This is a genomic window from Bacillus sp. AFS015802 (assembly GCF_002561455.1).
In the GTDB taxonomy this organism is placed as follows: Bacteria; Bacillota; Bacilli; order Bacillales; family Bacillaceae_B; genus Rossellomorea.
Map to the genome: position 1 here is coordinate 115,344 of NZ_NTUP01000014.1, position 115,343 is coordinate 230,686.

At 45.8% G+C, this 115,343-nt stretch carries 116 protein-coding genes, 1 pseudogene and 3 riboswitches (2 of these 120 cut by a window edge); of the genes and pseudogenes, 105 read left to right on the plus strand and 12 right to left on the minus strand.

The features are described 5' to 3' along the window. Both CN378_RS10885 and CN378_RS10890 read left to right on the plus strand, forming a co-directional pair. Positions 1-842: the 3' portion of a sensor histidine kinase gene (locus CN378_RS10885; RefSeq protein WP_098351916.1), read on the plus strand. The gene continues 301 nt to the left of window position 1, outside the view; 842 of the gene's 1,143 nt are visible here — the last part of the coding sequence; its start codon lies beyond the left edge, outside the window; its stop codon occupies positions 840-842. 29 nt (positions 843-871) lie between these two features. Beyond that, entirely contained in the window at positions 872-1,549 is a 678-nt protein-coding gene (locus CN378_RS10890) for a response regulator (protein WP_098351917.1), read from the plus strand. A 222-nt stretch (positions 1,550-1,771) separates the two neighbouring features. Here the strand turns inward: CN378_RS10890 and treR are convergent, their stop codons facing one another. Further along, complete coding sequence (gene treR / locus CN378_RS10895; protein ID WP_098351918.1) at positions 1,772-2,494, minus strand: trehalose operon repressor; 723 nt, start codon at positions 2,492-2,494, stop codon at positions 1,772-1,774. A 118-nt stretch (positions 2,495-2,612) separates the two neighbouring features. On the opposite strand from treR, the gene CN378_RS10900 reads away from it, so the two are divergent. Then, complete coding sequence (locus tag CN378_RS10900) at positions 2,613-3,221, plus strand: Cif family virulence factor (protein WP_098351919.1); 609 nt, start codon at positions 2,613-2,615, stop codon at positions 3,219-3,221. 29 nt (positions 3,222-3,250) lie between these two features. Here the strand turns inward: CN378_RS10900 and CN378_RS10905 are convergent, their stop codons facing one another. The 4 genes from CN378_RS10905 to treP all read right to left on the minus strand — a co-directional run bounded on the left by CN378_RS10905 (position 3,251) and on the right by treP (position 7,299). Then, entirely contained in the window at positions 3,251-3,418 is a 168-nt protein-coding gene (locus tag CN378_RS10905) for an aspartyl-phosphate phosphatase Spo0E family protein (RefSeq protein WP_098351920.1), read from the minus strand. A gap of 72 nt (positions 3,419-3,490) precedes the next feature. Beyond that, complete coding sequence (locus tag CN378_RS10910) at positions 3,491-3,739, minus strand: hypothetical protein (RefSeq protein ID WP_098351921.1); 249 nt, start codon at positions 3,737-3,739, stop codon at positions 3,491-3,493. A 124-nt stretch (positions 3,740-3,863) separates the two neighbouring features. After that, positions 3,864-5,549, minus strand: a complete 1,686-nt coding sequence (treC, locus tag CN378_RS10915) for an alpha,alpha-phosphotrehalase (RefSeq protein WP_098351922.1) — start codon at positions 5,547-5,549, stop codon at positions 3,864-3,866. Positions 5,550-5,883: 334 nt separating this feature from the next. Continuing rightward, positions 5,884-7,299: a PTS system trehalose-specific EIIBC component gene (gene treP, locus CN378_RS10920; RefSeq protein WP_098351923.1), complete on the minus strand. Its 1,416-nt coding sequence runs from the start codon at positions 7,297-7,299 to the stop codon at positions 5,884-5,886. Positions 7,300-7,841: 542 nt separating this feature from the next. On the opposite strand from treP, the gene CN378_RS10925 reads away from it, so the two are divergent. Continuing rightward, the gene (locus tag CN378_RS10925; RefSeq protein WP_179884875.1) at positions 7,842-8,762 is read left to right on the plus strand and encodes a peptidoglycan endopeptidase; all 921 of its coding nucleotides are present in this window, start codon (positions 7,842-7,844) and stop codon (positions 8,760-8,762) included. Positions 8,763-8,906: 144 nt separating this feature from the next. Here CN378_RS10925 and CN378_RS10930 read toward each other — a convergent pair whose 3' ends face one another. Further along, the gene (locus tag CN378_RS10930; protein ID WP_098351925.1) at positions 8,907-10,073 is read right to left on the minus strand and encodes a 3-phenylpropionate MFS transporter; all 1,167 of its coding nucleotides are present in this window, start codon (positions 10,071-10,073) and stop codon (positions 8,907-8,909) included. 189 nt (positions 10,074-10,262) lie between these two features. Between CN378_RS10930 and CN378_RS10935 the strand changes: the two genes are divergently transcribed. From CN378_RS10935 to CN378_RS11005, 16 genes and pseudogenes are all read left to right on the plus strand, one after another. Next, the gene (locus CN378_RS10935; protein WP_098351926.1) at positions 10,263-10,781 is read left to right on the plus strand and encodes a DUF6241 domain-containing protein; all 519 of its coding nucleotides are present in this window, start codon (positions 10,263-10,265) and stop codon (positions 10,779-10,781) included. Positions 10,782-10,859: 78 nt separating this feature from the next. Then, positions 10,860-10,985, plus strand: coding sequence for a hypothetical protein (locus CN378_RS22915; RefSeq protein ID WP_257141101.1), 126 nt, complete (start codon positions 10,860-10,862; stop codon positions 10,983-10,985). Positions 10,986-11,156: 171 nt separating this feature from the next. After that, positions 11,157-12,059, plus strand: coding sequence for a DMT family transporter (locus CN378_RS10940; RefSeq protein ID WP_098351927.1), 903 nt, complete (start codon positions 11,157-11,159; stop codon positions 12,057-12,059). Between the two features lie 218 nt (positions 12,060-12,277). After that, entirely contained in the window at positions 12,278-13,129 is an 852-nt protein-coding gene (locus tag CN378_RS10945; RefSeq protein WP_098351928.1) for a DegV family protein, read from the plus strand. 171 nt (positions 13,130-13,300) lie between these two features. Next, positions 13,301-14,809: an ATP-dependent helicase ComFA gene (locus tag CN378_RS10950; RefSeq protein ID WP_179884876.1), complete on the plus strand. Its 1,509-nt coding sequence runs from the start codon at positions 13,301-13,303 to the stop codon at positions 14,807-14,809. Beyond that, on the plus strand, positions 14,784-15,485 hold the full coding sequence (locus CN378_RS10955; RefSeq protein ID WP_098351930.1) for a ComF family protein: 702 nt from the start codon (positions 14,784-14,786) through the stop codon (positions 15,483-15,485). Before CN378_RS10950 ends, CN378_RS10955 begins: the two co-directional genes overlap by 26 nt. A 60-nt stretch (positions 15,486-15,545) precedes the next feature. Then, on the plus strand, positions 15,546-15,962 hold the full coding sequence (locus tag CN378_RS10960; protein WP_098351931.1) for a TIGR03826 family flagellar region protein: 417 nt from the start codon (positions 15,546-15,548) through the stop codon (positions 15,960-15,962). Positions 15,963-16,075: 113 nt separating this feature from the next. After that, complete coding sequence (flgM, locus tag CN378_RS10965; protein WP_098351932.1) at positions 16,076-16,342, plus strand: flagellar biosynthesis anti-sigma factor FlgM; 267 nt, start codon at positions 16,076-16,078, stop codon at positions 16,340-16,342. Positions 16,343-16,358: 16 nt separating this feature from the next. Further along, the gene (locus CN378_RS10970; protein ID WP_098351933.1) at positions 16,359-16,853 is read left to right on the plus strand and encodes a flagellar protein FlgN; all 495 of its coding nucleotides are present in this window, start codon (positions 16,359-16,361) and stop codon (positions 16,851-16,853) included. 29 nt (positions 16,854-16,882) lie between these two features. Next, complete coding sequence (gene flgK, locus CN378_RS10975; protein WP_098351934.1) at positions 16,883-18,460, plus strand: flagellar hook-associated protein FlgK; 1,578 nt, start codon at positions 16,883-16,885, stop codon at positions 18,458-18,460. Positions 18,461-18,474: 14 nt separating this feature from the next. Further along, positions 18,475-19,380 (plus strand): flagellar hook-associated protein FlgL, encoded by a 906-nt coding sequence (gene flgL / locus CN378_RS10980; RefSeq protein WP_098351935.1) that lies wholly within the window; start codon positions 18,475-18,477, stop codon positions 19,378-19,380. Between the two features lie 94 nt (positions 19,381-19,474). Continuing rightward, positions 19,475-20,044, plus strand: a complete 570-nt coding sequence (locus CN378_RS10985; RefSeq protein ID WP_306471859.1) for a DUF6470 family protein — start codon at positions 19,475-19,477, stop codon at positions 20,042-20,044. Between the two features lie 18 nt (positions 20,045-20,062). Continuing rightward, on the plus strand, positions 20,063-20,506 hold the full coding sequence (fliW, locus tag CN378_RS10990) for a flagellar assembly protein FliW (protein WP_098351937.1): 444 nt from the start codon (positions 20,063-20,065) through the stop codon (positions 20,504-20,506). A gap of 4 nt (positions 20,507-20,510) precedes the next feature. Continuing rightward, the gene (gene csrA, locus CN378_RS10995) at positions 20,511-20,732 is read left to right on the plus strand and encodes a carbon storage regulator CsrA (protein WP_098351938.1); all 222 of its coding nucleotides are present in this window, start codon (positions 20,511-20,513) and stop codon (positions 20,730-20,732) included. Between the two features lie 157 nt (positions 20,733-20,889). After that, positions 20,890-22,152 carry a flagellin N-terminal helical domain-containing protein gene (locus tag CN378_RS23080; RefSeq protein WP_098351939.1) on the plus strand — a complete coding sequence of 421 codons (1,263 nt, stop codon included), beginning with the start codon at positions 20,890-20,892 and terminating at the stop codon, positions 22,150-22,152. A gap of 340 nt (positions 22,153-22,492) precedes the next feature. Next, positions 22,493-22,609, plus strand: a pseudogene (locus CN378_RS11005) (flagellin); the annotation flags it as partial. 45 nt (positions 22,610-22,654) lie between these two features. On the opposite strand, the gene CN378_RS11010 reads toward CN378_RS11005, so the two are convergent. After that, on the minus strand, positions 22,655-23,587 hold the full coding sequence (locus CN378_RS11010) for an endonuclease (RefSeq protein WP_098351940.1): 933 nt from the start codon (positions 23,585-23,587) through the stop codon (positions 22,655-22,657). A 159-nt stretch (positions 23,588-23,746) separates the two neighbouring features. Here CN378_RS11010 and flaG point away from each other — a divergent pair, with 159 nt between their 5' ends. From flaG to CN378_RS11170, 32 genes are all read left to right on the plus strand, one after another. Next, on the plus strand, positions 23,747-24,106 hold the full coding sequence (gene flaG / locus CN378_RS11015) for a flagellar protein FlaG (RefSeq protein WP_098351941.1): 360 nt from the start codon (positions 23,747-23,749) through the stop codon (positions 24,104-24,106). Between the two features lie 15 nt (positions 24,107-24,121). Continuing rightward, positions 24,122-25,624, plus strand: coding sequence for a flagellar hook-associated protein 2 (locus CN378_RS11020; protein ID WP_098351942.1), 1,503 nt, complete (start codon positions 24,122-24,124; stop codon positions 25,622-25,624). Between the two features lie 22 nt (positions 25,625-25,646). After that, positions 25,647-26,051, plus strand: a complete 405-nt coding sequence (gene fliS, locus CN378_RS11025; protein ID WP_098351943.1) for a flagellar export chaperone FliS — start codon at positions 25,647-25,649, stop codon at positions 26,049-26,051. Further along, entirely contained in the window at positions 26,051-26,398 is a 348-nt protein-coding gene (gene fliT / locus CN378_RS11030) for a flagellar protein FliT (protein WP_098351944.1), read from the plus strand. The genes fliS and fliT overlap by 1 nt, the downstream gene beginning before the upstream one ends. An 8-nt stretch (positions 26,399-26,406) precedes the next feature. Further along, positions 26,407-26,793, plus strand: a complete 387-nt coding sequence (locus CN378_RS11035) for a DUF8042 domain-containing protein (RefSeq protein ID WP_098351945.1) — start codon at positions 26,407-26,409, stop codon at positions 26,791-26,793. A gap of 79 nt (positions 26,794-26,872) precedes the next feature. Beyond that, positions 26,873-27,205, plus strand: a complete 333-nt coding sequence (locus CN378_RS11040; RefSeq protein ID WP_257141102.1) for an MmcQ/YjbR family DNA-binding protein — start codon at positions 26,873-26,875, stop codon at positions 27,203-27,205. A 6-nt stretch (positions 27,206-27,211) separates the two neighbouring features. Next, the gene (locus CN378_RS11045) at positions 27,212-27,967 is read left to right on the plus strand and encodes an ABC transporter permease (protein WP_098351947.1); all 756 of its coding nucleotides are present in this window, start codon (positions 27,212-27,214) and stop codon (positions 27,965-27,967) included. Between the two features lie 225 nt (positions 27,968-28,192). Then, positions 28,193-28,738, plus strand: coding sequence for a transposase (locus CN378_RS11050; RefSeq protein WP_179884877.1), 546 nt, complete (start codon positions 28,193-28,195; stop codon positions 28,736-28,738). Positions 28,739-29,229: 491 nt separating this feature from the next. Next, complete coding sequence (gene hpf, locus CN378_RS11055; RefSeq protein ID WP_098351949.1) at positions 29,230-29,808, plus strand: ribosome hibernation-promoting factor, HPF/YfiA family; 579 nt, start codon at positions 29,230-29,232, stop codon at positions 29,806-29,808. A gap of 115 nt (positions 29,809-29,923) precedes the next feature. Continuing rightward, positions 29,924-31,033 (plus strand): aminopeptidase, encoded by a 1,110-nt coding sequence (locus tag CN378_RS11060; RefSeq protein ID WP_098351950.1) that lies wholly within the window; start codon positions 29,924-29,926, stop codon positions 31,031-31,033. A 14-nt stretch (positions 31,034-31,047) separates the two neighbouring features. Further along, positions 31,048-31,884, plus strand: a complete 837-nt coding sequence (locus CN378_RS11065; protein WP_098351951.1) for a DUF1028 domain-containing protein — start codon at positions 31,048-31,050, stop codon at positions 31,882-31,884. A 130-nt stretch (positions 31,885-32,014) separates the two neighbouring features. Further along, entirely contained in the window at positions 32,015-33,139 is a 1,125-nt protein-coding gene (locus CN378_RS11070; RefSeq protein WP_179884878.1) for a YecA family protein, read from the plus strand. Between the two features lie 382 nt (positions 33,140-33,521). Then, entirely contained in the window at positions 33,522-36,032 is a 2,511-nt protein-coding gene (gene secA / locus CN378_RS11075) for a preprotein translocase subunit SecA (RefSeq protein WP_098351953.1), read from the plus strand. A 316-nt stretch (positions 36,033-36,348) separates the two neighbouring features. Then, positions 36,349-37,450 (plus strand): peptide chain release factor 2 gene (gene prfB, locus CN378_RS11080; protein ID WP_098351954.1). Its coding sequence is split into 2 segments (ribosomal slippage): positions 36,349-36,420 and positions 36,422-37,450, totalling 1,101 coding nucleotides; the frame shifts between segments, so codons are not numbered across the junction. Between the two features lie 430 nt (positions 37,451-37,880). Further along, positions 37,881-38,753: a YitT family protein gene (locus CN378_RS11085; RefSeq protein ID WP_098351955.1), complete on the plus strand. Its 873-nt coding sequence runs from the start codon at positions 37,881-37,883 to the stop codon at positions 38,751-38,753. Positions 38,754-38,829: 76 nt separating this feature from the next. After that, positions 38,830-39,144 carry a cytochrome c551 gene (gene cccB / locus CN378_RS11090; protein ID WP_098351956.1) on the plus strand — a complete coding sequence of 105 codons (315 nt, stop codon included), beginning with the start codon at positions 38,830-38,832 and terminating at the stop codon, positions 39,142-39,144. A 559-nt stretch (positions 39,145-39,703) separates the two neighbouring features. Beyond that, positions 39,704-40,390, plus strand: coding sequence for a cell division ATP-binding protein FtsE (gene ftsE, locus CN378_RS11095; RefSeq protein WP_098351957.1), 687 nt, complete (start codon positions 39,704-39,706; stop codon positions 40,388-40,390). Next, entirely contained in the window at positions 40,380-41,264 is an 885-nt protein-coding gene (gene ftsX, locus CN378_RS11100) for a permease-like cell division protein FtsX (RefSeq protein ID WP_098351958.1), read from the plus strand. The genes ftsE and ftsX overlap by 11 nt, the downstream gene beginning before the upstream one ends. Positions 41,265-41,303: 39 nt before the next feature. Next, positions 41,304-42,659, plus strand: coding sequence for a murein hydrolase activator EnvC family protein (locus CN378_RS11105; protein WP_098351959.1), 1,356 nt, complete (start codon positions 41,304-41,306; stop codon positions 42,657-42,659). 142 nt (positions 42,660-42,801) lie between these two features. Beyond that, a riboswitch (cyclic di-GMP riboswitch) is annotated at positions 42,802-42,888 on the plus strand. A 126-nt stretch (positions 42,889-43,014) separates the two neighbouring features. Further along, the gene (locus CN378_RS11110) at positions 43,015-43,254 is read left to right on the plus strand and encodes a hypothetical protein (protein WP_098351960.1); all 240 of its coding nucleotides are present in this window, start codon (positions 43,015-43,017) and stop codon (positions 43,252-43,254) included. Between the two features lie 184 nt (positions 43,255-43,438). After that, positions 43,439-44,017, plus strand: a complete 579-nt coding sequence (locus CN378_RS11115) for a class I SAM-dependent methyltransferase (RefSeq protein WP_098351961.1) — start codon at positions 43,439-43,441, stop codon at positions 44,015-44,017. A gap of 15 nt (positions 44,018-44,032) precedes the next feature. After that, positions 44,033-44,647 carry a hypothetical protein gene (locus tag CN378_RS11120; RefSeq protein WP_098351962.1) on the plus strand — a complete coding sequence of 205 codons (615 nt, stop codon included), beginning with the start codon at positions 44,033-44,035 and terminating at the stop codon, positions 44,645-44,647. Next, positions 44,640-45,221, plus strand: a complete 582-nt coding sequence (locus CN378_RS11125) for a redoxin domain-containing protein (RefSeq protein ID WP_098351963.1) — start codon at positions 44,640-44,642, stop codon at positions 45,219-45,221. The genes CN378_RS11120 and CN378_RS11125 overlap by 8 nt, the downstream gene beginning before the upstream one ends. An 86-nt stretch (positions 45,222-45,307) precedes the next feature. Then, positions 45,308-45,688, plus strand: a complete 381-nt coding sequence (locus tag CN378_RS11130; protein ID WP_098351964.1) for a DUF302 domain-containing protein — start codon at positions 45,308-45,310, stop codon at positions 45,686-45,688. Positions 45,689-45,817: 129 nt separating this feature from the next. After that, positions 45,818-46,957, plus strand: a complete 1,140-nt coding sequence (locus CN378_RS11135; protein WP_098351965.1) for a trans-sulfuration enzyme family protein — start codon at positions 45,818-45,820, stop codon at positions 46,955-46,957. A 100-nt stretch (positions 46,958-47,057) separates the two neighbouring features. Beyond that, positions 47,058-47,171: riboswitch (SAM riboswitch) on the plus strand. A 272-nt stretch (positions 47,172-47,443) separates the two neighbouring features. Next, positions 47,444-48,739, plus strand: a complete 1,296-nt coding sequence (locus tag CN378_RS11140) for an O-acetylhomoserine aminocarboxypropyltransferase/cysteine synthase family protein (RefSeq protein ID WP_098351966.1) — start codon at positions 47,444-47,446, stop codon at positions 48,737-48,739. A 48-nt stretch (positions 48,740-48,787) separates the two neighbouring features. Continuing rightward, on the plus strand, positions 48,788-49,855 hold the full coding sequence (metX, locus tag CN378_RS11145; RefSeq protein WP_098351967.1) for a homoserine O-acetyltransferase MetX: 1,068 nt from the start codon (positions 48,788-48,790) through the stop codon (positions 49,853-49,855). 174 nt (positions 49,856-50,029) lie between these two features. Next, complete coding sequence (locus tag CN378_RS11150; RefSeq protein WP_098351968.1) at positions 50,030-51,481, plus strand: S41 family peptidase; 1,452 nt, start codon at positions 50,030-50,032, stop codon at positions 51,479-51,481. A 146-nt stretch (positions 51,482-51,627) separates the two neighbouring features. Continuing rightward, positions 51,628-52,389, plus strand: coding sequence for a glucose 1-dehydrogenase (locus CN378_RS11155; protein ID WP_098351969.1), 762 nt, complete (start codon positions 51,628-51,630; stop codon positions 52,387-52,389). Positions 52,390-52,401: 12 nt separating this feature from the next. Beyond that, entirely contained in the window at positions 52,402-52,584 is a 183-nt protein-coding gene (locus tag CN378_RS11160) for a hypothetical protein (protein ID WP_098351970.1), read from the plus strand. Between the two features lie 25 nt (positions 52,585-52,609). Further along, positions 52,610-53,638 (plus strand): alpha/beta fold hydrolase, encoded by a 1,029-nt coding sequence (locus tag CN378_RS11165; RefSeq protein ID WP_179884879.1) that lies wholly within the window; start codon positions 52,610-52,612, stop codon positions 53,636-53,638. A 330-nt stretch (positions 53,639-53,968) separates the two neighbouring features. Further along, positions 53,969-55,165 (plus strand): PDZ domain-containing protein, encoded by a 1,197-nt coding sequence (locus CN378_RS11170; RefSeq protein WP_098351972.1) that lies wholly within the window; start codon positions 53,969-53,971, stop codon positions 55,163-55,165. A gap of 44 nt (positions 55,166-55,209) precedes the next feature. On the opposite strand, the gene CN378_RS11175 is transcribed toward CN378_RS11170, so the two are convergent. Then, complete coding sequence (locus CN378_RS11175) at positions 55,210-56,445, minus strand: dicarboxylate/amino acid:cation symporter (RefSeq protein ID WP_098351973.1); 1,236 nt, start codon at positions 56,443-56,445, stop codon at positions 55,210-55,212. Between the two features lie 195 nt (positions 56,446-56,640). Further along, positions 56,641-57,504 (minus strand): DUF1206 domain-containing protein, encoded by an 864-nt coding sequence (locus CN378_RS11180; RefSeq protein ID WP_098351974.1) that lies wholly within the window; start codon positions 57,502-57,504, stop codon positions 56,641-56,643. A 200-nt stretch (positions 57,505-57,704) separates the two neighbouring features. Then, positions 57,705-57,841, plus strand: a riboswitch (cyclic di-AMP (ydaO/yuaA leader). A 129-nt stretch (positions 57,842-57,970) separates the two neighbouring features. On the opposite strand from CN378_RS11180, the gene CN378_RS11185 reads away from it, so the two are divergent. The 6 genes from CN378_RS11185 (at position 57,971) to CN378_RS11210 (ending at position 63,576) form a co-directional block, all read left to right on the plus strand. After that, positions 57,971-58,627 (plus strand): potassium channel family protein, encoded by a 657-nt coding sequence (locus CN378_RS11185; protein ID WP_098351975.1) that lies wholly within the window; start codon positions 57,971-57,973, stop codon positions 58,625-58,627. A 2-nt stretch (positions 58,628-58,629) separates the two neighbouring features. Then, positions 58,630-59,952 carry a TrkH family potassium uptake protein gene (locus CN378_RS11190; RefSeq protein WP_098351976.1) on the plus strand — a complete coding sequence of 441 codons (1,323 nt, stop codon included), beginning with the start codon at positions 58,630-58,632 and terminating at the stop codon, positions 59,950-59,952. Between the two features lie 207 nt (positions 59,953-60,159). After that, entirely contained in the window at positions 60,160-61,245 is a 1,086-nt protein-coding gene (gene serC, locus CN378_RS11195) for a 3-phosphoserine/phosphohydroxythreonine transaminase (protein WP_098352038.1), read from the plus strand. After that, positions 61,242-62,417 carry a phosphoglycerate dehydrogenase gene (locus tag CN378_RS11200; protein ID WP_098351977.1) on the plus strand — a complete coding sequence of 392 codons (1,176 nt, stop codon included), beginning with the start codon at positions 61,242-61,244 and terminating at the stop codon, positions 62,415-62,417. Before serC ends, CN378_RS11200 begins: the two co-directional genes overlap by 4 nt. A gap of 214 nt (positions 62,418-62,631) precedes the next feature. After that, entirely contained in the window at positions 62,632-63,273 is a 642-nt protein-coding gene (locus tag CN378_RS11205; RefSeq protein WP_098351978.1) for an HD domain-containing protein, read from the plus strand. 36 nt (positions 63,274-63,309) lie between these two features. Further along, the gene (locus CN378_RS11210) at positions 63,310-63,576 is read left to right on the plus strand and encodes a CsbA family protein (protein ID WP_098351979.1); all 267 of its coding nucleotides are present in this window, start codon (positions 63,310-63,312) and stop codon (positions 63,574-63,576) included. Between the two features lie 69 nt (positions 63,577-63,645). Here the strand turns inward: CN378_RS11210 and CN378_RS11215 are convergent, their stop codons facing one another. After that, positions 63,646-65,634 carry an N-acetylmuramoyl-L-alanine amidase gene (locus tag CN378_RS11215; protein WP_098351980.1) on the minus strand — a complete coding sequence of 663 codons (1,989 nt, stop codon included), beginning with the start codon at positions 65,632-65,634 and terminating at the stop codon, positions 63,646-63,648. 567 nt (positions 65,635-66,201) lie between these two features. Here CN378_RS11215 and uvrB point away from each other — a divergent pair. From uvrB to trxB, 21 genes are all read left to right on the plus strand, one after another. Continuing rightward, on the plus strand, positions 66,202-68,184 hold the full coding sequence (uvrB, locus tag CN378_RS11220; protein ID WP_098351981.1) for an excinuclease ABC subunit UvrB: 1,983 nt from the start codon (positions 66,202-66,204) through the stop codon (positions 68,182-68,184). Positions 68,185-68,191: 7 nt separating this feature from the next. Next, positions 68,192-71,065: an excinuclease ABC subunit UvrA gene (gene uvrA, locus CN378_RS11225; protein ID WP_098351982.1), complete on the plus strand. Its 2,874-nt coding sequence runs from the start codon at positions 68,192-68,194 to the stop codon at positions 71,063-71,065. A 606-nt stretch (positions 71,066-71,671) separates the two neighbouring features. After that, positions 71,672-71,986 carry a magnetosome magnetite crystal formation protein family gene (locus CN378_RS11230; protein WP_098351983.1) on the plus strand — a complete coding sequence of 105 codons (315 nt, stop codon included), beginning with the start codon at positions 71,672-71,674 and terminating at the stop codon, positions 71,984-71,986. Positions 71,987-72,008: 22 nt separating this feature from the next. Next, positions 72,009-73,136, plus strand: coding sequence for a DUF4097 family beta strand repeat-containing protein (locus tag CN378_RS11235; RefSeq protein WP_098351984.1), 1,128 nt, complete (start codon positions 72,009-72,011; stop codon positions 73,134-73,136). A 21-nt stretch (positions 73,137-73,157) separates the two neighbouring features. After that, the gene (locus CN378_RS11240; RefSeq protein ID WP_098351985.1) at positions 73,158-73,361 is read left to right on the plus strand and encodes a PspC domain-containing protein; all 204 of its coding nucleotides are present in this window, start codon (positions 73,158-73,160) and stop codon (positions 73,359-73,361) included. Continuing rightward, positions 73,361-73,717 (plus strand): phage holin family protein, encoded by a 357-nt coding sequence (locus CN378_RS11245; RefSeq protein ID WP_098351986.1) that lies wholly within the window; start codon positions 73,361-73,363, stop codon positions 73,715-73,717. The genes CN378_RS11240 and CN378_RS11245 overlap by 1 nt, the downstream gene beginning before the upstream one ends. Positions 73,718-73,881: 164 nt before the next feature. After that, the gene (gene hprK, locus CN378_RS11250; RefSeq protein WP_098351987.1) at positions 73,882-74,817 is read left to right on the plus strand and encodes an HPr(Ser) kinase/phosphatase; all 936 of its coding nucleotides are present in this window, start codon (positions 73,882-73,884) and stop codon (positions 74,815-74,817) included. Between the two features lie 64 nt (positions 74,818-74,881). Beyond that, positions 74,882-75,718, plus strand: a complete 837-nt coding sequence (gene lgt, locus CN378_RS11255) for a prolipoprotein diacylglyceryl transferase (protein WP_098351988.1) — start codon at positions 74,882-74,884, stop codon at positions 75,716-75,718. A 19-nt stretch (positions 75,719-75,737) separates the two neighbouring features. Then, positions 75,738-76,703: a nucleoside recognition domain-containing protein gene (locus CN378_RS11260; RefSeq protein ID WP_098351989.1), complete on the plus strand. Its 966-nt coding sequence runs from the start codon at positions 75,738-75,740 to the stop codon at positions 76,701-76,703. Next, positions 76,675-77,325, plus strand: a complete 651-nt coding sequence (gene ppaX, locus CN378_RS11265; RefSeq protein WP_098351990.1) for a pyrophosphatase PpaX — start codon at positions 76,675-76,677, stop codon at positions 77,323-77,325. Before CN378_RS11260 ends, ppaX begins: the two co-directional genes overlap by 29 nt. Next, positions 77,322-77,861 carry an acyltransferase gene (locus CN378_RS11270; RefSeq protein WP_098351991.1) on the plus strand — a complete coding sequence of 180 codons (540 nt, stop codon included), beginning with the start codon at positions 77,322-77,324 and terminating at the stop codon, positions 77,859-77,861. The genes ppaX and CN378_RS11270 overlap by 4 nt, the downstream gene beginning before the upstream one ends. 290 nt (positions 77,862-78,151) lie before the next feature. Continuing rightward, positions 78,152-79,339, plus strand: a complete 1,188-nt coding sequence (locus CN378_RS11275; RefSeq protein ID WP_098351992.1) for an ATP phosphoribosyltransferase regulatory subunit — start codon at positions 78,152-78,154, stop codon at positions 79,337-79,339. Then, the gene (gene hisG, locus CN378_RS11280) at positions 79,336-79,959 is read left to right on the plus strand and encodes an ATP phosphoribosyltransferase (RefSeq protein ID WP_098351993.1); all 624 of its coding nucleotides are present in this window, start codon (positions 79,336-79,338) and stop codon (positions 79,957-79,959) included. Before CN378_RS11275 ends, hisG begins: the two co-directional genes overlap by 4 nt. Before the next feature lie 171 nt (positions 79,960-80,130). Next, positions 80,131-81,405, plus strand: coding sequence for a histidinol dehydrogenase (gene hisD / locus CN378_RS11285; RefSeq protein ID WP_098351994.1), 1,275 nt, complete (start codon positions 80,131-80,133; stop codon positions 81,403-81,405). Between the two features lie 56 nt (positions 81,406-81,461). After that, on the plus strand, positions 81,462-82,046 hold the full coding sequence (gene hisB, locus CN378_RS11290; protein WP_179884882.1) for an imidazoleglycerol-phosphate dehydratase HisB: 585 nt from the start codon (positions 81,462-81,464) through the stop codon (positions 82,044-82,046). Between the two features lie 3 nt (positions 82,047-82,049). Beyond that, positions 82,050-82,685 (plus strand): imidazole glycerol phosphate synthase subunit HisH, encoded by a 636-nt coding sequence (gene hisH, locus CN378_RS11295; protein ID WP_098351996.1) that lies wholly within the window; start codon positions 82,050-82,052, stop codon positions 82,683-82,685. Beyond that, on the plus strand, positions 82,682-83,416 hold the full coding sequence (hisA, locus tag CN378_RS11300; protein WP_098351997.1) for a 1-(5-phosphoribosyl)-5-[(5-phosphoribosylamino)methylideneamino]imidazole-4-carboxamide isomerase: 735 nt from the start codon (positions 82,682-82,684) through the stop codon (positions 83,414-83,416). The genes hisH and hisA overlap by 4 nt, the downstream gene beginning before the upstream one ends. Further along, entirely contained in the window at positions 83,410-84,168 is a 759-nt protein-coding gene (hisF, locus tag CN378_RS11305; protein ID WP_098351998.1) for an imidazole glycerol phosphate synthase subunit HisF, read from the plus strand. The genes hisA and hisF overlap by 7 nt, the downstream gene beginning before the upstream one ends. Next, on the plus strand, positions 84,165-84,794 hold the full coding sequence (gene hisIE, locus CN378_RS11310; protein ID WP_098351999.1) for a bifunctional phosphoribosyl-AMP cyclohydrolase/phosphoribosyl-ATP diphosphatase HisIE: 630 nt from the start codon (positions 84,165-84,167) through the stop codon (positions 84,792-84,794). Before hisF ends, hisIE begins: the two co-directional genes overlap by 4 nt. A gap of 122 nt (positions 84,795-84,916) precedes the next feature. Continuing rightward, on the plus strand, positions 84,917-86,428 hold the full coding sequence (locus CN378_RS11315; protein ID WP_098352000.1) for a tetratricopeptide repeat protein: 1,512 nt from the start codon (positions 84,917-84,919) through the stop codon (positions 86,426-86,428). 149 nt (positions 86,429-86,577) lie between these two features. Then, on the plus strand, positions 86,578-87,525 hold the full coding sequence (gene trxB, locus CN378_RS11320) for a thioredoxin-disulfide reductase (protein ID WP_098352001.1): 948 nt from the start codon (positions 86,578-86,580) through the stop codon (positions 87,523-87,525). A 53-nt stretch (positions 87,526-87,578) separates the two neighbouring features. Here the strand turns inward: trxB and CN378_RS11325 are convergent, their stop codons facing one another. Then, positions 87,579-87,731, minus strand: a complete 153-nt coding sequence (locus tag CN378_RS11325) for a Fur-regulated basic protein FbpA (protein WP_098352002.1) — start codon at positions 87,729-87,731, stop codon at positions 87,579-87,581. Positions 87,732-87,903: 172 nt separating this feature from the next. On the opposite strand from CN378_RS11325, the gene CN378_RS11330 reads away from it, so the two are divergent. From CN378_RS11330 to CN378_RS11405, 16 genes are all read left to right on the plus strand, one after another. Continuing rightward, a complete protein-coding gene (locus CN378_RS11330; protein WP_483295080.1) occupies positions 87,904-88,242 on the plus strand; it encodes a DUF3870 domain-containing protein in 339 nt (112 codons plus the stop codon). 243 nt (positions 88,243-88,485) lie between these two features. Beyond that, positions 88,486-89,421: a glutarate dioxygenase GlaH gene (gene glaH / locus CN378_RS11335; RefSeq protein ID WP_098352003.1), complete on the plus strand. Its 936-nt coding sequence runs from the start codon at positions 88,486-88,488 to the stop codon at positions 89,419-89,421. Between the two features lie 27 nt (positions 89,422-89,448). Further along, positions 89,449-90,666 carry an L-2-hydroxyglutarate oxidase gene (gene lhgO / locus CN378_RS11340; RefSeq protein ID WP_098352004.1) on the plus strand — a complete coding sequence of 406 codons (1,218 nt, stop codon included), beginning with the start codon at positions 89,449-89,451 and terminating at the stop codon, positions 90,664-90,666. Positions 90,667-90,861: 195 nt separating this feature from the next. Further along, positions 90,862-92,292: a sigma-54 interaction domain-containing protein gene (locus CN378_RS11345; RefSeq protein ID WP_257141103.1), complete on the plus strand. Its 1,431-nt coding sequence runs from the start codon at positions 90,862-90,864 to the stop codon at positions 92,290-92,292. A gap of 308 nt (positions 92,293-92,600) precedes the next feature. After that, complete coding sequence (locus CN378_RS11350) at positions 92,601-93,749, plus strand: acyl-CoA dehydrogenase family protein (protein ID WP_098352006.1); 1,149 nt, start codon at positions 92,601-92,603, stop codon at positions 93,747-93,749. A gap of 55 nt (positions 93,750-93,804) precedes the next feature. After that, positions 93,805-95,439, plus strand: a complete 1,635-nt coding sequence (locus tag CN378_RS11355; protein ID WP_098352040.1) for a long-chain-fatty-acid--CoA ligase — start codon at positions 93,805-93,807, stop codon at positions 95,437-95,439. Next, positions 95,420-96,301: a 3-hydroxyacyl-CoA dehydrogenase family protein gene (locus CN378_RS11360; protein ID WP_098352007.1), complete on the plus strand. Its 882-nt coding sequence runs from the start codon at positions 95,420-95,422 to the stop codon at positions 96,299-96,301. Before CN378_RS11355 ends, CN378_RS11360 begins: the two co-directional genes overlap by 20 nt. A gap of 39 nt (positions 96,302-96,340) precedes the next feature. Beyond that, positions 96,341-97,195, plus strand: coding sequence for a 3-hydroxyacyl-CoA dehydrogenase family protein (locus CN378_RS11365; RefSeq protein WP_368731159.1), 855 nt, complete (start codon positions 96,341-96,343; stop codon positions 97,193-97,195). A gap of 17 nt (positions 97,196-97,212) precedes the next feature. Further along, on the plus strand, positions 97,213-98,361 hold the full coding sequence (locus CN378_RS11370) for an acyl-CoA dehydrogenase family protein (RefSeq protein ID WP_098352008.1): 1,149 nt from the start codon (positions 97,213-97,215) through the stop codon (positions 98,359-98,361). A gap of 22 nt (positions 98,362-98,383) precedes the next feature. Beyond that, on the plus strand, positions 98,384-99,571 hold the full coding sequence (locus CN378_RS11375) for a thiolase family protein (RefSeq protein ID WP_098352009.1): 1,188 nt from the start codon (positions 98,384-98,386) through the stop codon (positions 99,569-99,571). 18 nt (positions 99,572-99,589) lie between these two features. After that, the gene (locus tag CN378_RS11380; RefSeq protein WP_098352010.1) at positions 99,590-100,756 is read left to right on the plus strand and encodes a thiolase family protein; all 1,167 of its coding nucleotides are present in this window, start codon (positions 99,590-99,592) and stop codon (positions 100,754-100,756) included. A gap of 31 nt (positions 100,757-100,787) precedes the next feature. Further along, complete coding sequence (locus CN378_RS11385; RefSeq protein WP_098352042.1) at positions 100,788-101,567, plus strand: enoyl-CoA hydratase/isomerase family protein; 780 nt, start codon at positions 100,788-100,790, stop codon at positions 101,565-101,567. 17 nt (positions 101,568-101,584) lie between these two features. Next, positions 101,585-101,989: a PaaI family thioesterase gene (locus CN378_RS11390; RefSeq protein WP_098352011.1), complete on the plus strand. Its 405-nt coding sequence runs from the start codon at positions 101,585-101,587 to the stop codon at positions 101,987-101,989. A gap of 128 nt (positions 101,990-102,117) precedes the next feature. Continuing rightward, positions 102,118-103,401 carry an MFS transporter gene (locus CN378_RS11395; RefSeq protein WP_179884880.1) on the plus strand — a complete coding sequence of 428 codons (1,284 nt, stop codon included), beginning with the start codon at positions 102,118-102,120 and terminating at the stop codon, positions 103,399-103,401. A gap of 192 nt (positions 103,402-103,593) precedes the next feature. After that, the gene (locus tag CN378_RS11400) at positions 103,594-104,586 is read left to right on the plus strand and encodes an NAD(P)H-dependent flavin oxidoreductase (protein ID WP_098352013.1); all 993 of its coding nucleotides are present in this window, start codon (positions 103,594-103,596) and stop codon (positions 104,584-104,586) included. A gap of 140 nt (positions 104,587-104,726) precedes the next feature. After that, positions 104,727-105,041: a MerR family transcriptional regulator gene (locus CN378_RS11405; protein ID WP_098352014.1), complete on the plus strand. Its 315-nt coding sequence runs from the start codon at positions 104,727-104,729 to the stop codon at positions 105,039-105,041. Positions 105,042-105,077: 36 nt separating this feature from the next. On the opposite strand, the gene CN378_RS22320 is transcribed toward CN378_RS11405, so the two are convergent. Further along, complete coding sequence (locus CN378_RS22320; RefSeq protein WP_142323596.1) at positions 105,078-105,266, minus strand: hypothetical protein; 189 nt, start codon at positions 105,264-105,266, stop codon at positions 105,078-105,080. A 271-nt stretch (positions 105,267-105,537) separates the two neighbouring features. Between CN378_RS22320 and CN378_RS11410 the strand changes: the two genes are divergently transcribed. The 10 genes from CN378_RS11410 to CN378_RS11455 form a co-directional block, all read left to right on the plus strand. Then, complete coding sequence (locus tag CN378_RS11410; RefSeq protein WP_098352015.1) at positions 105,538-106,254, plus strand: GDSL-type esterase/lipase family protein; 717 nt, start codon at positions 105,538-105,540, stop codon at positions 106,252-106,254. 424 nt (positions 106,255-106,678) lie between these two features. After that, positions 106,679-107,137, plus strand: a complete 459-nt coding sequence (locus tag CN378_RS11415) for an 8-oxo-dGTP diphosphatase (RefSeq protein ID WP_098352016.1) — start codon at positions 106,679-106,681, stop codon at positions 107,135-107,137. Between the two features lie 48 nt (positions 107,138-107,185). Next, positions 107,186-108,079, plus strand: coding sequence for an RNase adapter RapZ (gene rapZ, locus CN378_RS11420; RefSeq protein ID WP_098352017.1), 894 nt, complete (start codon positions 107,186-107,188; stop codon positions 108,077-108,079). Next, entirely contained in the window at positions 108,076-109,038 is a 963-nt protein-coding gene (locus CN378_RS11425; RefSeq protein ID WP_098352018.1) for a gluconeogenesis factor YvcK family protein, read from the plus strand. The genes rapZ and CN378_RS11425 overlap by 4 nt, the downstream gene beginning before the upstream one ends. A 61-nt stretch (positions 109,039-109,099) precedes the next feature. Continuing rightward, complete coding sequence (gene whiA / locus CN378_RS11430; protein WP_098352019.1) at positions 109,100-110,047, plus strand: DNA-binding protein WhiA; 948 nt, start codon at positions 109,100-109,102, stop codon at positions 110,045-110,047. A 27-nt stretch (positions 110,048-110,074) separates the two neighbouring features. Next, positions 110,075-110,332 carry an HPr family phosphocarrier protein gene (locus CN378_RS11435; protein ID WP_079532233.1) on the plus strand — a complete coding sequence of 86 codons (258 nt, stop codon included), beginning with the start codon at positions 110,075-110,077 and terminating at the stop codon, positions 110,330-110,332. A 416-nt stretch (positions 110,333-110,748) separates the two neighbouring features. After that, positions 110,749-112,350: a diguanylate cyclase gene (locus CN378_RS11440; RefSeq protein WP_098352020.1), complete on the plus strand. Its 1,602-nt coding sequence runs from the start codon at positions 110,749-110,751 to the stop codon at positions 112,348-112,350. Between the two features lie 4 nt (positions 112,351-112,354). Continuing rightward, a complete protein-coding gene (locus CN378_RS11445; RefSeq protein ID WP_098352021.1) occupies positions 112,355-113,398 on the plus strand; it encodes a HEAT repeat domain-containing protein in 1,044 nt (347 codons plus the stop codon). Then, on the plus strand, positions 113,395-114,807 hold the full coding sequence (locus CN378_RS11450; RefSeq protein ID WP_483295081.1) for a glycosyltransferase family 2 protein: 1,413 nt from the start codon (positions 113,395-113,397) through the stop codon (positions 114,805-114,807). Before CN378_RS11445 ends, CN378_RS11450 begins: the two co-directional genes overlap by 4 nt. After that, on the plus strand, positions 114,804-115,343 hold the start of the coding sequence (locus tag CN378_RS11455) for a hypothetical protein (protein WP_098352022.1). Its footprint extends 2,694 nt past the window's final position; 540 of the gene's 3,234 nt are visible here — the first part of the coding sequence; the start codon lies at positions 114,804-114,806; the stop codon falls past the right edge of the window. The genes CN378_RS11450 and CN378_RS11455 overlap by 4 nt, the downstream gene beginning before the upstream one ends.

Here is a 115,343-nt window from a genome sequence, read left to right on the forward strand (position 1 = left end):
AGATGAAGCTATCCATGAACAGACAGCAGGAAAAGCAGCTTCGGGATCGCCGGGATGAACTGGAAAGACGCTTGCAAACACTCGGGGACACGATTGAAAAGGCAGAGAATCTTTGCTCACAAATATCCGTCGTTCTCAATTATTTGAATAGTGACTTAAGGCAGGTAAATGAGGCGTTAGAGGACGCAAAGCAGCGGCAGGATTTCGGTCTTAAGATCATAGAGGCCCAGGAAGACGAGCGGAAACGTCTTTCCCGTGAAATTCATGACGGCCCTGCGCAAATGATGGCGAATGTACTGATGCGCTCCGATTTAATCGAGCGTGTGTACCGCGAAAAAGGTACAGATGATGCCATCAGGGAAATCCGCGATCTCAAACGGATGGTCCGCTCAGCCCTTTATGAGGTCCGACGCATTATTTATGATCTAAGACCGATGGCGCTTGATGACCTAGGATTGATTCCGACCCTCAAAAAATACTTGAGTACAATCGAAGAGTATAACCAGGAAACCTCCATTCAGTTTGTGAATATGGGGCTCGATATCAGACTTCCTTCAAAATTCGAAGTCGCTCTGTTTCGATTAGTACAAGAAAGTGTCCAGAATGCTCTTAAGCACGCTGAAGCTTCACATATCCAAGTTAAAGTAGAAGTAAAGAAAGACCAAATAACAGTTGTTGTCAAAGACAACGGCAAAGGATTCGATAAAGAGAAGCAGAAAACGGGATCCTTTGGCATCATGGGGATGAAAGAACGTGTCGACCTTCTCGAAGGAGACATCACGATTGACTCAAAAGTAGGAACTGGGACGGTCATCCTGATCCAAGTTCCGCTTAATATGTAAATTTTCCAAGGTTTAGGGAGGCGAAAGATATGGCAACAAATATTGTTATCATTGACGATCATCAGCTTTTCAGAGAAGGGGTTAAACGAATCCTCGAATTCGAACCTTCTTTCAACGTAGTAGCAGAAGGTGATGACGGTTCAGAAGCGATGAACCTGGTTGAAACACATGAACCCGACGTTGTTCTTATGGATATCAACATGCCTGAAACAAATGGTGTGGAAGCAACGCGTGAATTAATGGACAGATACCCTGATACGAAAGTCATCATCTTATCCATTCACGACGATGAGAACTATGTGAACCATGCATTGAAAACAGGGGCACTGGGATACTTATTAAAAGAGATGGATTCAGAAGCGCTTGTAGAAGCGGTTAAGATTGTGGCTGAAGGTGGTTCATACGTCCATCCTAAAGTGACGCACAACCTGGTTGCGGAATACAAGCGCCTGGCAAACGCCCAAAACTCAGGCGGATTCCAGCAATCCGAAGTTCGCCGCCCGCTTCACCTATTAACGCGACGCGAGTGTGAAGTTCTGCAAATGCTTGCGGACGGTAAGAGCAACCGTGGTATCGGTGAAGGATTATACATCAGTGAAAAGACTGTTAAAAATCATGTAAGTAATATACTTCAAAAAATGAACGTGAACGACCGTACCCAGGCAGTGGTGACTGCGATTAAAAATGGCTGGGTGGAAGTACGATAAGTATTGGTTGGTAGATAGAGTATTGTTAATTTGTTGTTGAGAGAACGGCCCTTCCTGGTGGAGGGCCGTTTTTTGATTTGTTTGTTGGAGGATGGGTTGTTTGTGGATCGGCAGGCGAAAAAAGGGGGTAGACTCAGCTGCTGAATATAGGCTGAATTTCAGCAGCTGAATTCCACAGACACTTAAAAAAACCACTCCCCATGCCCAGGAAGTGGAACCACTCTAATGCTTTCTCCGTGCAAAATCAACAAATCGGAACATATCCAATCGGTGGCGCGACTCCGTATACTCAAACAGCGTTGCATCCTTCAAATGGACATAATTCTTTACGACGACGACATGGTCATATTCGTTCAGATCAAGATATTTCCTGTCCTCATCGGTACACTCTTCCACGACGATTTCTTTTTTCGCAAAATCGATCGGCAGTTCGAGTGTACCTTCTAAATACTCATAAATGGAGTTTTCACAGATTTCTTTTGTCAGTAAAGGGACTTGCTCTTTTAAGAAATAGGACTTGTCCAGGATGATCCGCTCGCCGCCGATTTTACGGGAGCGGACGACTTTCCACACTTCAGCGTCACGAGTGGTCTCCAGATGAGTAGCGACTTCATCATCGGCAGAGATCAATCCGAAGTCGTGAACGAAGGTTTCGATCTGGTCCCGCCCCATGGAAGTTTGCAGCTCCTTGAAACTCACAAGCCCGGATATCGGAAAGCTCATACGGGATACGTCGAGTACGAGGGAGCCTTTGCCACGCAGCTTTTGAATAAATCCTTTTTGGGCCAATAATGTAAGCGCTTTACGAATAGTCTCACGTGAAGTGGCATAGATCACCGAAAGCTCGTTTTCAGATGGCAGGATCGAATTCGCTGTATACGTACCATTCTGTATTTTTTCAGAGAGATCTTCAAAGATTTGTTTGTATTTATTGCTCTTCGTCATAATATCACCTGCTATTATTTTACCATAATTAATAGGAAGAAATGAGATTCAACTTGAGTGTTGTGAATATTTTCAATAGAATGGAGATAGTGCAAATTGTAGAAAAGGGTGAAGAGCATTGTCGAAACAGCATTGGAAGAAAATCATGATGGGAATTGGCATGAGTACATTATTATTGGGTGCTTGTGGAGCAGACGAAGAGAAGAAGGAAGAAAAAGATACAGCTAAGACAGAAGAGGTCAGCCCGAGTGAAGACCCCGCGACAGATGAGGCGGCATCATTAAATCAGATGACGCAAATCGTGGAGGACGCAAGCGAACTGAAGGAAGCAGAAGGGATCCCGGAAGAAGAAAAGACGGCGATCAACGCTGCCTTTGATCAATATATCAATGCCTTTAACGAAGAGGATTTCGAATCCTACATGAGTGTCATCTCAAAAACACCGGTGAACTTTAAGTACGAAGATGAAGAGCGCTATGTGAAGCAGATCTTTGATTCTGTCGATTCGAAGCGTACAGTGGATAACGTGAAGATCATCAACTATGCTGCCGGCAAGAAGGCGGATGTGTATGCGGAGATCAAAGCCACGACGAAGGATCCGAACAGTGATAAGGAAGTGACCCGTTCCGGGAAGCAGGTAACCGTGTTCCATAAGAAAGAGGATGGATGGAAGGTTGCGGCGATTTTCTTCTTGGCGAGTCAAGGGGAAGAGGAAGCAACAGAATAAGGTAAAAGGGTGTGCCGGGGCACACCCTTTTATTTTTGGTTTAATTGAAGATAAAGGTTAAACAGCTGATCGAGTTCCTGGCTAAGCCTTACAGTGGTGGGGTGCGTGAAACCGTGGTGCAGGGCAAAATATTGCAGTTCCAAGCGCTTTTTTTCCATTTCTAAATGGGTGACTTGAACTTTTAGCGTTACGTCCATGGCAGGAACTCCTTTTTGCTTTATTATCCCACATGAGAATTTAAATGTTAACTGACTTTTATAAAAGGTTTACTATTGTTGACCTTGATCCAACTTTTTCTTGAAAAATTTCGAACGGACCAAGAGTAAAATGACAGCAAAACTGTAGTTAACAACGGCAATGATGGCGAACGCGGGAAACTGGTCAGGCATGGAAGTCCCTGAAAGAATCGCAGGGCTGATGATGGCCAGTGGCATGGTTCCGCTGATGAAGGCCATGATGGCAAATACAAGCAGTCCGATCCGGATCGTTTTTCTAAGAGACGGATTATCTTGAAACATATGAATCCTCCTGGTAAGTGTTTTCTTGAACTAAATACCTTTTACCCAAATAATGGTTTGAAAAACACTGTTTTTTTACATAAAAAAGGCATTGTCGTTAGTAAACAATGCCTTTTTTGCTTTATTATTTTGTAAACCTGAAGACAACAGACTCATAAGGACGAAGAGTCAAGTTCCCATACTCATTCTCCGTATCCTTATAATTTGAAATAAGAACCTCACTCGTCCAGCCTTCCACATCCACCTCATCAGGCAGCGTGAACTCCGTCTCACGGCCATAGAAGTTATTCACTACAAGTAACTTCTCACCGTCCCCATTGCGTACATAGGCAAAAATCTCAGGGTGATCTTCCAGAATCAGCTGATAGTCTCCATCAATGATGATGTCATATTCCTTGCGGAGGAGGTTCAGCTTCTGATAGTGATAGAAGACAGAGTTTTCGTCTTCTAACGCTTGTTCAGCGTTGATTTCCTGATAGTTCCTGGCAACAGGGATCCAAGGAGTGCCCTTTGTGAATCCGGCATTTTCTTCTCTGTTCCACTGGACTGGTGTCCTAGAGTTGTCGCGTGATTTATGGCGCAGGATCTCGAGGATCTCTTCTTCCGATTTTCCTTGTCCTTTTAAAATATTGAAAATGTTGATGGACTCAACATCACGGTATTCGTCGATGCTCGTGAATTTCGGATTCGTCATCCCGAACTCTTCCCCCTGATAGATATAAGGGGTTCCCTGCATCATATGGATCGTCGTCGCGAGCATCTTCGCCGATTCCGTGCGGTACTCTCCGTCGTCACCGTAGCGGGACACGATCCGCGGCTGGTCATGGTTGCACCAGAAGAGGGCATTCCAGCCACCGCCTTTGTGCATTTCACGCTGCCAGGTAGAAAGGATATTCTTCAGCTTCAGGAAGTCGAAGTCAGCGACGGACCATTTCTCCCCGCCTGGATAATCCACCTTCAGATGGTGGAAATTGAAGGTCATGCTGAGCTCGTTGCGTTCAGGGTTTGAATACTTAATACAATGATCGATCGTCGTGGAAGACATTTCCCCGACGGTCATGATGTCGTATTGAGAGAAGACTTCCTTGTTCATTTCCTGCATATACTCGTGAACCTTGGGACCGTCCGTGTAGAACTTGCGCCCGTCCCCTGGTGCCACGGATCCGTCGTCATCAGGGAAATCCTGATCCTTGGAGATGAGGTTGATGACATCCAGACGGAAGCCGTCGACGCCCTTCTTCAACCAGAAGTGCATCATGTCATACAGTTTCTTTCGGACCTCATCGTTCTCCCAGTTCAAATCGGCCTGCGTCACGTCAAAGAGGTGGAGATAGTACTGACCGGTCTCCTCATCATACTGCCACGCATTGCCCCCGAACTTCGACTGCCAGTTGGTCGGCTCGGAGCCGTCCTCCTTGCCGTCCTTCCAAATATAGAAATTACGGTACTCATTGTCCTTCGACTTCCGTGACTCGATGAACCACTGATTCTCCGTCGACGTATGATTGATCACGATGTCCATGATGATCTTGATTCCGCGCGCGTGGGCCTCTTCCAGGAGCTCATCGAAATCCTCCATCGTCCCGTACTCATCGTGAATGTTAAAGTAATCGCTAATGTCATAGCCGTTATCATTCTGCGGAGACTTATAAATAGGCGTAATCCACACCACATCAATCCCAAGCTCCTTCAAATAATCCAGCTTCGCCGTAATCCCCTTAATATCCCCAACGCCATTCCCCGACGTATCATAAAAACTCTTCGGATAAATCTGATACACAACCGACTTCTTCCACCAAGGCTGCTTCATATTCCATACACCATCCTTCACATATTTTTGAGGGACGGACCTCACTTTTTTTGCTCATCCGCCGTTTTAATCAAGAATAAACATTGTTCTTATGGTATTTGTTCTCAGGAGGTCTGTCTTTTAAGAGGGACGGACCTTCCACTTTTCGTCTCAAACACTTATCTAATAGGAAAGGACGCTTCAAAAACCGCAGATTTGAAGGTCCGTCCCTCTAATGAAAAAGGGGACAAACCATCCCCGTCACTTTCCTTTACAGGCAAGTGCTAAGAATTTATTTGTCCCCCTTAGTTTAGCTTGTATATACAAGTTGTTGCAACTGTTTTCTCTCTAATGTTTATACTGCTTCTTTTTTGCTGAATTTGGACCAGACGATTGTCAGTACGAACGGTACGACGATACAGATGGCCATTCCGATGAAGAACGGCAGCCAGTATTCAGGAATGATGGATAGGAATCCAGGTAATCCACCTACCCCGATGGAGAATGCTTTCGTTCCTGTCATCGCTAGGAGTACACCACCGATTGCAGACCCGATCAAAGCACTGATGAACGGATAGCGGTAGCGCAGGTTCACCCCGAACATCGCCGGTTCTGTAATTCCAAGATAAGCCGAGATGGCAGATGTACCCGCCAAGCCGCGAAGCTTTTCGTTTTCTTTTTTCGCTACAACCATCATGGCAAGCGCTGCTGAACCTTGTGCAATATTTGAAAGTGCAAGGATCGGCCATAGGAATGTTCCACCCTCACTACCGACCAGCTGCAAGTCTACTGCAAGGAAGGTATGGTGCATACCTGTGATAACCATAACGGCGTATAAACCACCATACAGGAGACCACCTAACCATGATACGTGATCGAACACCCACACGACGCTATCCGTGAGCATGTTACCAATGAAGAAGGTCACAGGTCCAATCAGGATGAACGCGGCAAATCCGGTAATCAGAAGGGCCACAGGTGCCACGACTAAGAGCTTGATGGAGTCATGAACTCTCTTATCCAGGAACATTTCAATCTTCGCTAATAGATAGGAAGCGAAGAGGATCGGGAGAACTTGTCCCTGATACCCGATCTTGTCGACTTCAAATCCGAATAAGTTCCATGTAGGAATCTTCTCGGCACTTGCATATGACCAAGCGTTCAGTAAGTCCGGATGAACAAGCATAAGACCTAAAACGATACCGAGTAACGGACTTCCGCCAAAACGCTTGACCGCTGACCAACCGATCAACCCTGGCAGGAACACAAAGGCCGTGTTGGCAATCAAGTTAATGATCGAGGCAAAATCAGCCCACTGCTTATGAACATCGATGACCGATTTCTCATCATAGAAAATCCCCGGTCCTGTCAGGATATTATTCAGACCCATCAACAAACCAGCCGTTACGATTGCCGGCAGGATCGGAATGAAGATATCCGCCAGTACCTTGATGGCACGCTGAAGGGGATTCAGGTTCTGAGTCGCGGCATCCTTCACATCCTGCTTCGATGCCTGTTCGATCCCCGTTTCTTCTGCCAAAATTTGATACGCTTTATTCACAAGACCTTGTCCGATGACAACCTGGAACTGACCGTTTGAGGAGAACGAACCCTTCACCAGATCAATTGCCTCTAATCTTTCTTTATCAACCTTTTTCTCATCATTCAGCACCAGCCGAAGACGAGTCACGCAATGAGTGGCTGTGCGGATATTATCCTTGCCGCCAATCGCTTCAATGATTTCGAGAACGTCTTCACGTTTCACGCTCATGAAATTCCCTCCCTTGGAATGGTGAAAGGTGACAGGCACCTTTCTTAAAAGCGTTGAACCCGCTTTCATTTCTATTAATGGAATTCCCCTAAATAGTATGTGAAAAACGCTTCATTTCATGCTTTTTACCCAAAAACGAAACGCTTTCATTTTAAAGGGGTCTTGTTGTATATACAAGATATGCTTCTATTGTATTCATGTATATACAAGTTGTCAATAGAAAAGTGTTGCCGTTTTCATTCATTGTTATAGATGGATTTTTGCAATTCCCGGTTAAATGTTGAGGTGGAGGCTGAATGTTCTTTCCCGAAAGATTTTAGAATAAGCCTGGGAATGCAATTTTCTTTATAGAAAGTTCTATATCCGGAACCACAATATATTTCTAATTGGAAACAGGTCCATAAAGTACCAAGTGTTATTATACTGGGGTTTCTTCCTGTTTTTTCTTCAGATAAGAAATTTAGCCTATTAAAATATGAAACTCCATCAGCCATAATGGACAAGCAACAAAATTCGACATTATGTATGAAGGAGACATTTTTTTGAAGAAATCAATCATTGCTTTTACTACTGCTGCCCTACTATCGACAATGGCTGCCAATTCAACGGAAGCGGCTTCTTACCGTGTACAATCAGGTGATTCCCTTTCCGTGATTGCATATAAATATGATACATCTGTTTCAAACCTGAAAAGCTGGAATAACCTGAGCTCTGACTTGATCTATGTGAATCAAGTGCTTGAAGTATCAGCGCCAAGCAGTTCTACTGCCAAAACCTATACCGTTCAGTCAGGGGACTATCTTTCAAAAATCGGTGCCAAATTCGACGTATATGTCGCTGAATTGAAATCATGGAACAACCTGACAAGCGATGTGATCTATCCTGGTCAAACGCTGATCGTTTCTTCAGGCGGAACAACAACGACACCAGCACCAACAGGATCAAGTACATACACAGTACAATCAGGAGACACCCTGTCACATATCGCTATCCGTTATGACGTAAGCGTATCGTCCATCAAGTCCTGGAACGGGTTAAGCTCCGATACGATCTATGTTGGTCAAAAACTCTCCATTAACGGGACTTCTGACTCAGACGTTCAAACTGCATCATCAAGTGTCGTCGACATCGCCAAAAAATATATAGGAACTCCGTACGCATGGGGAGGCACATCACCATCCGGCTTCGACTGCAGCGGCTTCATCTACTACGTATTCAACCAGGCCGGACAATCGATTGCACGCACGAACACGGAAGGCTACTATAGCAAATCTTCCTTCGTATCAAGTCCGAAAGCGGGCGACCTGGTATTTTTCGAAAATACATATAAAGCCGGGATTAGCCACATGGGCATCTACGTTGGCAACGGTGAATTTATCCACGCATCCGACAGCGGCGTTGTGATTTCGAAACTGAGCAACACGTATTGGAATCCGAAGTTTGTTGGGTATAAGAGATTTTAAGTTTGATAGTAACGCCCTGCCAGTTGAGGCAGGGCGTTTTTTCATGGGGACAGTAAAGAAAATTCAACACTGATGCATAATTATTTGAATTCACCTCATGAAAAAAACCGTCCGGAACCTATCGTCCGAACGGTCAAACAACTTCTATTTATAACTGAGCACTCCTTCAGGGCTACGATCATACTTCCAATACATCCACCCGCCAAGCACCACACAAGGAACCACGACAACCGCCATTCCTAAGAACGCAGCACCAGGGGAGATGTCGTACAGGAATCCACCGATAAACGTCAGAACCGCCGTACTCAACCCCATCCCAAGGGACGTATACACTCCCTGGGCAGCAGGGATATCCTTGCTCTCCAATTCTTCATAAATCAACCGCATAAAGGCATAATGCGTGAGTCCGAAGGTTAGAGAATGAAAAAGTTGGGTAAAGATGAAGACAGGGGTGCTGGGGAATAGGAACAACAAAGTCCAACGCGTCACAGCAGCCCCTGCTGCTATCATGAACATGATGGAGATGCTCTTGCCTTTTAACAACCGGTCTGAAAACGAAAAGAACAGAATTTCAGACAACACGGCAATATTCAAGATCACACCGATATAAACGGCGCTCACATCTAATTCCTTCAAATAAAGAACGCCATAATTATAGTATGAAGCATGTGCGCCCTGAATCAGGACGACAATCACCATCGCCCAGACGAATTTACGTGATTTCAAGAGTCCACGATAAGACAACTTCTCCTGCCCACGGGTTCCGCTCATGGACTGTGGCAGCTTCATTAGAGAAGAAAGCAGGATCACAACGATTCCACCAAACAGAAGATAAACTACGGCCCCTTCTGTAAAAATCGACGTCAAGAATCCAACCGAAAGCAATGCAACTGTATATCCGATCGATCCCCAGGAACGGCTCCGGCCATAATCAATCCCGTCTTCCTTCATCATCACAGCCGCCATGCTCTCCACCATGGGAAGCAGCATCGGATAAACGAGGCTGAATAATACCATACACCCGAGTACCATGCCGAATGAATCCATAGGCAGGAATAATAATAGTGCAGCTCCGGAAATCAGGACAAGCCACCTTGATAACCGTCCCAATGAAACCGTCTGGCTCAGCTTCGGAAAGACAAAAAAGCTCGAAAACGACCGGGCAAGCATCCCGACCGCAATCACCGTACTCGCCGCCGAAATCGAGAAGTCCTTACTCTCCACTAACCACGCTGTCCAGTAAGGAATGAAAATACCCCATGTAAAAAATATCGCAAAGAACTGAAGTGACAACCATGACTGTTTCTTCAAATCTATCAGATCTCCCTTTATGTAGAGTTGGAAAATATTTTACAAACATTGAGTCATTATAAAGGAGTCACTTATAAAATACAACCATAGTAATCCCTATGTCATTTGAAACATTTCTAAGTTAGCAGGACTATCCTCATGTCACATAGAAGAAGTAACGAAAGGTAAGGAAGCGACAGGGGGCATACCATGAAAAGGAAAAACGTTGGCATCATCGTGTGCAGTGTACTGCTGGTAACAGCTATCGGCGTCTACATAGCATTAGGAAGTTTGGAAACAACCCCTTTTAACGAAGGAGGCAGCGTTTCGACTGCGGGTGTTGAAACGGATTCAACGCAGAACATCAGCATGGACGAAAATCCATTTAACGAAAAAGTAAAAACGCCATTAAGGGAAAAGGTCATCCAACAGTATATTCACGCCATGAGCCACCAGAAGGTAAAAGCCGAAGAAAAATGGTCATTTTATGAAATTACAGATGAACGAATCGAATTTTTACTATCTGAATTAAAGGTGAACAACTATAAATATGAGCCGACATATGAAAAAATCCTCACCAGATGGAAAAATGGTGATTTTTCAGAAGCAGTCAGTGACCACAATGCCATTTGGAGAATACAGGACGGGAATGTCGGCATAGCGACAGATTTACTTTCATCTAAAGAAGAAAAGACTTATATGGAAAGCAGAAAAAAAGAATCAAGATAATTTTTTAAAGAAATTTGGTTTTAAACACATAAAATCGGGAAAAGGTTACTACATTTTACAAAAAGGAGGGCGAGCACCATGTCTATGATCTATGCAAAAGCACGCGAAATGTTTGAAAAGGATGCCAAGGAAAACAATGAACTTGAAGCTGCAAGAGTCAGAAAGTATCGCAGATTGAAGCCTGTCCCAAGTGTAAAAAAATAAAAAATAGGAATCACTTATATTTAAACCAGGCTATGGGACAAAGTAGGCTGGTTTTTTTGTGTTGAGAAAGTATTTCATTTTCCGAAAGATTAGGATAGAATAAACGGAAATATGCTATAACATCTATTCATCTACTAAACTATACATACTATTACAAAAGGAGGCAGCCAATTGGCCAGACTATACACCGCCCTCATCGGATTAAGCCTGATCTGGGGCATGTCGTTCGTCTTCATCAAATGGCTCGTGGAACCTGCAGGGGTGTGGGGGACGGTTTTCTTACGATGCCTGGCAGGAGCCCTCGTACTACTCCCGATCTTTTTCATTCAAAGGAAAAAAGAAGGGAAGCGGACTCTCCCATTATGGAAACTCTTTGTAGTGGGGATCGGGAATGCCGCACTGCCCTGGACACTGATCGCCTTAAGTGAAACGCAGATCAACAGCAATACGGCGTCCATCCTGAACGCGACCACGCCGATATGGACGGGGCTCGTCGGATTTTTATTCTTTTCCGTCGTATTGACGGGGTTTCAATGGATCGGAATCGCTGTAGGTTTTATCGGCATCCTCGTACTGATGAACTTTGAAGTGAGCGGCATCTTTTCTTCAGATTTCGTTGGAGTGGGGACGATGGTACTGGCAACGATGAGCTATGCGTTTGCTTCCCAGTTTACAAAAAAATATTTGGCTGGCACGAGTGTGGTCGTGATTTCCACGTTCCAGCTGTTGATCGGCGCAGCGGTCGGGTTTGTGGGGATGATGATGACGAACCCGATTGCTATCGGCGACCTAGTCTCAGGAGAGGTGATCCTTGGCATTTTAGGACTGGGCTGCCTCGGGTCGGGCGTGGCGACGCTTCTGTATTTCTACATCATGACCAATGGAAGTCCGGAATTCGCGTCGACCGTGACGTACTTGATACCGGGCACCGCTATGATCTGGGGATTTGTGCTTCTGAAGGAGCCGGTGACCCATAACCTCATCTTAGGGTTGGTGATCATCTTTGCAGGGGTATTCCTGTCATCGAGAAAATCGAAAAAAATCATGACATCCTTGCCTGCAGGGACGAGGTAAGACCTTTAAACAAACGTTTGATTAGTATGTCGAATCCCTTGTCTTATAAGGGCTCAGCACACTAGTCAAACGTTTGTTTAGTTTCTGATAACCGAAACTCCCCAGAAAATAATGCAAACCAACTTGTTTTCATATAAAATGGTAGGGATACATAAGGTAAAGTAGACAAGCGTATAGCAGATGCTATTACAATTAAAAAATAAGGATGGTAATTCTCTATGAAAACGGCAATTGTAACGGATAGTACCGCCTACATCCCGAAAGAATTGCGTGATCAACTCAACATACATATGGTTCCTCTCAGCGTCATTTTCGGAGGAGAAACCTATCAAGAAGAAGTTGATATTACGGCAAGTGAATTTTATGAAGAGGTCAGCATCCAGGACAAGCTTCCCACCACTTCACAGCCGCCGGTCGGTCAATTCGTCGAGCTATTCGAGAAACTTTCCAAGGATTACGATGCCGTCATATCCATCCACCTATCCAGTGGGATCAGCGGGACGTACCAAGGAGCGGTTCAGGCAGGGGAAATGGTCGAGAGCATTAAAGTATACCCCTATGACTCGGAAATCAGCTGCATGATCCAAGGCTTCTATGCCATTGAAGGTGCGAAGCTTGAGCGTGAAGGAAAAACCGCAGAAGAAATCGTTGCGTTGCTGGATGAGATGAAGGAATCGGTACAAGCCTACTTCATGGTCGATGACCTCGCCCACCTGCAGCGCGGAGGCAGGTTATCTCAAGCGCAGGCGATCATCGGGAGCCTGCTACAGGTGAAGCCACTGCTCCACTTCGTGGACAAAGTCATTGTTCCATTCGAAAAAATCCGCACGAAGAAAAAAGCATTGAAGCGGGTGGAAGGCATCCTTGAAGAAGCGGTGGCGTCCGGGGAAGCCTATCAAGCCTCCATCATTCATGCCAATCGGGAAGAAGAAGCGATTGAGTGGAAGAATGAGCTGGAAGGGAAATATCCGAATGTGGAATTCAATGTGAGCTATTTTGGTCCGGTCATCGGGACTCATTTAGGTGAGGGCTCGATGGGAATGGGCTGGGCGAGGAAGATGAGCCGGTAGCTGCTGATTTCTAATATGTACCAGGTACAAATTGGTCGTCATGTACCAGGTACACTCGCTGACTCTCTAAAGGTGCCAGGCACGAAACGATTGTTTTGTGCCTGGCACCTTTTTTACAGCAGGATTTTCCCCACATTCTGTCGAATACACCATTATCCAACAAAAGGAGTGATGTGTTTGCGCTTTGCTTTAACCCATCAACAACTCATCCCCGAGCCACTTGTAATTGAGCCGGCTCCACCTCTCCGGAAAATCTCAGACTTCACTGAACTTCCATCCCAACCCCTTAATCCATCCTTTCATTTTTCAACCGAACTCCAATCCTTTCTAAGCGGAAGGGCGTTATTATTAGAAGAGATCCCCTTTTCGATCACTATCCTCCATGGACACTATAAGAATGGCTACGTTTTCTATGCAAAGGGAGTCGACAAAGGCCAATGTCATCGCTGTGGCAATGACAAAGCACATCTATTCGCCACTTTCTCTTGCTCCAGATGCCACACCACATGCACTTACTGCCGAAATTGCATCATGATGGGGAGGGTGGCGGAGTGTACACCGCTCTTTAAATGGAATGGACCGGCCCCAACGATTGAAGACGCCCCCACATTCCAATGGGTCGGAACCCTTTCAGAAGCCCAAAAGACAGCATCGAAAGAAATGATTTCTGCAATCCATTGCAAGAAGGATCTCCTCGTGTGGGCCGTGTGTGGAGCAGGTAAGACCGAGGTTCTGTTTGAAGGGATCTATGAAGCCCTGCAGCAGAACAAGCGAGTCTGCATTGCCGCACCCCGCACCGATGTCATCCTGGAACTGTCACCCCGTCTCAAACAGGTTTTTCCTGACACACCTCTCACTACACTCTACGGCGGCTCAGAAGAAAGGCATATGTACGGTCACCTCGTTCTTTCCACGACTCACCAGCTTTATCGGTACAAGGACGCCTTTGACGTGATGATCATCGATGAAGTCGATGCCTTCCCTTATTCTTATGATCACTCCCTGCAATGGGCCGTAGAAAAAGCCCGGAAGTCCCAATCCACCACTATCTATCTCACGGCAACCCCGGATCAGAAAACTCAACAGGACTGTATAAAGGGAAGGAGAAACTTTATACAAATTCCCGCCCGTTTCCACCGTCACCCGATCCCCCTTCCAAGATTTATGTGGTGCGGCCTTTGGAAAAAAGCCCTGAAGAAAAATCGAATTCCGTATCCATTGAAAAAGTGGACCGCCTTAAGAATCCACCAATCGAAACAAGCCCTGATTTTCTTTCCGACAGTCGAAATCATGCAAAAAGCCCTGCCTCTGTTTCAAAAAATCGACCCCCTCATCGAATCCGTTCATGCCGAAGATCCCCATCGAAAAGAAAAGGTGATGAAAATGAGGAATAAGGAGATTCCCATTCTATTGACAACCACCATTTTAGAACGGGGTGTCACGATCCCGAACATCGATGTCGCTGTCCTTGGGGCCGAGGAAAAGATCTTCACGGAAAGCGCCCTTGTCCAGATTGCCGGAAGAGTAGGGAGGAGTGCGGACCATCCTAAGGGGGATATCGTCTACTTTCATTACGGCCGCACAAGAGAAATGATCAAGGCTCTGCTTCATATTGACTCCATGAATAAAGAAGCGAAGAAAAGAGGGTTGCTTCATGATCACAAACTGTCTGTATTGTGAAAGAGAGCTGGTGGAGGTGATGTCCTGGAGGGGGCTGTTTTACAGGGAAGGTCAATTTCTTTGTCAGGGGTGTCAGGAGAAATTGGAAGAAATCGAAGGGAAACGCTGTAAGGGGTGTTCCAGATCGATGGATGACCTGCCTGCTATTCTTGTAAAAGGTGAAATATGCCTGGACTGTCATCGATGGGAACAGGATCCCGAGTGGGAGGGGATCTTACATAGTAACCATTCGACTTATCACTATAATGATTTTTTAAAAGAGTACCTGGCGAGATTCAAATACCGTGGGGACTACATCTTGGCAAAAGCCTTCTCTCACTCGTTAAAATTGTATCTCTCCAAAACAGAATATGACCATATCATTCCCATCCCTCTCAGTGATGAGCGACTCTATGAACGGGGATTCAATCAATCTATCGCACTCTTGGAAGAAGCAGAGGTCCGTCCCTCCAATATCCTCGCCCGGTCCCATTCTGAGAAGCAGTCGAAGAAGACGCGTGCTGAGCGTCTTCGGCAGGAGCAGGTTTTTCGGTTGGCAGAGTGTGATGTGAAGGGCAAGTCGATTCTGCTGTTTGATGATATTTATACGACGGGGACGACGTTGAGGCAGGCGGCGAAGTTACTGAAGAAAGTTGGTGCTGACGAGGTATCATCCTTAACTCTCGCCCGGGGTTAAAGCAATCCCCTTTTCTGCCGATATAATGGGTAAGAGAAGCTTTACCGGGAGGAAACAATCATGTCAGAAATCATCAATTGTCCACGCTGCAACGCGATTTTTATGCAGAATAAATTCCGTGACGTATGCGACAAATGTTATAAAGAAGAAGAAAGTATGTACGAAACCGTCTACCAATTTTTAAAGAAGCGGGATAACCGTGCAGCGACTATGTCCTACGTGATTGAAGTGACGGGAGTGGACGAGGAGCTTCTATATAAATGGGTAAAAAAGGGCCGTATCCAGACCAGGCATTTTCCGAATATGGGTTATCCTTGTGATAAATGTGGGAAGATTATTGGTACGGGGAGGATATGCAGTGATTGTTCCTCAGAATTAGTGAAAGATCTGAAACAGTTCGATGAAGAGCAGGAATGGAAAAGCAAGGTGAAGGAATCCGGTCAGAGAACGTATTATACGGTGAGAGATAAGAACTAGTTCTCAGTGTAATTAATCAGGAAAAACTAACCAGACCCTACTACTAAACAAAAGACGTTTTCATCCGATATACTAGGTAGAAACCATGTGCGTGACGAAAGCGAGGGAAAATGATGAAGATTAACAATATCGGGAATCAGAACATTAATCCTTATAAGCGAAATCTAAACAAAATGGACCAGGTTGGAAAAGCTGGTAAACCGCCATCCGACAAAATCGAAATCTCTTCTGCTGCCAAAGAAATGCAGGAGGTATCCAAACTAGGCAAAGAACGGCAGGCCAGAGTGGAAGCTTTAAAAGATCAGGTTCAGAGCGGGAACTATACCATCGATACGAAAGCTATCGCTAAAGGATTAAGAAATTTCTATAACGGACAATAAAAAGGAGCGAACAAACATGTCAGCCACAACCTTGATTACCGCTCTTGAAAAACTTTATAAGCTGCACAAAAGTTTGTTCGACCTTTCTTTGAATAAAACGGAAGTCATCAAAAAAGGTGATATGAGTGAGCTGGATCGTGTTCTGAAAGATGAGCAGAAGCATTTGGCGGCGATCAATACGGTGGAGGCAGAGCGGCAACGGGAATCCACCCAATACCTTCAATCGCGGGGAGTGCTTTTAAATGAGGCACCGACGATATCTCAGTGTATTGAGCACAGTTCCCCCCAGGAGCAAGAAACACTTGTCCAATGGCAGGAAAAGCTTGTTGATATCATTGGAGAATTGAAGGCCAAAAATGAGCTCAATCAAAAGCTTGTCTATCAGTCTCTTCAATTCGTGAATATGAACCTATCCATGACGCAGCCGCAGCCGGATCAATCCACCTATTCACGACCGAACGGTGAAAAAAAATCACCGGCAAGCCGCTCCATCTTTGATTCAAAAGCATAGCACTTACTAATTGAAACGGAGGCAACACCATGCGATCCACTTTTATGGGCCTGGAAACGGCAAAACGAGGCATGTACACCCAGCAGGGCGCCCTTTATACAACGGGCCACAATATCTCCAACGCGAATACCCCTGGATATACCCGTCAACGGGTCAACTTTGAACAAACGACACCCTATCCTGCCCCCTCTATGAACCGTCCACAAATCCCAGGCCAAATCGGAACGGGAGTCGAAGCCGGTTCGATTCAACGTGTGCGTGATTCATTCCTGGACATGCAGTACAGAGGCGAAAATCAAAAGCTTGGTTACTGGGAAACGAAAATGGAAGCAATGAAGAAGATGGAAGAAGTCATGAACGAGCCATCCGATTCAGGCTTATCGAAAACGATGGATATGTTCTGGCAGTCCCTTCAGGATTTAGCCGTTAACCCGTCCAACTCAGGTGCACGGTCGGTAGTCGTTGAAAGAGGGAAAGCTGTTGCTGAAACATTCAACTACTTATCGTCATCACTGACAAGTGTCCGTGGCGATCTGAAAAATGAGCTGTCTGTCAGTGAAAAGCAAATCAACTCCCTGTCGAGACAGATCGACAACATCAATAAACAAATAGCCGATGTTGAACCACACGGCTATCTTCCGAATGATCTATACGATGAGCGTGACCGCTTGATCGATGAACTTTCACAGCATGTTTCCATCCAAACAAGTTATCAGTCCAATGGGGGAGCTTCGTCACCAATCGCAGAAGGAGCCGTTACCGTCACATTGGTCGGGAAAGACGGGAACCTTGCCGTGAACCTGGTCGGGAAAAGTGGCGTGAATGAACTGAAACTCACTTACGGCGGCCCGCAAAATACGGTGGATACCGTAACAATCGGAAGCCAGACACTTGACGTCAAAGATTTCTTATCTCAAGGCGAAGGAAAACTGAGAGCCCTCATTGATACATATGGCTTCAAAAATAAAGATGGTGAAGCTGAAGGCTCCTATATCAGCATGCTCGATGAACTAGACAGCATGGCTTACGAATTTGCCAAAGCATTCAATGACCAGCATCAACAAGGATTCACACCTGAGCAGATGAACGATCCAAACTTTGATCCTGATAACGATACTCCGGAGACACCGAAGTTCTTCCAGGATGCAAAGGATGCTTCAGCAGATCTGGATGGTGTACTGAAATCAGGCTTCGCTCAAAGAATGCAGGTGGCTGATGAAATGAGCAATCTTGATAACATCGCGACAGCAGGTGCAGGTAATCCCACCCTCGGAGATGCATCAAACGTTCTCGCGCTTGCCGACATCATCACAACGACTAAACTGCCTTACGGTGAAAAAGAAGCATCATTCCAAGGGCACTTTGAATCCGTGATCGGGAAAATGGCGGTAGAATCACAAGAATCCGTTCGACTTGCAAGCAACTCTGGTGTATTAAGAGGAGCCGTGGAAGAACGCCGCATGTCCGTAAGCGGGGTTTCACTTGATGAAGAAATGACCGACATGATCAAATTCCAGCATGCCTACAACGCCTCTGCCAGAATGATCACACTGCAGGACGAAATGCTCGATAAAATCATCAACGGCATGGGGACCGTTGGAAGATAGGTAGGTGAAATGATATGCGCGTAACACAAAGTATGCTGACAGCGAACTCAATGAGAAATCTCAGTTCTTCATATGGACGAATGGGGCAATTGCAGGACCAGTTGGCTACAGGTAAGAAAATCACGAAGCCATCTGATGACCCGGTTGTTGCGATGAAGGGGATGTTTTATCGTTCGAATTTGACTGGGATTGAGCAGTATAAGAGGAATTTATCTGAACTTTATTTGTGGATGGAGAACTCTGAGTCGGGAATCGATCAGGCGAATCAAGGGTTGCAGCGTGTCAGGGAATTGACGCTTCAAGGAAAAAATGGAACATTGAGTCCGGAAGACCGTAAAGCAGTGGCTGTTGAAATAGAGCAAATCAAAAATGACCTTGTGAGTGTCGCTGAAACGAAAGTAGCGGGAAGATATATTTTTCATGGGACGGATGTTGGGAATTCTCCGATAAAGGATGGGAATCCTGCAGATGGAAGTGCTCCACAGGTTGCAGACAATTTAGGCAACGGTGCCATCGATGCTTACCCGGTTGAAGTTTCTCAGGGTGTGTCTCTAAAAGCCAATGTTAATCCGAATAAGGTCTTTAATCAGAAACTGTTCGACACAGTGCACAACATCCAAAAAGCATTGGAATCGGGAGATGATTCTGCTCTCGATACAGAGCTCGAGAATCTGGATAGTGTAATGAACACATTATCAGCAGAACGTTCTGAACTTGGTGCTCGTTACAATCGACTTGAAATGGTAGACGATCGATTGGCACAGCAGGAAGTCACAGCAAATCGAATCCTTTCAGACAATGAGGATGCTGACATCGAACGCGTAATAACGGACTTGAAAACCCAGGAAAGCGTTCATCGTGCCGCTCTCGGTGTTGGAGCCAGAATCATTCAACCAACCTTAATGGATTTTCTACGATAAAAGCAAGGGGACTGACCCTTTAAGGTGTTTCGTCACCTTAGGTCAGTCCCTTTTTATATGGAGGTGAGTAGGTATGAACGTCCCGCAAATAAGATTGCAGTCCACGTCAGCAGCCATTGGCATCAGGACGACTCCGGGGCGCATGGACATTGAACAGCCATCGGCAGAATTGGATATCCAGCAGCCTCAGGCAAAAATGGAGATTGAGCGTACACCTTCCAAGCTGACCATTGACCAAACCGAGGCACGTGCCGATATGGATTTGAAATCGGTGCGCCGCAGGATAGAAGATTATTCCCAACAAGGATATGAAGACTGGCTGGTGGGACTTGCCCGTGTCGCCCAGGACGGCGATGAATTGATGATGATTGAGAATGGCGGTGGCGCGATTGCCGCCCAGGCTAAACGGAACAGTGAGGATCCGATGTATGAGTTTAATATTGGTTGGATTCCTTCGGCAGGCAGCGTGAAAATTAGCTACGATCCAGGTAGTGTAAAGGTGAACGTTGAACCACAAAAAGTGATAAATCACTCTCGTCCCCAGAAGCCAAACATACACTATACACCTGCTCAAGTAGATATTAGTTTGAAACGATATGCCGATTTGCAAATTGATTTTGCTAATTTGAAGCATGTGGGAATTAACTATGAGCAAGAAATCTAGAATGAAGGATTGTGACTTATGAAAATTAACACGAAATACCATGGAGATATAGATGTGAAGTCAGAAGACGTCTTAACATTTGAACACGGAATCCCCGGGTTTGGGGAAGAGAAGCAGTTTGTATTGTTGCCACTTCCTGAAAATGAATGGTTTCATATACTGCAATCGGTGACCACTTCTCAGCTTGGATTTGTGGTGACAAATCCGTTCATGTTTTTTAAGGAGTATGATTTTGAACTAGACCAAACGAGTGTGGAGTTACTGGAACATCCTGTGGAAAAAGAAGTTCAAGTTCTGTCTATCCTTACTATTAGAGAAGCACTTCATGAATCAACTGCAAATCTACAGGCTCCACTTATTATCAATCTGGCAAATCGTAAAGGAAAGCAAGTCATCTTAACTAATTCAGACTATCAAACCAAGCACCTGATTTTTACTCAGCCTGCAGGAAAGAAGGGGTGAGGAGATGTTAGTATTGACGAGGAGAACGGGAGAAAGTATTCAGATTGGGGATAACATTGAGCTAACAGTTATTTCTGTTAAAGGGGATCAAGTGAAATTAGGAATAAACGCACCGAAGAACGTGGACATCCATCGGAAAGAAGTCTATCTCTCTATCCAAGAAGAAAACACCGAAGCTTCGAAAGGAATCGACAATCTGTTTAATCTTTTGCCAAAAAATGATTAATTATTTTCCTAAAACTATTAAACACTAATAGAAACGACCGATAAAAGTATTGTAAGCAATGAGGAGAAGGGCGGCCGACCTTTGTGACTTGTTGCAAACTAAAAAATGATATAGTTCACATGGATGTGGGCTTACTTTCAAGGAGGAAATTATTGTAATGAGAATCAATCATAATATTGCGGCTTTGAATACTTATCGTCAGTTGAACAGTGCTTCAGGTGCACAATCTAAATCTATGGAAAAATTATCTTCAGGTCTTCGTATTAATCGTGCTGGTGATGATGCTGCAGGTTTAGCGATTTCTGAAAAAATGCGCGGGCAAATTCGTGGGTTGGATCAAGCTGCAAGAAACGCACAAGATGGAATTTCAATGATTCAAACAGCAGAGGGTGCTTTGAACGAAACTCATTCAATTTTACAACGTATGAGAGAGCTGTCAGTCCAATCATCTAATGATACTAACACTTTAGATGATCGTAAAGAGATACAAAAGGAAGTAGAACAGTTAAAATCAGAAATTAATCGTATTTCAGATACTACAGAATTTAATACACAAAAACTTCTAAATGGTAGCCTTGGTGCACAAGGAACATCTGCAGATACAAGTGTTGTAAATGTTGACAGTGCAACTGGTCTTAAAAAAGGCACCTATAATGTTACAGTTGATACAGCGGCAACTAAAGCTTCAGCAGCTGCTGGGTCTACAGACTTTTCAACACCAGGAGATGTTTCAGGAAAAGATTTATCTATAAACGGAGTGACAATTGATTTTTCTGGAATGACTTCTGCTGATACTGCAGCAATTGTTGCGAAAATCAATGAATATTCTGATGAAACTGGAGTCGTTGCTTCTGTAAGTACTAATAATGTTAAATTAGATCAAGCAAATTTCGGATCAAATTACGACATTAATTTAGCAGGTACAGATGCAGCTGAATTTGGTCAGGCTATTACAGCTGGGGCTGATGCCGTAGCAACAATTTCAAACCCCGATGGATTATCACAAACTGTAACTGGAGTAGGACAATCTGTTAGTTATGGTGGTGGAGAGTTCACGGCAACAGCTGCCACAAATGGATTATCAACTACATTTGATGTAACCTCAAGTGGTGCTTCTTTCCAAATCGGTGCAAATAAAGATCAAAATATGTTAATTGATATGAATGAAATGAGCACTAGTACACTTGGGAATAGTACAGATGGATTAGTGAAAGATATTAATCTTTTAACTCAAGAAGGTGCCAATGATGCTATCAAAACTTTAGATGCAGCAATTTCTGAAGTATCTGGAGAACGTTCTAAACTTGGAGCATTCCAAAATCGTTTAGAACACACTATTAATAACCTTGGTACATCTTCTGAAAACTTAACAGCATCTGAATCACGTATCCGTGACGTAGATTATGCTTTAGCTGCTTAAGCAGTGACAAGCACAGTCGTCCTGGCTGGTAACGGCCAGAGATCATAATTGGGTGAATTGCTGGAAACCCCTTAGAGCTTTTCTTGCCACAACGTAGTTGGAAACGACAAGCGTGATGGCTTTAACAAAAGAAAAGATTGGGCAATCAGCAGCCAAGCTCCTGTCTTGAAAAAGTGGAGAAGGTTCAACGACTAGGATAGACCATCTAAGGCGAAAGCTATGGTGATGAAATCCGTAGGTGAAACAATGATCATCAGCATTGTGAATCCGAAGTGCCCAACCCCTACTATTTATAGAGGGTGAAGATATAGTCTGGTCATTTATGAAAGTAAATGTTCGCACGATGGCGAAAGAAATGATGAACCAAACGAAGAATTCTATTCTTTCTCAAGCTGCTCAAGCTATGCTAGCGCAAGCCAACCAGCAGCCTCAAGGAGTTTTACAACTTCTTCGTTAATATTGACTTCTTTATTAGAGACTCTAGTATCACTAGGGTCTCTTTTTACTTTGAGAATTTTGGTTGTCCATCTATAAAGCACATTTGAGTCAAAGTACTAGAATTTAATCCGGTCAAGCTATTTAACATAGAAAGGTTCTGAAGGTTTTTATCAGAGATGGTAATTTGATAGGATTTCTTAGTAACAGATGTTTTAGTAGACTCAATAAATGTTAGTAACTCATTAGTATAAAAGGCACCACTTTTAATGGTCGTAAAAATATCTGGAAGTACTGATAACTTTTCATTAATTTCTCTTGTTGGTGATATTAACTTTATATGGGCTGGCAAATAAATTGTAGTCCGCTTTGGATTTAAACATTGATTATAGATATCACAATAAGTAATAGTCTTTCTGTACATACATGGGTGGAGATAAGGTCTGACCAAAAAGAGAAAGTATTGAACCTGAAACTGATCATAGAGAAGGATCCGGTTTTGTTTATCCATTGAAAAGAGTAACGAGTATTTATCTTTAAGTAATTGGCATAATTGATTGTTCTCAGCTGGTGTAAAACTGTCAGTCGATAGAATGATTTTTCGTGGAATAGTAGAGTCTTTCTTGAGATTCCCGTCATCTTGATACCACCATGCGAGTGCAAGAGGAGTCAGGTACTTCATTAAAAACTCAAATGGGAGAACTTTCTTTCCATTTTTGTACCAGATTGATCTTAAGTTGGTGATGTGGTCCTGAGTGCGGGATTGTACGTAATATGATTCTGTATAACCTGCCTGAACACGGTTATCTTCAATTCTTTTATAATGTGGACCTGTCAATGGAAGGTAGTCTTTGAGCCTGGAGTAACAATAATAACACCATTCTTTGTCTTTAATTGAATGTATGAATTGGAATCGAGGCTTTCTTCCTTCTTGTTTTACAATGCATCCATCACCTAGCAATTTTCCACAAACCATAGATAAGAATTCTTCACACTCCAACTTTTCCTCCCACCTTTCGGTAGAGAACGTTTGTTCTTTTTAATTATACCCTCTAGATAACTTATATAACTCCAAATCATACTTATTTCTGTTAATCTAACCTAAACTTTCCCCACCAACCACCGATATAACCCATATAACCCTCAGGAGGATCAAACGATGATTGATAATGTGACAGGCGGAGTTTCAGGAGTACAATCATTTACTAGATTAGAGAACCAAACCAGTGAAGAAGTGAAACAAATTCAAGCGCAGGAACGACACCATGAAGAAACCACAACCAAAGAACCTGTCACCAAAGAAAAAATAGAAGATGTCGTTCATGGGATGAATGAGTTTATGTCCACTTCGAATACACACCTCAAATTTGAATTTCATGATAAATTGAAAGAATACTATGTGACGATCGTTGATGATCGGACGCAGGAGATAGTGAAGGAAATACCGGCAAAGAAAATCCTTGATATGCATGCCGCTATGACGGAATTTGTTGGGTTGATGGTCGATAAGAAGGTCTAATGGAAGGAGATACATATGGCTGATATGCGAATAGGTGGCCTTGCCAGTGGTATGGACACGGATCAAATCATCAAAGATTTAATGAAGGCAGAACGGATCCCTTTAGATAAATTGGAACAAAAGAAGCAGTATCTTGAATGGCAGCGTGATGACTACCGGGACATGAATAAGATGATGTTTGATTTTAGCAATCTTATTTTTGATGGGGTAATGAAGCAGGGGACGTATACCCAGAAGACGATTAGTGTATCTGATCCATCTGTTGTTTCTGTAAAAAATATTAATTCTACTACCGATTTTTCGGGAACGTTGGAAGTAGGAAATCTAGCAAAATCGGCAACTGTCATTAGTGGAGTTACCGGAATCACGGATTCATCCAAGACTATTAAAGAACTAATGCCTGGCTTAATTGGCACACAAAAAATAAACATAAAGTCTATACTGAAAGATGGAACCTTAGATCCTAAGGGGACATCCATCGAGTTTGATCCTGCAAAGGAAACGTTAAATAGTTTAATATCAAAAATCAATCAACAAACAGGAGTTTCTGTTTTCTTTGATGAGAAGTCACAAAAATTTTCTTTCACTGCCAAAAATTCAGGTGACGCGACCGGAAATGATATCGTTCTTTCAGATGAAACAGGCACATTCTTTGATAGCCTAGGGTTAACCGATTCAAACTTTAGTGGAGTGCGTCAGGAAGGTGTAAATGCAACGTTTACTTATAACGGACTTACAACCATGAGATCTTCAAATACCTTTACGATCAATGGGTTTGAACTAACTTTGAAAAACAAATCGACAGGTCCAGTAACATTTACTTCATCACCTGACACCGACAAGATCCTAGACAAAATCGTCAAATTCGTCGACGAATACAACAAACTCATTGAAAAGGTAAACGGCGAAGTAAACGAAAAGAAATACCGTGATTTCCAACCGTTGACGGCTGAACAAAAAGAGTCGATGGAAGAAAAAGAAATTGAATTATGGGAAGAAAAGTCACGCAGTGGTACTCTGAGAAATGATTCCGTTCTGTCATCCGGTCTCAACAAAATGAGAACGGATATGTACACCCCAATCTCTGGAGGAACCTCAGGCATTGACCAATTGGCCCAAATTGGAATCAAAACATCAAGTAACTACCTTGATCGAGGAAAGCTGATTATTGATGAAAGCAAGCTGAAAGAAGCCATTTCCAAAGACCCGAATGCAATCTATGAGATTTTTGCTAAAGATGGTGCCACGTCAAATGAACAGGGGATCGCCCGTCGTTTACGTGATACGCTAAAAACCACGATGGATAGTATCGAGAAAAAGGCTGGTAAAGCTTCAAGTACCAACAATACGTTTACACTTGGTCGTTTATTAAACAATATGGATAGCCAAATGGACCGTTTCGAAGACCGGTTAAATCAAGTCGAAGACCGCTACTGGCGCCAATTCACCGCCATGGAAAAGGCCATCCAGCGTTCCAACGAACAATCCATGTTCCTCATGAACCAATTCGGCGGCTAATCATACCTAAAGGAGTGTCACTATGGCCATCAACAACCCTTATGCAGCATACCAGAACAACTCGGTCAACACCGCATCACCAGGAGAACTCACACTTATGCTCTATAACGGAAGCCTTAAATTTATCCATATCGCAAAAAAAGCCATTAAAGAGAAGAATATTGAACTGAAGAATACCAATATCCAGAAGACGCAAGCCATCGTGAATGAACTGATGGTGACGTTGAACACGGATCTTGAAGTCTCGAAAAACCTTATGTCCCTTTATGATTACATCAATCGTCGATTAACGGAAGCCAATATCAAGAATGACGCGGCGATTTTAGAAGAAGTAGAAGGGCTTATTACAGATTTTCGAGATACGTGGAAGGAAGTCATTCAACTGAACCGTCAGAAGCAGCATGCCGGTCAAGGTGGACAGGCGTAATGAGCTCAGTTCTTCTGTGCTATACCATCACGAAGCAATTGAAAGAAGCATTGGAACAGGTAAATGATGAAAACAGGGAAGCTACGATTGAGGAAGCGGAGTCTCTTTTAGAAAAAAGGCAGAACGTACTTGTCACTATTAAGCCTCCGTATACTCACGATGAGCAGGAGCTCGGCAAGCAGATGATTGCTTGGAATCAGCAAATCGATCGGCAGCTGTCTCAACTGCGCCTCCAGATTAAACGAGACATGAACGGATTAACCAAAAAGAAAACGTCCGTTCAAAAGTACTCAAACCCTTACGAATCCTTACAATACGATGGCATGTTTTACGATAAAAAGAAATAGGTGATTCTTTGACAACGAAACTAGACGAAAAACAGTTCGAATTGGTCAGCCAATACGTCGGGATGCTCGACACAATTGAAGAAGCACTGAACTATGTGGAAGCAAGCTTCACGGATTTAAGCAAAACAGAAGGGGACCAGGTCCTATCCGATGTCTTCATGGCCATTGGTCAGATCTCAGAAAGCAATCCCTTGTTAAAAGAACTATTTGATGAGGAAGGCATTCAGAAAGCTTTAACTGGATTTGATACCGTGACAGATCAGGCATGGAAACTGGACAGACAGCTAGACAACAATGAGATCAAGCAAAGTGTTGTACAAGAAAATCTGTCGCCGGCCTTTTCTACCTGGAAAACCTCGATTGAAATAGAACTAAAACCCTATCTAACACACTAAGCCTCGAATCCCCGAGGCTTTTTTCTTTTTCCAAATCCTCTCATGCTATAATAATAGAAAAATGGTGGAGGACGCCGGTATGAAAACTACTGAAATAGATGAGATTAGAAGACTATGCCTTCTCTACCCGGAAGTTCATGAACACATAGATGGGTTCGGACACATATCTTTCCGCGTGAAGGACAAACCATTTGTCATCATAGGGGAGACCTTATCGATTAAAACACTCCCCGCCACTCAGGAAATCCTGCTCGAACAGCCAGACTATATCAAAGCACCGTACATAGGAAGACATGGCTGGGTGCTGGTTGAGGTAGAGGAAGCGGGCTGGCAAGCCATTGAAGGATTAATTCGTGGGGGTTATTTGATTGCTGCACCCAAGAGACTGGCCAATAAAGTTCAGAATGGATGAAGAAATATGATGAATTTAATCACCAATGAACTCATAAAACAAATCTCCCGACCACGCATGTGGATTTCACTGGGTCTCATCGTGTTCATCGATTCCATCGCGTCCCTTTTTGTCTATCTACTGTTCGACGGTATCCAATTTTCTTTTTGGGAGTACATGCGGATCAGCTCTAACCTCCTGATGATCATTCAACTTTTCAGTCTGATCATAGCAGGGGATATCGTATCAAGCGAATTTTCGTCAGGTACCATTAAGCTATTACTCATTCGCCCTATTAATCGCGTGAAAATTCTGCTTTCCAAATACATAACCGTACTAGTCATCGCAACTGTTTTAACAGCCGCTCATTTCTTATTTTCCGCCGTGCTAGGTTCGCTGTGGTTTTTTGATAGTTTCTTTGATTTGAACGAAAACTTTTTCATCGTGGCAGGTGCGTACGTATTGAGATTCCTAGAAATGTTGGTGATTTGTTCATTTGCTTTTACCTTTTCGGTCGTGACGAGAAGCAGTTCGTTTGCGATTGGTTCTACCATTTTTCTGACTTTTTCTAGCGGGACGTTATTGATTCTTATGAACGAGCAGGGGGTGGAGTGGGGAAGGTATCTGCTGTTTGCGAATACGGATTTGCAGCAGTATTTCTTCGGGACTCCACCGTTTGAGGGGATGACGTTTTGGTTTTCGGTTGGGGTGATTGGGGTGTATATGGTTGGGTTTGGGGGATTGAGTTGGTGGAGTTTTGGTAGGAGGGATGTGGATGTTTAGTAGCTGGGTTTGTTCTTGATTAGAGAACAGGTCTTTTTGGGTTGGCTGTTAAATTTACTCGATTATTTGCCTGTTAAATAACTCATGTTTATTAACAGACAAACGATGAGAAGGATTTGCCTGTTAAATTTAAGGACTAATTCAACAGGCAATCTCCACAAATTAGCAGGAGTTATGTATAAGCATGTCGAAATAAGGCATATCACAAGTAGAAAGGATGTTGACATGGCGAATAAAAGAGAATGGTACCCGGGATATACCTATCATATTACTGCAAGAGGAAACCGGAGATATACTATTTTCCGTAACAGAGAAGATCGTCTTAAGTATTTAGAGTTTTTGGAAGATGCAAAGGTAAAATTCCCCTTTATTCTTCATTCCTATTGCCTCATGACCAATCATATCCACCTTTTGATTGAAACCATCCACGACCCTCCAGGCAAAATCATTCAATATATCCACTACCGGTATGCCCGTTATTTTAATAAGAAAAATGGGTTTGAAGGCCATCTTTTTCAAGGTCGTTTTAAATCAGTCATTATACGGAATAATAAACAAATGGTAGACACAAGCTGTTATATTCACTTGAATCAGGTAAGGGCGGGCATTGCGACTGAACCTGAGAATTATCAATGGTCCAGTTACCGTTCGTTTATTTCACATAGAGAGAATAAGCATGTTGATACAAGAAAGATCCTCTCTTTTATGAACAATGGTTCGAAAAGTCACTATCAATTTTATGTGGGAATTAGGTTGAAACAATTTAATTAGTTATGAAATGAAAACACCTGCTGAAATTGTTATCAGCAGGTGTTTTTTAATTTGTTTGCCTGTTAAAAATAACGAGAAGTATGACAGTTGAAATTCTAGTGTCATTTGACAGGCAACCTTGTAGAGGTTTTTAACAGGCAAAAAAGCGACGATATTCAACTGACAAATTCCCCTCAATTTTCAACAGGCAGACTTCATACTTCCTCCTTCACAATTCCGCCCCAAACTCTCCACAAAACCTCCACAACCCCACCGTCTAATTCCTCAAATTAGTGGGATAATAATACTATAAAGAGTGCCAGGTGACCCCAAAACACTCGCAAAGCTCACCTCACTCTTAAAACTCTCCAAACCCTGATATAGCAACACCTTCGACGACATCTTACAAACTTCACAAAAAATTGACAAAAAATTTAGAAAGTTTAAGGAGGATTAAAGAAGGGAATGGAGAATATATAAACATAGCTTTATTTTTAAAAGGAGGAGTTTACATGTTGAACTACAACATTCGAGGCGAGAACATTGAGGTAACTCCAGCGATTCGCGAACACGTGGAGAAGAAGATTGGCAAGTTAGATCGTTACTTTAATGAAACTCCTGATGCAAATGTACATGTTAATTTAAAAGTGTATCCTGATAAAAATACGAAAACTGAAGTGACTATTCCAATGCCGCATTTAGTGTTACGTGCAGAGGAACGCAACACGGATATGTATGCGGCCATTGATCTGATAGTAGATAAATTGGAGCGTCAAATTCGCAAACATAAAACAAGAGTGAACCGTAAGATGCGTGAAAAGGGCAGCCCGAAGGAGTTTTTCGCGGCTCAGGAAGATCTGAATCACGTTTCTCCTAATGGCGCAGCTGCCGTTGAACTGGAGGAAGAGGACGATACGGAAGTAGTAAGAACAAAGCAGTTCAATCTTAAGCCGATGGACAGTGAAGAAGCAATTCTTCAGATGAACATGCTCGGGCACACATTCTTCATCTTCACAGACGCAGAGACAAACGCAACGAATATTGTGTACAAGCGTCGTGACGGGAAGTACGGCTTGATTGAAACAAACTAATTTGATAACCAGGAAATCCTGCGGTCACACCGACCGCAGGAGTTTTTTATTGTTAGGAGGATTTTACCATTTTTTGTCGAAGTTTGAAGGTAGACGAAAATGAGGGGGAGATCAAATGAGAGATCCACGATTAGAGAAGTTAGCAGAAGTGCTTTTAACCCATTCACTGAAGGTGAAAGAAGGGGAAAAGCTTATGATAACAGGGGAACATTCAACGCAGCCTCTTATAAAGGAGCTCCTTAAAAAATCATATGAAATGGGAGTCATTCCTTATTTTGAATTAAGCGACCTTGAACTCAATCGGATCATGGTCAGTCATGCCAAGCCGGAGCAGGTTATTATTCGAAATAAATGGAATATGCAGCAGTATGAAGATCTGGATGCGGTAATCCATATTGCCAGCGATGCCAATGACGCGGAGATGAGTGAAGTCCCACCTGAACAATGGCAGGAGCTTATGCCTCACATGAAAGAATCCAACGACTATCTAATCCAAAACAAAAAGTGGGTTCTTTTAAACTATCCAAACTTCTCACTCGCTCAAAAAGCGAAGATGAGCTATGAAACGTTTTTCGACTATTTAATGGAAGTCTGCACAGTCGACTACAAACAGATGGAAGAAGCCCAGAAACCTCTGAAAGAGCTGATGGATAAAACCGATAAAGTGCGCATCACCGGTGTAGGGACGGACCTTACATTCTCTATCAAAGACATTCCGTCTGTCATGTGTTTCGGGGAGCGGAACATTCCTGACGGAGAAGTGTATACGGCTCCTGTGAAGGATAGCGTAAACGGGACGATTACGTATAATACCCCGACTCTTTATCGCGGTTTTTCCTTTAACAATGTGTCTTTGACGTTTGAGAACGGTAAGATCGTGAATGCGACGGCTGATAAAACGAAGGAACTGAACGATATTTTGGACACTGATGAAGGAGCCCGTTTTATCGGGGAGTTTGCCCTTGGGGTGAATCCGAAAATCAATGAGCCGATGCAGGATATTCTATTCGATGAAAAAATCAACGGAAGCTTCCACTTCACACCGGGGCAGGCCTATGAAGAGGCAGACAACGGAAATCGTTCCAACGTGCACTGGGACATGGTGTGCATTCAGCGTCCGGAATACGGCGGCGGGGAAATTTACTTTGATGATGTTTTAATTCGTAAAGATGGGTTATTTGTAGTGGAAGAGCTAAAAGGATTGAATCCTGACGCTTTAATTTAAAGGAGGACTTCACCATGACATATTCAATTGTTGGCTATGACCCTGAGGAAAAGGAATGGGGGATTGCGGTACAGTCCAAGTTCCTTGGTGTTGGATCCGTTGTACCGTTTGCAAAAGTAGGCGTCGGGGCGGTGGCGACACAGTCCTACGCGAATACTTCGTACGGACCACATGCGCTTCAACTGATGGAGGAAGGCAAGACGGCGGAAGAGGCACTTGAAATTATCACAACGGATGACCCGGAGCGCCCATTGCGCCAGGTGGGATTGATCGATGCGTGGGGAAACCCCGCTACTTTTACCGGAGAAGGGTGCTATGACTGGGCCGGGGGACAAACAGGAAAGCACTTTGCCGCTCAAGGAAATATTTTAGTAGATGGACAAACCGTGAGGGCGATGGCGGAAACCTTTGAGTCTACGACCGGTTCGCTTGCAGAGAGATTGCTCGAGGCCCTGGATGCCGGTCAGGATGCGGGCGGTGACTCCCGGGGCATGCAGTCAGCTGCCCTTTTAGTGGTGAAGGAAAAGGGTGGATATGGCGGCTTCAATGATCGGTACATTGATCTGAGGGTCGATGACCACGCTTCACCCATCAAGGAATTAAAACGGATCTATCAGCTTCATCAGCTGTATTTCAAAGAATCGGATGCTGGGAGAGTGGTGCTCCTTGAAGGTGGCATTCACGAAGAAGTGGAGCGTGAGCTGAGTCGTCTCGGATATGCGAAAGAGGGCCAGTCCCTTTATCAGAATCTGAAAGACTATTTGCACACGGAAAACTTTGAAATGCGTGAGCAGGAAGAGAATTATATCGATCTGGATGTCTTGGATTATATGAAAAATCAACGAAAATAAATGGGAAAAGGACCGGTCGGTAATCGACTGGTTCTTTTTTCTTGTACTCAAACAGTTTAACGAACGCTTGAAATGTTATATAATGAACCTTTGTGTACGGGACTCAGAGAAGTTGGAGGTAAATACAAACATGAGTACAGTCGGAAGAAATGAACCATGTCCTTGTGGCAGTGGGAAAAAATATAAGAAATGCTGTGAAAATGCTGTAAATATAGATACCCTGGTGAGTCAGGAGCTGGATGTGCTTCAGGCGCAGCTTTATGATTTCATCGCTACGGCGCAGTCTGCCGAGATGGAAGAATCATACCATCATTATCTTTCAAAGATGGACTTGATGCAGGCAGATCCCGATATATATGAAATGGCCTTTGTCAGCTGGTACGGAGCGACTCAGCAGGATGCTGACGGAGTGCGTTTGATCGAACGATTTGTCGATAAGCAGCTGAGCACGGTGACCCGTCCCCAGACGGCTGAAGTGTTGGAGTCTTGGAAAAATGTACGAGTGACGGCTGGTACGGTTGAGAAGCTTGATGACAGTACATTGCGTGTCGAGGAAGCGATCACGGGGGATACCCTTATCGTGACAGAAAAATTCGGTAAGCTGGAGGAGAACAGTTTCTTCTTGGGGCTGCTGTTACCGAATGGAGAGAAGTATCTTCCGTTTGCCCAATATTTCATTTATCCAGCGATTGAAAAGGCTGCGATGGAATTGGTGAAGATCCGCTTTGAACAGGGTGAGTTTGAAACTCTCCATGATTACTTATCAGCACAGTACCTGGAAATCGCGGATGTTGGATTTGTCCTCTATAGTGCAGAGAAAAAGAAAGCTGGAAAAGCAGCCGCAATTGGTAAAGCGTCTGTTGAATCCGATACAGCGAATGATTCTGATGAGGATGCTTCAGACTCCATTGAAGGAGTCGAAATCTGGAAGACACCGGAATACAACGAAGCCATCACTTCACTTCAAACCTTCCTGTCTGAAAAAGGGGAAGACAAGAAAGAAAGTGAGCTGCTCGTAGCCGTGTTGGAAAAATACTTCTACACGGAACGCCCGACGATCCGCAATCCGAAAATCTACTCGGGGGCACTGGTCGACATGGCGAAAAACATCGACGAAATCAGCATCCGCCACGTTCAAAAAGAACTGGCCGAATACTTCGATGTCTCCGCCAACAGCATCTCAAGACGAAGCAAGCAAATCTGGGAAAGCTACCAGGACACCGTCAGCGAACTGCTGAAAGCAACGAACACCTGACCCAAACTAAATACACACCCTACGAAAGTCGTCTGATAAAGGCGGCTTTTTTTGAGGGACGGACCTCCCAAATCACGACCAATATGGAAAGAAAGCTTGATATGAAAGCATCCAACCTTCCAAAGGGCAGCAATACGGAGGTCCGTCCCTCAAAGCCTTAAGTTGTAACCGATAGGGGATAGTGGTAAGATTGATAGGGAAAATATCGTGTTTGTGTGGGAGGATAATTGGTTTTAGTAGCGAATTTTAAGTAGAGTGATGTGAAGTGATTCTCCTTGTTTTTTACAGGGATTTCACATAATTCTCATTGGAATCTCATTTTCTTTCGTTATACTTGTGACGTTTGGCTCTCATTCCAACACAGATAAAGGAGCGTTTATACATGCTTGGTCTATTAAATAAAGTGTTCGATGTAAATAAAAGAGAATTAAAGAGGCTGGAGAAACTGGCCGATCAAATAGAAGAATTAGGCCCCGATATGGAGCGTTTGACGGATGACGAAATCCGTGAAAGAACGGAGCGTTTCAAAGAACGCTATCAAAAGGGTGAAGACCTTGAGGACATGCTCGTAGAAGCCTTTGCTGTCGTACGGGAAGCAGCACGCCGCGTATTGGGTCTATACCCGTACCGCGTTCAGCTGATGGGTGGTATTTCCCTCCACGGCGGGAATATCTCCGAGATGAAAACCGGTGAAGGTAAAACCCTGACGGCTACAATGCCTGTTTACTTGAATGCCATCACTGGAAAAGGCGTTCACGTCATCACGGTCAATGATTATCTTGCCAGCCGTGATGCCGAGGAAATGGGTAAACTGTACAATTTCTTAGGACTGACTGTAGGACTCAACCTTAACTCCATGTCCAAAGATGAAAAACGCGAAGCTTATAACGCGGATATCACATATGGTACGAATAACGAGTTTGGATTTGACTATCTGCGTGACAACATGGTCCTCTATAAAGACCAAATGGTGCAGCGCAGCCTTCACTTTGCCGTTATCGATGAAGTTGACTCCATTCTTATCGATGAAGCACGTACACCACTGATCATTTCTGGTAACGCCCAGCGCACGCCTCAGCTTTATATCCAGGCGAATGCGGTCGTACGTACCCTGAAAAAAGAAGAAGATTACACATATGATGAGAAAACCAAGGGTGTTCAATTGACGGAAGACGGAATCAGCAAGGTAGAAAGAGCCTTCCATATTGATAATCTGTTCGATATTTCACACGTAACCCTTAATCATCACATCAACCAGGCGTTGAAAGCACACGTAAGTATGCACCGGGACGTTGATTACGTGGTGCAGGAAGGCGAAATCGTCATTGTTGACTCATTCACGGGTCGCCTGATGAAGGGGCGCCGTTACAGTGACGGCCTTCACCAATCGATTGAAGCAAAAGAAGGCCTTGAAATCCAGAACGAAAGCATGACGATGGCGACGATCACGTTCCAGAACTACTTCCGTATGTACGAAAAGCTGTCCGGTATGACGGGTACAGCGAAGACGGAAGAAGAAGAGTTCCGTAACATTTACAATATGAACGTTATTGTGATCCCTACGAATAGACCGATCGTCCGTGATGACCGCGCGGATTTAATCTTCGCTTCCATCGAAGGGAAGTTCAACGCGGTTGTGGAAGACATTAAAGAACGCCATGAAAAAGGACAGCCAGTACTTGTTGGTACGGTTGCCGTTGAAACGTCAGAGTTGATCTCTAAGCTTCTGACGAAAAAAGGCGTACGCCATAACGTCCTCAATGCGAAGAACCATGGCCGTGAAGCCGAAATCATTTTAGAAGCGGGTCAGCCTGGTGCCGTTACGATCGCGACAAACATGGCCGGTCGTGGTACGGATATCAAGCTTGGGGAAGGCGTCATCGATCTTGGCGGTCTTGCCGTCATCGGTACCGAGCGTCACGAATCACGCCGTATCGATAACCAGCTTCGTGGACGTTCCGGACGTCAAGGGGACCCTGGTGTGACTCAGTTCTACCTCTCAATGGAGGATGAATTGATGAGAAGGTTCGGCTCTGACAACATGAAGAGCATGATGGAACGTCTTGGAATGGACGATTCCCAGCCGATCCAGAGTAAAATGGTCAGCCGTGCTGTAGAATCAGCTCAAAAACGAGTGGAAGGAAACAACTTCGACGCCCGTAAACAGCTTCTTCAATATGATGACGTCCTGCGTCAACAGCGTGAAATCATTTACAAGCAGCGTAATGAAGTCATCGATTCCGAAAATCTTCGTGACATCGTTGAAGGCATGATCAAATCAGCCATCGAACGTCAGGTAGCGGCCCATACTTCAGAAGAAGAGATGGAGAACTGGAATCTACAAGGTATCGTAGATTACGTCAATGCCAACCTTCTACCTGAAAATGACGTGACGGTCGATGATCTTCGCGGAAAAGAAGCAGATGAAATGATGGCTCTCATCTACGAAGATGTACAGCATCGTTATAATGAAAAAGAAGAGCAGCTGACACCTGAACAGATGCGCGAGTTTGAAAAAGTCATCCTGCTTCGCGCCGTTGATACTAAATGGATCGATCATATCGATGCCATGGATCAACTGCGTCAGGGTATCCACCTACGTGCATACGGACAAAATGATCCACTGCGCGAATACCAGCATGAAGGATTCGCCATGTTCGAAAGCATGGTACTCGCCATCGAAGAAGACGTGGCCAAATACGTCATGAAAGCGGAAATCCGCAACAACCTGGAACGCCAGGAAGTGGCCAAAGGCCAAGCGGTAAACCCGAAAGAAGACGGAGCAAAAGCCAAAAAACAACCAGTCCGTAAACAAGCAGACGTCGGCCGAAACGACCCATGCCCATGCGGAAGCGGCAAAAAATACAAACACTGCCATGGCATAACCGGATAACGAAAAGAAATGAGATGATACCTGGGATTTATTTTGCTAAAATAAATCCCAGGTACTTTTCCGTTTTTTATAGGTTAGATGGAATAGAAGGCATTAATTGTGAATTGTAGAATGGCAAGTGTTAAAACACTATTGATTGAAGCGGAAGGTGCTCGACTCCTGCGGGAAACGCGTGGAAGTTGAGACCCCACAGGGCTTTANNCACGCCCCGCGGAAAGCGAGCACCTGCAGCGGAAATCACACCACTGGCTAAGATAAACTCCAAAATGACATTTACAAACATCAACAACCCAAATAACTATAGAGGTGACCACACATGGAACTATCAGAAATCAGAGCAGAGTTAGAAAAATCAGCTAAGACATTAGCGGACTTCAGGGGGTCTCTTTGACTTAGAAAACAAAGAGGCAAGGATCCAGGAACTGGACGAAATCATGGTCCAACCCGACTTCTGGGATGACCAGCAAAAAGCACAGGGACTCATCAACGAAGGAAACGGACTGAAGGATTTGGTCAATGAATACAAATCATTGCTTGAATCCCAGGAGAATCTCGAGTTGACCCTTGAGCTTGTCAAAGAAGAACCGGACGAAGAACTTCAAAAAGACCTTGAAGAAGAGCTTGCTGACCTGGTCAAACGTCTAAATGACTACGAGCTTCAGCTTCTTCTCAGTGAAGAACATGATAAAAACAACGCTATCCTTGAACTGCATCCAGGTGCAGGCGGAACTGAGTCACAGGACTGGGGTTCCATGCTTCTACGCATGTACACGCGTTGGGGTGAGAAACGTGGATTCAAGGTGGAAACACTGGATTACCTTCCGGGGGATGAAGCGGGAATCAAGAGTGTAACGTTAGCGATCAAGGGTCACAACGCATACGGCTATTTGAAAGCTGAAAAAGGCGTACACCGTCTTGTCCGTATTTCACCGTTTGATTCCTCGGGCCGTCGTCACACATCCTTCGTATCGTGTGAAGTCATGCCGGAATTCAATGAAGAAATCGAAATCGACATCCGTACAGAAGATCTGAAAATTGATACGTACCGTGCCAGTGGAGCCGGTGGTCAGCATATCAATACGACCGACTCAGCCGTCCGTATCACTCATTTACCAACCAATGTAGTGGTGACGTGTCAATCAGAACGTTCCCAGATCAAGAACCGTGAGTCGGCGATGAAAATGCTGAAAGCGAAGCTCTACCAAAAACGGATCGAAGAGCAGGAGCAGGAACTTGCTGAAATCCGGGGAGAGCAAAAGGAAATCGGATGGGGAAGCCAGATCCGTTCCTACGTCTTCCACCCATACTCCATGGTCAAGGACCACAGAACCAATACAGAATCAGGCAACGTGCAAGGTGTCATGGACGGCGACATCGACCCGTTCATCAACGCTTACCTGAGATCCAGAATACAATAAAATGCCAGACTGCCCTCCCGAATACCGGAGAGGGCAGTTTTTACTTTATCCGTTTGAGGGACAGACCTCTAAAAGGCATAGTTAGCCCATTATCAAACCTCAAAAAAAGGTCCGTCCCTCACATTAACCCCCATCAGACCTCAGTCCATTAATGCTTTAACACGTTATTGAACTGTTATTTACACGTTTATGTGCCCATGCTATACTCTCAAAGGTTGATACAGAGGGGCTGGAAGAAGTCAAACATCCCATTTATATCACCATTTTCACTTCAATAGTTATGAATGATGGATGTGCAGGTCCAACATTGATTGTATATTTCTTCACAAGGGCGGTGATTCGGTTCAGAGGTCCGTCCCTCGGAAGAGTTGCATCAAAGGAAGGGTTTGTACTCATACTATTAATACATAGGTTAAAGGAGTCGGAATGGATGGGTTTGAAGGAAAGGCGCCGTGAGCAGGCATTTAATCCACGGAAAGAGAAGTTGTTAGAGTATTTATTTGTTGTGTTTGGGTCAACGATTGTGGCCATTGCGTTTAATGTGTTCTTACTTCCGAATGAAGTCGCGTCGGGAGGGGTGAGCGGGATATCGACCATCCTGAATGGACTGTTTGACTGGAAGCCTGCCTATGTCCAATGGGCTTTCAACATTCCTCTGTTCGTTGCCGGGCTCATTTTTCTGGGGCTGCAATTCGGTGTCAAAACGGCCATCGGTACGGTATTTTTACCACTGGTCGTGTTCTTGACTGAAGACTGGAAACCATGGACGGAAGATCCGTTGCTCGGTGCCCTTTTTGGTGGTATTGGTGTAGGACTTGGTTTAGGGATCGTGTTCCGGGGAAGAGCTTCAACGGGAGGGACGGACCTTGCCGCACAGATTGTCAATAAGTTCACGGGTCTTTCGCTTGGGACCTGCGTGGCCATCATAGACGGGATGATCGTCCTTTCTGCCGCCATCGTCTATGACATCGAACGCGGATTATACGCTCTTATTGGCCTTTATGTGACAAGTAAAACCATTGATCTGGTTCAAGTAGGTATCAGCCGTTCCAAGATGGCTCTTATTATTACAAACAGACAGGAAGAAGTCCGTGAAGGAATCCTGAATAAAATCGATCGCGGAGTGACAAAACTATCTGCATACGGCGGATATACGGATGATGAACGCCCGATCCTCATGTGTGTCGTGGATCAAACCGAATTCACAAAACTGAAACAACTGGTCAAAACCATTGATCCCTCTGCATTCGTCGTGACAATGGACGCGTCAGAAGTATTGGGGGAAGGTTTCAAACGGGTTTAAACTTGGTATAATTATGTAAGAGAGGGACGGACCTCACATCCGCGACTCTGAAAAATGTTTCCTGGGGGGATATAAGATGAAGAAAAAGCTACTAGGTGTTCTTTTTGGCGCTTCATTGGTACTTGCAGCCTGTGGTGGAGACGGCGGCGACAGTACAGAAACAAGCTCCGGCGGAGTAGACCCTGAAAAAATCGTAAACAATAAGTGCACCAGCTGCCATGGGGGGAACCTTGAAGGCGGAATGGGCCCTGCCCTTAAAAATATCGGTGCTGAACTAAGCAAAGATCAAATCCTTGAAACTATCAAGAATGGTAAAGGTCAAATGCCTCCTGGACTCATTAAAGGTGAGGAAGCAGAAGCAGTGGCAGAATGGTTATCGAATAAGAAATAAGATGAGGAGAAGAGTCCGTAAGTGGATTCTTCTTTTATTTTGTCTCATTTCCCATTGACCTCAGTTTTTCCGGAAAGAACCTTCCACCCATCGTTTATCCACAGTTTTTTTCTACTCCTTCTTTAAGTCTTTGTTACAGAAACTTTTCCAATGGAACCCCTTACTCATTCGTCGTTAAAACGTTCTCAATTATAACCTAGTAACCTAATCAGAATAGCACCAACTTAGCATTTGTTATGATGGCTCCCTGAAGCTTAAGAACGTAGTATTAGTACCAGGTATTAGGTATAAAGTTCTATAATTATTTCTTTTAATAGGCACAATCGACAGTAAATCAGGTAAAAAATTCACATTTTATTAGGTTCTGAAATGAAAATGTAATAATTTTTTTCCTTAACTTACGATAAAGTGATGTTATAATAATTTTCGGAAGCGTAATTCGAGTTTTTTCACCAATTTTTGTCTAACGGTGGTAAAGACGACTTTGGTTACGTGCCGTGTACATATGTCGATAACAGCCAAGAGGGTAACTACATAATACAAATTAGGTGATTTTAAAATGATAGAAATGAAAGACGTCTATAAGCAGTACAGCAACGGTGTCATGGCTGCTAATGGCTTTAACGTCCACATTAAGCAAGGCGAGTTTGTGTATGTTGTGGGTCCAAGTGGCGCCGGGAAGTCTACTTTTATTAAAATGATGTACCGCGAAGAACGTCCTTCTAAAGGAGATATCATTGTAAATGGTATTAATCTCGCAAAATTAAAAAATAGTAGGGTTCCATACTTACGAAGAAACGTTGGGGTTGTATTTCAGGATTTCAAGCTGTTACCATCGCTGACGATCTATGAAAATATTGCCTTTGCACTTGAAGTAATAGAAGAACACCCAAAGCAAATCAAGAAGAGAGTCATGGAAGTACTGGATCTGGTCGGGTTAAAGCATAAAGCACGTATGCTACCGAATGAGCTGTCAGGCGGAGAGCAGCAGCGTGTATCGATTGCACGATCCATCGTGAATACGCCGAAGCTGGTAATTGCAGATGAGCCTACAGGAAACCTTGACCCTGAAACATCTTGGGATATCATGAACATCTTTGAAGAAATCAGCAACCGCGGTACAACCGTGATAATGGCTACACATAACCGGGAAATCGTCAATACGATCAAGCACCGGGTAATCGCCATTGAGAATGGCCGGATTGTCCGGGACGAACAGCGAGGTGATTACGGCTATGAAAGCTAGGACGTATGGTCGCCACTTTAGGGAAAGCTTCAAAAGCATCGGACGTAACGGCTGGATGACATTCGCATCAGTGAGTGCCGTTACCGTAACATTACTCCTTGTTGGTGTATTTATCGTATTGATGCTAAACATGAACAAGGTAGCAACCGATATTGAGAAAGACGTTGAAGTGAGAGTATTACTGGAAATCGGAACTGAACAATCTCAAATCGATAAAATAGATAAAAAGATTAAGAATATCAGTGGAGTCGAATCCGTCGAGTATTCTTCCAAGGAAGAAGAACTTCAGAACCTCGTGAAGGATCTGGGAGACGATTTCAGATTATTTGAACAAGATAACCCATTATATGACGTGTTCATCGTTAAAGCGAAGGATCCACGTGATACTGGGAAAATCGCTGGTCAAATCAGTAAGTACGATGGGGTAAATGAAGCCCTGTATGGTGAAGCGAAGATTGAAAAGTTATTCAATGTACTGGAAATGAGTCGAAACGTTGGCCTTGTGTTGATCATCGGTCTGTTGTTCACTGCCATGTTCCTCATCTCAAATACGATCAAAATCACCATTGTCGCAAGAAGAAGGGAAATCGAGATAATGAAACTCGTGGGTGCAACCAACTGGTTCGTACGCTGGCCATTCATGTTAGAAGGACTATGGCTCGGAATTTTAGGTTCTATTATCCCGATCGCTCTTGTAACGACAGGTTACTACTATGCCTATGGATTCATTAAACCAAAACTACAAAACCATTTTATTCAGATATTAGATTTTACCCCCTTTATCTATCAAGTAAACGGATTAATTCTATTAATGGGTTGCCTGATCGGGGCTTGGGGAAGTTTTATGTCTGTTCGTAAATTCTTAAGAGTATAAAATTTGATAGGTTGATAGAAGCTGAAAGGAGCATGCCGCTTGAACAGGAAGTATTTCATATCATTATCAATTGCAGCAGCATTAACAATCGGAAGTCTACCAACGTTAGCAACCACTGCTAGCGCTAACTCCTCCGTGGAGGACTTAAAGAAACAGCAGGATGATGTTTCATCTAAAAAGGAACAAATCAACGGGAAAATTGATGAGAAAAAATCAGAAATCGATCAAAACATCAATAAACAAAAAGACATTCAATCACAGATTGCTGAAATCAGCACGAAATTAAAAGATACTGAAACTAAGATTGCAGAAAAAACAAAAGAAATTGATGAAACGACAGCAAAAATCAATAAACTTAAAGAAGATATCGAAGAGTTAAAGAAAAAGATTGAAGAGCGTAACGTATTGCTGAAAGAGCGTGCGCGTGCAATCCAAGAAAAAGGCGGCTCTGCCAATTACCTTGACGTACTTCTTGGAGCGGATAGCTTCGGAGACTTCATCAACCGTGTAACAGCAGTGAATACAATTGTGAGTGCCGATAAAAAAATCATGGACGAACAGAAACGCGATCAGGCTGAGTTAGAGAAGAAACAAGCTGAAGTAGAAAAAGAGCTTGCTGACCTGGAAGCTTCTAAAGCGAATCTTGAATCCCTGAAAAATGATCTTGCTGGCCAAAAAGCTAAAAAAGCAGAATTATTCAAACAGCTGGAAGCTCAACAGGCTACGTTAAAAGTAGAAAAAGCCGATCTTGAGAAAGAATCGGACGAGCTTTCTAAAATGGAGCACCAGCTTGAAGGTGAAATCCAGGCTGAACAAGCCCGTTTAGCAGAACTAGCGCGTCAGCGTGAAATCGAACGTAAGCGTCAGGCAGAAGCTGAGGCGGCAAAGCGTGCAGCGGCACAAAAGCAGGCAACGACAAGCAGCAGCAGCGGTTCTTCTTCAGCTCCTGCAGAATCAGCACCAGCACCTAGTGCGCCAGTGAGTGGGGGTACTTGGACGGCTCCAGCTTACGGTACAATCACCACTAACTTCGGCTGGGATACCTTAAACGGTAAACAACGCTTTCACTACGGTACAGATATTGCGGCTCGCGGAAGTGTTCCGATCTCTGCAGCAGCAGATGGATATGTTATCAAGAGCCATTACAGCTCAAGCTACGGTAATGTAGTATACATTACACACTCTATCAACGGTCAAACGTTCACGACTGTATATGCTCATATGTCATCTTCATTGGTTAGCACTGGACAAGCAGTGAACAAAGGTGACAAAATCGGTTACATGGGTAACACAGGTTACTCCTTCGGTCAGCATTTACACTTCGAACTATACAGAGGTTCTTGGAGTGCATCACATGCAAATGCTGTAGATCCACGTCAATATATCAACTTTTAATTAACGGGACCCCGCTTCAATGGAAGCGGGGTTTTTTATATCGATCTTAGAAGATGAACAAGCAAAAGATAAGCCCAACATTACAGAATGGTGTTTTCATCACTACAATTTTTTAGTATAATGAAATCTGTACTCAGCAATTTTTCGAAAAAGGCAAACTAATTGAAAAATTAGGACGCAAAACCACGGGTCTGCCATTTTATTAAATAATGATCGCCGGGTTACCGAAAATAATGGAAGCAATGATTACTAATTCGAACGTTATCCTAGTATGATTTAGCCTGCCTTTTTGGTAGGTTATTTTTATCTCATCACGCTCGGGTTAGTAAGATTTGAATCTGTAAGAAGGATGATGATGTTGGAGTTAGCAGATATTAAAAGGCAATTAAGAAGTTTCTGCAGAAGGAATCGGACCGCATTGAAGTATACCCATATAGGTCAGTATACTGCAGAAGAAGTCAGTGATATGTTGATTGACTGTGTAGGTGCTGAAGAGGTCAAAAAGATTCTCCATGACATCGACATCATCAATCAGCGCGGCGGGAATACCGTCAAATATTTCATGCTGATCTTGGAAGGTTTAAAAGCAGCTTAAACTTCATTTTTTCAAAGATTTACATATCGCACTCATAATACTTTACGAAAGGTTCCTTCAGGCTAGAAGGAGCCTTTTTTTGAAGTGAAATCAGGATACACTATGAGTAAATAACTTGATTGAAAGGCAAAATTTCAAGATAATAATACATATTAGGGTATGCAAACTGAACGGAGGAAACCGAATGACTGGACATTTATTCGAACATCACAAAGCTTCAAAGCTGCTTGATCCAAAACGCCAAGAGCTTGTACCTGTGGAGAAAGTATTAGAGCTCCTTCAATTGAAGGTGGAAGATATCGTTGCAGACCTGGGCTGCGGGAATGGCTATTTGACCCTTCCCATCGCCAAACAGGTGCATACAAAGGTCCAGGCAGTGGACCTGCAGCAGGAAATGCTTGAGTACCTGAAACACCGTGCAGCAGAGGAAAAGATAGATAATATTGTTTATGTTAAATCGTCTCTTGAATATCTTAGCTTCAACCAAGGCACATTGGATAAGGTGGTATCTGCCTTCGTCCTGCATGAAGTACCGGATTTGATCAAGGTCTTTCAGGACCTCCATGATATGCTGAAGGAGGATGGACTCTGGTTGATTCTTGACTGGGAAAGGATGGAATCAGAAATGGGGCCACCCTTAGCTGAGAGGCTTCCTTCTGTGGAACTCGAACAAAAGCTCCATTCTGCAGGATTCGAGACGGAGACGGGGTATCTTCATCCATCCGTCTATTATATTGTCGTGAGGAAAAACGCTTGTCTATGAAGGGAGTCGTGCTGAATGGCTGAAAGATGGTACACCATAGGCTCATTCACGTTCCCGGCTTCCTGGGTAGCCATCATCGCTTCTTTCATCCTGACGTATGTGTTTCTCTACTTCTGGAGCAGAAAGACAAGCGACTGGTATTCGGACGGTGTATTTTATTTTCTCCTTATCTGGAAACTGAGTGTCCTTGTCGTCGATTTCCAAATGGTCATCAAACACCCCATTACGATTCTTTATTTTCATGGAGGCATGGTAGGCTATTGGTTGGGTATCATGACAGTCCTTTTTTACATCTTTTTTAAAAAGACGGCAGGCACATCTTATTTGGTGTTTGCCTGGATAAGCACTGTTGCTTTTTATGAATTGGTAGCTCATTTACTTGGTGCTGATTTTTTAGTTGCAGTTACTCAATTCGTCATCAACGGTGGAGTGACCCTTTTCCTTTTGAAAAAAATAAAAGGGTCTGATCGTGATACCTGGGCAGTGCAATTAGTGGTTGTCTTCACTCTCCTTCAACTGTTTTTCCATTCCATGTATGGAGATGCTGTGTTTACCACAGTCACCTGGACGTACCTGCTGGTGATGATCTATCTTATCTTTTTTTACGTAAGGAGGAAACACAATGAATAAACGAAATTTTGCCCTGGCCATCGTTGCCCTCCTGATTGGAATCTTCCTGGTGAACTTGTTTCAGGATCAACAGGAAAAGAAGGCTAAGGAAGAAGCTGACCAGTTGGCGAGTGAGTCCATGGACCTTTCTGATGCGAAACAAGGCCTCACCAAAGGGGATCGCGCCCCTGATTTTACATTAATCACTTTAGATGGTGAAAACGTCAAACTTTCTGATTATCAAGGCAAGAAAGTGATCCTGAATTTCTGGGCGACCTGGTGTCCGCCGTGTAAAGCGGAAATGCCACATATGCAGAATTACTACGAAACAAATGCGAAAAAAGAGAATGTCGAAATCCTCGCCGTCAACCTAACCTCCCAGGATGATGGAAAGAAGGCAGTCGAACAATTCGTCGACGGCTATGAACTCACTTTCCCGATTCCCATGGATGAAAAGGGCGACATCGGCGACCAGTACCGTGTATTCACGATCCCGACCTCCTACATGATCGACACAAACGGCCTCATTCAACACAAAATCGTCGGCCCCATGAACGAAGAAATGATGGGTAAGATGGTCGAACAGATGGAATAATGAGAGGGACGGACCTTCAAAAGGACGTTTCATTACATACGCTATGAGGTATAGGTAAGCATGTCAATAAAGGAGGAGATAGAATCATGTTTCATTACACAAAAGAAGTTTCAATGAATGTAAAAGAAGCGGTAGCTGCAGTAGAGACCGCCTTGAAAGAGGAAAGCTTTGGTGTCCTGTGGAATCTTGATCTTGCCGCAAAGCTCCACGATAAAGGACTCGATTTCAACGAAGAAGTAGTCGTACTGGAAGTGTGTAACCCCCACGAAGCGAAAAAGGTACTGGAAGAAAGCATGCTCGTAAGCTATTTCCTGCCTTGTAAAGTAACGGTTTACACAGAAGGCGGAACCACAAAGATCGGTATGGCGAAACCAAGCAAGCTGATCGAGATGGTGGACAATGATGAATTGAAACGTTTGGCACTGGATATTGAAAATCGCTTGATCGGCTGTTTAGAAAACGTCTGATCGAACGGAACCTGTTGCACCCAAGCGGCGGGTTCTTTTTTTATGGCATCCGACACCTCACACTCCTCACAATCTTCTGAATATGATACACTTTTAAAAATACATAGATTCAGGAAGGATGACAATGAGATGAAATTCACCACCAAAGTCGTACATAGCCAGCTGAAAGGAACAGAGGAAATCCGCAGTAAGACGACGCCGATTTACCAGACGTCTGCTTTTTCTTTTACGTCACTGGAGGAGCTGGAGGGTTTTTATGAAGGGAAGTCCCCTTATCTTTACACAAGGACAGGCAACCCGAACACCGATGAGCTTGGAAAGATGGTGGCAGACCTGGAAGGAGCGCCTGCAGGTGTCGCGACTTCTTCCGGATTATCAGCGATCCTTGTCGGAATCCTGTCAGTCGTTCAGGCAGGGGATCATATCATCGCAGCCGAGGACTTATACGGCGGGACCTTCCATATGTTAAAAGAAGAGCTGAAAGGATTCGGCATCTCAACCTCTTTTGTTGATTTTACGAGTGAGGGAGAAGTAGAAAGGGCCATCACTCCAAAGACGAAACTTCTGTACAGTGAAACAGTCACAAACCCTTTCATGCGTGTAGAAGATCTTTCAACAATGGTGGAAATCGCCGGGAAGCATAATCTGAAAACGATGATCGACAACACGTTTGCGACCCCGTTTCTCCGCCAGCCTTTCCTGGAAGGGATCGATCTGGTCGCTCACAGTGCCACAAAGTATATTGGCGGGCATAGTGATATCACGGCGGGTGTCGTGGTTGGAAAAGAAGAGCTAGTTCAAAAAGCGAGAGAGAAAGTAGTGAACATCGGTTCAAACCTAAGCCCATTTGAAGCGTGGCTCACATGCCGCGGGGCAAAAACACTGGCACTGCGGGTGGGTACCCAGGCTGGAAATGCCCGGACCCTTGCTGATGAGCTGCGAGGCAATGAACAGGTGAAGAGGGTATACTATCCAACCGATCTGTCTGATAAAGGGAATGGGGCCATCGTCACCATCGAACTCGACTCCGGATGTGATATCAGCACATTCTTTAAGTCCCTGGGCTGGATCAAGATCATCCCGTCCCTTGCAGGCGTGGAAACAACGGTTTCCTATCCGTTGGGAACGTCCCACCGTGCCCTTCCGAAAGAAGCCCAGGAGAAACTCGGCATCAACACCCATGTGGTTCGCATATCGTTAGGTATCGAGGATGGGGAAGATATCGTCGCTCAGTTTAACGAAGCGATCGCGGCTTCAAATAAAAAATAAATTAAAAAATAAAAAATTCTGAAAATAGTCTTGACGTTGAGACCTGTTACCCTTTATAATTCATCTCAACGCAAGAATTTTTCACATTGACAACTACATGCTCTTATCCAGAGAGGTGGAGGGACTAGGCCCGATGAAACCCGGCAACCTTCATGTGCACTCGTCACATGAAAAGGTGCTAATTCCTGCAGGCGATCTGCCTGAAAGATAAGAGGAGGACCCTATTCAATTAGACCCTCTTCTTAGGAAGGGGGTTTTTATTTTTTCCTCTTCCAGCTTCTTAGACCGGCACACTTCCGTTTTTGGATTCAGCAGGAGAATGTTTGGTGGTACTTCAGCTGCTGATATTTTGCACAATGTCAGCAGCTGAAATCATCCCGATTATCAACAGCTGAATATTTTCTCAAATTCAGCAGCTGAAAAACCCATCAGCTGAACCCTAGCACCTATACCCAACTCAAAAAAACCATTCAGGAGGAATTCTCAATGACAAAATCATTCGATTTCGACACTCTGCTTCTTCACGGCGGCCAGGAGCCGGACCCATCCACAGGATCAAGAGCGGTTCCCATTTATCAAACCACATCCTATGTTTTCGACAACAGTGACCATGCCGCCAAGCTATTTGCCCTTGAAGAACCGGGCAATATCTACACGCGGATCATGAATCCGACGGTTGACGTGCTGGAGAAACGCCTTGCCCTTTTAGAAGGCGGAATCGGCGCCCTTGGGGTTTCATCCGGGATGGCGGCCATTTCCCTGTCCATTTTAAATATCGCCGGGGCAGGGGATGAAATCGTGGCAGCCACCAACCTCTACGGTGGCACGTATAATTTATTCTCTACGACGCTTCCGAAATACGGAATCAAGGTCCATTTCGTGGATCCGACCGATCCGGAGAACTTCCGAAAAGCGATTACGCCGAAAACGAAAGCGGTATTCGCCGAGACGATCGGAAACCCAAGTCTCCATGTACTCGATATCGAAGCGGTGGCGAAAGTGGCCCACGACAACCATATCCCGCTCATCATCGACAACACATTTGCCACTCCTTACGTGTGCAAGCCGATTGAGTGGGGAGCGGACATCGTCATCCACTCGGCAACGAAATGGATCGGCGGGCACGGTACGGCGATCGGGGGAGTCGTTATCGACGGCGGGAAGTTTGATTGGAATCATGAAAAGTTCCCTGGATTCACGGAAGAGGATCGGAGTTACAATGGGCTTCGGTACGCACAGGATGTGGGGGCAGCCGCCTTCATCACAAAATTGAGGGTGCAGCTGCTTCGTGACCTCGGGGCATGCTTGAGTCCACAAAACGCCTTTCTGTTATTGCAGGGATTGGAAACCCTGCATCTCCGCATCGAGCGTCACACCGAAAATGCGTTGAAGATCGCGGAGCACTTAGATCAGCATAGTGGTGTCGCGTGGGTGTCTTACCCAGGTCTTCCACAGCATCCATCCCACGCACTTGCTCAAAAATATTTGAAAAACGGAGCAGGCTCCATCGTCGTCTTCGGAATCAAAGGAGGCAGGGATTCAGGACGGAAAGTCGTCGACAACATCTCCCTCTGGTCCCATGTTGCCAATGTAGGGGATGCGAAGTCGCTGATCATCCACCCAGCGTCCACGACCCATCAGCAGTTAAACGATCAGGAAATCCGAGCGACCGGTGTAACAGAGGATCTCGTGAGACTTTCCGTCGGGTTGGAATCTGCGAAGGATTTGATCGAGGATCTGGATCATGCGATCGAAGTGGCGCTGGAGACTTCCCGGGTGTAAATGAGAGATTTTTCTGAAAAGATTAATAAACAAAAAGGAGGTGGAGGAATGGAGAATTCATACTCATACGAAGTAAGCTCCATTACCATCCCATCCCTCACATTAGAGTCAGGCAAAACGTTGCAAAATGTTCAGCTTGCGTATGAAAGGACCGGAAACAAGGGAGGCCCGGTCATCCTCATATGCCACGCCCTCACCGGCACCCATATCGTTAAGGGGACGAGTGAGGACCGGGGCTGGTGGGATGGACTGATCGGTCCCCGCTCTTATATTGATACAAATCGTTACAATGTGATTGCTTTCAATGTATTGGGAGGATGCGAAGGAAGCACGGGACCTGCGTCCAACCGTTCCGACACGGGAGAGCGTTACGGTCCCGACTTCCCTCACATCACCATAAGGGACATGGTCCATGCTCAATATGAAGCGCTCCAACAGCTTTCCATCGATCACATTGAAGCGGTGATCGGTGGCTCATTGGGTGGGATGCAGGCGTTGGAGTGGGGTGCTGAGTACCCTTCCTTTATAAAAAAGGTGTTCGCCCTCGCCGTCTCGCCTGCATTGAATGACTATGGCATTGCGTTTAATCATATCGGGATCACGGCCATCGAGGGGGATCCTGATTTTCAGAAAGGGTACTATCCCGAGGGTGCCACGTTAAAAGGGTTGGAGATTGCTAGAATGGTTGGAATGGTGACGTACCGGACACAGGAGTTGTTTGATCAGCGTTTTCAACGGCAGAGGACCAATGAGCAATACAATGTGGAAAGCTATCTTGATTATCAGGGAAAGAAACTGGGGAAGCGATTTGATCCGAACAGCTATCTTACCCTTCTGAAAGCCATGAATACCCATGATATCGGCAGGGGAAGGGGAGGTACGGAAAAAGTAGCGGAGTCCTATCAGTGCGAGCTGATCTCGATCAGCTATGAGGGTGATTTGATTTATTCTCCCCAGTATTTAAAGGAATTCACCGAAGGAGTTCCAAAGGGTGAACACTATTTTATCCCAACAGCCTTTGGACATGATGGGTTTCTTGTTGAATTCGGGAAGTGGGGAGGGATCATTTCATCCCACCTTACAAATCTCCGGGTCCAACGGGTGGTGACGGGTTAAATCATCTACTGCGAATCATAACTCGTCCCCCTCCGGCATATAGTTAAATAAGCAAAGACATCGCACCGCCTTAGCGCGTTTTTGTGTGGTGTCTTTTTTCGTTGGATGGGTCAGCGGCTTTACCGGGCTGCTCTTATCCAGAGCATAAACAAACGACAAGCTGGAGGGGAATATATGGAGTGGACGGGCAGAAAGCTCATCATCACCATCATCATTAGCATGCTGATCGGTGCAGGAGGAATGTATGGCGGCTTGGAGTGGACGGGCGGTTCGGGGGACGAGCTTGCTCAGTTTGACGGTAAAGGGGAGCTGAATGATAAGCTTCACAAGGTGGAAGTCGCGTATGATCTGATTAGTGATAAGTTCTTTCAGGATGTGGACAAGGGACAGCTCGTGGAAGGGGCGATTCAGGGGATGCTGAAGACCCTGGATGACCCGTATTCTGTTTATATGAACGCCGAGACCGCGTCCCAATTTAATGACGCCCTGGATTCCTCCTTTGAAGGAATCGGGGCAGAGGTGACGATTATGGATGGAAAACTGGTCATCGTGGCTCCTTTTAAAAATTCACCTGCAGAAAAAGCCGGGTTGAAACCCAATGACCGCATCATCAAGGTGGACGGAAACAGCATCGACGGCCTTGATCTTTATGAGGCCACGTTGAAAATCAGAGGTAAAAAGGGAACCGATGTTAAATTGTCGATTACGAGAGAGGGGCTCTCAGATCCGATCGAAGTGTCCGTGAAACGGGATGAAATCCCTGTTGAAACAGTAATCTCGGATGTAAAGGAAGTCAATGGGAAGAAGACGGGATATATTCAGATCACCACCTTCTCGGAAAATACGGCCGTCGATTTTAAAAAGCAGCTGGCCGAACTGGAGAAGAAAAAGGTAGAAGGATTGATTCTCGATGTCAGGGGCAATCCGGGCGGACTTCTTTCCAGTGTGGAAGACATCCTCAAACAGTTCGTCACAGAGAAAAAACCGTATGTGCAAATCCAGGAACGAAGCGGAGAGGTGCTGAAGTCCTTCTCAAATAGCAAGGAAAGAAAAGCGTATCCTGTCGTCGTTCTCATCGATGAAGGCAGTGCGTCCGCATCTGAAATCCTTGCCGGGGCACTGAAAGAGGCAGAGGGATATCCACTGATCGGGACGAAGAGCTTCGGGAAAGGGACCGTCCAACAGGCAGTGCCGATGGGGGATGGCAGCAACATCAAATTGACGATGTTCAAATGGCTGACGCCGAACGGGAATTGGATCCATAAGAAGGGCATCAAGCCGGATATCCCGGTCAGACAGCCATCCTACTTCTATGCACATCCTCTCCAGGTGGAAAAACCATTGAAAGAGGGAGCGAACAACGAACAGGTGCAGAATGCCCAGGAAATGCTTCAAGGATTAGGCTTCTCACCTGATCGGACCGATGGATATTTCAGCAAGAAAACCGCAAAGGCCGTCAAGGATTTCCAGATCCAAGAAAGCATGGACGTCACGGGAGTCATTGATGCCAAAACAGGCGAAAGATTGCAGGAAGAAATATTCAAAGCCGTAAAGGATGAAAAGAACGATCTGCAGCTGCAGGCTGCCTTGGAGTATATAGAGCGCACGGCAAAATTGGATCAATAATGGAAAGGGATCTCTCTTCGTGAGAGGTCCCTTTTTGTGAGGCATTTGATTCATTTCTACCTATTCATACGGAGAATGCGCACTCATTTCGCGAAACAATCTATTATAATAATGATCCTCAAAATGATAGAAAGGAGATTGATAGAATGTTCTCAGTTAAAGATAAAGTCGCCATCGTCACAGGCGGTGGACGAGGTCTCGGAAAAGGAATGGCCCTGGCCTTGGGAGAGGCGGGAGCGCATGTCGTGATCTGTTCAAGGAACCATTCGGCGTGTGAAGAAGTGAAGGAATCACTGATTGGTTTAGGTGTACGGTCACTGGCCATCCCGTGTGATGTCACGCAGAAAGCGGATGTCGTGAAGGTGGTCGAAATGGCAATGAAAGAGTTTGGTAGAATCGATATTCTGATTAATAATAGCGGGAGGTCCTGGGCGGGTCCTTTTGCCGACATCCCTGAAGATAAATGGGACAAGGTGATGGATGTCAATGTAAAGGGAGCTTTTTTGTTTTCCCAGGAAGTATCCCGGATCATGGTTCAACAGAAATATGGAAAGATCATTAACATCGCATCTGTTACGGGGTTCGGCGGGACGAATCCCATGCTCTTGGATACTGTACCCTATAATACGAGCAAAGGTGCAGTCATGACGCTGACAAAGGATCTGGCGGTGAAGCTTGCCCCTCATAACATACAGGTGAATGCCATCGCTCCGGGATTCTTTCCTACCAAGATCACCAAGGAATTATTTGCTCGTCAGGGGAACATGATCAAGCAGCATATACCGGCAAGGAGATTTGGAGAGGCAGGAGACCTGAATGGGGTAGCCATCTTCCTATCCTCTTCTGCTTCCGATTATATGAACGGTCACATTCTGGTCGTGGACGGCGGCATTCGTGCGCAAGTATAAGGAGGGGAAGACATGGATCAATTTTATAAAGACCTTAAAGTATTAGGGATGAGTGTGGAGTATGAACTGAATGAATGGATAAAAGAGAAATTGGATGATAGGGAATTGGTAGAATCAGTAAAGAATTGGCTGCTGCTGTTCCAGGCTGTAATCATACTCATCCAACTACTGTCACTTGACCGGACAGCTAAATGAAGAAAAAACAATGGAGGTCAATAATATGAAAGAAGAGAATTACCAGAAGGAGATCGCACGTTGGAAAGGTTTCTTCGGCACCTTGCAAAATGTAAGTGAATGGGAGCCGAACTTTACAAGAGAAGAAATCTGGAATCAATACAATAGTACACTGTGGTACTATCACTCTGAAAATGAAAATGGTCACATCCCCGTATTTTTCCTCTATTCACATATCAATAAACCATCGATACTCGATCTGACAAAGGAACATAGTCTGATAGGGAAATTCCTTCAGGAGGGATACGATGTGTACCTTCTTGAATATGGCGAACCTGAATTGGATGAGAAAGGAATCGGATTGGCGGAATATGTCTTTGGATATGTCGACCCATGCATTCACCGTGCCCTTCAGCATAGCGGAAAAGACCAGCTGTCTCTTGCCGGTTTTTGTTTAGGAGGGACCTTGGCGGTGATTTATGCAGCCTTAAAACCCGCTCTCATCCGAAACCTGTTGCTGTTTGTCACCCCCGTTGATTTTAATCAGGTCCCGGACTTTCACAATTGGGTGGCAGCGTTGAAGAAAGATGAGTGGGATATAACAGGGATCATCGAACAAATCGGGATCATCCCGGCAGCCTTCATCCGTTACGGGATGAGGAGTTTGACCTCTCCTGTATACTTCTCTCCCTACTTGTCCCTGTTAAATAGAGCACATGATCAAGATTATGCCCATTATTGGCTTCGTTTCAATCAGTGGACAAATGACCATATTTCCCTCACAGGGGCGATGGCCAGGGATATCCTCACTTATTTGATAAAAGACAATGTTCTGATGAAGGGGGCATTCACCCTCTCCGGGGAAATCGTTGATTTAAAGAATATTCATTCGAACCTTTACCTCATAACCTCGCAATATGATCATTTAGTCCCTCCCTCCATCAGCACGCCCCTATTGGATCTTGTCTCGAGTGAAAATAAACATAATTCAGAGATAAAGGGTGGACATGCCAGTCTCATTAAATACGGGATATCAACGGAATTAAAAGAGTGGTTACACGTTCACTCTAAATAAAAGGAGGGGCACAAATAATGCGGAATTGGGAAATAGACATCACTTTCGAATATTTAGGTTTTGCCTTTTTTGTTTTTAAAGATTTTATCAAATCCTATTTTTATTAAGAAAGGGAGACGGCTGGAATGATATTTCCAGCGTCTCTTTTTTTGCATATGTTGATCCCTTTCCCATCCAATCGACATCATTTCCCGGGAAAATATGTGGAATGCTGTCGGAAATGAAATCGAATCGTAAAACAATCGAATAAAATTGCAATAGGTTTTAGTAGACTCTTTTGATAAAATAGTAGATAATGCAAATTTTCTTACAAAAGGTGGTGACGGATCATTGGTTGAGCTTTGGTTGTTGGAGGTTTTAAAAGGATTTGGGAAATTATTTCTGCATCCTGTTTTATATGTGTCGGTGTTTTTCGCTATTATGACCGGCTATTATCGCGTGAAGAGAGAACGAAGGGATTTCAATACGAGATTGCTGGATGGATATCATGATATGCGGGTATTGTTTTCTTACGGAATCGTACTCGGATTGCTGTTTTCTGTCGTGACGGTCGGGGCTGGGGTTGTCATTCCTTTTGCCGGGATCATTCTCATCGGGGCGGTGTCGATCCTGTTTGCGATGACGGGTCGTTTTCAGCTTATGTCGGCCACCATGACGGCAGGTTTTTCCTACTTTATCCTGGTTATGGTGGATTATTTTCAGTGGGAAATCCCCTATGTGAATACATACGTGGAAAACTTGAACTTGGGGCTGTTGAGTTCCATCACCGTGCTCCTTGGTGTGTTGACGATGATTGAAGGAATCCTCATCCGATTAAACGGCTGGAAGCATACTTCACCCCGTTTACTTAAAAGTTCCCGTGGTCTGAAGGTAGGGGCCCATCTCGGGAAAAAATTGTGGCTTGTCCCCATGTTCGTACTGGTACCCACTGGAACACTGACTCTTCCCTTTGAATGGTGGCCGGTGTTTACGTTGGGAACGGAAACGTATTCGTTACTGTGCGTCCCGTTTCTTCTCGGGTTTCAGCAGCTGGTGAAGAGTACGCTTCCTGAAGTGGCAATCAAGCATACGGGTTCCCGTGTTTTTTGGCTGGGTGCATTCGTATTGACCTTAGCCGTAACGGGTTTCTGGGCTCCCATGTTTTCGATTGGGGCGGGGGTTGTCGCCATCCTTGGCCGGGCATGGATTGCTTACCGCTACCGGAGTACGGAGGATTCGAAGCCATACTTCTTTAAACGGCAGCCGAAGGGAGTCATGATCCTCGGTATCCTGCCTGGCTCTCCTGCAAAGAAGCTGACGCTTAAAGTCGGTGAAATCGTCCTGAAGGTGAACGGAGTCGACGTGAATACGGAACGGGCTTTCTATGAAGCGCTTCAAAAGAACGGGGCATATTGTAAGCTCGAGGTACAGGGAACGAACGGTGAAAACCGCTTTACTCAGGGTGCCCTGTATGAAGGGGATCACCATGAACTGGGCATCATTTTTGCCGATGAGTCTTCAGGATGGGAGCATCATCAGGTTTCTTAATAGAAATAAAAAAGGATAGCCGCGGCTATCCTTTTTTATGTGATTCATGAAAGGGAAGGGGCTTTTTCGCCATCCTTCTCCGTCTTATCAATAATCGACGTACCAACCAAATCCCCCGTCACATTCAGGGCCGTACAACCCATTCCGACAAGGGCATCAATCGCTGTCAGGAGTGCAACGGTTTCCATCGGCAGGCCAAGCTGGGCGAATACCGTGGCGATCATGATGATTCCTGCCCCAGGGACACCTGCTGTTCCGATCGAAGCAAGTGTTCCTACGAGTACCACGACGAGCATATCGGTCAGGCTTAATGGGTTGCCGACCACATTGGCAGCAAACACTGCCGAGACGGCGATTCGAATGGCGGCACCATCCATGTTGATGGTGGCCCCGAGTGGTAAGCTGAAGCCGTATAAACTTTTAGGCAGGCCGAGATTTTTGGCCGCATTCAGTGTCAAAGGCAGGGTTCCCGAGCTGCTTTGAGTCACAAAGGCTGTAACCATCGGTGTACGCGCCTGGGAAAAGAACTTTCTCGGGCTGATTTTAAAACCAACCAGAGCGACGATATAAATGGCAATTTGGACAAACAAGGCTATATAAAGAACGAGAATCATATTCCCTAAAGATAGTAATGTGTCCAGTCCTTGGTTCCCGACTGTATTTGCCATGATGGCAAAGATGCCGATGGGAACGTATTGAAGGATCACCTTCATGATCGCCATGGTCGCTTCGTTCAAACCATTCACGACTTTGTATACATGCTCACCGAGTTCGTGATATTCAGTGGAAGAACGTAAATAGGAAATCGCGATTCCAAACACGATAGCGGTAAAGATGATCCCCAAAAGGTTCATGTCTGTGAATGCCGTGACGATGTTATCCGGAATGATATTCAGGAGTACACTTGTGACACCGGGATTTTCCGGTACCTTGAATGTCTCCGCAGTATCGAGGGTCATGCCTGTTCCCGGTTTGAAGATAGTTGCAACGGCAATCCCGACAATGATGGCTAAAGCAGATGAAAATAGATAGTATAAGAACGTTTTTCCACCCATGCGGCCGAGCTTGCTTACGTTCGTCTGGTTCACTCCGACCATCAGTGTAAACAAGATAAGGGGGATGATCAGGAACTTAAGCAAGCGAATCAGGATATCGCCAAGGGGTGAAAGGACGGATGCATCCTTTCCGAATATAAGCCCGACGGCGATCCCCAGTACGAGAGCCACGGTTATTTTCAGGATAAGAGATGTATTGAGATACCCTCTCCAGAGAGATTTCATGTGTTGACGCCTCCTTCTTGTTATAGTAGATTTCCCCAAAAGTCTAAAACATAACATCTATATAAATCTGATGGGTTTAGTGAGGATTCATTTTCATAAGATACAATAGATGAAAGGAAGTGTCAAAATCCATGCCCACTAACAATAAGGACCCATTAAAAAAGGAGCTGCCAAGTCGGCAGCTCCTTCTCCATCTTAATAAATCGTCAAATGGCGATTCTTTCCTTTTAGTATTTGGAAGACACCATATAAAAATAATCCGGCTGCGACGAATCCGAGCAGCCATTGACCGAACGGCTGCTGGGCAAGTTTCGATAATGCCCCGTCGAGCCCCTGTGTTTTGTCGGGGTCTGCGGTGATGGCTGTCTGGATAAAGAAATACCCGATGAGTAAAAAGACGATTCCACGTGAATACAGTCCGAGTTTCCCCGTCTTTCTTCCAAGTTCCCATTCCTTTTCCGTCATTTCATGGCGTTTGAATTTGTCGGTATATTTTTCCGTATAAGCTTTATGAATTTCATAGAGTGCAAAACCTATGATGACAAGTCCGACAATCCCGACGATCCATTGACCGAACGGCTGTGCAAGCAGTTTGGCTGACAGGGTCTGTTTGGAACCTGAACCTGACCCCGAGCTTTTGGCGTGCATGGCGATGGCGATGGCATTATACGTCAAGGAACCGTAGGCGATCCCGCTGATCAGGTTCGCCAGTCTCCTGAACATGGACTTCCCGCCGTTTTTCACGTGCTCCGGATCCTTGATCACTTGAATGATCCGCCAAAGGACGATCCCGATCAAGCCCACACCCAGGATCCAAAGAAGGACTTCACCGAACGGTTTGCTTGCCACGGCTGAAAAAGCACCACTCGAGTCGGATGTGCTTCCCCCTATGCCGAGTGCAGCCATCACGGATAGTGCCCCGATGAGCATATATACGATACCCCTTGAGATGTAGCCAATCCGTGCAAATCCTTTAATCCAAGGCTTTATGTCATTAGATGAAGAGGATGAATTCTCCCTGCCCCCCCTTGAGGCGGTAATGGATGATGCTTCTGCCATAAACGTTTCTTCCTTTCTGATTCGATTTTCGTAAGACTTATGTATGCTATTCCCTTGCTCGTGAAAAAACAAACCTATTTAACGAACAGTAAATATTGGATGGATGCAAACCATTTTGTCTTTTTTTCTTTAAGAATTTTTTACAAATAACCTATTTACAACCCATCTCGAGAGGAGTAATATATCTATCATCAAATGAATATTCTTTATCGCTTAATTCGTTTCTTTGAAGCGGGGGACCCATGTTTAAGGGGTGAATCCTTTCTCCGGAAAGGTAGGGCTACTTCCATGACCCGAATCCGTCAGCTAACCCCGTAAGCGTAGTGGGAGAGGATGATACTTGTGATCTGTTATGGAGAATGACCACAGGCTTGGTTCCTGCTGGTCTTTTTGCGTTGTTTGGGATTAAAGTCATGAACAGGCAACAGTTGGTTAAGCTATAAAAAAGGTTTTGGAGGATTTCATCATGAAAAAGCAGTTTGCCGTTATAGGATTAGGTAGATTTGGAGGGAATTTGGTCCGGGAATTAGCGGATCTGGATGTCGAAGTGCTGGCCATTGACATCCATCACGATGTGGTACAAGAATTTATCGATATTGCGACCCATGCTGTGCAGGCGAATGCCATGGATGAATCGGTCTTGAAATCACTCGGTCTTAGAAACTTCGATCACGTCATTGTATCCTTTGGGGATAATATAGAAGCAAGTATTCTTACGACGCTGCTCCTCAAGGAATTGGGGGTCAAGGAAGTGTGGGTGAAAGCGTCCAATTCCTATCATCAGAAGGTGCTGGACCGGATCGGGGCGGATAAGGTCATTCACCCTGAACGTGACATGGCAAGACGGATCGCCCATCATATCACGTCGGAGAAAATCATCGATTATATCGAGCTCTCAAAAGAACACAGCATTGTAGAGGTTTACGCCTCTAAGAAAGTAGCCAATAAAACGTTGAATGATCTGGACGTCCGGGCAAAGTTCGGCTGTAATATCATCGCCATCCATCGCGGGGAGGAAGTCATTGTGTCCCCTTCTGCCGAGGAAGTGGTTGAAATAGAGGATCTTCTCATCGTCATCGGACATAATCGGGATATTAACCGTTTTGAAAAAGAAGGTGTATAAACATGAAACAAAAGGTCATCCGGTTAAGTCCGCCGCAGCTTCTTGTTGTGACCTTTCTATTTTTTATCATATTGGGGATGGGGCTTTTAAAGCTTCCGTTCGCCACCACTGAACCTATCTCCTGGCTCGATGCCCTGTTCACGACCACATCGGCCATGACCGTGACGGGTCTGGCCGTCGTGGATACGGGGAGCGCCTATACGCTCTTTGGTGAAATCGTCGTCATGAGCCTGATCCAGATCGGGGGGCTTGGCATCATGTCCTTTGCGGTCCTGATCTTCATGATGCTCGGGAAGAAAATCGGGTTCAAGGAACGGCTGCTCCTGCAGCAGGCCCTGAATCAAACTTCGGTGGGCGGGGTCATCAAGCTTGTGAAATATTTATTTATCTTTTCCTTTATAGTGGAGGGTTTCGCTGTCCTTTTATTGGCGGCGGAATGGGTACCGGAATACGGGTGGAGACGTGGCTTATATGTCAGTCTGTTTCATTCGATTTCCGCGTTTAATAATGCCGGATTTTCCCTCTGGTCCGACAGCCTGATGGGGTACGTGGGAAGTCCGATCGTCAATTTGACCATATCGGCCCTCTTTATTCTGGGCGGGATCGGCTTCACGGTCCTGGTGGATCTGTGGAAGTCGAAAACAATTCGCAGATTGTCCCTTCATACGAAGATCATGGTGCTTGGAACCTTCTTGATCAACGTCATCGCCTTTATGATGATTTTCGTATTGGAGTATAACAATCCCAATACCCTGGCTCAGCTTCCGCTTCCCGATAAGATTTTCGCTTCTTACTTTCAAGCGGTCACTCCCCGCACGGCAGGATTTAACACGCTCGATTTTGGAAGCATGGAGCGTTCAACGCTGCTGTTTACCATTTTACTGATGTTCATCGGGGCCGGTAGTGCTTCCACGGGTGGAGGCATCAAATTGACCACCTTTGTTGTCATCTCACTGAGTGTGTTTGCCTTTTTGAAAGAAAAGAGAGAGATTCGTATCTTCAGACGGACCATTGATCAGACGTATATTTTTAAAGCGCTGGCGGTATCGATGATCAGTGTCCTCCTTGTGTTTACGGCTTTATTCTTATTGGAAATCACGGAGAAGGATGCCTCTTTCCTTTCTTTATTATTTGAAGTGGTATCGGCCTTTGGGACGGTGGGGCTGTCCATGGGGATCACCGGGTCCCTTTCGGTGATCGGTAAATGGATCATCATCATCGTGATGTTCGTCGGGAAACTCGGACCTCTCACACTGGCCTTCTCCTTATCGCGTCCTGATAAAGAAAAGATCCGCTATCCGAAAGAAGACATTTTAACAGGTTGATACAGATGAAATCGGCTTTCCGGCTTTGCCTTTTACAGGCGGTGGGGAAGCCGATTTTTTTATAAAACAAGCAAGAATCGATCCTTAACCACGCATAAGGCTAAAAACGCCATTGTTAAGCGTTTTCATCATGGGTTTTTGATATTGACGAAACCGGTGTGCGGGATTATACTGTTGAAAAATTCTGAACTTTTGGTGGTGCTGTTGTTGAATCGTGTGTACAATTTTTCTGCTGGTCCTGCTGTTTTGCCCGAGGCTGTATTGAGGAAGGTTCAAGACGAGATATTGAATTATGGGGAAACAGGCATGTCTGTGATGGAATTAAGTCATCGGTCTGCCCCTTTCGAAAATATAATGGTAGAAGCTCAAAGGTTATTGCGTGAACTGCTTAGGGTTCCCGAGGATTATCACGTAGTCTTCATGCAGGGTGGAGCTTCCCTGCAATTTTCCATGATTCCCTTCAATTTATTGGGGAGGGGTCAAGAAGCGGACTATATCCTGACAGGCAGCTGGTCAAAGAAGGCCATCAAAGAAGCGGAGAAGGTGGGAAAGGTACGGACCTTATCACCTCATGGAAAGTATGAGATCCCTCTCTATACACCAGAAGATTTTTCCCGGGAAGCGAGCTATGTACATATCACATCCAATAATACGATCGAGGGAACCCGGTTCCATGAGTATCCGGATACTGGCGGCATTCCCCTCGTGGCAGACATGTCTTCCCACATCCTTTCCGAGAAAATAGATGTTTCTTCTTTCGGGCTCATCTATGCCGGTGCCCAGAAGAATTTGGGCCCATCCGGGGTTACGGTGGCGATCATCCATGACAGTCTGGTCGGGAAGGCATCCGAAAATTGCCCAACCATGCTTAATTACGAAACGTATGTGAAGCATGATTCCCTCTTTAATACGCCGCCGACCTTTTCCATCTATGTCTTGAAACTCGTTTTGGAATGGGTGAAGGAGAACGGAGGGGTGGAAGGGATGCAGGCCCGTAATGAGAGGAAAGCTGCACTTCTTTACCGTTGTATCGATGAATCATCCTTATTTGATAACCCCGTACCGAAGAAAAACCGTTCCCTGATGAACATCCCTTTTTCGACGGGGGACGAAGAACTGGATGCTCTCTTTCTGAAAGAAGCAAAAGCGCAAGGATTCGAATTTTTAAAAGGTCATCGTTCCGTCGGAGGAATGAGGGCGAGTATCTACAATGCCATGCCACATGAAGGAGTGGAATCGCTCGTCGATTTCATGAAAAAATTTGAAGCAGAGCAAGGAGGACGAGGAGAATGATTTCAATTAATACCTACAACGCCATCAGTCAAAGCGGATTATCACTGATCGAGGACGATCTGAACTATCATCTGAACGGTAATGGGGATCCGGATGGCATTCTCGTCAGGTCGAAAAACCTGCATGATTACGACTTTCCGGCTTCTGTTAAAGCCATCGCCCGTGCAGGGGCAGGGGTCAATAATATCCCTATCGACCTTTGTACGGAAAAAGGGATCGTGGTCTTTAATACGCCTGGCGCAAATGCAAACGCCGTCAAGGAGCTTGTACTGGCCAATTTGATTGCTTCCTCCCGCAACCTGTATTCTGCCGTTGGCTGGACCAACTCGTTAAAGGAGACGGAAGAAGATGTCCCCGGTGTCGTGGAAGCGAAGAAAAAGGAATTTGTAGGAAGTGAAATCAAAGGGAAGAAGCTTGGGGTCGTCGGCTTGGGAGCGATCGGTGTCCTTGTTGCCAACGATGCCCTTGCCCTCGGAATGGATGTGGTGGCATACGATCCATTCATCTCGGTGGATGCTGCCTGGCGACTATCCCAGGATGTGAAGCGTGCCCATCACATTGAAGAAGTGTGGGCAGAGTGTGATTTTGTAACGCTGCACATACCTTTGACAGATAAAACGTCGGGCTTTGTGAGTAAAGATGCCTTTGCGAAAATGAAAAAGGGAATGACGATCCTGAACTTTTCAAGAGGGGAGCTTGTGGAAGAGGGGGCTATGGCAGATGCACTGGATTCGGGTGTGGTCCGAAAATACGTAACCGACTTCCCGAATAAAAAGGTCCTCAGCATGAAAAATGTCGTGCCCGTCCCTCACCTCGGGGCTTCTACCGTCGAATCCGAAGAAAACTGTGCCATCATGGCCACGAAGCAGCTGAAAACCTATCTTGAAACAGGGAATATCAAGCATGCCGTCAATCTGCCGGACGTAGAGCTGCCGTACAGCGGGAAGATGAGAGTGACGGTCATGCATCAAAATATCCCGAACATGGTGGGGCAGATCGCTACCGTGCTTTCCGGATACGCCGTCAACATCGCCGACATGATCAATCGCAGTAAGCATACGTGGGCATACACGATGATCGACCTTGATCAGAAGTTAGCGGAAGATGAACAGGCTGATGTGAAACAAAGGATGAAAAACATCACCGGGGTCGTTTCCGTGCGCCTTATATAAAGTGAAAAACACTCCCTTGTTTGATGAGGGAGTGTTTTTCTCACCTCTTGCTATCCTGAAAAAACATGGACAGGCAATCCGCACGTATCTTTCCCCCGTAAAATACCATATTAGTAAGAGAAGTAGAAAAGGAATAGCCGCGAATCTTTGCATCGGGTGATCCTCCTTGATACTATTTTCATAAACTAAAGATAATCAGTGAGAGGAGAATACGATGGGAATTCATCATTATTTCAAAAGCCTATCAGACCTTGAGACGCTCATCCGCTGTCCGGGTCGATTCAAATATCATGAACATAATGTAGCAAGCCATTCGTTTAAAGTAACGAAAATCGCCCAATTCCTTGGGACCGTGGAGGAACAGAACGGGAAAGAGGTGGATTGGAAATCACTCTATGAAAAAGCATTGAACCATGATTATGCGGAACTATTCACCGGGGATATCAAAACGCCCGTGAAGTATGCTTCAGGAAAACTGCGGGAGCTCTTCAGCCAGGTGGAGGATCAAATGGTGAATAAATTCATCACAACGGAATTTCCGCCGCAATTCCAGGGTGTGTACCGGGAACGATTCAAAGAAGGGAAGGACGAGTCCCTTGAAGGAAGGATTCTTTCTGTGGCGGATAAAATCGACCTTTTATACGAATCTTTCGGGGAAATCCAAAAAGGGAATCCTGAACCATTGTTCATTGAAATCTATCAGGAAGCCTTGTCCACGATTGTAAAATATAAGGACCTGGAATGCGTTCAGTACTTCCTTGAATACGTGCTTCCCGATATGCTGTCAGAGAAATTCATCCCCCATAGTGAGCTGAAAGAGCGGACCCGGAAACTGATCCGGGAGGGGGATGAGTAAGAACCCCTTTCCAGATAGGGGAAACTTCGGTAGAATATGTGGTATTCCCTTATTTATCAAGGAGAGTTGAACGTGTCCAAAATTATTTTAGGCTTATTTTTACCAGGGTTGCTTGTCGTTCTGTTCACACGGGTGACGTACAATCATTTTGTCGGCTTGATCCTCACCGTCGCCCTCATTGCGGCTTCGGTGTCCAAGGGGTATACGGATTCCTGGTTGCTCATTGTCATAGACGCGGCTTCGTTGACCGCCGGATTCTGGTATAGTGACCGGATGATGAAAAAAGCGAAGAGAAGTGCATGAGCTTGAATGGAGCTCATGAAAAAACGAGGTCCCTCCTGCAACATAAGAGGGACCTCGTTTTTAGTTTCCTTAAGGAGTGGCGATCACATCCACATCGCTTGCCCTTACAAAGGCAAGGCGGTGATTCAGATGGATGAGATAAAATTCATCATTCCCCCAAACGATCTTGTGGGTCGTTTCCGGATTGTACGTGTAAACAGGTGCACTGTAGTAGCTTCCTTTTACCTTTTCCGTTGCCACATACGTTTGGTCGGAAGTCAGTGTGTACTGTAGAGGGGTCATCCCTCTTACCGGTATGTCTTCGGGGAACGCTTCTTCTTCCGGATAAGCCAGTCCATAAACCGGAATGCCTTTCGTCCCATCCTTTGGTGAGATCACAATACCAGATCCTTTGGTGGTGTTCGTTCCTTTAGGGTTATAAAACCACGCTTTTTGTCCACCATACCAGATTGCCGTCCAGTCATCCTGTTCTTCCGCCTTGTAAAAAGTCTGTCCCGTTACGGCTTTATTTCCCCAATTGGATGCATCAAGGGGATGAGCATTCGGAAGCGCCGCATCCTTGATGAACGGGGCATCGAAGCTTGGAGCTGTATACAAATAGACAAAGTTTGCCGATTGCTTTGGTACTGGATCCCCCGTTGGTGTCTGAAGATCCGGCATATTCGTGTGGAAGTTTGGACGGATCTGCACGACGTCTTTTTGTTTCTTGCCTGATTCAAGGGGAGCCCCCAAAATCTGCATATAATGTGCCCAATCCCAGAATGGGCCCGGATCCCAGTGCATTTTAGGTTGTCTTGATGCGGAGGTACCCGGTACTTCATCATGGGCAATGATGTGATCTCGGTCTAATGGAATATTGTACTCCTTGGACAAATGCTTTACTAATCGCGCTGACGCATGATACAGCTGCTCGTTATACCAGGCTGCCCCTTCAATGGCAATCCCTTCATGCTCGATGCCGATGCTCTTGGAATTGAAATACCAGTTCCCGGCATGCCAGGCGACATCTTTGTTGTCGATCATCTGAGTGATATCGCCGTCTGATGAACGGATTACGTAGTGGGCCGAAGCCTGGGTCCATTCTCGCTGGAACACGGTTTTGGTTAAATTATAGCTGATTTCCGTATCATGGAGGACGATGTATTTGATTTCCTGATTGTCATGTGGACGGTTGGCAATGTCGTAATTGCCATAGGACCATTCATAAAATGTCCCGTCGTGATTTATTTTCTTGTAAGCTGCCGGAACATAATGACAGGCAAGGCCGTTCGGACAATCGGCCTGAGATGCCTCGGTATCCATTTTTAAGTTTAAGGAATGGATGGAATCTCTATCAGGGTGGGTTTGTTTTGGCCCCAGGGTGATGGAAGAGCCGTCCTCTGTTTGTTTTGTCACTCCTTTATCGATCGTTTCGTACACACGGTCAGCAAAATCCTTTGCCCCCGTATAGTCGGATGAACCGCTGTATTTAGCGACTGCTCCGTACCATTCGTTTACATCAGTGGGTATCTCCCCGTTGAGATCCTTGGCATACTGTGCCAGAAGTGCCGCAGCACCGCGGATATTTTCCTTCTTGTTCTGTTTTAACGTTTCTGGTTCAAGAGAGAGAAGGGCAGCAGCTGTATTCAGAGTGTGAAGAGTGGGATCATTAATATCTAATGTAGATTCCATTTTTACTGTTGATCCTTCTAGAGATGGAAGGGCCACGTCTTCTTTACCGGACAAAAACATATGAGGGGCTTCATCGCTGTGTGTATCTTTTAAGTCAACAGTGCTTACATCCGTCAGATGCATCAATCCGTACCCGCCGGAAGCACTGGGCTTTCCGTCATGGTGCTCCCATAACGACATGTTGTATCCGACTGCGAGCAAAATATCCACAGGTACGCCAAACTCCTGTGATGCTGCTTGAAATGCTTCCTGTAACTCAAGTGAATCCACCGTGGCTGCCCTGGCGATCCCTTGAGAAGGAATCGACGTAGGCATAATGGCAGAACCTAATAAGAACCCCGTTAGACTGAGACTGCCTGCAACTTTCAACCATTTTGATTTTTTCATACATTCCTCCTGTACCTATGTAGTTTAGTAGAATCTATAAAAAGCTTAAAGAACAATAGACTGAATAGTCAATCAATTATTGAATATATGCCTAGATGAATATTTGGGGAAGAAAGAGTGAGAATTGTGGATAAAGAGTGAATTATGTGAATAACATGCGTTTAGAAGTACTTATTCACAAGTTGAATCCGCATACATTGGGATTGTTCACAAGAAATTTGACGAATTGTGAATAAGTTTATAGATTTTCCACAAGGAATACATGGTTATACACATAGTTATGCACAGGGTGTGTATAGAAATGGTCGATTACTGTCGAAAGAAGACAGAAAACCTCCTATTCTTTGTCGAATCCACATTCTTTTCCTTGTTCCTGTTCGAAACGTAAACTTATCCACAATGCCGGTAATGAAGGTCCGTCTCTGAATAAACGAACTTTTGTTCGCTTATTGTTGGTTAATCCGGAGGGAAATGTGGTAGAATGTGTATAGATGAATGTACAGTGTTTAAGATGGGTATAAGTAGGTAAATACAAGGTAGCAGTCCTTTATTATAGGAGGTTTCACGGTGAAAGATCAATTCGAGCTCAAGTCTAAATATAAACCAGAGGGGGATCAGCCCCTCGCCATAGAGAAACTGGTGCAGGGGATAAATGAAGGCAAACGCCATCAAACCTTACTTGGGGCAACCGGGACAGGAAAGACCTTCACTGTCTCCAATGTGATCAAGCAGGTTGAAAAGCCGACCCTCATCATCGCTCATAATAAAACGTTGGCGGGGCAGCTCTACAGTGAGTTTAAGGAGTTTTTTCCCGATAACGCCGTTGAATATTTTGTAAGTTACTATGATTACTATCAGCCGGAAGCATATGTTCCACAAACCGATACCTTCATTGAAAAGGATGCCAGCATCAATGATGAAATTGATAAATTGAGGCACTCTGCCACATCCTCCCTGTTTGAACGGAAAGATGTCATCATCATTGCCAGCGTGTCATGTATTTACGGTTTAGGTAATCCGGAAGAGTATCGTGAGCTCGTCCTTTCCCTCAGGACAGGGATGGAAATTGAACGGAACCAATTGCTTCGTAAACTTGTGGATATCCAATATGAACGAAATGACATCGACTTTCAGCGCGGGACTTTCCGTGTGCGCGGAGACGTAGTGGAAATTTTCCCTGCTTCCCGTGATGAACACTGTATGCGTGTAGAATTTTTCGGGGATGAAATTGACCGGATCCGTGAAGTGGATGCCCTTACGGGTGAAATCATGGGTGACCGTGACCATATCGCAATCTTCCCGGCTTCCCATTTCGTTACCCGTGAAGAGAAATTACAGGTTGCCATCAAGAATATTGAAAAAGAACTCGAAGAACAGCTGGCGATCATGAAGGAAGAGAACAAGCTGCTCGAAGCTCAGAGGCTGGAACAGCGAACCCGGTATGACCTTGAAATGATGAGGGAAATGGGGTTCTGCTCAGGGATCGAGAACTATTCCCGCCACCTGACATTGCGACCGGCAGGATCGACCCCTTATACGCTCCTGGATTATTTCCCGGATGACTTCCTGATCGTAGTGGATGAGTCCCATGTGACGCTTCCTCAAATCAGGGGGATGTTCAACGGGGATCAGGCACGTAAAAAAGTGCTCGTGGACCACGGTTTCCGTCTGCCTTCAGCCATGGACAACCGTCCCCTGCGCTTTGAAGAGTTCGAGAAGAAAACCCAGCAGCTTCTCTATGTTTCAGCAACTCCCGGACCGTATGAATTGGAGCATAGCCCTGAGATGGTCGAGCAGATCATCCGGCCGACGGGACTTCTTGACCCTGTCATCGAAGTGCGACCGATCGAAGGCCAAATAGATGATCTATTAGGTGAGATCAATGAACGGATCGAGAAAAACGAACGTGTCCTCGTGACGACGCTAACGAAGAAAATGTCAGAGGATCTCTCTGCCTATCTGAAGGAAATCGGAATCAAAGTCCAATACCTCCACTCTGAAATCAAGACGTTGGAGCGTATTGAAATCATACGGGATCTTCGTTTGGGAAAATACGACGTTTTAGTCGGAATCAACTTACTCCGTGAAGGTCTGGACATACCTGAAGTGTCGCTTGTCACCATATTGGATGCTGACAAGGAAGGCTTCCTGCGTTCGGAACGTTCCCTCATCCAAACGATCGGCCGTGCAGCCCGTAACAGTAACGGGAAAGTCATCATGTACGCAGACAAGATCACAGATTCCATGCAGAAAGCACTCGACGAAACCGAACGTCGCCGCACGATACAACAAGAATACAATGAAAAGCACGGCGTTACCCCGATGACCATACAAAAAGAAATCCGGGATGTCATCAGGGCGACTCATGCCGCTGAAGAAGCAGGGGTTTATGAAGGAGAACAGACAAAGGTTTCGAAAATGTCTAAACCGGAGCGACAAAAACTTATTGCTAGCCTGGAAGTGGAAATGAAGGAAGCAGCCAAGGCACTGGACTTCGAACGTGCCGCACAGCTTCGTGATACCATTCTTGAGCTCAAGGCGGAAGGATGAACGAATCATGGCGCAGGATCAAATAATCGTACAAGGAGCTAGAGCTCATAATTTAAAAAATATAGATATTAACATCCCACGGGATCAACTGGTCGTATTAACGGGACTCTCAGGATCGGGGAAATCGTCCCTTGCCTTTGATACCATTTATGCAGAGGGGCAGAGACGTTATGTGGAATCCCTTTCTGCCTATGCCCGTCAATTCCTGGGGCAGATGGATAAACCGGATGTCGACGCGATCGAAGGATTGTCGCCGGCCATTTCCATCGATCAAAAAACGACGAGCCGAAATCCCCGTTCAACAGTGGGGACGGTAACCGAAATTTATGATTATCTCCGATTGTTGTTTGCCAGGGTCGGAAAACCGATCTGCCCGAATCACGGAATCGAAATCACCTCCCAGACGATCGAACAGATGGTGGATCGGGTCATGGAATATCCGGAGAGAACCAAACTGCAGGTCCTGGCACCTGTTGTGTCGGGCCGAAAAGGGACCCACGTGAAAACCCTTGAAGATATCAAGAAGCAGGGATTCGTCCGGGTCCGGATAAACGGGGAGGTCCAGGATCTAGGAGAAGAAATCTCTTTAGAAAAAAATAAGAAGCACTCCATCGAAGTGATCATCGACCGGATCGTAGTGAAAGAAGGAGTGGCTGCCCGCCTCTCCGACTCACTTGAAACGGCACTGAGACTGGCAGATGGACAGGTGATCATCGATGTAATCGGAGAAGATGAGCTTCTTTTCAGTGAACATCATGCATGCCCGTATTGTGGATTCTCGATCACGGAGCTTGAACCAAGGATGTTTTCCTTCAATAGTCCATTCGGAGCCTGTCCGAGCTGTGACGGCCTCGGGACAAAGCTTGAGGTGGATAAGGAGCTCGTCATCCCCAATTGGGACCGCACCCTCAATGAACATGCGATCGCTCCCTGGGAACCGACAAGCTCTCAGTACTATCCATCCCTTCTGAAAGCGGTATGCGACCATTATGAAATTCCCATGGATATCCCCGTGAAGGATATCCCGAAACATCAGATGGATAAGATCCTCTTCGGATCGGGTAAGGATGAGATCTACTTCCGATACGAGAACGATTTCGGACAGGTCCGGGAAAACTATCTTCGTTTCGAAGGGGTCATCCCGAATGTGGAAAGACGCTACCGTGAAACGAGCTCGGACTATATCCGGGAGCAGATGGAAAAGTACATGGCACAGCAGGACTGTCCAACATGTCACGGCCACCGTCTGAAGGAAGAGAGTCTCGCCGTGAAGGTCGATTCCCTTCACATCGGGGAAGTAACGGCTTTTTCGATTGAAGAAGCGGAGCAGTTCTTCCAAAGTCTCGAACTCTCTGAAAAAGATATGAAGATTGCCAACCTTATTTTGCGGGAGATCCGCGAACGGCTTGGCTTCCTTGTCAATGTGGGACTCGAGTACCTGACGCTTAGCCGTGCGGCAGGGACGTTATCGGGTGGGGAGGCCCAGCGGATCCGTCTGGCGACACAAATCGGTTCCCGTCTGACAGGTGTCCTCTACATTCTGGACGAACCATCCATCGGCTTGCATCAGCGGGATAATGACCGTCTGATCGACACGTTGAAGAATATGCGTGAAATCGGTAATACCTTGATCGTCGTCGAGCATGATGAAGATACGATGATGGCAGCGGATTATCTGATCGATATCGGACCGGGAGCGGGTGTTCATGGTGGAGAGGTCGTATCGGCTGGAACCCCGCAGGAAGTAATGGATGATCCGGGCTCATTGACCGGTCAGTATTTGTCAGGGAAGAAATTCATCCCCCTTCCACAGGAACGACGCAATCCCGACGGCCGTTACCTGGAGATTGTGGGAGCCAAGGAAAATAACCTGAACAACGTCAAGGTCAAGCTTCCCCTGGGGATCTTCACCGCTGTGACCGGGGTATCGGGATCAGGGAAAAGTACGCTGATCAACGAAATCCTCCACAAGTCCCTTGCTCAGAAGCTTCATAATGCGAAATCGAAGCCGGGAGAGCATAAAGAAGTGAAGGGGATCGAACATCTTGATAAAGTCATTGATATCGACCAATCACCGATCGGCCGCACGCCGAGATCCAATCCGGCTACGTATACCGGTGTATTCGATGATATCCGTGATGTATTCGCCACCACCAACGAAGCGAAAGTCCGGGGCTATAAAAAGGGCCGTTTCAGCTTTAACGTAAAAGGCGGCCGCTGTGAAGCCTGCCGCGGGGACGGGATCATTAAGATTGAAATGCATTTCCTTCCTGATGTGTACGTTCCGTGCGAAGTGTGCCACGGGAAACGATACAACCGGGAAACCCTTGAGGTGAAATACAAGGATAAAAATATTTCAGACGTCCTTGAAATGACCGTCGAAGACGCAGTGAAATTCTTCGAAAATATTCCAAAGATCAAGCGGAAGCTGCAGACGATCTTTGATGTTGGTCTCGGCTACATTACATTGGGTCAGCCGGCTACCACCTTATCAGGCGGGGAAGCCCAGCGTGTGAAGCTAGCATCTGAATTGCATCGCCGCTCGACGGGACGCTCTCTCTATATTCTGGATGAGCCGACGACGGGTCTTCATGTGGACGACATCGCCCGCCTCCTCGTCGTTCTTCAACGTCTCGTTGAAAACGGGGATACTGTCCTGGTCATCGAACACAATCTCGATGTCATCAAGGCAGCTGACTACCTTGTGGACCTTGGTCCTGAAGGCGGGGACAAAGGCGGTAAAATCGTCGCCACCGGCACCCCCGAAAAAGTCGCCGAAGTACAAGGCTCATACACAGGTAAATACCTCAAGCCCGTACTCGAACGCGACCGTGAACGGATGAAAAAGAAAATCCGTGAAAAAGAAGAAGTGACAAACTAACGATGAAGGGAGATGCATAGCGCATCTCTCTTTTTTTGAAATGAACATGGCAGTAAGTTTCAACTACACCTCTATATAAGAGGGATGGACTTTCTGTATACTCTTTTTAAAATGATGTCAGAGTATCAGGGTTGAGAAACATCTGCTTGTCAAGTTGATTGAAGCGGAAGGTGCTCGACTCCTGCGGGAAAGCTGGAAAGCACGAAAAGCGCAGGCGGCTCGCACAGCCCCGACAAGCATAAGATGAATGGGCTTAAGAAGGCGCTATTTGCCTTCTTAGACCATTTAGCTTATGACCTCGAGGGGCTAGCCGCCGGAGCTAGACAGTTGAGACCCCGCAGGGCTTTAGCCCGAGGAGGCTCAACTCACGCCCCGCGGAAAGCGAGCACCTGCAGCGGAAATCAACCAGTACTAGCTTCATTAAGAAAGCCAACAAATGAAGCCCTGTTAAAATGGATACCACCCAAACACCTCTCCATACCTACCCAAACTCAGCCTCAAGATGGAGTGAAGAACACCTCCCATATGAGAAAATAAGATTATAAGCAAATGCATTGAAACCTTTTGCCCAACGTATCGTAAATAATAGTAGAGGAGATGATTAAGATGGAGACCAATAAGGTATTATCAGCCCTGTGCTATTTTAGTATATTTTTTGCCGGCTTTCTTTTTCCCTTGATCGTGTATTTTGTATCAGATAACCCTTACGTGAAAAAGGATGCAAAAGCAGCGTTTTTATCTCACTTATTACCGGTCATCGCGGTTCCCCTTGTCATTGCGGGCTTAGTTATGGATATGGGGGTTTTCGCGAGTGGTGCGGGACTGCCGGTTTTCACCGTCATCATGATCGGTTTAGCCATATTAGTTAGTGTTGTCGTGGTCATTTGGAATGTGTATAAGGGCATCAAAGTACTTTTATAATCAGTAAAGGGGATGAAAGAGTATGAATGAAGAACGCAAACGCATTTTGGATATGTTGGAAAATGGGACGATTTCGGCACAGGAAGCAGTGGCATTACTGGAAGCACTTGATAAAACACCGAATTCATCCAAGCCGAAAGAGAAGGATTTTCTTGATGACTTTGTATCCATCTTTCAGGATGAGAAAAAGGGTGAAAAAGATCACTCTTCCCATACAGGGAATCCGAAAGATAAGCTCCTTGATTTCATGAATTCGGCGTTAAACAAAATCAAGAATTTCGACTTTGACTTCCAATGGAATCAGTCGGTTGAATTATCTCATGTCTACCAACAGCCAAATACGGATTTCGACAAAATGGACATCGACGTGGCCAATGGGAAGGTGGAGCTCATTCCGTGGGACGGTGAGGAAGTCCGTGTGGAATGCGACGCCAAGGTTTATCGTACGGAAGATCATGAAGAGGCGAGGAAGCAGTTCATGGAAAATACGTCCTTCGCCATCGACGGGGATACGCTTTATTACTCGACGCAGTTAAAGTGGATGAAAGTGGATTCCAAGCTTTACATTCCGAAGCATCAATATAAAAGGATATCGGTCCGGTTATTCAATGGAGGCTTGAAAGCCGATCATCTTGAAGTTCAGGATCTTCGTGCCAAGGCGGCGAACGGAAAGATCCATATCGATCACCTGACGACAAAGAAAGCCGAGGTGGAAACCTCGAACGGTGCGATTTTCATCTTCAACGCAAAAGCCGACCACGTAGAAGCGGAATCCATTAACGGCAAGGTCCAGGTCGAAGGGGATATTTCCTATTCTGATGTGCAATCTTTGAATGGAAACATTGTTTGTGCCCTGACCGGGGAGAAAGCCGACACGGTGCACGCTAAAACGGTGACCGGCAATATTGATTTATTCGTTCCTGAAAACATCAATATTTCCGGGGAGGCCAAATCGAACTTCGGTAGTTTTAAGGTTGAACTGGAGGGTATTGATGTATTAGAAGAAAAAAATGAAGTGGTCCAAAAATCGATCCGTTTCAGTCGGAAAATGGACTCACTGGATAAGCTTCATCTTTTTGCGGAAACAAAAGCAGGATCTGTCCTCATAAAAAAGCATGAACAGAAGAATGTTAATAAGGACAACGCATAAGATGAGAAAGAAGGAATAACGATGAAAAAACGTTTAGCACGATCAAGGTCTGACCGGAAGCTGGCGGGAGTGATCGGTGGATTATCCCGTTATGCAGGGATCGATTCAACAATCCTGAGGGTGATCTTCATCATCCTCCTCATTCCAACGGGGTTTTTCCCGCTCGGTATCGTATATGGTTTATTGGCCTTCGTGCTGCCGCATGAGGAGGAAGCCATCAGATAATGAGATGGATTATTGGAATTTTAATCAATGCAGTCATTTTTATTGCATTGGCCGGTTTTTTTGAGGGATTCGAAGTGTCCGGTATCGGGGCTGCGATAGGAGCGAGCTTTATCCTGTCGATCCTGAATGTGCTCGTGAAGCCGATTTTGATCATCCTCACACTGCCCGTCACGATTTTATCCCTGGGGCTGTTTCTATTCGTCATCAATGCGATTACGTTACTGTTGACGGATGGCCTGATGGGAAGCAGCTTTGAGCTATCAGGTTTTGGCATGGCATTTCTGGCATCGATCATTCTGTCACTTGCCAATCTCGTGATCCAAAAAGCGGTGCTCGAACCGATGAAAGAGAAATAAGAAATAATGGAAAGGCTCTGTCTCGATTCATGAGGCAGGGTCTTTCTTTTATAAAACAAATGAGTTAGAAGCAAGCCGCCTTGCGCTTTTCTCCATAATTGCTAAAATAGGTTAGAGTACGCATATAAATATGAAGTGAGTGTAATGTGAAGGAGGAGCTGCTTGTGGCAAAAGTTCGCACAAAAGATATCGTCGAGAAGTTTAATTTGGAGCTTGTCGGCGGAGAAGAAGGTTTACATAGACCCATTACGACGAGTGATATTTCCCGCCCCGGACTCGAGATGGCCGGCTATTTCAACTACTATCCTGCAGAACGCATTCAATTACTGGGGAAAACCGAGTTATCCTTCCTGGAGCTGTTGGACGAAGCGGAACGCAAACGCAGAATGGAAGCACTCTGCACGGATATCACCCCAGGCATCATCATTTCAAGGGACCTGGAGATACCGGATGAGCTTGTGGAAGCTGCGAACCGCTATGATGTCCCCGTCATGCGTTCGTCGATGAAAACGACACGGTTTTCTTCAAGACTGACCAATTATTTGGAAAGTAAGCTTGCTCCTACAACAGCCATTCACGGTGTATTGGTCGATATCTACGGGGTAGGGGTGTTGATCACCGGGAAAAGCGGCGTCGGGAAAAGTGAGACCGCCCTTGAACTTGTGAAAAGGGGACACCGCCTGGTAGCGGATGATTGTGTGGAGATCAGACAGGAGGATATGGATACGTTAATCGGCAGCTCCCCTGAGTTGATCGAGCATCTTCTGGAAATCCGCGGTCTGGGGATCATCAATGTCATGACGCTATTCGGTGCCGGAGCGGTGCGCAGCTACAAGCGTATTACCCTGTGCATCAACCTGGAGCTTTGGGATAAAGCGAAACAGTACGACCGCCTTGGACTCGAAGAAGAGAAAATGAAGATCATTGATACGGATATCACCAAATATACCGTACCGGTCCGTCCTGGACGAAATCTTGCCGTCATCATCGAGGTGGCAGCCATGAATTTCCGCCTGAAACGTATGGGCGTCAATGCAGCCGAGCAATTTACGAATCGTCTCGCCGATGTGATTGAAGACGGGGAGAATGAAGATATCTAAGCTTTACATAAATTATATCGCTTTAACGATCATGGCATCTTAAAGGAGAAAAAGGAGAGACAAAATGAACGAGAACATTACGCCAATCGATCCCATTGCCATTTCATTGGGACCGATCCAGGTACACTGGTACGGAGTCATCATCGGACTTGGGATTGCATTGGGACTTTATTTAGTCATTCGTGAGAGCAAGCGTTTAGGCCTTCATCCCGATACCTTCATCGATTTGCTCGTGTGGGCGATCCCGATCGCCATCATCTGTGCCCGTATTTATTATGTCGTTTTCGAGTGGGACAATTACTATGCAGATCATCCCGGGGATATCATCAAAGTTTGGAACGGCGGGATTGCCATTCATGGCGCGCTGATCGGTTCGGTCCTGACGACGTTTGTTTTTGCGAAAATAAAGGGGCTGTCTTTCTGGAAATTGACGGATATTGCGGCCCCGAGCATCATCCTGGGTCAGGCGATCGGACGCTGGGGTAACTTTGTGAACCAGGAGGCCCACGGCGGTGAAGTATCCCGGGCATTCCTTGAAAACCTCAAGCTTCCAGACTTCATCATCAATCAAATGTACATCGACGGAGCGTATTATCACCCTACCTTCCTGTATGAATCCCTGTGGAGTTTTGCTGGGTTGATCCTTCTGCTTATCCTGAGAAGAAAAGCGGGCTGGCTGCGCCGGGGAGAACTGTTCCTTACGTATGTGGTCTGGTATTCCATCGGCCGTTTCTATGTAGAGGGACTCCGGACGGACAGTCTGATGATGGGGTCTTTCCGATTCGCACAGGTGATTTCTGTCATCCTGATCATTGCCGCGGTCGCTGTATTCTTTTACAGAAGAAAAGCGGGTCTTGCGAAAAAGGCATATGATGAGAAGACGGATACAGTGAACGCTTAACAGAAGGGGAGTAAGGAGTATGAGGATGTCATCTTTGAAAAATGGCGGACTGACTGGATTGAAAACAACGTGGTCGTTGGGGAAAGTCATCTTCCCGATCACGCTGATCGTGTTTTTGCTTCAATACACACCTGTCCTTCCCTGGATCATGGAGAGAATCTCTCCGTTCATGAAGCTTCTCGGCTTATCCGGTGATGCGGCGATTCCCCTCGTCCTGGGGAATTTCCTGAACCTTTATGCGGGGATCGGGGGGATTTTGTCCCTTGATTTGACGGTGAAGGAAGTATTCATCATTGCGGTGATGCTTTCGTTCTCCCATAATCTGTTCATCGAGTCGACGGTCGCATCAAAAGTGGGCGTGAAGATCTGGCTGATTGTTGCCGTAAGGATCGGGCTCGCCCTCTTGTCTGCCGTGGTGATCAATCTTGTATGGAGTGGCGGATCGGAAATCGCCAAATACGGGATGATGCCCCCTCAGCAGGCGGAACCGGATGGATGGGGGGAGATCCTGTTGCTTGGCCTTGAAAAAGCAGGATTCGGTGTCCTGCAATTGGCCCTGATCGTCATTCCCCTCATGATGGTCATTCAGGTCATGAAAGACTTGAAATGGATGGACGTCTTTTCCCGCTGGATGTCCCCTGCCACGCGTGCCCTCGGTATGAATGAGAATACCTCGTCGACGATGGTGGCGGGACTCGTCATCGGTCTTGCCTACGGGGCAGGGGTGATGATCCAGGCCGTCAAGGAAGACGGGGTCAGCAAGAAAGATGTGACAATCGCCTTCATCTTTTTAGTGGCGTGCCACGCAGTGGTGGAAGATACACTGATTTTCATCCCCCTCGGCATACCCGTACTGCCCCTCCTTTTGATCAGGCTGGTGACCGCCATCCTGTTAACCATGGCGGTGGCGTATTTCTGGAACAAAGTCGATGCTAAGAAAGTAAAGGAGCTGCATTATGAGCAGGATTACAACAATACTATTTGACTTGGATGGAACACTGATCAACACGAATGATCTGATCATTTCATCCTTTTTGCATACATTGAATCATTACTACCCGGGGCAATATGAGGAAAAAGACGTTCACCCTTTTATGGGACCGCCCCTTGAAGAGTCATTCGGTGGATTGAATCCTGATAAGATGGAGGAAATGTGTGCCCACTACCGTGCCTACAATCATGAACATCATGACGCCCTCGTAACAGAGTTTGAGGGAGTGTATGAAACCGTGAAGACGCTTTACGACAATGGCTACAAACTGGCCATCGTCTCGACGAAGGTCCGTGATGTGGTGCTGAAAGGTCTGGACCTGATGAACCTTCGTCCGTTCTTCGAAGTCATCATCACCCTTGATGAAGTCGAGAACGCGAAGCCCCATCCCGAACCGATCGAGAAAGCATTGATCGCACTCGGGTCTTCGCCGGGAGAGGCCATCATGATCGGAGACAATCATCACGACATCTTGGCCGGTAAAAATGCCGGTGTCCTGTCGGCGGGTGTCGCCTGGAGTGCGAAGGGAAGAGAGCATCTAGCCCATTACGAGCCGGACTTCATGCTTGAAAACATGAAAGATTTATTGGCCATCGTGGGAGCCCCGACTGCATGAGACGGACGACCCGCTATCCTGTAGAAGGAGCAAACTCCCTCTGGCATGTGTACAAGACCGTTCCATTCGGGAAGGTCGTCAAAAATTTCATCGTCATCCAGCTCGCGCGCTACACCCCATTTTTAGGTATTAAGAATTGGCTGTATAAGACGTTTTTGCGGATGAAGATCGGGGAGCATACCTCGTTTGCCCTGATGGTGATGCTGGATGTGATGTTTCCAGAGAAGATTTCGGTGGGACGGAACACGGTCATCGGATATAACACAACGATCCTTGCCCATGAATATTTGATCAAGGAATACCGCCTCGGTGAAGTGGAAATCGGTTCGGAAGTGATGATCGGTGCCAACACGACGGTGTTACCGGGAGTGAAAATCGGTGACGGTGCCATCGTCTCAGCGGGCACCCTTGTACATAAAGATGTTCCCGCCGGTGCCTTCGTCGGGGGGAACCCGATGAAAGTCATCTACACAAAAGACGAATTAGCCGAACGTTGGCGGGAAGATGTCATCTACGGATTGAAAAGAGAAGAATAAGGGAAAAGGCAAAGATAGAGCGGATACTGTCTTTGCCTTTTTTGTATGATACACGATGAAAGCGCATTCGAAGGTGGGATGAATGAGAAGGCCGCTGCGACACGAACGATCGACCCCCGAAAATTACTCCCGTCAAAACGGTTGACGAATAAAAAAAGAAACGCTACACTACAAATAACTTTATTTTATTAGCACATTAGCGAACTAAAGGATTTCTGAATAATCGAGAAGTAGTAGCAATCCCCCTTTCTGGGAAAAATAGACGAATTAATACGCCAAAGGTGGTTCTTATGACTAAGTTATTTATGTTCGAGAAGCCATTGGGAATGAGAGATACATTTCCTGATTTATATGAAATCAAAGACCAGACGAAAAAGAAAATGGAGCAGGCCATGAAGCTGTGGGGCTACCGGTTCATTGAAACCCCAAGCCTTGAATATTATGAAACGGTCGGAGAAGCCTCGGCAATCCTCGATCAGCAGCTATTCAAGCTACTGGATCAACAGGGCCACACACTCGTATTAAGGCCCGATATGACCGCGCCGATCGCCAGGATTGCCGCGTCAAAATTATTGAAGGATGAAGCGCCTCTGAGACTTGCTTACTCTAATTCAGTCTTCCGGGCCCAGCAGCGGGAAGGCGGGCGGCCCGCGGAATTCGAACAGGTCGGGATTGAATGCATCGGGGACGATTCCGTCAGCGCCGATGCCGAAGTGATCGCCCTGATGGTATCCGTACTGAAAGAAGCGGGGCTCGAGAACTTCAAGATCTCCATCGGCCATATCGGATTTGTCCGTGAGCTGTTCACTCAAATCGTCGGGACGGAAGAACGGGCGGATACGTTAAGAAGATACTTATATGAGAAGAATTATGTGGGCTACCGACATCATGTCGATGAACTGGCCCTTTCGTCCATTGATAAGCAGCGGCTTTTCCGGTTCCTGCAGCTACGCGGATCCGAAGATGTCCTAAATGAGGCCCATGGTCTACTTGAAGGAGAAAAAGGACTGCGGGCATTGGAACAGCTGAAAGATTTGTGGAGTATTTTAAAAGACTATGAAGTCGAGCAATATGTGAAATTCGACTTGAGCCTGGTGAGCCACATGAGCTATTATTCCGGGATATTATTTGAAGTGTACGGGGAAAATGTCGGCTTTGCCATCGGAAACGGAGGACGCTACAATAAGCTCCTCGAAAAGTTCGGGAAGAATTCCGGGGCCACGGGCTTCGGATTACGTCTAGATTATGTACTGGAAGCCCTGCAGGTTGAATTATCCTCCACTCTTCAACAGTGTGTGCTGTTCAGTGATGAGCGCAGGAAAGAAGCGATCGGCCTCGCACGTGAGCTGAGAAAGGAAGGAGTCGAGGTTGTGCTTCAGAACTGGAAGGGCGTAGGAGATGTGGACGAATTCACGAAGGGGTTCAGCAATGTCCATTTCGTTGTGGGACAGGATCGAAAAGGCGGTGAAACATCATGAGCGGTTTGACGATTGCCATGCCTAAAGGCAGGATATTCGAAGAAGCAGTGGAACTATTAAGGAAGGCGGATTATAATCTGCCGCCTGAATTTGATGATTCGAGAAAGCTCATCATCGAAGTGCCCGAGGAGGACCTGCGTTTCATCCTCGCCAAGCCCATGGATGTTCCGACCTACGTGGAGCATGGGGTTGCTGACTTGGGAATTGCCGGAAAGGACGTCATGCTCGAAGAAGAAAGGGATGTCTACGAGCTTCTTGATTTAAAGATCAGTGGATGTTACCTGGCGGTAGCGGGGCTGCCGGATACGAAAATGAGCGATGTGGCACCAAAGATCGCAACCAAATATCCAAATGTCGCTTCCTCCTATTTCCGTGAGCAGGGTGAGCAGGTGGAAATCATTAAGCTGAACGGTTCCATCGAACTGGCCCCACTAATCGGACTGGCCGACCGGATCGTCGATATCGTTTCGACGGGGCGGACGCTGAAAGAGAACGGACTGGTGGAATACGAAACCATCGTCGGCATCACCTCACGCCTCATCGTCAATCCCGTCAGCTACAGGATGAAAGACGAAAAAATCGAAGACCTCGTCACCCGCCTCACACGCATCATCGGGTAAGAGGGACGGACCTCGCCTGAAGGGGTCCGGAAGTATGAGTTTACAAATGTTTGCGGCGTTATCGGGCCGGATGCTCGTTGGAAATCGAGGTCCGTCCCTCCAAATAGAGATTACATAGGGGGAAAAGGGCTGCAAAGCAGGTCCGTCCCTCACTGAAGGTTGGTGAATGTGATGAAGATTATCAGTGATATAGGCGGGGCGTCGATCAGGCGCTCTGTGGATAGTGGAACGGAAGAGCAGCGCAGGGCGGTCCAGGGGATCATTGCTTCTGTGCAGAAGGATGGCGATGCAGCGGTCCGGGACTATACGGAGACATTCGATGGCATCCGATTAGAGAATTACAAAGTGTCCGAGAGTGAGATAGAGGAGGCGTTCTCGTCCCTCGATCCGGAGATGATCTCGATCATTGAAGAGGCGGCAGAGAACATCCGTGACTTTCACGCTCAGCAAAAGAGGTCCTCATGGTTCACAACGGATGAGGACGGCACGATGCTCGGTCAGAAGCTCACGCCCCTGGATTCGGTTGGCGTGTACGTACCGGGTGGGACGGCAGCTTATCCGTCCTCGGTCCTGATGAATGTCCTTCCGGCAAAGGTAGCCGGAGTCGGACGGATCACGATGGTTTCCCCTCCCGGTAAGGATGGACGTTTATCTCCAGGCGTACTTGTGGCAGCAAAAGTGGCGGGCGTGGAAGAGATCTTTAAAGTTGGCGGCGCCCAAGCCGTAGCCGCACTCGCGTATGGAACGGAATCCATCACGCCTGTGGATAAAATAACGGGACCGGGAAACATTTACGTCGCCCTGGCCAAACGGGAAGTATTCGGCGATGTGGATATCGATATGATCGCCGGTCCGAGTGAAATTGTGATCCTGGCCGATGAGCATCAGCGTGCCGATGAAATCGCCGCGGATCTTCTCTCCCAGGCAGAGCATGACGTGTTTGCTTCAGCGGTACTCGTCACGGATTCATCAGCGCTTGCCGAGGAAGTGTCCGCTCAGGTGGAACGCCAGTTGACGACCCTCCCCCGGGAAGAGATCGCCCGACAGTCCATCACCGATTTCGGTACGATCTATGTGACGAAGGACATGGAAGAAGGGATCGGAGTGGTCAATCAGCTTGCCGGGGAACACGTAGAAATCCTGACCGAAAAGCCGTTTGAAACGATGGCGAAAATCCGTCATGCCGGAGCGATCTTCCTTGGACGACACAGCTCGGAGCCCGTCGGGGATTATTTCGCAGGACCGAATCACGTCCTGCCGACGAACGGGACCGCCCGTTTCTCAAGTCCATTGAACGTGGATGAATTCATGAAAAAGACGAGTGTCATTTCCTATAGTGAAACAGCACTGCAGAAAAACTATGAAAAAATTGCGAAGCTTGCCCGTTTAGAGGGATTAGAAGCCCATGCAAGGGCAGTGGAGATACGATTCGATAAAGAGAAATAGAGAAGAGGGACGGAGCTCACAGAGGTCCGTCCCTCCAAAAAAAGGAGGACATCATGGTGAGAAGTGCAGAGATTGTACGTAAGACGAATGAGACAGATATCCGGTTGAGTTTTGGCATCGATGGGGAAGGGAATTCGAGGATCGAGACAGGGGTCCCGTTCATGAGTCATATGATGGATCTGTTCACGAAGCATGGACAATTCGATTGTACGATTGAGGCAAACGGGGACACGGAGGTCGACGATCACCACACGACAGAGGATATCGGGATCTGCCTTGGACAGGCATTGCTTGAATCACTCGGAGACAAGAAAGGCATCAAGCGGTATGGATCGGCCATGGTCCCGATGGATGAAGCCCTCGCCCAGGTCGTGGTGGACCTGAGTAACCGCCCTCACCTTGAATTCCGTGCAGAACTTCCGAGTCAGAAAGTCGGGACCTTCGATACGGAGCTTGTTCACGAATTCCTTTGGAAGCTTGCCCTGGAAGCGAGGATGAACCTTCATGTCATCGTCCACTACGGTCACAATACGCATCATATCATTGAAGCGATCTTCAAAGCACTGGGACGTGCCCTGGATGAAGCGACCACGATCGATCCACGTGTTAAAGGGATTCCATCGACGAAGGGAATGTTATAATTCATGATCGGCATTGTGGATTATGGAATGGGGAATCTGTTCAGCGTCAGTAAAGCACTGGAGCGATTGAACGTCCCTTATTTCATCAGTGATGTACAAGAGGAGTTATTGAAAGCGGACGGATTGATTTTACCTGGAGTCGGGGCATTTAAAGACGCCATGAATCTTCTCGAGACGACCCATTTGAAAGAAACCATCCTCACGTTCTCCCAAAGCGGGAAGCCGCTTCTTGGCATTTGTTTGGGGATGCAGCTCCTGTTTGAAGAAAGCAGGGAGAATGGGACAACCAAAGGATTGGCTCTGCTGCCCGGGGAAGTGCTTCACATCCCGAAACAGGACAGTCAGGGAAATGCCTATAAAGTTCCCCACATGGGATGGAATCTGATCCGCTTCCAGGAAGATTCCCCCCTTTTACAAGGGTTGACCGAGGGCTATGTGTACTTCGTTCATTCTTATTATGTGCACGAAGGATCACAAGACGTGGTTGTGGCAAGCGCTGATTATGCAGGAGTTGAAATACCGGCCGTCGTCAGCCGTGACAATATATACGGCATGCAGTTTCACCCGGAGAAAAGCGGGGAACTGGGGATGCAGCTGTTAGAAAACTTTACAAAACGGGTGAAGGAGAGGGTCTCATGAGTTTTACGATCTATCCTGCCATCGATATGCGGGGCGGAAAGTGCGTACGATTGGTGCAAGGGGACTATAATCAGGAAACGGTTTACGGTGACTCCCCGTACCATATGGCAAAGAAATTCGCCGATGAAGGGGCCGAGTGGATTCATATGGTGGACCTAGACGGGGCCAAGGAAGGCTCCCGGATCAATGATGAATTCGTGATTGCCGTTGCGGAAAAACTCGATGCAAAGGTACAAATCGGTGGAGGTATCCGTACAAAAGAGGATATCGAGCACTATTTAAACCGGGGTGTCGACCGGGTCATCATTGGCAGCATCGCCGTTTCCGACACTGAGTTAGTAAAAGGATGGCTTTCAGAATATGGTGATAAGATTGCCATCGGGCTCGATGCAAAGAATGGCTATGTGGCGACTCATGGCTGGTTGGAGACGTCTGGCCTCAAAGCGGTCGACCTTGGAAAAGAGCTGGCTGAAGCCGGTGCGGAAACATTCATATTCACCGATATTGCCACAGACGGAATGCTATCTGGTCCAAATGTTGAAGCGGTTGTCGAGCTTGCCGAAAAAACAGGAAAATCAGTGATTGCGTCTGGCGGCATTAGTTCACTGGAGGATCTGAAAACGTTGAAACAATACGAAAGCCGGGGCGTTTCCGGAGCCATTTGCGGAAAATCCCTTTATACCGGGAAGTTCACGGTGAGTGAGGCTGTAAATGAGGTGAAATCATGTTAACGAAACGGATCGTTCCCTGCCTGGATGTGAAGGACGGCAGGGTGGTAAAGGGAATTCAGTTTGTGGAACTGCGTGATGCGGGAGATCCCGTCGAACTTGCCAAAGTGTATGACGAGCAGGGGGCGGATGAACTGGTCTTCCTCGATATCTCCGCCTCACACGAAGGCCGCAAAACGATGGTCGAAGTCGTGCAGCACGTGGCAGCGGAATTGGCGATCCCGTTCACGGTCGGCGGCGGGATCAATTCAGTGGAGGATATGAAAGCGATCCTGCGCGCCGGTGCGGACAAGGTTTCCCTTAACACGGCAGCCGTGCTGCGGCCCGGGCTTGTCCGTGAAGGAGCGGATTATTTCGGTTCACAATGTATCGTCGTGGCGATCGATGCCAAATATGATGAAGAGAGTAAGGGCTTTAAGGTATACACCCATGGGGGCAGAAAGCTGAAAGACCTCGATGCCGTTGAATGGGCGAAGGAAGTCGAGTCCCTCGGTGCCGGGGAAATCCTACTGACCAGCATGGATAGTGACGGAGAAAAGCAGGGGTTCAATCTGGCACTGACAAAGGCAGTCAGCGAAGCGGTTTCGATACCGGTGATTGCATCCGGCGGCGCAGGAAATGCCGGTCACTTCAAGGAAGTATTCACAGAAGGCAAAGCCGATGCGGCCCTTGCCGCCTCCATTTTTCACTATAAAGAAACAAGCGTTGAAGAAGTAAAAAGCTACTTAAGAGAGCAGGAGGTGCATGTACGATGACAAATGAAGATTGGATCGCATCCGTGAAGTACGATGATAAAGGATTGGTACCTGCCATCATCCAGGACGCTTCGACAAAAGAGGTTTTAACACTGGCATACATGAATGAAACGTCTCTTAAGAAGACGGTGGAGACGGGAGAAACGTGGTTTTACTCCCGTTCACGCCAGGAGCTGTGGCATAAAGGGGAAACAAGCGGGAACACCCAGACCGTCAAAAACATCTCATGGGATTGCGATCGTGACGCCATCCTGGTTCTTGTCGATAAAAAAGGACCTGCCTGTCATACAGGTGAAGAAAGCTGCTTCCATGAAGGGGTGTATGGTGAGGAGAGGTCCTCAAGGGAAAACATCCTCCTGACCCTTGAGAAGCTTATTGAAAATCGCGAAATCGAGCGGCCTGAAGGTGCCTATACGACATACCTTTTTGAAGAAGGCGTCGATAAAATCCTTAAAAAAGTAGGCGAAGAAGCATCAGAAGTGATCATCGCCGCCAAAAACAGGGACAGTGAAGAACTGAAATGGGAAGTCGCAGACCTCTTCTACCACGTCCTCGTCCTGCTGAGGGAACAAAAACTTCCACTCGAAGAGGTGTTAGGTGTCCTCGTGGAACGTCATAATAAATAACATCCGGAGGGACGGACCTTGCGCACGCGCAAAGGTCCGTCCCTCAAAATATGGTAGTTTAGTACGGGGGTATTGTATGATATACTACTGTAGTTATACTATGAACGTTTCGGAGGACTTTGATGAGAAAAGGGTCAAAATTAAGTAGTGAAGAAGCGAAAGTGTTGTCTTTTGTCCCGACTGGAGAGTATTACTACAACAAAGGGATGAAAGCTTATCAACGTCGTGAGCTTAAGAAATCATTAAAATATTTAAATAGAGCATTTCAATTAGAACCGATCGAACCGATGATTGCCTGTCAATTATCGATTGTGTATACAGAGCTTGGTGAATACAAGCGTTCCAATGATTTATTGCATAACATACTAGAGGATCTTGATCCCCATATGACGGAGTGCCATTATTTCTTGGCCAATAACTATGCCCATCTTGGCTTATTTAAAGAGGCGTACGAACAGGTTTCGACATACTTGAATAAAGAAGAATATGGTGAATTCGTCGAGGATGCCGAAGATTTATTGGAGCTTCTGGAACTCGATTCCGACCTGATTGTGGACGATTTATATGAGCATGATGAGCTCATCGTCCAGCAGGAAAAAGCAAGGGAGCTTCTCGAATCCGGTCATTTCCAGAAGGCTGTGGATACCTTGCAGGGAGTCATAAGGGACTATCCGGAATTTTGGTCCGCTTATAACAATCTTGCCCTGGCCTACTTCTATCTGGGGGAAGTGGATAAGGCGTCGGAGACCTTGGAAGAGGTGCTTGAGAAGAATCCGGGAAATCTCCATGCCCTGTGCAACACAGCGGTCTTTTATTTCTATCAGAAGCGCCATGACGAGCTTGATGAATTGATTCAGGGGCTTGAGAAGGTCCGTCCCCTGCTTCATGAGCACCGTTATAAGCTCGGGGCGACGTTTGCCCTGATCGGTCATTCGAAGAAGGCGTATGATTGGTTGAAGTATCTTCAGAAGATCGGCTTTGAAGGGGATGCGAGCTTTTATTACTGGCTGTCCTATTCTGCCTATGAAACGGGACACGGGGATACAGCCCGCTCAGCGTGGAAAAAGGTATTGGAAATCAATCCTGAAAAAGAAGGGCTGGAGCCTTGGAACGATAAGAAAAAGGCAGAGGGCTTTGAAAATCATGTCACATCGATTTTAAAAAAGCTTCAAAGCGACTATACGGAAGAGAAATTATTCGGGCTCTTCCTGACGTCCATCTCTGATAATCAACGGGCTATCCTCACGCACGCAGACTTTTGTGATGTTGAGGAACTGTCGATTGTCGAGAAGGTTTATCTCGCCCAGGTATTGAACAGTCACGGGAACAGCGCAATCAAAGTGAACCAGGAGATCCGGAATATGCATGAGGTCGCCCTTCACCTTTATGGGAATCACCGTCCGATCACCAGCGTGGAATCAGGTCTGTTCCTTACATGGTTCACGATTGCCTACCGGGGGATCAAGGAAAGGGAAACCTTCAAGAACGCCAAAGCCTTCGCAGCGGCAACCGAATTTGTCTGGAATCGTCTCCGGAATGAAAAGGTGACGAAGAAAGAGCTTTGCGATCGGTTCAACTTATCCACAAGTACGCTGACAAAATATATAGCGGTCGTGGAAAGCTACCTGCCTTGAGCATATTTTTGGACGATGCGCCCCTATTTTTTATAGGATGGATGTAGGAAGTAAATACTATGGATGGAAGGCTCCCTGAGCACTTATTTCGCTTGCTATCCATACGATTGAAATAAAGCTTACGACTGTTTTCGGAAGGAGAATGTCTGATGTCTGAAGAAAAAATCTATGATGTAATCATTGTAGGAGCAGGCCCTGCAGGTATGACTGCAGCCGTTTATACGTCCCGTGCCAGTCTTTCAACGCTGATGCTTGAAAGAGGAGTGCCGGGCGGGCAAATGGCGAATACGGAAGAAGTGGAAAACTATCCTGGCTTCGACCATATCCTGGGACCTGACCTTTCTAATAAAATGTTCGACCATGCGAAGAAATTCGGTGCGGAATACGCGTACGGAGATATCAAGGAAATCGTCGACGGTGAGGATTTCAAAATCGTCAAGACCGGTTCCAAGGAATTCAAAGCACGTGCCGTGATCATCACAACGGGTGCAGAATATAAGAAAATCGGTGTCCCTGGGGAAAAAGAACTTGGCGGACGCGGAGTATCTTACTGTGCCGTGTGTGACGGAGCATTCTTTAAAGGAAAAGACCTCGTCGTCGTCGGCGGAGGGGACTCTGCCGTGGAAGAAGGGGTTTACCTGACAAGATTCGCTAACAAAGTGACCATCGTTCACCGCCGTGATGAGCTTCGTGCCCAAAAAATCCTGCAACAGCGCGCGTTTGATAACGAGAAAGTGGATTTCATCTGGAATCACACCATAAAGGAAATCAACGACAAAGACGGTAAAGTGGGAAGCGTGACCCTTGTATCCACTGAAAACGGGGAAGAAACAGAGTTCAAGGCGGATGGCGTCTTCATCTACATCGGAATGCTTCCGTTGACGAAGCCGTTTGCAAACCTTGGAATAATCAACTCCGAAGGATACATCGAAACGAACGAGCAAATGGAAACAAAGGTTCCTGGAATCTTTGCTGCCGGTGATGTCCGTGAGAAACAACTCCGTCAAATCGTGACAGCGACCGGTGACGGAAGTATCGCCGCTCAAACGGCTCAGCACTATATCGAAGAGCTGAAAGAAAAAGTCAAAAACGGTTAATGTAAGAAAGCCTTACGAAAGGGATTCCTTTTGTAAGGCTTTTTTTGTATGCTTCAATCCTTCTTATGCTTGTTAAACACATACACCAACTCACTCAGCGTCAGCTTCTTCAAACCTTCATCACATGGCTTGTAAACACCCGCTTCTACCAACCGACGGATAAACTGCTGCCTCTGCCGTTCAACGGCTTCACGCAAAAATGGCATATGTGTTCACTCCTTTTGGATTCTTATTGATAGTGTAAGGGGAGTGGAATGGGAAAACATCTACTTTGTTAGTTTTTCTTCCAGAGATAAAGGGATTAAGAATACAGTGCCGAATCCTTTAATAAGGAAAGTTAACATATGTTTATTAGCATACGAACAAGGAGGTCTCGCATTGAAAAAAACAGTCATGCTGGCTGGCCATGCCAAGCTGCCCCAGGGGATGGCCGCAAGTGACATTCATCAAACATTAACGATTACATTAGAGACGGATTTAACATACTGGGTGATTCTCGATGCATCCTGTACACTTGCGACCGGTCATGCCCAAAAGTTCTTGGATCAATTACTGAAAGGACATAGTTTGCTTGATGGTCTTGAACCTATCATTGAAGAGATTGAGGGACATTACCACGGCAAAGCCCAATCGGCACTGGTTGCTGCCGTAAAAGATGCTTATAAACAATATCTTTACATCAATCAGAAAGAAAAATTAGAATTTTCTAATAAATAATTGACAAAGCTCTGATGGTTTAATACACTATAGTTATCAGATTACTCCTAGGAAGGTTCCCCTTCCATGATCAGTAATTTATTTCACTAGCCATAACTAAAATTAACTGTTAAGCCTATCGGACTTCCTGTCAGAAGCCGTAAGTAGGCCGTAGCCAGTTATATCATATTCTTTGCATACGTGTGTGCAAGGATTGATATAGCTGGCTATTTTTATTGCTTAAATGAAAAAGGAGGAGAAAACATGAACGTGATTCAAGAGGGTTTAAAATCTTTTACGGGTAAATACGATACATTTGAGGTGAAGGAGCATCCTTATCATCATCGCCTTTACTCCATCGAAGTGGGTAACGGAGTACTTCGCACATTTTTGGAACAGAATCAGGATGTGAATGCTCAGCAGTTGGAATATGTCCCATATATGAGATTGGTGTTGGCTGAACGGCTGCAGAAATTGGCAGGTGAAACGTTTGTAGAAACGATCCGTTCCATTTTACATGATCGAACATCAGGAGGATTCACCATTGGGATGCAGAACCAAACGGTGTCTGATCAAGATTATGTTAAATTCTCCACAGCCCTTACCCATCTGGTAGGGGGAGTCAACTTCGATGCCATGTCCAGCACCTACTACGCAAGGTTTAATGTAAAAGACACGGACAGCAGCGATTCATACCTGCGCCAGGCTTATCGTTTATTCACATTGCATACTGATGGTACGTTTGTGGATGAGCCGACGGACTGGCTGTTGATGATGAAATTCGCTGAAGAGAATGCCGTTGGAGGAGAATCCCGGTTGCTTCATTTAGACGATTGGGAGGACCTAGATCGTTTCTCAAACCATCCCTTGGCGACGGCGCGAATTGAATACAAAGCACCTTCAAGTAAAAACGTAAGTCAAACGGTCTACAATCAAACCTTCTATGAACAAAATGGGAAACCCTGCATCTGCTTCATTGACCAGTTCGCTTATCCAGCAACGTTAGAACAAGCAACGTATTTAAAAGAACTTTCCGACTCCATGGAGAACAGTGCCGCTACAATTGCACTGCCCCTGCCGATAGGTGACATCGTGATGATCAACAATCATTTCTGGCTCCACGGAAGAGCAGCATTTGAAAAAAATCCAAGTTTATACCGTGAATTATTAAGACAAAGAGGATACTTTGCAAAAGTCTGAGAGCAGCTGCCATTAGGAGGGAAAAGAATGAAAGATATCATTGTCATTGGAGGAGGCATTGTTGGTTTATCAACAGCCTTCTCATTAAGCAGGCGTTTCCCTCATGCGAATCTTGCTGTGTTAGAAAAGGAAAGCGCCTGGGCCCGGCATCAAACCGGGAATAATAGCGGCGTCATCCATTCCGGGATCTATTACAAACCAGGCAGTTTAAAAGCAAAGTTTGCAACGGAGGGAAGCAGACAAATGATTCAGTTCTGCCGGGAACATGGGGTGGATTATGATCAATGTGGCAAGGTGATTGTGGCTACGAAACCATCTGAACTGCCGCAGCTTGAAAATTTGTTCCAACGCGGGATGGCAAATGGGCTGGACCTTTCGCTGATTGGTGAGGAACAGATTAAGGAAGAAGAACCTTATGTGAAAGGAATAAAAGCGATAAAGGTACCCCAAGCGGGTATTGTTGATTATAAACAAGTCTGTGAGAAGATGGTGCATGACTTAACGCAACGTGGAGCAGAGCTGCATTTAAATACAGAAGTCAAACAAGTGATGGAGCATGACCACAACGTTGAGATCGTAACAGACAAAAAGACTTTTCAGACAAAATATGTAGTCAATTGCACGGGGCTGCAAAGCGACCGGGTGACAAAGATGGCCGGAGTAGAAATAGATTTGCAGATCATTCCCTTTCGAGGGGAGTATTACGAATTAATACCTGAAAAGCATCATCTAGTAAAAAATCTGATATACCCTGTGCCAAATCCTGATTTTCCATTCCTGGGCGTTCATTTTACAAGAATGATCGGGGGAGGGATCGAAGCGGGTCCGAACGCTGTGCTCAGTTTGAAAAGGGAAGGGTACAAAAAGACGGATTTCGATGTGAAGGATCTTTCAGAAGTGATGACATATAAAGGATTCTGGAAGCTGGCCTCAAAGTATTGGAAAGAAGGCGCCAAGGAAATGTGGCGATCCTATAGTAAGAAGGCATTTGTCAAAAGTCTTCAGGAACTGATTCCTTCCGTTCAGGAAGAAGATCTTGTACCGGCCTCATCCGGTGTGAGGGCGCAGGCCCTTCAATCAGATGGAACATTGGTCGACGATTTCTTCATTGTTCCAGGTAAACGAAGCATTCACGTCTGCAATGCCCCCTCACCGGCAGCCACTGCATGTTTCCCTATAGGAAAAGCCATTGCTGATAAAGTGCCTGAACTTGAAATGAGTCCAAGGGTTTTTATCCATTCTTAATCCGAGACTCCTAAACGCAGGGCCCTATTATATAATGGGGTCCTGTTTCTCTTTCCCGCCTTCATCCTTTCTTCCTATATGCCATTTCTCATAGATTGATCGAAACGGGAGGTATTTTGGGATTTTTGGAGAAATAAGAAGAAATACAACTAAGTTTATCGAAATATACGTGTCAATTGAAAGGTGGAGGCTGTCGTGAGTACGGAATTATCCGAATTAGAACAAGTCACACAGGAATTAAAAGAGCTAAGGACGTTGAATCGTGAACTAGAGGCAATTATTGAAAGCTCATACGATGTCATCTACATTACGGATAAAAATGGAGTGACCCTTAAAACGAACTCTGCAATAGAACGGATTACAGGTATCCCAAAACAATATTACATAGGTAAAAGTGTGGATGCTTTGATGAAAAGGGGAATTCTAAAGAGTTCCGTCACCCAGAAAGTAATCGAACAAAAGAGGTCTGTTTCTACGATTCAATATAATTACTCAGGGAAAGAAACCCTGATCACCGGTAATCCAGTCATTAATGATGATGGCGAAATAGAAAAAGTAGTCACCAACATACGGGATTTATCAGAACTGAATGAGTTGCAAACGGCATTAAAAAAGGCGAATGAATTAAATGACAGCTACAAAAAGGAAATTGAACGATTAAAAGGGGTAACCAAAAGAGATGGAGATGTGGTGATTGCAAGCCATCAAATGAAGCTGATTTATGAGATGGCAGAACGCATTGCCGATGTAGATGCCACAGTATTGATTTTAGGGGAAACGGGTGTGGGGAAAGACGTATTGGCTAAATTTATTTATAGCCAAAGTATAAGGGCTAAGCAGGGGGAGTTCATTAAACTTAATTGTGGGGCCATTCCTCCCGATCTTTTAGAGTCAGAGCTATTCGGATATGAAGGCGGGGCATTTACAGGGGCGAATGCAAAGGGAAAGCAGGGGATGCTCGAGCTTGCGGATAACGGGATTCTTTTTCTGGATGAAGTGGGTGAATTGTCGCTGGCACTGCAAGTGAAACTCTTAAGGACGCTTCAGGAAAAAGAGATACGTCGAGTGGGGGCCACTAAATCAAAGAAAGTAAACGTACGGATCATTGCCGCCACGAATCGTAATTTAAAAGAGATGGTGCAAAATGGTGAGTTTCGGGAAGACTTGTATTATCGATTAAACGTGATCCCTATAGCAATCCCTCCGCTGAAGGGGAGAAGAGATGATATTCTGCCACTGATTCAACTATTTTTACAGCAGACGAATCACAAGTACGGGAAAGATAAAACAATCGATGTAAAACTGAACGATTTCTTTTACCGCTACAATTGGCCCGGAAATGTCAGGGAACTCTCTAATCTGATCGAACGGATGGTACTCACCACTCAAGGGCAGGAATTAACCGTACGGGATCTTCCTATAGAATATAAAGAATCCAACAATTCAAGTTTGGTATTTACAGAGCTGATGACACTAAAAGAAGCGGTGGAAATAGCGGAAGAAAAAGTGCTTTCGCTTGCTGTTAATACATGTCATACCACATATGAAATAGCAGAGGCTTTAGGTACAAGTCAGCCTACAATAGTTAGAAAATTGAAAAAGTATAAATTAAAAATAAAAGAGTAGAAATCGTTTTAGGGTGCTCCAACTCTTTTAAAAAAGATATAGGGCAATTCAAAGATTAGTAAGTTCTTTGAATTGGCCTTTTTTGATAAAAGGTATGGGCATAATCATCATTCGATTCAAAAATAAATCAAACGATACACAATTGAATCAAGGAAACAGCAACTTTTCCTCTAAACGGTTTATTTCGATTCAAAATTGAATCTTTTCGGTTTTACGTTTGAAAGAGTCCGCTTAAAGCAGCGATTTTAAGAGTTGGCACACTTCTTGCAAATATAAAAGTGAAACTTGTTGAGGAAGGAAGATGACCAATGACGGTAGCATTAACAGAAGAAATGCAGCAAATGAAAAGTATGATTCGTAATTTTGTAGAAAAAGAAGTGGAACCATATGCACAGCAAATCGAAGAAGAAGACGCGATTCCCGATCATTTAGTAGAAAAGGCAAAGGAGTTGGGTCTGTTTGGGATCAGCATCCCCGAGGAGTACGGTGGAATCGGATTAAATACAGTAGAAAAGGCCAATGTACTTGAGCAATTGGGAAGGACTCATAACGGGTTTGTTTCCTTAATAAGCGCGCATACAGGTATCGGAAGCACGGGACTTGTGAAATTAGCATCAGAGTACTTGAAGAATAAATATTTACCTGACATGGCTGCGGGTAATAAGATCGGTGCGTTTGCCTTATCAGAACCCGGCGCGGGATCCGATGCGACGAATTTAGCAACGAGGGCAGAGAAGAAAGGCGATTATTGGGTAATGAACGGCACCAAACATTTCATTACCAACGGTCCGATCGCCGATGTATTTACCGTATTTGCTTTAACGGACAAGGATAAGGGAGCGAAAGGCGGAATAACCGCTTTCTTATTGGAAAAGGATTTCCCTGGGTTGATCATTGGGAAAAAAGACAAAAAGATGGGTCTGAGAGGTTCATACACGTCTCAAATCATCTTTGAAGATTGTATCATCCCCGAAGAAAATGTCATCGGTGAAGTGGGGATGGGATATATGTCAGCTCTAAAAATATTGGGAGAAGGCCGTGTTGGCTTAGCTGCCAGAGCAGTCGGATCATGTGATAAGTTAATTGAATTATCAGCGGGGTATGCCAAAGAGCGTATTCAGTTCGGTAAGCCGATCGCTGATAATCAAGCGATTCAATGGATGCTCGCAGACATGGCAACAGAAACAGAAGCGGCAAGGACGTTGACCATGATGGCAGCAGAAAAGATTGATGAAGGCAAAAAAGTGGTGAAAGAGGCCTCGATGGCCAAATTATTTGCGTCGGACGTATTTAACAGAGTAGCCGACAAGGCCGTTCAGATCCACGGTGGGATGGGATATGTATCCGACTATCCGGTGGAACGTTTTTATAGAGATGCACGTATTACAAAAATTTACGAAGGAACAAACGAAATTCAACGTTTGATCATTGCCCGGAACGTTTTACAGGAGTGTTAAAAAAGCCAGTCTCTATGTGATATAGAGCTGAATGAAAGAGGAAGGTGAAATCTCTTTGCAAAACTTATTAGATCGGCCGTGGAGTAAATTTTATCCAACCAATAAGGAGTTTCAAGTGCCGGAAATTCCCTTGTATAGCATTTTGGAAAAGTCAGCGGAACAATACGGAGAGCGTACAGCCATCATCTATGAACATCAAAAGATGACCTATCGTGAACTAAAGCATCGAGTGGATCGCTTGGCGGCATCCTGGAGAAGTCTCGGCGCAAGCAAAGGGGAACGGATCGGCCTCATGCTCTCGAATCACCCTGATTATATCATTTCCTATTATGCTGCTCAGGCACTTGGGCTGATTGTCGTACAGATTAATCCAATGTATACGGCCAGAGAACTCCTCCAGCTGGTAAGCGATTCCCAAGTAACCTATCTAGTCGTGGATCCGGGGGCAATCCAAGCTGTTAAGGAAGTATCCGGAATTTATACATTCCGTCATGTCTTTGTCTCACAATCGGAAAAAAGTGACGAAGGCTCCGGGTTTCACAGCTTAGAAGAGTTAAAACATTCCTCCCATTCCCTGGATAAGCCCGCTCCTGTATCAATCCATGATGATGTAGCGGTTATCCAGTACACCGGAGGGACGACCGGAAAGATGAAGGGAGCGGTTCTGACCCACTACAACCTGATGGCCAATGTCGTTCAAAGTCAATATATGTATGGCGGGAACATGCTCCTGGGAGAGGAAGTCGTATTGACTGCGACACCACTGTACCATGTGTATGCCATGACAAGCGCCATGAACCTTGGGTTGTACATCGGGGGGGCGGTGCTCCTGATCAAGAAATTTGAAATAGAGAATGTGTTGGAGAATATTCGCGAATACCGCCCCACTTACTTTCCCGGGGTCCCAAAAATGTACAGTGCATTTGTGAATCATCCTGGAGTAGAGGACTACGGGTTGGACTGTATTAAACTATGCTCCTGTGGGTCTGCCCCTCTTCCAATTGAAATTATTAAACGTTTTGAGTCTTTAACGGGATCAGCCATATTAGAAGGGTTTGGCTTGTCTGAAGCGTCTCCATCCACTCATCGCAATCCCACTACCGGTGTGAGGAAGATAGGGAGTATCGGAATTCCGGTGCCGGGTACAGATTGTATGATCGTGGATCAGAATGGGCAGGAATTGCCGGCCAATTGTGTGGGGGAATTACTCATTAAAGGACCCCAAATCATGAAAGGCTATTGGAACAATGAGACGGAAACGAGTCGCTCCTTACGGGACGGATGGCTCTTCACAGGTGATTTGGCCACCATGGATGAAGAGGGTTACTTTTACATTGTCGGAAGAAAGAAAGAAATGGTGATTGTAGGCGGGTTCAACATTTATCCTCAGGAAGTGGAGAGTATCTTGTATGAACATCCCCATGTGAAGGAAGCGGCTGTTGTCGGAATTCCGGATCAAGCCAGCGGAGAAATTGTAAAGGCATACATTGTTCCCAAAGATGATTGTCAAGTGGATTTAGAAGAAATCAAAGGTCATTGTTATATGAAGCTAACACGTTATAAAGTGCCAAAGGAGTTTGAAATAAGGGAGTCGCTCCCTCGGAATACAGTCGGCAAGCTGTTAAAGAGGCTGTTGGTTCAAGAGGAACGAAACAAGGAGGAGAATAAGCGTGCAAATGAGCGAGATTAAAACAATAGGTGTCGTCGGGTCTGGCGCAATGGGATCACAAATTGCCATGGTGTGTGCCTTGGGCGGGTATTCGGTTATTCTGCATGACGTGAGTGATGAAAGTCTTACAAAGGCCAAACACTCTCTGCAAGGCCATATGGATAGAAGGATCCAAAAAGGTAGATTAACAGAAAAAGAGGTGGGGGACGCCTTTAGCCGAATGATGTTTTCCTCTTCTTTGGAAGATCTTCAGCAGGCGGATTTTGTGATTGAAGCAATCGTCGAGAAATTAGAGGCTAAACGGGAACTCTTTGCAAAACTGGATCAGATCGTTCCAAAGCATGCCATCCTGGCAACGAACAGCTCAACCATTGTCAGTTCGAAGATTGCCGATGTGACAAACAGGCCAGAAAAAGTGTGCAACGTACATTTTTTCAATCCGGCCCTGGTGATGGAGCTGGTCGAAGTGGTACGGGGACCTCATACATCTGATGAGACAGCGGAACTTGCAGTGGAGGTAGTCAAAAAGATTCAAAAAGTACCTGTTCTTCTAAAAAAAGAGATTTCAGGATTTATTGCCAACAGGATCCTGGGAAAATTAATGGATGAAGCCGTGTATTTATTGGAAAACGGATATGCAGATCATGAAGAAATCGATCTGGTATGTACAAAAGCGTTAAACCATCCGATTGGCCCTTTTGCCCTCATGGATTTGACAGGCATTGATGTAAATTATTTTGTGCGGATGCAAAGATATCAAGAAAGTGGAAAGGAAGCCGACAAGCCGGCTCAGATCGTGCAGGAGAAAGTCCAAAAAGGGGAATTGGGACGGAAAACAGGAAAAGGATTTTACACCTACGACCATTCTAGCGTCCGGGTATAAGCCAGAAGAAAAATTCAAAAACGGAAAGGGGGCGTGAACATGATCAAGCACGTTGCCATCATCGGTGCGGGAACGATGGGGCGGGGGATCGCTTACACGTGCGCAGCGGCCGGACTATCGGTTGCCGTACAGGATATTCATTCTCATACCCTTGAAGCATGCAAAGAGTATATAGACAGCCAATTTCAAAAAGCAGTACAAAAAGAATTCCTGACAGCCGAACAGGCAAACGCGTATGGCCAAGGCATTATATATACGACACATCTTCAGGAAGCGGCTGAACAAGCTGATTTAGTCATTGAAGCGGTTCTTGAAGTAATGGAATTAAAGGTCGGGATTTTTAAGCAATTGGATGAATACGCGCCTAAGCATGCCATCCTGGCAACCAATACTTCTACCATGAGTCCAACTGAGATTGGAGCTCAAACGAACAGACCTCCTCAATGTATCGCCCTTCACTTTTTTAACCCCGTTCCAAGAATGAAATTAATTGAAGTGATCTGTGGATTGGAAACATCCGAAGATACGGTGGCTAAAAGTTTTCAATTCGGAGAAACCATCGGGAAAGAATGTGTCAGGATCAACGAATTTCCCGGCTTTGCCGTCAGTCGCATGAATTGCTTGATCGGCAACGAAGCGATGAAGATGGTAATGGAAGGCGTCGGGAGTATCGAGGACATCGATAAAGCGATGAAGCTGGGACTGAACCATCCCATGGGGCCTTTGGAGTTAGCGGATTTAGTCGGATTGGATACGAGGCTCCGTAATATGGAGTATCTCTATAAAACACTGGGTGAAACCTATCGTCCCTGCCCTATTCTGACAAAGTATGTGAAAGCGGGAAGATTAGGCAGGAAAACGGGCAGAGGTTTCTACGAATATAGCAAACAATAGTGAAAGAGGTGAACAGGATGGACTTTCGTCTAAGCGAAGACATTCAATTTTTGAAAAAAGGTGTACGTGATTTTGTCCAAACAGAAGTAGAGGCTGTGGCAATGCAGATCGAACAAGAGGATAAAATCCCCGACCGGATCAAAGAAATGTCAAAAGAACTTGGCCTGTTCGGATTAAGCATTCCGGAAGCCTATGAGGGGCTTGGCATCGGGATGGTGGGAAAATGTGCACTATATGAGGAAATTGGAGCTACACACAACGGTTATACCACTCTGATCGGGGCTCATACGGGGATCGGGACGGTCGGTATTGTAGAAATGGGCAACGAGGAACAGAAGCGTAAGTACTTGCCTGCCATGGCAAGGGGTGAAAAAATCGGGGCGTTTGCGCTGACTGAGCCTGGTGCAGGTTCTCATGCCACGAATCTAAAGACATCGGCTGTAAAAAAGGGAGACAAGTACATCTTAAACGGTACGAAGCATTATATTACAAACGCGACAGAAGCGGATATATTCACGGTGATGGCTGTGACAGATCCGGATAAGGGTGCGAAGGGCATTACATCCTTCATTATAGAAAAAGATTTCCCGGGGTTTCATGTCGGGGCAGTGGAGCGGAAGATGGGGCTCAGGGGATCCCATTCAGCTGAAATCATTTTAGAAGATTGTGAAGTACCTGTTGAAAACGTATTGGGAGAAGAAGGACAGGGATATGTTAACGCACTAAAAATCCTGGCGAACGGGCGTGCCGGATTGGCAGCCCGAAATCTTGGTTCGTGTCAGAAACTTCTGGATTTAACTGCAACGTATGCGCAGGAACGGATACAATTTGATGTTCCCATTTTTGAACATCAAGCCGTATCTCATATGATAGCTGAAATGGCGGTGGATGTTGAGTCACTGCGGTCATTTACATATCGGGTAGCCTGGATGGTCGATGAAGGGATGAGAGTGATAAAGGAAGCGGCCATGCTGAAACTCTTTGGTTCAGAAGTATACAATCGCGTGGCCGATAAAGCTGTTCAAGTTCACGGAGGAATTGGGTATATCGCAGATTATCCGATTGAGCGTTTTTTCAGGGATGCCAGGATCACAAGAATATATGAAGGAACATCTGAAATTCAGAAAAATATCATAGCTGGACAATTAAAGAAAGAGTATAGCTGACGACAGCAGAGGGAGAGAGAAGATGGAGGAAGAGATTGTCATTGTGAGTGCTGTCCGGACACCGATCGGACGCTATGGAGGCGCGCTGAAAGATATCAGCTCGGGTCATCTAGCGAGTCTTGTGATAGAAGAGGCGATAAGAAAAGCCGATATCGCGGCTGAGCAGGTCAGTGAAGTGATTCTGGGAGAGGTAAGGCAATCAACAGAATCCTCGAATGTTGCGAGAGTAGCGGCATTAAGGGCAGGAATACCGGAGACTTCACCGGCCTTCACCGTCAACCGATTATGTGCATCCGGCATGCAGGCCATCGCCTCAGCTGTCCAACAGCTGGAATCCAATCATGGGACAATCGTCGTGGCAGGCGGAACAGAAAGTATGAGTCGTGCACCTCTATATTTGAGAAATACCCGTTTTGGGGGAGACCGGTCCATCCTGGTAGATTCCAATACAGAAAATGGGCAGCAGCCACAAGAAATCTATGGACACAGACTCGGGATGGGAATCACGGCGGAAAATGTTGCGGAAAGATATCATGTTTCAAGAGAAGATCAGGATGCCTTTGCAGTAGAAAGTCAAGAAAGAACGGCTAAAGCAATGGAAAGAGGAGCATTTGAAGAGGAAATGGTCCCGGTTACGATCCAGCATAAAAAAGGAACTTTCACGATCGATCGCGACGAGCATCCCCGCCCGGAAACAACCATTGAAAAATTGTCTGGTTTAAAGCCCGCTTTCAAAGAAAATGGAACGGTCACAGCCGGCAATGCCTGTGGTCGAAATGACGGGGCTTCGGCATTGGTGTTAATGAAGAGAAGTGAAGCCTTACGATTAAACATTAAACCGCTTGTGAAGGTAGTCGATTGGGCAACGACAGGAGTTTCTCCCGAAGTGATGGGGATCGGTCCGGTACCGGCTGTAAGGAAACTACTGCAAAGGACAGGTAAGGCAGTAGAAGAGATCGGGCTTTTTGAACTGAATGAAGCCTTTGCTTCACAGGCGTTGGCTGTCATCCGCGAGCTGAACCTGGATGTAAACAAAGTGAATGTAAACGGAGGGGCGATTGCCCTTGGTCATCCTGTGGGAGCAACCGGGGCCCGTATCGTCACCACCTTATTACACGAGATGATCAAGCGACAGGAAAGGTATGGTATTGCCACTCTTTGTGTAGGTGGCGGACAGGGGATGGCCATTATGATTGAGACCATTTATTAGATTCAATAAGGAGAGGATATTATGAAACAGCCTGTTATCGTATCTGCCGTTCGGACCGCTATTGCGAAACAAGGAGGAACCCTCGCCAATATGGATCCTTCTTTATATGGAGCTGCTGTGATGAAAGAAGCGATTCAGCGTGCCCATATAAGAGGAGAGGATATTGAGGATGTCATCTTTGGGAACTGTCTGGCCGGGGGAGGGAATATGGCAAGGCTGACGCTGCTTGAAGCCGGTTTACCTCTATCCATTCCAGGCATGACCATCGATCGTCAATGTGGCTCAGGATTGAATAGCATAGGTCTTGCCGCTGATCAAATCAGGGCAGGGCGCGGAGAGGTCTATCTTGCGGGTGGAACGGAAAGCATGTCACGTTCACCATATTTACTTGCGCCACAGAGCAGGCCGTACGATCGAATGCCCCCTCAATTTGTAAAGCGAAAACTGTCACCCGATCACATCGGGGATCCCCCGATGGGAATCACAGCGGAAAATTTGGCGGAAAAGTATGAAGTAACGAGGGAAGAACAGGATTTATTTGCATTTGAAAGCCAACAAAAGATGTCCCAAGCGATCAATAATGGATGGTTTAAGGAACAGATTGTCCCTATTTCGATTACGAATAGAAAAGGAGAATCCTATCTTTTCGATCAAGATGAACATGTTCGTCCGAATACGACACTAGAAGGATTGTCAAAGCTTTCTCCCGTGTTTAAAAAAGGAGGAAGTGTAACGGCGGGGAATTCTTCCGGTGTCAATGACGGAGCGTCAGCCGTTGTACTTATGTCTGAAGATCGTGCCAATGAAAAGGGAATATCTGTATTAGCGAAAGTGAAGGAGTGGGCTGTTGCGGGAGTAGACCCTAATACAATGGGGATCGGTCCAGTCCCTGCTGTGAAAAAAGTGCTGCAAAGAACAGGATTGTCCCTTGGCGATTTCGATTTAATTGAGTTTAATGAGGCGTTCGCTGCCCAGGTGCTTGCTTGTCAGCGGGAACTATCCATGGACATGAACAAGGTAAATGTAAATGGAGGGGCCATTGCTCACGGTCATCCCATCGCAGCTACAGGATCCATGCTCATTACAAAGTTAGTATATGAAATGGAAAGACGTGATGCAAAACGTGCGCTAGCAGCAGCTTGTATAGGCGGAGGACAGGGCATTGCGTTAATACTTGAACGATAAAAAAATGAAGAATGGAGGGAATATAATTATGATGACATTCGCAAATATAGACGTGATCAAAAAAGGGCAGCTCGCTTATATCGTGATCAATCGCCCTGAACAGAGAAATGCCCTGACGAAGGAAACGTTAGATGAAATAACAGAGGCTTTAGAGAATATAAGGAAAGATGAAACGGTAGCATGTCTGGTCTTTACGGGACAGGGAAATAAATCGTTCGCGGCGGGAGCTGATATTGGCCAGCTGCGTGAAAAAACGGCGCTTGATGCGTTAACTAAAGGCGGAATGCAGGATGTGTACAATCTCATAGAGTCCTTCGAGAAGCCTACCATTGCCATGATTAATGGGTATGCTTTGGGGGGCGGATGTGAATTAGCCATGTCCTGTGACATACGCGTCGCCTCAACAACTGCCAAGCTTGGTTTGCCTGAACTTAATCTATCCATCATCCCCAGTGCGGGAGGAACGCAGCGCCTCGTCAGGATCGTCGGGAAAGGAAAGGCCCTGGAAATGATATTGATGGGCAAGTTGATAGATGCGGAAGAGGCGCATCGAATCGGTCTTGTATCAGAAGTAACCAAGCCCGAAGACCTTGAAGAAAAGGTAGAAGAAGTGGCGGGTCAAATCCTGTCAAAAGGCCCTTTAGCTGTAAAGTTAGCTAAAATTGCGGTAAATCTGGGATCCGACGTGGACATGAAAACAGGATTGATGATTGAAAAGCTTGCTCAGGCTGTCCTCTTTTCTTCAGAAGACAAAAGAGAGGGAACGACGGCATTTCTGGAAAAACGAAAACCAGAGTACCAAAGCAGATAAAAAGGGGGAGGCGAACGTTGCCAATTACAATAGAAGACATTCGCGAAAAATTTAAAGATAACCCGTTTTTTTCGCATATAGGGTTTGAAATCGTGCATTTTGAAGAAGGAAATGTGAAAATCAAGCTGGATATTAAAGAATACTTGCTTAATATAAATGGAACCCTTCATGGCGGTGTTCATGCAACCATGCTGGATTATATTCTCGGCATGGTCACCCGATCCGTCACAAAAGCAAAAGTAGTGACAACGAATTTAACCGTACACTATCTTTCAAGCATTTCCGAAGGAGAAATTTTCGCAGAGGCAAAAGTACTTCAGCAAGGATATAAACTGGCTTTCACTGAAGGGGAAATCAAGGATAGTCAGGGGAATATCCTGGCAAAGGGAATTGGAACGTTCAAGCTGGTCCGGGATAAGTGATTTTTTTAGCTCTATCAGTAAGCGTTTACAGAAATGAGAGAGTCGTGAAAAAGATGTGCATTTCATATTCCTTCAATCATTCCAACGTTCCGGCTAAAAAAATAAAAACGAAGAAAAGAGGGATTCATATGCGGTGGTTTGTTCTTCTAATGTTATTTTTCGGTGCAGTGATAAATTTCGCTGATAAATCTATCATCGGGCTTGCAGCTCTTCCCATTATGAAAGAGCTGGATTTATCCTATGCAGAGTGGGGGCTTGTAGGAAGCAGTTATTACTGGCTATATCCTGTAACAGGCATCTTTGGAGCTGCATGGGCAGATCGAATCGGGGCCAAAAAGGTCCTTGGGTTATTAATGTTAACCTGGGCCATCCTGCAGTTTGGTGTGTTAGCGATTGCTGCTTTGCCACTGCTCGTTATTTACCGGGTTTTATTGGGGGCATTCGAAGGCCCATTCAGTCCAGTGGCCTACAATCACGCAGATAAATGGTTTCCACCAAGACAAAGGGGATTTGCCAATTCTGTTGTAGTGGCTGGTGGAACTGTTGGAGCTATGATTGCGGCACCCTTGCTCGTTTTCTTGATCACCCAATTAGGATGGAAATCAGCCTTCGCATGCCTTGGGGTGGCGAGCATCGTATGGTTCTTCTTATTTCAATTTTTCACTAAAGAAAGTCCAGTGAAAAAATATCAGGATGTTCAGCAGAAAAAGAAAGAAAAACTTGGTAAAATAAACGTAAAGGATTTTTTGAAGCTTCTTGGTTCTCCTTCTGCTTTATTTACAACACTGGCTTATTTTTCAACTTATATCCTCGTTGTCTGGTTTTCGGTTTGGTTACCCATTTATCTCGTAGAAGCGGTAAAGATGTCTCCGTCAGAAATGGGATACAGCGTAGCCGTAATTGGAATTGTTTCTGTCCTTATTTATACAGGAGTGTCAATGTTGTCGGATTATTTATTCAAGAAAAGTGAGAACTGGCGGGTATCCAGGGTATTTGTCGTTGCTGGAGCCATGATAATGGGAGCTGTACTTCTGGCATCCATTACTATTTTTCAAAATCCGGTATGGGTCATCATCGCTATGTGTTTAGCTAAAGGCTTAACGTACGCAATTCTACCCATAGGGCCTACCGTTATGATTAACGAATGGCCTGAACGAGGTGCGCTAATGACGAGTATTTTAACTTCTTCAGGTAATATCGCTGGGATCATCGCTCCTATGTTAACGGGTTATATCATTGGACTTGCTGGAGCGAATAAAATTGCAGGTTATAACTTATCGATCATGTCTATGGCCGTTCTTGTTCTGGTTTTTGGAATATTGTTTGCTCTTTTTGTGAAACCGTCAATAGCTAAAAATAAGGTTGAACTGCATAATGATTTATCTGAAAATTCTAATATTAAGTATTCATGAATAAGGATTCACCCGGATGAACACGTGGAAAGTTTAAACTTTCCCTCAAGCGTTTCTCGATTCTGCTGTGTATCCTGTGTATCCTGGTTGCATGCCTTTTGTGGGGCATGCTTCTTCTTTTTAAGAAGGACCATTGTAAGAAAATCTATGAAAGGTGACAAGGAGAATTGAATTTTAGGAGGAGGAAAAAAGATGAAAACACGTATAACAGAACTGCTGAACATTCAATACCCTGTTATTTGCGGAGGCTTGTATAGAATTGGGCGTGCTCCTTTAGCAGCTGCTGTTTCAGAGGCAGGGGGGCTTGGTATTATGACCTCTGCCACTTTTGCAACGGCAGAAGAGCTGCGTCAAGAAATTCGAATGGCCCGGGAATTAACAGAGAAGCCGATTGGGGTGAATATCAACCTGTTTCCAAGTGTAAAGAAAATGCCAAACGAGGCGTATATTGATGTATTGCTGGATGAAGGGATACGAATTGTGGAGACCTCGGGCAGAAATCCGGAACCATATATGAAAGTATTAAAAGATCATAACGTAACCGTTATCCACAAAGTCGCAGGAGTAAAATATGCCAAGACTGCCGAGAGGGTAGGTTGCGATGCCGTAACGGTAGTGGGATTTGAAGCCGGGGGTCATCCCGGGATGGAGGACGTTGGGAATATCGTTTTGGTTCCTCAGACAGTGGAGGCAGTATCTATCCCTGTCCTTGCAGGCGGTGGGATCGCTGATGGACGCGGATTGGCGGCGATGCTTGCCTTGGGGGCAGAAGGAATCGTAATGGGTACGCGATTTCTGGCTTCTCAGGAGGCTATGATCCATGACAATGTGAAGAGGTGGATGTTACAGGCTTCAGAAGTAGATACTGCATTGATTCAGAAAACAATTGGTTCAACTTCGAGAGTAGCCAAAAATGCGACTGCCCTTAAAGTGCTGGAGGCAGAAAGCGGGGGAGCTACATTGGAAGAGCTCTTACCTTTCATCTCAGGTCAGAGGTCTGCAAAGGTCTTCAATGAAGGAGATCTCGATGCCGGTGTGTTTTCATGTGGACAATCCGTAGCACGAATCCGCGAAATTCAAACTGTAAAAGAAATCATTTCAGGAGTGGTGGAGGAGGCAAAACAAGCAACGGAGAGAATGAGAAATATCTGGAGTGATAATAATCAAATGGAAACAACCCAATAGATAGTCTTTCTTAAAAAATCTCCTACCTGGAACCTTTCTTCCAATTCAGATCTTTGTGAGGTTTTCTAACATAACAGTCCAAATCCCCTGGCAGGGCGTGTATAATCAAGATATTCCCTGCTCAGGAGGATGAGGCGAACGTGGAGAATGAACCTTCCTATAAGGATAAAAAAGTGATATCAATCGGGGTCGTAAGTGAATTGACAGGACTGACCGAAAGGAAGATCCGCTACTACGAAGAGAAGAACCTGATCTTTCCGGAGCGTACAAACCGTGGCTACCGCAAATACTCCTTCTCTGACGTGGAACGCCTGATGGATATCGCCGACCAGCGTGAAGAAGGGGTCACGACCAAAGAAATCAAACATGAACTAACCAGGAAAGAAAGAAAAGAAGCCAAGCAAAAAATGATCAAGGGCCAGCTGAATGCCCGCTTCGGGGTTCAGAAGAAGTGAGGAGGGACGGACCTCTGTGGGGAGTGTGGGGGTTGGTTAGTCGGCAAAACGTTGGGTTCGGGGTTTGTGCTTTTGTGATTGTCTTTGTGGTAAAAAAAGTAAAACAGCTGGATTAGTCCTGAATTCGGCTGGATTCTGCCGAGAAACGGCTGTATTTTTTCCCTTTTCGGCTGGATTTTCTCCCCAAACGGCCGGATTTTCGCCCAAATCGGCTGGATTTTCCAAAATGACCGCCCGCTAATATCCATGAAAGTATGCCGAAAATACTCTACACCACCAGAAACTCATCTCAACTATGCCCATCCCAAATAAAAAAGCCTCGTATCCTCCAAAAACCCCACAGCCACACCATTTTCCCTCTCCAAATATCAAACAAGCTGCAAACCGGATCCCCCTACAATCATCTTCCATAAATAAACAGGATTATAACCCTTTCAACAGGGAATAACGACTATTATGAAAGTCATCCCAGTTTATCGCGGAAGGTCGGATCACAATGAAAATAGTTAAATTAGCGGCGGTCATTGCCGTATTTGCTCTTATCCCAATCGTCTATTTCAGCTTTTTTGCCGATGAGACCGAGTCATCCTCGAAAAAGCGCGTCATCGCATTGGGGGATTCCCTCACCTATGGATATGGTGATAAAAAGGAAGCAGGGTATATCGGGCGTTTAGAAGAAAAAGTAAATAAAAAACATACCAAGATGTCGTATAACTTCCAAAACCTTGGAGTGCCAGGGCAGCAGTCGGATCAGTTACTGAGTCAAATCGTCAAGCCCCAGGTTGCCGAGGATTTAAGTGAAGCGGATGTATATATCATCAATATCGGAACCAATGATCTTATCAAGAACAACGGTGGAGATCTGTTCCCCCTGCACCATGATGAGATCATGGATGCAAAAAAGGACTATCTAGACAATCTGGATAAAATCCTGAATATTGTCGGGACAGCAAGCAAGGACGCGGACATCATCGTCCTGGGATTATACAATCCGTATCCGGACAAAGACAGTGATAAAATTGAAGCGTACGTGGACGATTGGAATAAGTCGATGAAGAAGGAAGCGGAAAAACATGAACATGTGAAGTACGTATCGACGAATCCATTATTCAAAGGGAAGTCCAAGGAAAACTATTTTCATGATTCCCTTCATCCAAACGGAAAAGGCTATGAGTTAATCACAGATCAAATTTTGAAGAACTATGACTTTTAACCCTGTTTTGACAGGATTCGTGGGAATTCGGGGAGATTTGTAAAACCGCCTTCGAAACATTAACAATTCCGTAATACCGTTTTAAATCTGTTGTAACACTAGTGAAACAATTTTCGGGTAATATAGAAAATAAGAAATTGACCCCCTTTTAAGTAATAAATCCCGTAGACGACACAGGACTCGCCTGTGTCTATTTTTTTTGCTTTTTTTTCCTGTTATAGTGTCCGCGGGGTACCTGTACCTGTCCATGAAGCTTCCCCAGCGTGTCAAAACTTGTCCCAATATCTTTCGATTTCAATCGACAGCCTGAAGCGGAGACATTGTAGCTTGTCTCCAATCATAGTATAATGTAAGGAATGAGAATGACTGTAACTGGGACTGATGCTTCCATCGCTCCCGAATCATCAAGATTGAGGTGAAGGCAGTGCAGCGTGTCACAAATTGTTTGTATCTGGATGGAGACAAGGTGCTCCTTCTCCAAAAGCCAAGAAGGAACTGGTGGGTCGCCCCGGGTGGAAAGATGGAGTCCGGTGAATCGATCCGGGACGCCGTCATCCGCGAGTATCGCGAGGAAACGGGCATCTATTTGAAAAATCCCGATCTAAAAGGTGTCTTCACATTCATCATCAAAGACGGAGATCAAATCGTTTCGGAGTGGATGATGTTTTCGTTCTTCGCCACAGAAGCGGACGGAGTCAATCTTCAGGAATCAGAAGAAGGAAAAATCAAGTGGCATCCGATTGAAGACATCAAGAATTTGCCGATGGCTGAAGGGGATTATCATATTCTCGATTACCTCCTGCACGGAAAGAATACGATTTATGGAACGTTTACGTATACTCCCGATTTTAAATTATTGTCTTATCGACTGGATCCGAGTTAAACAACGAACTTTTTATATAGAACATTACGATTAAAGTGGGGGAAGAGTATGAGTACAGGTTCTACAAACGATGTTCAATTAGTCATCATAACGGGTATGTCCGGAGCGGGTAAAACGGTCGCCATTCAGAGCTTTGAGGATTTAGGTTTCTTCTGTGTGGACAACCTGCCGCCCACTCTTCTGCCAAAATTTTTGGAACTGATGAAAGAGTCCGGTAATAAAATGAATAAGGTCGCCCTCGTCATGGACCTCAGGGGAAGGGAATTCTTCGATCATCTATTCAAAGCATTGGATGAGCTGGCGGAAACCTCATGGGTATCCCCGCAGATCCTCTATCTGGATGCAGATGATTCCTCCCTTGTCAGACGATACAAGGAAACGCGCCGTTCCCATCCACTGGCACCATCGGGACTTCCTCTCGAGGGGATCCGTCAGGAAAGGGAGCTCCTTGAAGAATTGAAGGGGCGTGCGCAGCTGATTTATACCACTTCCACCATGAAGCCAAGAGAGCTCAGGGAAAAGATACTGACGGAATTCTCGGTGAACAAGAAAACGATCTTCACGGTGAATGTCGTATCATTCGGATTTAAGCACGGGATTCCCATCGATGCCGACCTGGTGTTTGATGTACGCTTCCTCCCGAATCCCCATTACATCGATCATATGAGACCGAAAACGGGATTGGACGAAGAGGTGTCCACCTATGTGCTGAAATGGAATGAAACGAATAAATTCATCGAAAAGGTGACTGATTTACTCTCGTTCATGCTCCCCCAGTACAAGCGCGAGGGGAAGAGCCAGCTCGTCGTCGCGATTGGATGTACAGGCGGACAGCATCGTTCGGTTGCGTTAGCAGAGTATCTCGGCCATCATTTTGAAAAAGACTATCAAACAAAAATTTCTCATCGAGACATTCAGAAGAGAAAGGGTCTAACAACATGACACATACACCCAAGGTCGTCGTGATCGGGGGAGGAACCGGCCTGCCGGTCCTTCTCCGCGGATTGAAGCGACACCCGATTGATATTTCGGCCATCGTCACCGTTGCGGATGACGGCGGCAGTTCCGGTCGTTTGCGGGACAGCTTGGATATTCCTCCCCCGGGGGATATACGGAATGTCCTCGCTGCCCTGTCAGAAGTAGAGCCACTGGTTGAACAAATGTTTCAGCATCGTTTTGAAACGACGAATGAGCTTTCCGGTCATGCCCTGGGAAACCTGATCATCGCGGCCCTTGCCTCCATCACAGGGGACTTTGTCCATGCGATCCAGGAAATGAGCAGGGTGTTGAATGTGAAGGGCAAGGTACTGCCATCGGCGAATCAAAGTGTCATCCTGAAGGCTGAAATGGAGGATGGGACGATCGTGACGGGGGAGTCCGCCATTCCGAAAGCCGGTAAGAGGATCAAACGTGTCTTCCTGAAGCCGGACAGCATCAAGGCATTAGGCGAAACCCTGCGTGCCATCAAGGAAGCCGATTTAATTGTGATGGGACCGGGAAGCCTATATACTAGTATCTTACCGAATCTTCTTGTCCCCGGTATCGGCGAAGCCGTCTGCAGGGCGAAAGCGAAGAAGATGTATATTTGCAACATCATGACTCAGGCAGGGGAGACCCTGGACTATTCAGCGAGCGACCACGTGAAGGCGTTATACGATCATTTGGAATCGCCGAGCATCAATTATATCCTGGTGAACAGCAAGCAGGTTCCAAAAGAGGTGCAGGCCCGATATGATGAAGAGCAGGCGAGTCCCGTCCACTTTGATGTGGATAAATTAAGATCCATGGGACTGGAAGTGATTGCTGAAGAGATTCTCTCGTATGACAATCATCTTGTGCGCCACAACACGGAGAAGGTCGCAGATATCATTTATTCTTATCTGAAAGAATCAAGCACCTGATACACGAGTGAAAATTTCCGGTGTAGAAGGTTGTGCAAGCGTTTGCTAGGAGGTGATGGGGATGTCGTTTGCGTCCGAAACAAAAAAAGAACTGACCAATATTGAAGTGAAGGATTGCTGTGCGAATGCAGAGCTGTCCGCGTTGATTCGAATGAATGGTTCATTATCCTTTTCGAATCAAATGCTCGTCGTCAATATCCAGACCGAAAACGCCGCCATTGCCAGAAGAATCTATACATTGATCAAAAAAGGGTACGACACCCCGGTAGAGCTTCTGGTGCGAAAGAAAATGCGGCTGAAAAAAAACAATGTCTACATTGTACGGATCAAAGAAGATACAAAGATGATCCTTGAGGACTTGAAAATTCTGGGTGAGCATTTCACCTTTATCCATAATATATCGGAAGACCTGATCAAAAAGAAATGCTGCAGGCGCTCGTACTTACGGGGAGCGTTCCTCGCAGGCGGTTCCGTTAATAATCCGGAAACGTCATCGTATCATTTGGAAATCTTTTCTCTCTATTCTGAACACAACGAGGCGTTGTCCGAGCTGATGAATTCCTTCGGGTTGAACAGCAAGACCCTGGAACGGAAGAAAGGCTTCATAACGTATTTGAAGGAAGCGGAGAAAATCACGGAGTTCCTGAATATCATAGGCGCCCATAATGCACTGCTTCGATTCGAAGACGTACGGATTGTCCGGGATATGAGGAATTCCGTTAATCGTCTCGTGAATTGCGAGACGGCTAACTTGAATAAAACCATCGGTGCAGCCCTAAGGCAGGTTGAAAACATTAAGTTTATCGAAAGGCATGTAGGATTACAGGTTTTACCCGATAAACTAAGGGAAATCGCAGAATTACGGGTGAACTATCAAGATGTCACGTTGAAAGAACTGGGGGAAATGGTGTCAGGCGGCACCATCAGTAAATCAGGGATCAATCACCGCTTACGTAAAATCGATCAGCTTGCAGAAAAGTTGAGGGCGGGAGAAAAGCTGAATACCTAATTAAGGACAAAGGGGAGAGAAATGATTATGGTGGAAAAACAAGTTGAAGTAAAATTGAAGACGGGTCTTCAGGCGCGACCGGCGGCATTATTCGTACAGGAGGCAAACCGCTTCTCATCTGAAATCTTCTTAGAGAAGGATGGTAAGAAGGTCAATGCGAAAAGCATCATGGGGCTGATGAGCCTCGCCATCTCCACCGGCTCTGCCATCACATTGGTAGCAGACGGAAGCGACGAACAGGAAGCCCTCGTGGCTTTAGAAGGTTTCGTTCAAAAAGAAGCATAACATCAACTTCACAAAAAGCCGGTGACCAGGGAGTGGTCACCGGCTTTCTTTGTTTTCTTTTCGATCACCCGGCGAGGTTCCGCTCACGCTTCGCTCAATAGAGGGCATGTTTAGTGGAAATCCACTACTCCTTCCCCACGAAACGACAAATTCCAAGATGATCCGCTCCTCTAATTCAACATCTTTTTTCCATTTATTTCACATTATGAATGGATGTCTTCCCAATTTTTTGTTACATTGTACTTTTCAGGACTAAGATGAATAATGGAGAAAAAGACATATAATATTTCCATTGCTCAGCTATTAAACTATGAATTTGGGAGTATAATGAAAGAAGTTTGAAAGAAATTCATTGGCCTAAACTGTCAATTAATCTGGGATAAGCAGAAGTTTACGATAAAGGAAGACGATGTCGAATGGAAAAATACACAAAGCATTTCTTTAATAATGTTCGGAAAAAATTGGAAGAGTGGGAGACGGCTGCCTCCATCCCCCATGAAGAGGTATACCGGTTCATCCATTCCATGGCGGGATCCGCCTCGGTACTTGGCCTACATAAAATCGGGGACCGTGCCCGTGAACTGATGGACCACTATCAGGAAAAAGACGAGCGGGTGTGGACGATTGCAGACGTAAAGGGAGAACTGTTTGATCTCATTCAATATTGTTATCACTATGAAGAGGAAACCTCTGAAGTGTTTCCCGGCAAGCAAAGCAGGGTCGGGGAAGAGCCTGTTGTGTTACTCATTGACGATGATACCTCCTTCCTGATGTACATGAAGGAAAAGTTGGAGGAAATCGGGTGGTATGTCGTTCCCATCGCGAATCCCGATAAGGCGATCATGTCGTATTACGACGTGAAGCCCGATTGCGCGATCATCGATATTTATATGGACGGCACGAATGGATTCGAGGTCCTGGATTTTTTCAAGAAGAAGCTGAAGCAGCAATTCATTCCAACGGTCATGGTGAGTGTGGAGAACAGTAAGGAAGTCCGGATGAAGAGCTATCAGATGGGGGCGGATGATTTCATCGCCAAGCCCTTTGATATGGATGAGTTCATTGTCCGGGTGAAAAGGCAGATGGAACGAAAGAAGCAGATGGAAGAGCTTGTGCTCATCGATGAATTGACCCTGGTGTACAACCGTAAATACTTGAGTCAGGCATATGCCCAGGTACAAAGTGACTGGGCACGCACCGGGGATTCGTGTTGTGTGGCGGTCCTTGATATAGACCATTTTAAAGAGGTGAACGACCGGTACGGGCATCTGGTGGGGGACAGGGTACTGAAGGAATTTGCATCGGTATTAAAGTCCGAAACGAGGATTCAGGATACCGTCTTTCGCTTCGGGGGAGAAGAGTTTGTCATCCTTTTTCCGAATATGTCTATAAAAGAAGCGTACACCTTTGTCGATGATATACGTAAGAGATTCAGTCGGGTGGTGTTTCAGGCAGAGCAGGACTTTTCCTGTACATTTTCTGCAGGGATCACGAGGATTGCTGATCCGACGAAGCCTTTTGATACATGGCTGAAGCTTGCTGATCATGCCCTTTATGAAGCGAAGAGCAGCGGCAGGAATCTGGTGAAGATGGACGGGGAACACGGGGAACATGCTCCTCTTAAAGTGATGAAGATTGCCATTGTGGATGATGATCCGATCATTCGGACCGTGATGAAGGACATCGTGTCGAAGCTCCCAAGTGAGCAGCATATCCAATATGACATCAGGACATTTAAAGATGGTGCCGCTTTTATCGGGTCCGATTGGCATGCAGGTAACCCGTGTCTGGTCATTTTAGACGGGGTGATGCCGAAGATGGACGGCCTTGAGGTTCTGGAGCAGATTCGTTCAAGGAAGGATTCGGATCGCTACAAGGTGCTCATGCTCACTTCCAGAAAGAGTGAAAGGGATATTTCAAGATCGCTTCAGCTCGGAGCCGATGATTATATGACGAAACCATTTAAACTACTGGAGCTTGAGGCCCGTTTAGGTCAGATGCTGAAAAGGATGAGGTAGAACATTGTTCTCGAAGGAGCTATTTTATTTTTCTGTTGTGCTGGTGAGTTTGCTGGTGGTGTTGACGGGCCTTTGCCTGTATTTGATGCTCAAGAAAATGATCGATAATCGCAATCGGGCCCGGATTGACAAATATAAAGAGGAACTTCAATTACCCCTCTTTCAGTTTTTACATGAAGGAATCCTTTCGGAGGAACTGGAAGTCAGGTCTTCCCTGCAAGTCAGGGCGCTGGTTGAGTTGCTGGCCGGGTTCTCCAAAATGCTGGCCTCTGAAGATATACAGGAGCGGTTACAGGCGTTTGCAGAAGAACATGTCCGCCCGTTCATTCTGTCCCAGCTCGGGCACAGGCGTTGGAGTATCCGCATGAATGCCCTTTACTGGATACAGGATTTCAGGATGAAAAGTATGATGGGACCATTACGGGAGCTTCACGCTTCAAAAAAGCTGAGTAAAGCAGAAGAAATTCAACTGTTAAAAATCGACGTGCTGTTCGATGAGCCCGGCCTGGTCGAAAAAATGACAGGGACAAAGCATGAATGGACGGAATTTGAATACAGCCTCCTGTTTCACTCGCTCCGGGAAGATCAGTTCCGTCCATTGGTCTCGTCCTTCGATGAACTGCCCGGGATCATGAGGTTCGCCCTCATCGATTCCATCGGGGTGAAGAATCGAATGGAGCATATCCCTTTCCTAAAGGGATTGCTGGATTCGGATGCAACAGAACTCAGGATCCGTGCATTGAAGGCGATTGTGGGGATGGAGTTTTATCTTGAAGTTGAGACACTGTCTATCCATCTTAGAGCAGAATCCTGGCAGGAGCGGCTGATGGCCATCAAGGCGTGTGAATATATCCGTTCGACGGAGCTGACGCCTCACTTACAGGGGCTGATGGGTGACCCGTCCTTTTATGTTCGCTCCCAGGCGGCCCAGTCCCTTTTGCGGCTGGAAAATGGAGAAGCGGTGTTAAGGGAAATCGCCGCCCATGCTGAGGATGAGTATGCTAAGGATATGGCAGAGCAGTGGCTTGAGAGGGGGGCGGTTTCATGAGTGGAACAATGGACTGGGGGAATATCCTGTTTTACATCGGGTGGTTTGTTCTCCTGTATATGATTCTCGTCATCTCTTTTTATACGATTCTCCTCGGGATTTCCCTTTTTCAATTAAGGAAAACCTACGGCCTCGATGATTGGGAACCGTATGAAGAGCTTCTGCACCTCCAGCAGACGAAGCCGGTTTCCATATTGGTCCCGGCTTATAATGAATCGGTCGGGATCATGGCGACGGTGAGGTCACTGTTGAGCATTGAGTACCCGGAATATGAAGTCATCATCATCAATGACGGCTCCACTGACGATACGATGGAAAAGCTCGTGGAGACGTTTCAGCTGGTGAAAATCAAATGGGTGATCCGTCAACAGCTGGATACACAAGCTGTAAAAGGTGTTTATCAATCAAAGCTCTACCAAAATCTATTGGTCATCGATAAAGAAAACGGCGGCAAGGCCGATGCCCTGAATGCCGGGATCAACGTATCGAATTACCCTTATTTCTGCTCCATCGACGGAGACTCGGTCCTTGAGCGGACGGCTTTCCTGAAAGTGATGAAGCCGATTGTCGAATCCGACGGAGAGGTCATCGCCTCAGGGGGAAGCATCCGCATCGCAAACGGATGCGACATCGAGAGCGGCGAAATCGTGAAGGTAGGGCTGTCCCGTTCCCCGCTTGTGGTCATGCAGGTGATCGAGTACTTGAGGGCCTTCCTCATGGGAAGAATCGGGTTGAGCCGGCACAATCTGCTTCTGATCGTATCGGGTGCATTCGGCGTCTTTTCGAAGCGCTGGGTCGTCGATGCCGGTGGATACTCCCATACGGTGGGAGAGGATATGGAGCTTGTCGTCAGGCTTCACCGTTATGTAAAGGAACAAAAAGCGGATAAAAAAATCGTCTATGTTCCCGATCCCGTTAGCTGGACGGAAGCGCCTGAATCATTGAAGTATTTGCGCCGTCAACGGAGCAGGTGGCATCGGGGCCTGTTTGAAAGCCTTTGGATCCATCGCCGTCTCCTCTTCAACCCGAAGTACGGTTCAATCGGGATGGTGTCCATGCCTTATTTTCTGATCATTGAATTCTTCGGCCCGGTCGTAGAATTGACGGGGTATGTCATCATGATCCTGTCCCTGTTTCTCGGCGGGGTTTATCTGGAATTCGCCATTCTCTTATTCTTGTTATCCATCCTTTATGGATCTGTATTGTCCATGGCGGCCGTCCTCCTGGAAGAATGGTCCGTCCGGAAGTACCCGAAAGCCTCCGATATCGGCCGGCTATTCGCCTATTCACTGACCGAGACGTTATGGTATCGTCCATTGACCGTTTTATGGCGATGTGAAGGGATTCTGGACGTGATCCGTAAAAAGAGGGGCTGGGGAGAAATGGCGAGAAAAGGAGTTTCGAAATGACAAAGCTTAAATCGTATTCATTTCTCTTGTTCATCATCAGCGTCGTGCTGATCGTTTCAGCCCCTTTTTGGCTGTGGCAGCTCAAGAAGGAGCAGGAATTGAATGTATTGATCATAGATAAAACGGTGCCGGATACGACGTACCGTGAGCATAAAGGGCTTATGTGGCTGTTGAATCAGCAGAAATATGTCCATTCAGGCGGGAAGCGGTATGATCTTCAAAAAGACTATATTGGATTTGTGCCGAAGAAGGACCAAACCTTCGATATTAAAAATATTCCTTCATCTACTAGCAAGTATGATGCGGTTTACATAGCCGATACGTACGGGGTGTATGAAGAAGAGTTCCATAATGAGAATGTTTCCGGTAAGCGGTCCTCAAAGCTTTACGGGGGCTTGACCGATCAGGATATGGAAGCCTTGAAAGATATGGCGATGACGGATGGAAAAACCTTGATCGCCGAGTTCAATTCCATGGCGCAGCCTACGGAAGAAGCAACACGGAAGAAATTCTACTCCCTGTTCAACCTGGAATGG

What these genes read in the sequence shown, in the direction of transcription:
- CN378_RS10890 (WP_098351917.1), top strand. Translation starts at nt 872, where the DNA reads ATGGCAACAAATATTGTTATCATTGACGATCATCAGCTTTTCAGAGAA.
- treR (WP_098351918.1), bottom strand. Translation starts at nt 2,494, where the DNA reads ATGACGAAGAGCAATAAATACAAACAAATCTTTGAAGATCTCTCTGAA.
- CN378_RS10905 (WP_098351920.1), bottom strand. Translation starts at nt 3,418, where the DNA reads ATGGACGTAACGCTAAAAGTTCAAGTCACCCATTTAGAAATGGAAAAA.
- CN378_RS10910 (WP_098351921.1), bottom strand. Translation starts at nt 3,739, where the DNA reads ATGTTTCAAGATAATCCGTCTCTTAGAAAAACGATCCGGATCGGACTG.
- treC (WP_098351922.1), bottom strand. Translation starts at nt 5,549, where the DNA reads ATGAAGCAGCCTTGGTGGAAGAAGTCGGTTGTGTATCAGATTTATCCG.
- treP (WP_098351923.1), bottom strand. Translation starts at nt 7,299, where the DNA reads ATGAGCGTGAAACGTGAAGACGTTCTCGAAATCATTGAAGCGATTGGC.
- CN378_RS10935 (WP_098351926.1), top strand. Translation starts at nt 10,263, where the DNA reads ATGAAAAGGAAAAACGTTGGCATCATCGTGTGCAGTGTACTGCTGGTA.
- CN378_RS22915 (WP_257141101.1), top strand. Translation starts at nt 10,860, where the DNA reads ATGTCTATGATCTATGCAAAAGCACGCGAAATGTTTGAAAAGGATGCC.
- CN378_RS10945 (WP_098351928.1), top strand. Translation starts at nt 12,278, where the DNA reads ATGAAAACGGCAATTGTAACGGATAGTACCGCCTACATCCCGAAAGAA.
- CN378_RS10950 (WP_179884876.1), top strand. Translation starts at nt 13,301, where the DNA reads ATGTGTTTGCGCTTTGCTTTAACCCATCAACAACTCATCCCCGAGCCA.
- CN378_RS10955 (WP_098351930.1), top strand. Translation starts at nt 14,784, where the DNA reads ATGATCACAAACTGTCTGTATTGTGAAAGAGAGCTGGTGGAGGTGATG.
- CN378_RS10960 (WP_098351931.1), top strand. Translation starts at nt 15,546, where the DNA reads ATGTCAGAAATCATCAATTGTCCACGCTGCAACGCGATTTTTATGCAG.
- flgM (WP_098351932.1), top strand. Translation starts at nt 16,076, where the DNA reads ATGAAGATTAACAATATCGGGAATCAGAACATTAATCCTTATAAGCGA.
- CN378_RS10970 (WP_098351933.1), top strand. Translation starts at nt 16,359, where the DNA reads ATGTCAGCCACAACCTTGATTACCGCTCTTGAAAAACTTTATAAGCTG.
- flgK (WP_098351934.1), top strand. Translation starts at nt 16,883, where the DNA reads ATGCGATCCACTTTTATGGGCCTGGAAACGGCAAAACGAGGCATGTAC.
- flgL (WP_098351935.1), top strand. Translation starts at nt 18,475, where the DNA reads ATGCGCGTAACACAAAGTATGCTGACAGCGAACTCAATGAGAAATCTC.
- fliW (WP_098351937.1), top strand. Translation starts at nt 20,063, where the DNA reads ATGAAAATTAACACGAAATACCATGGAGATATAGATGTGAAGTCAGAA.
- csrA (WP_098351938.1), top strand. Translation starts at nt 20,511, where the DNA reads ATGTTAGTATTGACGAGGAGAACGGGAGAAAGTATTCAGATTGGGGAT.
- CN378_RS23080 (WP_098351939.1), top strand. Translation starts at nt 20,890, where the DNA reads ATGAGAATCAATCATAATATTGCGGCTTTGAATACTTATCGTCAGTTG.
- flaG (WP_098351941.1), top strand. Translation starts at nt 23,747, where the DNA reads ATGATTGATAATGTGACAGGCGGAGTTTCAGGAGTACAATCATTTACT.
- CN378_RS11020 (WP_098351942.1), top strand. Translation starts at nt 24,122, where the DNA reads ATGGCTGATATGCGAATAGGTGGCCTTGCCAGTGGTATGGACACGGAT.
- fliS (WP_098351943.1), top strand. Translation starts at nt 25,647, where the DNA reads ATGGCCATCAACAACCCTTATGCAGCATACCAGAACAACTCGGTCAAC.
- fliT (WP_098351944.1), top strand. Translation starts at nt 26,051, where the DNA reads ATGAGCTCAGTTCTTCTGTGCTATACCATCACGAAGCAATTGAAAGAA.
- CN378_RS11040 (WP_257141102.1), top strand. Translation starts at nt 26,873, where the DNA reads ATGAAAACTACTGAAATAGATGAGATTAGAAGACTATGCCTTCTCTAC.
- CN378_RS11045 (WP_098351947.1), top strand. Translation starts at nt 27,212, where the DNA reads ATGATGAATTTAATCACCAATGAACTCATAAAACAAATCTCCCGACCA.
- CN378_RS11050 (WP_179884877.1), top strand. Translation starts at nt 28,193, where the DNA reads ATGGCGAATAAAAGAGAATGGTACCCGGGATATACCTATCATATTACT.
- hpf (WP_098351949.1), top strand. Translation starts at nt 29,230, where the DNA reads ATGTTGAACTACAACATTCGAGGCGAGAACATTGAGGTAACTCCAGCG.
- CN378_RS11060 (WP_098351950.1), top strand. Translation starts at nt 29,924, where the DNA reads ATGAGAGATCCACGATTAGAGAAGTTAGCAGAAGTGCTTTTAACCCAT.
- CN378_RS11065 (WP_098351951.1), top strand. Translation starts at nt 31,048, where the DNA reads ATGACATATTCAATTGTTGGCTATGACCCTGAGGAAAAGGAATGGGGG.
- CN378_RS11070 (WP_179884878.1), top strand. Translation starts at nt 32,015, where the DNA reads ATGAGTACAGTCGGAAGAAATGAACCATGTCCTTGTGGCAGTGGGAAA.
- secA (WP_098351953.1), top strand. Translation starts at nt 33,522, where the DNA reads ATGCTTGGTCTATTAAATAAAGTGTTCGATGTAAATAAAAGAGAATTA.
- CN378_RS11085 (WP_098351955.1), top strand. Translation starts at nt 37,881, where the DNA reads ATGGGTTTGAAGGAAAGGCGCCGTGAGCAGGCATTTAATCCACGGAAA.
- cccB (WP_098351956.1), top strand. Translation starts at nt 38,830, where the DNA reads ATGAAGAAAAAGCTACTAGGTGTTCTTTTTGGCGCTTCATTGGTACTT.
- ftsE (WP_098351957.1), top strand. Translation starts at nt 39,704, where the DNA reads ATGATAGAAATGAAAGACGTCTATAAGCAGTACAGCAACGGTGTCATG.
- ftsX (WP_098351958.1), top strand. Translation starts at nt 40,380, where the DNA reads ATGAAAGCTAGGACGTATGGTCGCCACTTTAGGGAAAGCTTCAAAAGC.
- CN378_RS11110 (WP_098351960.1), top strand. Translation starts at nt 43,015, where the DNA reads ATGTTGGAGTTAGCAGATATTAAAAGGCAATTAAGAAGTTTCTGCAGA.
- CN378_RS11115 (WP_098351961.1), top strand. Translation starts at nt 43,439, where the DNA reads ATGACTGGACATTTATTCGAACATCACAAAGCTTCAAAGCTGCTTGAT.
- CN378_RS11120 (WP_098351962.1), top strand. Translation starts at nt 44,033, where the DNA reads ATGGCTGAAAGATGGTACACCATAGGCTCATTCACGTTCCCGGCTTCC.
- CN378_RS11125 (WP_098351963.1), top strand. Translation starts at nt 44,640, where the DNA reads ATGAATAAACGAAATTTTGCCCTGGCCATCGTTGCCCTCCTGATTGGA.
- CN378_RS11130 (WP_098351964.1), top strand. Translation starts at nt 45,308, where the DNA reads ATGTTTCATTACACAAAAGAAGTTTCAATGAATGTAAAAGAAGCGGTA.
- CN378_RS11135 (WP_098351965.1), top strand. Translation starts at nt 45,818, where the DNA reads ATGAAATTCACCACCAAAGTCGTACATAGCCAGCTGAAAGGAACAGAG.
- CN378_RS11140 (WP_098351966.1), top strand. Translation starts at nt 47,444, where the DNA reads ATGACAAAATCATTCGATTTCGACACTCTGCTTCTTCACGGCGGCCAG.
- metX (WP_098351967.1), top strand. Translation starts at nt 48,788, where the DNA reads ATGGAGAATTCATACTCATACGAAGTAAGCTCCATTACCATCCCATCC.
- CN378_RS11150 (WP_098351968.1), top strand. Translation starts at nt 50,030, where the DNA reads ATGGAGTGGACGGGCAGAAAGCTCATCATCACCATCATCATTAGCATG.
- CN378_RS11155 (WP_098351969.1), top strand. Translation starts at nt 51,628, where the DNA reads ATGTTCTCAGTTAAAGATAAAGTCGCCATCGTCACAGGCGGTGGACGA.
- CN378_RS11160 (WP_098351970.1), top strand. Translation starts at nt 52,402, where the DNA reads ATGGATCAATTTTATAAAGACCTTAAAGTATTAGGGATGAGTGTGGAG.
- CN378_RS11165 (WP_179884879.1), top strand. Translation starts at nt 52,610, where the DNA reads ATGAAAGAAGAGAATTACCAGAAGGAGATCGCACGTTGGAAAGGTTTC.
- CN378_RS11175 (WP_098351973.1), bottom strand. Translation starts at nt 56,445, where the DNA reads ATGAAATCTCTCTGGAGAGGGTATCTCAATACATCTCTTATCCTGAAA.
- CN378_RS11180 (WP_098351974.1), bottom strand. Translation starts at nt 57,504, where the DNA reads ATGGCAGAAGCATCATCCATTACCGCCTCAAGGGGGGGCAGGGAGAAT.
- CN378_RS11185 (WP_098351975.1), top strand. Translation starts at nt 57,971, where the DNA reads ATGAAAAAGCAGTTTGCCGTTATAGGATTAGGTAGATTTGGAGGGAAT.
- CN378_RS11190 (WP_098351976.1), top strand. Translation starts at nt 58,630, where the DNA reads ATGAAACAAAAGGTCATCCGGTTAAGTCCGCCGCAGCTTCTTGTTGTG.
- CN378_RS11200 (WP_098351977.1), top strand. Translation starts at nt 61,242, where the DNA reads ATGATTTCAATTAATACCTACAACGCCATCAGTCAAAGCGGATTATCA.
- CN378_RS11205 (WP_098351978.1), top strand. Translation starts at nt 62,632, where the DNA reads ATGGGAATTCATCATTATTTCAAAAGCCTATCAGACCTTGAGACGCTC.
- CN378_RS11210 (WP_098351979.1), top strand. Translation starts at nt 63,310, where the DNA reads ATGTGGTATTCCCTTATTTATCAAGGAGAGTTGAACGTGTCCAAAATT.
- CN378_RS11215 (WP_098351980.1), bottom strand. Translation starts at nt 65,634, where the DNA reads ATGAAAAAATCAAAATGGTTGAAAGTTGCAGGCAGTCTCAGTCTAACG.
- uvrA (WP_098351982.1), top strand. Translation starts at nt 68,192, where the DNA reads ATGGCGCAGGATCAAATAATCGTACAAGGAGCTAGAGCTCATAATTTA.
- CN378_RS11230 (WP_098351983.1), top strand. Translation starts at nt 71,672, where the DNA reads ATGGAGACCAATAAGGTATTATCAGCCCTGTGCTATTTTAGTATATTT.
- CN378_RS11235 (WP_098351984.1), top strand. Translation starts at nt 72,009, where the DNA reads ATGAATGAAGAACGCAAACGCATTTTGGATATGTTGGAAAATGGGACG.
- CN378_RS11240 (WP_098351985.1), top strand. Translation starts at nt 73,158, where the DNA reads ATGAAAAAACGTTTAGCACGATCAAGGTCTGACCGGAAGCTGGCGGGA.
- CN378_RS11245 (WP_098351986.1), top strand. Translation starts at nt 73,361, where the DNA reads ATGAGATGGATTATTGGAATTTTAATCAATGCAGTCATTTTTATTGCA.
- lgt (WP_098351988.1), top strand. Translation starts at nt 74,882, where the DNA reads ATGAACGAGAACATTACGCCAATCGATCCCATTGCCATTTCATTGGGA.
- CN378_RS11260 (WP_098351989.1), top strand. Translation starts at nt 75,738, where the DNA reads ATGAGGATGTCATCTTTGAAAAATGGCGGACTGACTGGATTGAAAACA.
- ppaX (WP_098351990.1), top strand. Translation starts at nt 76,675, where the DNA reads ATGAGCAGGATTACAACAATACTATTTGACTTGGATGGAACACTGATC.
- CN378_RS11270 (WP_098351991.1), top strand. Translation starts at nt 77,322, where the DNA reads ATGAGACGGACGACCCGCTATCCTGTAGAAGGAGCAAACTCCCTCTGG.
- CN378_RS11275 (WP_098351992.1), top strand. Translation starts at nt 78,152, where the DNA reads ATGACTAAGTTATTTATGTTCGAGAAGCCATTGGGAATGAGAGATACA.
- hisG (WP_098351993.1), top strand. Translation starts at nt 79,336, where the DNA reads ATGAGCGGTTTGACGATTGCCATGCCTAAAGGCAGGATATTCGAAGAA.
- hisD (WP_098351994.1), top strand. Translation starts at nt 80,131, where the DNA reads ATGAAGATTATCAGTGATATAGGCGGGGCGTCGATCAGGCGCTCTGTG.
- hisH (WP_098351996.1), top strand. Translation starts at nt 82,050, where the DNA reads ATGATCGGCATTGTGGATTATGGAATGGGGAATCTGTTCAGCGTCAGT.
- hisA (WP_098351997.1), top strand. Translation starts at nt 82,682, where the DNA reads ATGAGTTTTACGATCTATCCTGCCATCGATATGCGGGGCGGAAAGTGC.
- hisF (WP_098351998.1), top strand. Translation starts at nt 83,410, where the DNA reads ATGTTAACGAAACGGATCGTTCCCTGCCTGGATGTGAAGGACGGCAGG.
- hisIE (WP_098351999.1), top strand. Translation starts at nt 84,165, where the DNA reads ATGACAAATGAAGATTGGATCGCATCCGTGAAGTACGATGATAAAGGA.
- CN378_RS11315 (WP_098352000.1), top strand. Translation starts at nt 84,917, where the DNA reads ATGAGAAAAGGGTCAAAATTAAGTAGTGAAGAAGCGAAAGTGTTGTCT.
- trxB (WP_098352001.1), top strand. Translation starts at nt 86,578, where the DNA reads ATGTCTGAAGAAAAAATCTATGATGTAATCATTGTAGGAGCAGGCCCT.
- CN378_RS11325 (WP_098352002.1), bottom strand. Translation starts at nt 87,731, where the DNA reads ATGCCATTTTTGCGTGAAGCCGTTGAACGGCAGAGGCAGCAGTTTATC.
- glaH (WP_098352003.1), top strand. Translation starts at nt 88,486, where the DNA reads ATGAACGTGATTCAAGAGGGTTTAAAATCTTTTACGGGTAAATACGAT.
- lhgO (WP_098352004.1), top strand. Translation starts at nt 89,449, where the DNA reads ATGAAAGATATCATTGTCATTGGAGGAGGCATTGTTGGTTTATCAACA.
- CN378_RS11350 (WP_098352006.1), top strand. Translation starts at nt 92,601, where the DNA reads ATGACGGTAGCATTAACAGAAGAAATGCAGCAAATGAAAAGTATGATT.
- CN378_RS11365 (WP_368731159.1), top strand. Translation starts at nt 96,341, where the DNA reads ATGATCAAGCACGTTGCCATCATCGGTGCGGGAACGATGGGGCGGGGG.
- CN378_RS11370 (WP_098352008.1), top strand. Translation starts at nt 97,213, where the DNA reads ATGGACTTTCGTCTAAGCGAAGACATTCAATTTTTGAAAAAAGGTGTA.
- CN378_RS11375 (WP_098352009.1), top strand. Translation starts at nt 98,384, where the DNA reads ATGGAGGAAGAGATTGTCATTGTGAGTGCTGTCCGGACACCGATCGGA.
- CN378_RS11385 (WP_098352042.1), top strand. Translation starts at nt 100,788, where the DNA reads ATGACATTCGCAAATATAGACGTGATCAAAAAAGGGCAGCTCGCTTAT.
- CN378_RS11395 (WP_179884880.1), top strand. Translation starts at nt 102,118, where the DNA reads ATGCGGTGGTTTGTTCTTCTAATGTTATTTTTCGGTGCAGTGATAAAT.
- CN378_RS11400 (WP_098352013.1), top strand. Translation starts at nt 103,594, where the DNA reads ATGAAAACACGTATAACAGAACTGCTGAACATTCAATACCCTGTTATT.
- CN378_RS11410 (WP_098352015.1), top strand. Translation starts at nt 105,538, where the DNA reads ATGAAAATAGTTAAATTAGCGGCGGTCATTGCCGTATTTGCTCTTATC.
- rapZ (WP_098352017.1), top strand. Translation starts at nt 107,186, where the DNA reads ATGAGTACAGGTTCTACAAACGATGTTCAATTAGTCATCATAACGGGT.
- CN378_RS11425 (WP_098352018.1), top strand. Translation starts at nt 108,076, where the DNA reads ATGACACATACACCCAAGGTCGTCGTGATCGGGGGAGGAACCGGCCTG.
- whiA (WP_098352019.1), top strand. Translation starts at nt 109,100, where the DNA reads ATGTCGTTTGCGTCCGAAACAAAAAAAGAACTGACCAATATTGAAGTG.
- CN378_RS11435 (WP_079532233.1), top strand. Translation starts at nt 110,075, where the DNA reads ATGGTGGAAAAACAAGTTGAAGTAAAATTGAAGACGGGTCTTCAGGCG.
- CN378_RS11440 (WP_098352020.1), top strand. Translation starts at nt 110,749, where the DNA reads ATGGAAAAATACACAAAGCATTTCTTTAATAATGTTCGGAAAAAATTG.
- CN378_RS11450 (WP_483295081.1), top strand. Translation starts at nt 113,395, where the DNA reads ATGAGTGGAACAATGGACTGGGGGAATATCCTGTTTTACATCGGGTGG.